Source organism: Acinetobacter guillouiae CIP 63.46, assembly GCF_000368145.1.
Taxonomy (GTDB): Bacteria; Pseudomonadota; Gammaproteobacteria; order Pseudomonadales; family Moraxellaceae; genus Acinetobacter; species Acinetobacter guillouiae.
Genome location: NZ_KB849283.1, coordinates 1,149,825 through 1,265,167 on the forward strand (window position 1 = coordinate 1,149,825; position 115,343 = coordinate 1,265,167).

The window sequence follows — 115,343 nt, forward strand, 5'->3', positions numbered from 1 at the left end:
GAATATTCCAAGTCACAAGCTTTAGGGGGAAGTTGTTTTAGTATTTTATTTAAGCCCGATAATTTAAATAAAATATGAGATCAACATCCAAGTATAAAATCGACTCATTTAAACAAACATTCAACTCATCTGTTTTAAATTGACAACTATCAACAACTATAGACAGATAACATAGCGGCCTGTAGCTGATCAAAGCGCTATCCAAGCACATTTCTATGGCTATTGGTCTATGGTTATTGAGGCAAATTTGATTTTAACCTAGCGTAATTTTCTTTAACCGGTAATCCAATGTTGCCCGACTAATTCCAAGCATACGTGCAGCTTCTGAGACATTCTGTTGGCTTTTATCCATAGCGCTACGAATAATATTTTGTTCAAGTTGATCTAAAGAGAAATTCTCACTAAATAAATCCTCTACATTGATCAGCGATTGTGCAGTTTCACCCACTGCTTCTAAATCCTTATGTTGAGGAAACAAACTGTCCAATTTAATTTCCTGTTGATGATCGGTCAGTAAGGTGGCTCTTTCCAACAAGTTTTCCAACTCACGAATATTGCCAGGCCAATCATATTTCATCATAAAGTTTTTCGCTTTATCACTGAGCCCTTTTAGGGTCTTGTTATACATATTTTCAAAGCGTGCCAAAAAGTGATTAATCAGCAAGGGAATATCTTCTCTTCGCTCACGCAAAGGTGGAATAATCACAGGAAAAATATTTAAGCGATAATATAAATCTGCACGGAATTTTCCATCTTTAACGGCCTGCTCTAAATCCTCATTGGTCGCAGCAACAAGTCTGACATCGACTTGGCGGGTGCGACTATCTCCTACCCGTTCAAATTCACCTTCTTGCAGCATCCGTAATAACGCAGCTTGTGCACGCGGTGAAAGCTCGACCACTTCATCTAGAAAAATTGTTCCGCCATGAGCACGTTCAAATTTTCCCATACGAGATTGAACCGCACCAGTAAATGCGCCTTTTTCCACTCCAAACAGTTCTGACTCAATCAGATCAGGAGGAATACAGGCACAATTCACAGCCACAAATGGTTGCGCTTGGCGCTGACTGCCATTATGAATACCCCGTGCAAATGCTTCTTTGCCAACGCCTGTTTCACCCTGTAATAAAACTGCGACTTTACTCCCTGCTGCTTTTTTAAGTAGATCACAGACTTTGCGATAGGCAACCGACTCGCCTACCGCATTAAACATGGTGTAATCACTTTCAGCTTCGGTATAAATATTTTTCTTTAATTGATTGAGTTCCGCCTGTAAGGCAATGATTTCATCCGAGACGGCATCGGGTGACATAAAGCGAATCAACTCATCGGCATTTTCCCATTCACTCAACGGCTTTCCAATGATTCGACAATGCTCATCACCCTGAGCAACGCAATGTGTCTCTTGATAGATAATGGTCTGCCCCATGACAAAGCTGCTATAGCCACAGGCATAGCCCAATAACATCCAACAAGCAGGTTGGTCCGAAGCACCAAATTCACTTAAATGCACCTCTGCCTCAAATGAATTAAGCCAGTTAAAATCAGCATAAAACTGTTTTAAATCATGACTTAAATGCAGCTCATTGACTTCAACCTGTACCATGCCACGGATGCCATGCATTTGCGGTCCAGCCATAAAAGCTTCTGCTTCATTTAAATTTGGTCGTAGTTTTGAGGTCACTTCTGCATCGCGCATGCCAGCTTGGTAACCACAACGAATAAAAAAGCGTTTAGTGCGTTCAAGCCCCAGCATTTGATAGAGATCTTTTCTTAAAAAGCCCAGAATACTGGTATGCATCAACAGCATTCGATTTTCATCAAACCAGATTTGTCCGTGTTGAGCATCAAAAACGATTTTATCGAGTAAATCTTGAATATCTTTGTTCTGTTCCAGTATTTTTTTATATACCTTCACATCTTTGGCTGGGGACATGATATATCCATCCTTGGCTATATGTCTTTGTGAATGCAATCTTGATATTACCTAATTCTGAACCAAAAGCTTCACTACCTTTTCTTATATTTTCATACCTTTAAGGTATATTGTTTTTATTTTAACCAATATCAAGTCTTTATTGGTTTTTATAAACATTAACTCGACCTTTCCCATCAAAATCACTGTTTCATCTTTTGATGAAATCAGCATCTCTTTACGTTCATTATTTGATGAAAATAATGCTGTCGTAGTTCATATCCTCATGATCAAAAAATAATAAATAATTGAATTTTAATTAAATTTTAAAGTTGGCACGACTTTTGGAATATCTAGAGTAAACCTAGCACATGAGCATGAAGCTCTACATCGAAATTGTTTTGATGTTGATAAAAGGATAAGCACATGATTGACGCTAAACAGCCTACCGCATTGGTCAAATATATCCGTATTACTGGTGAGCGGAATGCCAAATTTGTCGAGTTCGATTTTGCCATTCAAGACCCTACGCTTTTTGTGGAACTGATTCTCCCCCAACAGGCTTTCCAGCATTTTTGTGAAATTAATCATGTCATTGAAATGACCGCAGAACAACAAGCTTGGAATGATGCGCAGGAAGATAAATGGCGTTATGGCATTGAACCGACTGTTTTAAATCATGCTCGCCAACATTCTGATCAAGATGATCAGACTTAATTCTACAAGGAGAAGCTAATGACTTTAGAAATTAAAACATCCAATTTGCAACCGATTCGTCAGACTTATGCGTATATCGAACGCCGTTTTGGAGCCAAGCCCGCAACACGCTATCAAGAAGTCAGCTTTGATATTCAAGCTTCGACAAACTTTCACTATCGCCCCTTGTGGAAGCCAGACAAAACCTTAAATGATAAAACCCATACCGCTTTGCAAATGCAAGATTGGTATGCATTTAAAGACCCTCGCCAATTTTATTACGGTGCTTATGTGCAACATCGTGCACGTCTGCAAGATACCGCTGAAAGTCATTATGCTTTTTTTGAAAAACGTCAGTTGGTCAATAATCTCAGTGATGAAGTGAAACAAAAAATCATCCAGTGTTTATTACCTTTTCGCTATGTCGAACAAACGGCCAACTTACATATGATGTCAGGCAGTGCCTATGGTTATGGCACCGTCATCACCCAAGCATGTATTTTTGCAGCAATGGATCGTCTCGGTATGGCGCAATACATTTCACGTATTGGCTTAATCCTCGATGGCAATACAGGTGAATCATTACAGCAAGCCAAACACGCTTGGCTAAATGATGAAACTTGGCAACCCTTACGTAAACTTTGTGAACAAAGCCTAACCGAACAAGACTGGTTCAAACTTTACATTCTGCAAAATCTGTTGATTGACAGCATGTTACAAGAGCTGGTTTTTGGACAGCTGGATGAATGGCTGGTTGAAAATGGCGGGCGTGATATTGCCATTCTTACTGAATTTATGAAGGACTGTTTAACTGATTTAGCGAAGTGGTCAGACAGTGTTTTAAAAACTGCTATTTCAGAATCTGAAGACAATAAAACCCTGATTCAATCATGGATCACGGAATTACTACCCCAAGTTAAACAAGCATTTAGTGCTTGGGCACAAACCGCACTTACGGATTCTGGGATTGATTCAGGTCTAAATAAGATCTCTGAACGTAGCAAAAAAACCGGCAACATTTTACTCGATTTAGCAGCATAAGGATTTGCCATCATGACCTCTAAAGTTTATTTAGCATTGCAAGACAATGACACCTCACGCTACATCATTGAAGCGATTGAACAGGACAATCCTGAAGCAACAATTCAATATCTTCCCGCGATGATTCGGGTCGAAAGCACTGGCGAGCTGGTGGTACGTGCAGAAACAGTATCAGAAAAACTTGGGCAAAACTGGGATATCCAAGAACTACAACTCAACATGATCACCTTGGGTGGCAATGTTGATGAAGATGATGACAGTTTTACCTTGAAGTGGAACTAGCCGTACTTCCCCTAGATTTAAAGCATAAGTAGCAGGCAGCTGCATGTAAGTTAAAGGATGATCAAAATGAATAGCCAAGCCAAAGTAAACAATAAAAAGCTCAATGCCAAAGAACGTTATCGGATACTCACCCGTGATCTAGATTGGGACTTTTCCTATGCAGATCGTAAAGATGCCTTTCCGTATGAAGAGTTTGAAGGCATCAAAATTACCGACTGGTCGAAATGGGAAGATCCTTTCCGTTTAACCATGGATAACTATTGGAAATACCAAGCAGAAAAAGAAAAGAAGCTATATGCCATTTTTGATGCTTTTGCACAAAACAATGGGCAAATGAATGTTTCAAATGAACGTTATGTCAACGCGATTAAATTGTTTTTAACCGCGGTAACCCCGCTTGAGTATCAAGCGTACCAAGGGTATGCCCATGTTGGGCGTCAGTTCAGTGGCATTGGTGCACGTATCGCCTCGCAAATGCAATCCATTGATGAATTACGTCATGTACAAACCCAGATTCATGCGATGAGCCATTACAACAAGTTCTTTGATGGCTTCCAAGACTGGGCACATATGCATGACCGTGTCTGGTACTTGTCTGTACCTAAATCATTCTTTGAAGATGCACGTTCAGCGGGGCCTTTTGAGTTTTTATTGGCAATCAGCTTTGCCTTTGAATATGTCCTAACTAACTTATTGTTCGTTCCTTTCATGTCGGGAGCAGCTTACAACGGTGATATGGCAACCGTAACATTTGGCTTTAGTGCACAATCAGACGAAGCACGCCACATGACGCTAGGACTGGAAATTGTAAAATTCTTACTGGAACAGCACGAAGATAATGTGCCAATCGTACAAGAATGGATTGATAAATGGTTCTGGCGAGGAACTCGCCTGCTGTCCATCGTCGGCATGATGATGGATTACATGTTGCCAAATAAAGTCATGTCATGGAAAGAAGCTTGGGAAACTTTTTTTGAAGAAGCAGGTGGCGCTTTATTTAAAGACTTAAGTCGCTACGGGATTCGTATGCCGAAATATAGTGAAGTGATTAGCAAAGAGAAAGAACATGTTTCGCATCAAGCATGGTGGATTTTCTATAACTTCGGTCATGCAGCAGGCTTCCATACGTGGATCCCAACAGATGAGGAAATGGATTGGCTCTCAGAAAAATACCCTGACACGTTTGATAAATACTACCGCCCACGTTGGGAACTTGCTCGAAAAATGGAAGCTGAAGGTAAACGCTTCTATAGCGCAGGTTTACCTCAATTGTGCCAAGTGTGCCAAATTCCAATGACCTTTACTGAAATGGATGGTGACCCAACACTATTTAGCTATCGTGATTCAATTTACAAAGATGAGCGTTATCACACTTGCTCTGATGGTTGTCATGACATTTTTGAACGCGAACCTGAGAAATACATCCAAGCGTGGTTGCCTGTACATCAAATTTTGCAGGGTAACTGTGGTGGTCCAGATTTAGAAAGTATTTTAAGGGATTACTACAACTTTAATGTCGGTGCAGACAATCTCGATATTGAAGGTTCACCTGACCAACAGCGCTGGAAAAAGTGGAAAGGCAACGCAGCTTAAACCCTCATCCAAAAATTAAAAAATAAGCAATGGATGTTGTCTAACTCGACAGCATCCGCTCAAGGATTTATTCAAAAGTTTAAGGAAATACACCATGACTGTACAAGCGATTGTTGAAAAATATCAATTTGAACCACTAGATCTACAACAAAATTACGGCGAAAACATGTTGTTGTTTATTGGTTGGGATCATCACACCTTATTTTGTTCGGCACATGCTTTTGTGGTTTCACCAAAACAAAGTTTACAAGCCTTGATTGATGGGCAAATTCAGGCGGGTTTTGAGCAACATCCCGATTTTAAACATATTGATTGGTCTAAAGTTGAATTCCGTTTAAACCGCAATCTTTTACAGGCTGATTTTTCTAAGTCCCTAGAAGATTTGGGTTTTGATCATAAATCTCTCCTGCGCTTTGTAACGCCTGATTTAGCAGGTTACCAAGGCACACATGTTTAAGGAGAACCCAGATGAGCTATCAAGTCACGATTGAACCAGCAGGAACCATCATTCAAGTTGAAGAGGATCAAACCATTTTAGATGCAGCATTGCGTCAAGGTGTTTGGTTGCCCTTTGCTTGCGGACATGGCACTTGTGGTACATGTAAAGTTCAAGTCACAGACGGCTTTTATGATGTAGGTGAAGCCTCACCTTTTGCGCTTATGGACATTGAACGTGAAGAAAATAAAGTGTTGGCTTGTTGTTGCAAACCAGAATCTGACATGGTCATCGAAGCTGATGTGGATGAAGACGAGGATTTCTTAGGCTATTTAGTCCAAGACTACCAAGCTAAGGTTATTGAAATAACGGATTTATCGCCAACGATTAAAGGTGTCCGACTTCAACTTGATCGACCAATGCAGTTTCAAGCAGGCCAATACATCAATATCCAACTCCCAAATATTGAAGGAACCCGGGCATTTTCAATCGCCAATACACCGAGCGAAGCAAATCTGATCGAATTACATATTCGTAAAGTGCAAGGTGGTGCAGCAACACGCTATGTGCATGATGAACTGAGTGTTGGTGAAGAAATGGCGCTTTCAGGACCTTATGGACAATTTTTTGTGCGTAAGTCTGATCAGCAAAATGTCATTTTCATTGCAGGTGGTTCAGGGCTTTCAAGCCCTCAATCGATGATTCTGGATCTTTTAGAACACGGTGACACCCGTATCATTTATTTGTTCCAAGGTGCACGGGATGTTGCTGAATTATATAACCGTGAAAAATTCGAACAGCTTGTCAAAGAATATCCAAATTTCAGATACATCCCTGCCTTAAATGCGCCTAAGCCAGAAGACCAATGGACAGGGTTTACAGGTTATGTACATGAAGCGGTTGCCAATTATTTTGAAAATAAATGCAGTGGGCACAAAGCATATTTATGTGGCCCGCCACCAATGATTGATGCCGCCATCTCCACCTTGATGCAAAGCCGTTTATTTGAAAAAGACATCCATACCGAACGCTTTTTAAGTGCTGCAGATGGTGCAAATGGGCAATCACGTTCGGCACTTTTTAGACACATCTAAAGTTGAGTGGTTGAACCCTTAAATTATCCAATATACCAACACCAGTTTGAGTGATCTGCACCGATTCCAGATCACTCTCAAGATACTCATGCCAAATACTCATATCAATCGAAGGAAGATGATGATGAATAGACAACAAATCGATAGCCTCGTTCAGCAAATGAATGTCGCGACAGCAACAGGTGAAGTCAATCTGCGTGTTCAGCAAATCGTTGTTCGTTTACTTGGTGATTTATTCCAAGCCATTGAAGACTTAAATATGTCTCAAACCGAGCTTTGGAAAGGCTTAGAATATTTGACAGATGCAGGTCAAGCCAATGAACTGGGACTTTTGGCAGCAGGTCTCGGGCTAGAACATTACTTAGATTTACGTGCAGATGAAGCAGATGCTAAAGCCGGTATTACAGGTGGAACACCACGAACAATTGAAGGACCGCTTTATGTTGCAGGTGCGCCTGAGTCCGTTGGCTTTGCTCGTATGGATGATGGCTCTGAATCTGCGCACGTCGATGCCTTAATCATTGAAGGCAATGTCACTGACACTGCTGGACAGATTATTCCGAATGCAAAAGTAGAAATCTGGCATGCCAACAGTTTAGGCAACTATTCATTCTTTGATAAATCTCAGTCTGCATTTAATTTACGCCGCAGTATTTTCACCGATACACAAGGTCAATATATTGCTCAAACCACCATGCCTGTCGGTTATGGCTGTCCACCTGAAGGTACAACACAAGCTTTACTCAATTTATTGGGTCGACATGGTAACCGCCCTTCGCATGTTCACTACTTTGTCTCTGCGCCAGGTTATCGCAAACTGACCACCCAATTTAATATTGAAGGAGACAAATACCTTTGGGATGACTTTGCCTTTGCTACTCGTGATGGACTGATTGCTACTGCGCTGGATGTAACGGATCTCGCAAAAATTAAACAATACAATTTAAATAAAGCCTTTAAACACATCAAATTTAATTTCCAATTGGTCCAAGACGCTGATCAAGTCCCCTCTACAGAGGTTGATCGTCGTCGAGTAGCCGCTTAGTCAACAATGTAGTGATGCTTAATCCGTTTAACTACAGCTAGCTGCAATAAAAATATCATTGAAAAGGATTTTCTATGAAACAATTGATGTTCAAACTTTCAGTTCCATTGATGCTCGGTTTAACCAGTAGCATTGCCTGTGCCACAGAAAATGGGGCTGACTCATTTGCCCTCGGTGCCGAAGGTATGATGGCGGGCGCACTACCACCTGCTGGCGTGTATCTATTAAGCTATTATCAAAATTACCATGCCGGAAGTTTTGATAATGGCCCAGCGAATTTTCATTTAGATGTAAATGCCTTTATCCCCCGTTTGGTTTGGATGACAGAACAAAACTATCTCGGTGGTCAACTGGGTTTCTATGCCATACAGCCTATGGTTGATCTCAGATTATCTGCAGCGGGGATGTCAGACCATAACACTGCCTTAGGTGATTTAATGTTGGGGTCAATGTTAGGTTGGCATCAAGGAGATCACCACTGGATTGCTGCGATAGAAACAGTACTCGCCACAGGTCAATATGATAAGGCCACAGCACAACAGCCTTTGGTCGCCAATATTGGCAAAAACTATAATACTGTTCGACCGATTTTTGCTTACAGCTATGCGCCAAAAAATGGTTTAGATATTTCAACTAAAATTTCTTATAGCTTTAACACTGAAAATGATGATACCCAATACAAATCTGGGGAATATTTTGCTGGTGATTATAGTCTTGGATATAAACTTACTGATCAGGTTAAAGTGGCTGTTGAAGGCTACGCTTTTAAGCAAACCAAGTCAGATAAGCAACAGGGTGAAAATATTGCGATGCGTGGACAAGTTTTGGCAATTGGTCCTGCAATACAATATCAAGATAAAAACTGGTCAATTGAAGCAAAGTATTTAAAAGAAACTCATGTTGAAAATCGCCCTGAAGGCCATACGAGTGTATTAAAATTTGTTTGGGCTTTTTAGTGGCTATGCTTTGCACTTAGCTGTATTTTGTTTTTTGTGCTGATGCTCAAATGTAGTTGTTAAATCATACTCATAATCAGTCATTAACGCCGAATGAAATTCATTCGGCGTTAATTTAGAAACCGTCAATTCAGGTTAAAGTAAAACTGCAATATATCAACATAAATCACTTCAGTTTACGCCAATAATCATTTATAAATCTAATACCAATCTTTTGCCTTTGGCACGAGATACACAGATCATCATCGATTGTTGTGATGCCTTTTCATCATCACTCAAATACTGATCAAAGTGCTCTGCCTCACCGTCTAGAATTGCAGTTTCGCAGGTACCGCATACTCCTTCACGACACAAACACTCAACATCGATATTCAGTGCTTCAATCGCCTGTAAAATAGTTTGATTGCCCTGAACTTCGACTTGCTGATTGGATTTCGCCAAAACCACAGTAAATGCTTCACCATCTTCTGGTACGGTTGAAGCAAATTGTTCCCAATGAATATATTCATCTCGATAACGATGAAAATTACAACGATCAATCACCGCATCAATCATTGGCTTTGGCCCACAGACATAAACGTGTGTGCCCTTTGGCTGTGCGGAAATTAATTGATCGAGGTCAAGGCATTTCCCATCTGAATCGACATAACTAAAAATATGTTCAGCATGTTTTTGTTTGAGCTCTTGCAACAGTGCAGCATGCTCTGGCGAACGATAGGCATAATGCAATTCGTAATCTGCCCCACGTGCAGCCAACTCATCCATTTGCGGCACAAAAGGCGTAATCCCAATCCCACCCGCAATTAAAATATGTTTTGCGCCATTTTCAGCCAGTGGAAATAAATTTTTAGGTTCTGAAATCAGAATTTCACAGCCTTCATTGCATTGCTCATGCATATAGACCGAGCCACCTTTACCTTCTACATCTTTGCGTACGCATACTTGGTAAGTGCTAAGATCCTGAGCACAGCTCATCAGTGAATAGGCATTGGAAAGCTGATCATTCATTTTAACAATGATATGACTGCCTCCATTAAACTGAGGAAAATTTTGTCCATCCTGACGTTTAAATGTAAACCGTTTGATCAATGGTGTAAGTTGCTCTACCCCTGTGACCACTGATGCAAACATTTCATAATGACTTGCCATGTCTAAATCCTCTTTACCACATGTTGCTTTTTTAAGTACTTATTCAAGCGCTTTCTCATTGGAGGGCAGCGTGTTGGATGATCATCAATGAATGTCCAACACGCCTTTATCCTATAGCCCTAAACACATATATTTAATGGTCATGAATTCTTCTAAGCCATACTTAGAACCTTCACGGCCTACCCCTGATTGCTTCACGCCACCAAACGGGACCACTTCATTTGAAATTGCAGTTGAGTTCATCCCCACCATGCCATATTCAAGTTGTTCCGCGACACGCCAGATCCGTGAAATGCTTTCGCTATACACATAGGCTGCCAAACCAAAGATGGTGTCATTGGCCTGAGCAACCACATCTGCTTCATCACTAAATCGAATCAGCGGTGCCACTGGCCCAAAGATTTCTTCTTTGACAATTTCCATGCTTTGATCCACATCAGTAAGCACGGTCGGTTCAAAGAAGGTCTGTCCAAGTGCATGCTGTTTACCACCACAAGCCACTTGTGCACCTTTTTTACGTGCATCATCGATCAACTGTTGTGCTTTGAGGACGGCTTTTTCATTGATTAAAGGCCCTATCTGTACATTTTCTTCAAGACCATTACCAATCTTAAACTTTTCAACTTCTTGCACAAATTTCTCAGTAAATGCCTGATAAACCTTGTCATGTACATAAATACGGTTGGCACAAACACAGGTTTGCCCTGCATTACGGAATTTGGCAAAAATTGCACCTTGTACTGCTTTATCTAAATCTGCATCATCAAAAATAATCAATGGCGCATTTCCACCGAGTTCGAGCGCAAGTTTTTTAATCGTGTCTGAACATTGCTGCATCAATAAACGGCCAACAGGCGTTGAACCAGTAAAAGTCAGTTTTTTGACTTTTTCATGACTGGTAAATACTGCACCAATTTCTTGTGATTGACCTGTTACAACATTGATCACCCCAGCAGGAATCCCTGCCATTTCTGCAAGTTTGGCAATGGCCAAGGCGCAATAAGGCGTTTCATTGGCAGGTTTAATCACAATCGTACACCCCGCAGCTAAAGCTGGCGCAGCCTTACGGGTAATCATGGCAATTGGGAAATTCCAAGGCGTGATCGCTGCAACCACACCTACAGGTTCCTTGGTAATGATAAAACGCTGTTGATTATTGGTGGTAGGAATCACATCACCATAAACTCGCTTGCCCTCTTCTGCGAACCATTGAATAAATGAAGCAGCATATTTCACTTCACCTAAAGCTTCAGCCAAAGGCTTACCTTGTTCAATGGTCATGATACGAGCCAATTCGTCAGCATGTGCCAATACCAACTGATACCAAGCCAATAATAAATCTGCGCGTTTTTGTGCAGTTAAGGCTTTCCACGTTGCTAACGCTTGATATGCAGCATCAACAGCTAGGCTTGCTTCTGCTGCCCCCATATTGGGAATAAGCCCAATCTCTTCACCTGTTGCTGGGTTGGTGACGGGTACAGTGGCGTTGGATTGTGCATTGATCCACTGACCATTTACCCATCCGCGTTGTTGAAATAGCGGACTACCTTGCAAACTTGACATGTCATGATCCTATGGTTTGAAAGCAAGGTACGACTTTATTTGCCGTACCTTTAACTTGAGAGCTTCTCTAAAAAAACATGATCGAGCTGTTTACCCCAGTGATGTTTTGAGAGGCTCCCTTAAATGATTATTTGTGATATTGCGCAACGAGGTTTTGGAAATAAGCAATGCCGTGTTCACTAATCCCCGAACGTTGCTTATCCGTCATGATTCGCCCTTGACCGCGATAACCACGTGACTTTAAGCCACGTTGCACACTTTCAACCAGATTTAAATCTTCTGGGCGGAAGACATTACGATACCATTCAATCAAATCTTTTTGGTCTTGAGTCAGTTCTTCATTGGTAAAGTAAATATCATAATGTTGTAATGTCGTTTCAGCATCTACAGGAAACTCATAAATTACAGTCATAAAATTACCGCCTGGTGGCACATTAAACATGGTGCAAGGCCATGTCCAAAAACCACTAAAGGTTGGATCTTGTACCGATGGATCCAGCTTGAAGGATTTTTCTGAAGAACGTGCATAACCATATTGCAAGGTCCAGTTTTGGTGTGTGGTATGCCAATATTTATCCACCTGAACAGAATCAGCAAAGCCCGGATGCGCAGGTCCGCAGTGATAACATTCCATATAGTTATCTACAATCACTTTCCAGTTCGCTGGTGTTTCCGTCACAAAGCGTGCTGCAAGTTTTAAATCTTTGATCACCGCACAAGTTTCATTGAGCTTTTGTGCAAACTCAGGCAATTGATCTTCAACACAAGTGGCATTTTCATCCATATTGATAAAGATAAAACCGGCATACTCTTCAACTTTTACAGGCACCATACTTGAGTTTTGTTTATCAAAGGATTCAACATGATCACAGTTACGTGCCAGCGCCAAACTTCCGTCTAGCTTAAATGTCCATGCATGATAAGGACAGGTAATTACATTCTTCGCTTTACCACTGCCACTTAACAACTCATGCCCACGATGCGGGCAGACATTATAAAAAGCCCGTAATACGCTGTCTTTACCGCGAATCACAATAATATTTTCACCAATGACCTTACGGGTAATATAGTCATTGGCTTGAGCCACCTCACTGCCGTGTGCAACGCAAATCCAGCTTTTTGCAAAAATTTCTTCTTTTTCACGCTCAAAAACCTGAGAAGATGTATAGAACACTTTGGGAAATGTCCAAGCAACGTCTGGGTTTGAACAGAAATCTTCTGGTAATTTTTCAACTGCATTCATGTTTTTACTCCATTAAACTCTTTTTTGTCCTAACGACCGTTTGTTTAAAATTGGCTGATGTTCAAATCAATTGAACATTGGCTTTAACGAACTCAGCATGCGCTGATATAAATCTTGCACCACAGGACAGTCACGTACTAAACGCAAACTGCCATGTAGTAATCCTTTACCGAGATAAAATTCGGTTGCAATATTGGCCTGTTTTAACTTGTCAGCAAAAATACGCCCATCATCACTGAGTGGGTCATACTCAGCGACAGCAATAAAACTACGGGGCATATCAGAAAAATCCTGTGCCAACAGTGGTGATAAACGTAAGTCCTGCCAGTCGCTTGTATTTGGCGCATAGGCTTGCAAGTAATCATGCATATCCGCTAGCGACAGTAACGGTGCATCTGCTTGCTGCTGACAAGATGCCGTATCAAAACCACTACTCAAACATGGATAAATCATTGCAAGACCACAGGCTTGAGCCCCTGTATGTTGTAATTGCACTGCAAGTGCAGCCGCTAAATTACCGCCTGCACTGTCCCCCATCAAAACAATTTGATTTGGATTAATCTTCCATTGCAGGCCATGTTGATAGAGCCAGTGATATACCGTTTCACAGTCTTCATATGCAGCTGGAAAATGGTGTTCTGGTGTTAAGCGATAATCCACACTCAGCACAGCAACATTTAAATCACGACATAAATAGCGGGTGATAAACTCATGTGAATCAAGATTTCCCACCATCCAACCGCCACCATGAAGATATAAAATACATGGCCAACCTGTCGCTGGTGCTTCACCCAATGGTGAATACAACCGAACATTGACTGGATGATTGAGCTGCGGCACAGTTTTATCTTGAATATTGACCGTACCATCACGCGGTAAGGTGTAATGTAAGCACATCGCATCATACGCAGCCCGAATAGAATCGATATCGTCATCCGCAGGTGAATAAATGCTGCTCCAATACATCAGACTTTGCATTTCTTCACTCAATCTATAGTGCATGCTCGATTGTTGTGTCATGACAATTCCTTTTGACTGGTTTTATCCGCAGTGGGTTCAATTGCAACATCAATGTGCATATGTTTATTTGCATCTGTTTGATCTAAAGATTCCAACTCACTAAAACTCATTTGCTCAATCAGATGGGATGGAACCTTTGAATAATCCTCAATCAACCATTTCACTAAGCCATAGGTCTGTATCAAAATAATCACAATGAATGGCAAGGCAGTCACAATGGTCGCGGTCTTCATGGTGTCCAAAGGCGCTTTAGAGAAAATCATCGCAATCGGAACAAGGGTTAACATCACACACCAGAACAAACGTGCATTTGGTGATGGGTCTTGCCCCTCACGTAAACCACGGGTACAAGTTGCCGACACTGCATAGCCCACAGCATCCATATGTGCTGCAAGAAAAATCACCATAATCCCAAGGAAAATCCACATCATCAGCTTGCCAGCAGGCAATAAACCAAGCAGTTGGCTAATCGCAACTTCACCACCTTGTTGGCTTAAAACTTGTGGCACATTGACCATACCGTGAATAAAGTTATAGACACTGTAGTTTTCAAACACCCCAAAGATGAACCATAAACCAACGCTACCGCCAATGACCATGGCAAGAATCACTTCTTTGATGGTACGTCCCTTTGAAACACGCGTTACAAATAACGCCACACCTGGTGCATAAGAAATCCACCATAACCAATAAAATACGGTCCATTCACGAGTGAACTTTCCATCGCCCATTGGGTCGGTAAATAAACTCATATCGACAAAATTGGTTGCCATTAAGCCAAAGCTCATCAGCGAGTTATTCATAATGAATTGGGTCGGCCCAAAGCACAGCACATAAATCGCAAACAACACCACACCTAAACACACCATATGGCTGAGACGTTGCATGCCCTTATCCATCCCCACATAAGAACTCAGGGCGAATAAAATCGATACTGCAAAAATAATCACCACTTTGGTCATAAAGGTATTGGGGATACCTGTCAGCTGCGACAAAATATTGGTAAAAGTCACCGCAGTCAGCACCAAAGAAATTGTTAAAGCACCGAACATACACAACAAGAACATCAGATCGACAAGGCGCCCAACAGGTCCAGTTGCCTTAAAACCAGTGACCGCTTCAATCATTGACGCCAAACTTAAGCCTTTATTCTTTCTGACGTGATAGCTATAACATAGTGAAATTGAAGCCAGCGCATAGATCGACCAAGCACTCAATCCCGAATGAAAGAATGAGTAAGCAACGCTATATTTCAATGCTTCCGCAGATTCAGGAGTTAAATTTAAACCCGGTGTTTGATAATAATAAGCCCAGTCTAAGAAGCCCCAATATAAGGTCGAAGAACCAATACCCGATAAAATGAACATGAAAATCCATGACATGGTACTGTATTGCGGTTTGCCTTCACCTAACTTGATTTTTCCATATTTACTGAACGCCAAAGCAAAGGTAAAAATAATCGATAAAAATGCAAATAAAAGCACTGGTGTAGTAAAAACAGATGTTGTCCACTTCATCCATTGAGCAGCAAGCTGTATAGATTCAGTCGAGTAAATTGCCAAACCAGCCACCGAAATAAACACAACGGCAAGACTGGTTATTGCAAGTGTCTTATCTGTATAAAGTTTTGTATTTTGATTATCCATATCCATTCAATCCATCTTGGATCCTGATTGTTTATTCCCTAAGGGCGATTACTCCATCGCGAATAAGTCCATTTTTTGATGTGTTACAAATGCTGCTATCGCATCTCCAACGTCGTCCGTTTTGGCTGTTCCACCCACATCTGGTGTTTTTGGGCCATGTAGCAATACATGTTCAATCGCCTGCATAATCTCTTGACCTGCTTGAACCACCTGTTCGTCGCCATCTGCCAAGAAATCCAACATCATTGCGCCAGACCAGATTGCAGCAATTGGATTGGCAATTTTTTGACCATAAATATCGGGTGCAGAACCATGTACAGGTTCAAACAACGACGGGAAATTACGTTCTGGATTTAAGTTTGCAGAAGCAGCTAAACCAATCGTTCCTGTACATGCAGGTCCCAAATCCGACAAAATATCACCAAATAAGTTTGAAGCAACCACGACATCAAAACGTTCAGGCTGTAACACAAAACGCGCGGCCAAAATATCGACATGCTGTTTGTCTGCCTTAATTTGCGGATATTGTTTTGCCATCTCATCAACACGTTCATCCCAGTACGGCATACTGACTGCAATACCATTTGATTTGGTTGCAGCGGTAACTTTTTTAGCATCGCGTTGATTGGCAAACTCAAAAGCATATTTCAAAATACGGTCTACACCATGACGGGTAAACACAGCTTCTTGTAAAACAAACTCACGCTCAGTACCTTCAAAAGCCTTACCACCAATCGCAGAATATTCACCTTCGCTATTTTCACGTACCACGTAGAAATCAATATCCCCAGGTTTTTTACCTGCAAGTGGGCATTTCACCCCTGGCATTAAACGTACTGGACGTAAATTCACATATTGGTCAAAACGACGACGGAACTGTAGCAATGACCCCCAAAGAGAAATATGATCTGGCACTTTTTCAGGCCAACCCACTGCACCAAAGAAAATCGCATCGTATTGCTGTAAAATTTCAAACCAGTTGTCGGGCATCATTTTTCCGTGTTCAAGATAGTAATCACAACTTGCCCACTCAAACGCATCGAACTGTAGCGCTATGCCATATTTGTCTGCAGCTGCCTTTACAACCTTGATCCCTTCTGGTAGAACTTCTAACCCGATTCCATCGCCTGCAATCGTCGCAACTTTATACTTTTTTGCCATAACGCTCCCTTACACCTTTGGTTAATATCCTTAGCTGTAAACATGCTATTTTCAGCAAAAATGATCAATAATAAAACTATCACCCCAATGGACACGGATCGTGAATAATCTACCTAACCTATCGGATTTAAAGGTTTTTTGCACAGTCGCAAAACGTAAAAGTTTTGTTGATTCTGCTGAGGAACTGGGTGTTTCGCCTGCGTTTATTAGTAAGCGCATCAACATTTTAGAAAACAATTTAAACTGTAAATTGTTTCATCGTAGTACCCGTCATGTCAGTTTGACTGAAGATGGCAAACTGATTTTGGAGCGAGTTGCTCATATTTTGGATGAATTTGATGAAATCAGTGAGTTGGTCAATAACCCTTTAAGTACCCCCACAGGGCATCTGGATATTGTCAGTAGCTTTGGTTTTGGGCGGAAACACGTTGCACCGATTCTGTCTAAACTGCTGACCATGTATCCAAAATTAGAAATTCAGTTTGATACAATTGATAATACGAAAGATTTAATTCAACACAGTATTGATCTGGATATTCGGATTGGCAATGAAATTGCACCCAATATGATTGCCAAAAAAATGGTTTCTAATTTCCGAATTTTTTGTGCTGCACCAAGCTATTTACTAAAAAATGGAATGCCTGAAAGTTTAGACGATTTGCGTAGTCATGATTGCTTAACCATCAGTGAACGTGACCAATCCTCGGTATTATGGAAATTACGCCACGCTTCAGAAGATATGTCGGTACATGTCACCCCACGTTTTATTTCCAACAATGGTGAAATTATTCACCAATTGGCAGTCGAAGGTCATGGCATTATCTTACGTTCAATTTGGGATGTTGCAGATGAGTTGATTAGCGGTCAGTTACAGCATATTTTGCCTGAATACTGGCAAGATGCCGATGTATGGGCTGTCTACCCGTCACGTTTAAAAAGCTCGTCTAAATTACAGACCTGTATCCTGTTTATCCAAAATGAATTACAGAATCGATTGCAGCATGTTCAGAACCTATCACGTGGACAACTGATTCAACCGGTAGAATCGGTAACACAGCACGCTGAAAAGGTATTTTTATAATCGAGATCAGTTGCCTGCTTTCTTTTTTTAACAACATCATGCACATTAATTCAATCATGAACATGCAGGCAGCATATGAACACGGCAATATTTGGCCTTATTTTAATCGCAGCGGCATTTCACGCCACATGGAATGCTATTGTCAAAGCAGGCTCAAATAAATTTTTAACCACTGTATTGGTGACTGCATCAGCAGCAGTTTTAGCAGCGCTACTACTGCCCTTTTTCCCGATACCACATCGCGCTAGCTGGTCTTATATTTTAGCCTCAACGGGAATACAGATTCTCTATTTTGGTATGGTTGCCAAAATTTATCGCGTCGCGGACATGGGACTAAGCTATCCTCTTATGCGTGGTACTGCACCGCTTATTGTGGCAGTTTTAGGGACATTCTTGCTGCATGAAACATTAGAACTAAATGCTTGGCTTGGGATCATTACTATTTCCATCGGCATTTTATCCATGATCTTCGCAACCTCTCAAACAGGACGAAAAGGAATTGGTTTAGCCTTGCTCAATGCAGTCTTGATTGCTGGCTATACCTTGGTGGATGGTCATGGAATTCGTCTCTCAGGATCACCCATTTCTTATATCTTATGGAGCTTTGTGCTCTCAGGTCTGATCTTTTTTATGTTTGCCTTGAAAATGCAATATCACCAGATGGGTGATTATTTTCGTCATAATTGGCATTTCGGTTTAATTGGTGGGATTGGCTCATTTTTCTCTTATGGACTTGCATTGTGGGCGATGACACTTGCACCAGTTGCTATTGTTGCCGCACTGCGTGAAACCTCGATTTTATTTGCGACGCTAATTTCGATTTTTATTCTTAAAGAACAAGTTAATGCGATACGTATTATCTCGTCATGTATTATTTTAATTGGGGCATTGGTCCTAAGAGCAGTCTAACCCTAACAGCCATTTATTCCTATGTACCATCTATTCCTAAGAGTTGCTGGCGTAGGCACAACCGAAAGAACCAGCCTATTTTAAATAGACTGGTTGATCTTCAATGTTAATTTTAGAAGTAATAACCCAGTGATAAGTAAAATAATTTATTCCACTGATTACTGTCGCCTTGTGCAAGACCGTTTGCACTGCCGCCTGTCATTGGATCATTACGACTCCAAATATATTCGCCCTGAATCCCTACTGCTTTATAATTAAAATACACCCCAGCAATTAAACGATCTGAATCTTGATAGTCCTTTTGATCTTTAAAGAAGCGGCTATAGGACAGATAAGGTTTAATATTTTCTAACTGATAAAAGGGTTGAGCCAAAGTGTAATTAATTTCATTGGCCATAAATTTGCCTTTATTGGCCACTTGGTAGGGGTAATCAAATGCCCCGATGGTTGAGCTATTTGGCAGAAGATTATCGGCATTTTTAATGTTCTGTTTACCAGCAAGAAACAACCATTGCCAAGCTTGATAATTGGTGGTGCTAAATATATTCCATGTACTTCGATGACCATCTTGTTGGGTTCGATTATTTTCCAGATCTGAGTACCAGAATGAACCACCTATCTCAGTTGAAAACTTTTGCGCTGGGTCTAGCTCAAATTTTCTAGATAAGCGCGTCACCCACATATTTTTTTCATTAATATCTGTGCCTTGGCTTAAATCATCGGCTTGAACGAAGTTACCACTATAGCGACTTGCGTCTTTGGATGTTCCTGTATAGTTACCACCATCTGTTGGATAAAAGCCTAAAATAAAATTGTATTGATCATTTTTAAACTGATACTTCGCACCTAGATTTTGAATATCTTCTAAGCCAACGGTATTTAGCAAGGTTTCATAATAACTGTTACCCCACAGTCGACCAAATCCAAAATCAACTGATTGAAAGCCCACGGTAAAGCGTTGTTGGTCTGAAGTTTTATACCCAGCCCAAGCATCTTTTAGAAATAATCCGTCACATAAGCGGCTGTATTGGTAACAGCGTAGATCTAATGAGGCAATCCAATTTGGATTTTCATAACTCAATACTGTTTTAATATCTGCAAGCTGCCAGTCCTTATTTTTAGAACCTTCATTTGCCTCAACGATATAATCTTTGTACATATATCGGGTACGGATTGCGCCTGAAAGTTTAAGTTCACCTGATTCTGTTTTAGGGTCACCTATACTTAAATCTGCTGCAAAACTAGGCATGCTGACCAAAAGCCCCATTGAACCTATAAATAGAAATAACTTCTTCATTGTTGTACATCCTTGTTTAACCTCATATAAAAATGAAGAATTTATGTACAACAAACAATGGGCAAACTATAAAGTCGGAATTTACAGACTGTGTTTAATACGGATTGATTCAATCACGATAAGGAGGTAAAAAGCTGCGATTTTTAGGTTTTATTGAAAACCAAACTTATGACAACGATTCAAATCAAACCGTCTTAAAATCAATAAAATCGTTTGAATTTTGATTACATGCAGCTAACTTTGATATACTTTTATAAACAGAAATCTGCAAGAAATTAATGTCATCATAGCTTAATGGAATAACTGCTGGAGTCTTTGCGAATTTTCCTAATGGATATAAAATAATTAGAGAAAAATCTTCTCCATAGCAAAAATTAACGTAATTATCATGATTAGTCTCGACTAATTTCCACCCTCCATCTTCAAGTTTTTTATAAATATTTTTCATTTCATCGCGATTTAAATCTGCTTTTTTAATTTTAATTAATGCATATTGCTCACCATAATTATGATTACCACGAGCATTAATATCCTTATATTCATAAATATAGCCATGAAAATATATATTCATAAAATTCTTAAATCGATCAGGAATAATTTCTGCTTTATCTGTATTTGAACATGCAGCCAGCCAAAACACTAGAAATGAGGTTAGAATAGACTTAATAATTTTTTTCATAACTTCTAAAAAAAAAACAAACTATAAGTATTTTTTAATTCTATTTGGCACTTTGCTTAAAAGACCTAATTTTTTCATCTCTGCATAATATAGAGCGTAGTTTTTCCTTGCGAGCGGTTCGTTTTTTTTTGCGACATAAATATCGGCTATATTTAAGTAAGCTACTGCTCTACTTGGATCTAGCTTTGTAACACGGTTTAAAATGTTTAAAGATTCATTATAATAGCCTAATTTATATAAATAAAATGCAGAATCATTAAGCTCTTGAACATCATTTTTGCTATATACAGGCAATTGGCAATTTATGCTTTTGATTATTTCATTTATTTCTAATTTCTCAGACTTTTTCAATTTCTTTAAATTTTGGCTTGTTGAATAATTCATATAAACAACTGCGCCTCTTCCCCCACCTACATCAGCCTCCCAAATAGGTAGATCCTTTTGCTTATCCCACTTTCCAGCACACATATCGCTTAACATTGTTGGAATAGCATCCACAATCACTTTATTTTTATTATTGATAATTAAACAGTAGCGTTGATCATGATCTGAAATCGGTAACGTCAAAAAGTTATAATTTTTAGTGATGTATGAATATTCAGGAAAGACTTCTTTCGATGAAAGACTAAAATTTGCATCACTTAAATTTAGCGGACTGCAATTTTTATAGCTTAAAAAATCAGGAGTTGCATGTACTGAAAAAATTGTACTACTTAACAATATAAAGAGCGTTTTCTTTAGCATTATCGTTGTCCTAATGTTTATATCTTTATTAGATGTACAGGTTCATTCATTGGCATATAAAATTTGTCACTTTATAAAGTAATTTAGAGGCTACATGCTGTTTTTAAATATTTATTGGATTTTATTCAACATATCCATAGCAGGCTGAAATCCATAGTTTTTAGCATATTCTAGATATTCTTTTGATTTATTTAAATCACGATTAACTCCCAATCCATTTAAATACATATAACCTAAATTTGAAGCTGCTACAACTTTTATGTCTTTATCTGACTGACTATATAGTGAATTAAAAGTAGTTAATGCTAATTTATAATTTTTAGAACAATTATTACCTAACAAATATTCAGAACCAACGCTTAAACCAGCAGATAAATAACCTTTATCAAAAGATAATTTATACAAATCACAAATCTCAGGATTAGCAACTCCATCTGATTTATATTGTAATACTCTAGCCTTCAATGCATACCCTATAGCAACATTATGTTCTATTAATTTATTCGATAAATCAATAACTTTATCCAAATCACGATAACCTTCAAGATTTGTCATTTCTCCCAAGTATAAAACAGCTAAATCAGCATAAGAAAACCAATACTTTTTATCAATTGCAATGTTATTATATTTAACAAACCCTTCTATATTACCTTTTTGGAGTTCAATCAAAGCTATCTCTGAAAAAGAAGCAGGAATATATTCTTTCGATTGATTCAATAATAATAATGCTTGATCTAAATTTTTATCTACACCAATCCCTCTGCTATATCTTGCACCTAAACTATGTATTGCCAGAGGATTTCCTAGATTAGCTGCTTCTTTTATTAATATAGTTGCGGAATTAATATTACCTTCTGCTTCATATTTTTTAGCTAACCAGAATTTTGCTTGAGGATTCTGATGCTCTGCAGCATATTCGATATATTTTAATCCTTCTGCCTCATTTTTATCATAAAACTCTCCATAATATTTTAAATTTCCTAAGATATAGGCATCAGCAGGCCTTTTATCATTCTGTTCTAAGCACTTTTTACTATTATCATTAAAATTTTCAAAGTCTATTTGACAATTTGGTATCAATTTTTGATTGACTTCATTTCTTAGACTTATTGGGATCAGTCCACATTTGATCGTGCCATACTCATTTGCAATTTCACATGGGATTGAAATTATATTTGGATTTTTCTCTTCGGCAATGCTCACTTTTGAGTTTGCACAACCACTTAACCATCCTATCAAATATAAAATCAATAATTTATTCATTTTCTTGCCTTGTTATTTTCGAAATTGCTAATTCTTTTATTGATTAATTTTTTGTTCTCATAACTCAACTCATTATAACCCTCTGTTTTTATGAAATTTTTTAATTTTTCCAATAAGATTTTCTTATCATTCTCATTAATATACTCATACAATATTGCTTCTGCCTCAGCATCATATATAAAAGCATCTCCTCCCAATATAATTATTGAATAATAGAAATCTACTCTATCACTTTCTTTTTTTTCTTTAATCATATGTATTTCTTTATAGAACATACTAATCCAGATTCTATCTGGAGCCTTTTGAAGTAATAGCACTTTAACGCTTCCCCATTGGGCACTACCGCCAATTGCTTTAATTTCAGACAAAACAAAACCTATGTAGCCTAAAATATAGATAACTAAAAATAGAAAAACACTTAAAAATATATAAAAAATACGATGATTCATTTTATCTCTTCGTTCAAATAAATAAAATTTATATACTTATTTTTATTTCCTAAAAGATAACCAATTAAGCCTATTGTTATCCTTTTTAAAAATTTACCACGAATTTGTCTGAATAATATATTTACTCTCCATCTTAATCTACTTTCTAAGTATTCAACCCTGTTTCAATTACTTTTAGCGTTGTTAAATTTAACCAATCTATATTTATGGGTTGGGCTAGACCCGTTCTAAAATTCCAAAGAGTTATACTAGATCAGTCGTTAATTTCATTTGAAAGTTATCAATTATATAAACTATTAACTACAGCCCCCCCCTAAACAGCTGATTAAAAAAGTGATCCACACTTAAAAAGTTAAAATCAATAGATTAATTGCAGGAATCAACACCAGAAATTAGATACATAAACGCAACGCCATTTACTGAAAAATCTCCTGGAGTCAACACTGAGCCATTATAATCAATTACAGGACCTGAATTTTCAGTTACAATATTAATACGATTATTCCTACCTAAACAATATGTATCAACGCCTTTACCCTGTCCTTTGAGTACCCATCCATCTTGTTTTAATATCTTTATTATTTCATCAAGTTTTTTTGAATCCTTAGAAACTTCTACATTAGAAATCTGTGTTTGCGATTTATTTATTGCATTTCTTATTTTAACATCAGAACCCAATATTTTGATCATTTTATCATCAAAAGGATATCTATCCGAATCATCTGGTCTAAGACCTGTTGTACAAGCAATTAATACCAACACTAAACTCATACAAGAGAGCATTTTTATAATCTCAAATATTCTCATTTACTACTCTCCTTATTACACTAATTACCTTTGATTTTTGAACTTTTTTATTATAAATTTTTATTTTCCTTGTTTAAATCATACCTTAACCTATAATACACTTAAATACATGTAGCCTGAATTTTAAGATACTACAATCCTCAGTTCTTCACTAAGCTGATTATATAAGTTATTAAACTAATTTATAATTTAAACATAAGAAAATAAACTACTCACACTCATTAACTCCAGAATTAACATATGAAAATATAACTGTATTTACGGAAAAATCACCAGAAGTCAATATTGAACCCTGATAACCAATTACAGGACCTGAATTTGCTGTTATAATATTAATACTATTATTTTTACCTAAACAATATGTATCAACGCCTTTACCCTGTCCTTTGAACACCCATCCATCTTGTTTCAATAGTTTTATTATTTCATCAAGTTTCTTTGAATCCTTAGAAAGTTCAACATTAGAAATCTGTGTTTGAGATTTATTTATTGCATTTCTTATTTTAATATCAGAACCCAATATTTTGATCATTTTATCATCAAAAGCATACTTGTCTGAATTATCTGGTCTCAGACCTGCTGTACACGCGATCAAGTTAACCGTTGAAATAATACAGAACAGTGTTTTTATATTTTCACCTATTTTCAAAATATTACACCTCATATTTGAATTAAATTCCCTTTAAACACCAGAAAATTATTTTTTTAAATACTTCTAATAATTTTAAATAAAAACTCCGTACAAATTACTTACAACCATTTACACCATCATCATTATATACATAATAAATCAACCAATCATTAAAATCACCAAAGACAACTCTACTTCCACTTCTATCAAAATATTCATTCTTTTCTGGATATAAAATTCCTAATTTATTATAAACACCATTACAATATATATATAATCCATTATAAACATCCTTTCTTACCCATCCTTCTTTTATTATCTTTTCTTCAACACCAAAAAAATCAACTTTACTCATATTATCTTTGGATATCAAAATATTAGAAATTTCAGCATTAGGCTTCACTATCCCAGGCTCATACTCATATTTATACCCTTTAAAAACCAATTTTGAAAACTCTTGAATATCGACCTTATTTTTGTGTGAATTATTATTTACACAAGACACTAAAAAAAAGGATAATCCTAGTATAGAAAAGAATATTTTATTCATTTTAAATCCATAAATTTTATCCAAAGTTTATTTTAGTTTTCTCAATAAAAAACCATTCAAAATTTTACATGCTTACAATATGACGTTCCTTCTTTCTTATAAATAACACCTATATTCCATTGATCCAACAAGCTAGATTTCATATATAATTTTTGCCCAAACTTATCATAATATTCCATTTTCTCTGGATAAATAATTGTCATTTGATTATACCGATCATAACAATACACATACTGATCCTCAGATGTATAAACCAACTTCCATTTTTTCTCTATTCTACTTTTTATCATTTCAAAATTAGACAAGGATAAATTAGACTTAGGAATAAAAAAATTATAGTAGTTGGCAAAACCTCGTTGCATTCCTACCTTTAAATCATAATTATAGCCATCAAATAAATAAGAAATTTCTTTCTCAACTTCAATTTCATTGCTTTTAGAACTATCTATTTCATTACATGCTTGTAAAAATATAATTATAATTATTAATAAACCGACTTTAATCCAAACACCAACTTTCATTTCACCTTATTTTCCACATTCAAGTTAAACCTAACAAACAATTATAATATAAAAAATATTACAAGATACTCAAATCAATCTAATAAAAAATTCAATCAGTTTTTAACAACTACACTAATATATCTACTTCATCAACACACTCTCCTTTAAAAATAATATTTCTCACAAACAACTAAAAAACCTCACAAAAACAATATTAGCCACTATTTATAAAAAATGGCTAACCATATTACATAAGAATCATTAAATTTAAATATCACTAAGACTTCTAAATATTTTAATTTACTCTAACTCTATGATTGGAAGCTTCTCTTTACGACAATCATTAACTTTCCTTTCATTATAATCAAGAAAAATTACCCAATTATTTTGGCTAGATGGTTTAACCTCATGACCTATGAAACTATAATATATATCTTTTTCAGGAAATAAAGCTCCAAGATAAATTTTTTCACCAAAACAATATTCGTAAAAATTATCTTTATTAGATATTAATTTCCAACCATCCTTTTTTAATTGAATATCAATTTTCTTATATTCAATTAATGACAATCTAGCCTTCCATATTTTTGTTATTGAATATTTATTTTCTGGCTTATTTATGGAAATATACTCATCAGGAGCATATACTCTAAAGTATTTATCAATTATAATTTTGGAATACGCCCCATCCTTTGAAACTTTAGTATTCACACACGAAGTTATTAATATTATAAAAACAATAAGATGCCCAAAATTAATCCATTTCATTTTTTCTTATCCTTATTCAAAAACTCTAGTTTAAAGTTCGCATTCTTTGTATTAGTCTCTGACATATCAAAGGTTGTAGTCCCAGCACCAAACTCAATACCTACTTTAGCTGTTGGACTAAACCATTTTTCAGCCTCTGGAATGGTCACGCCACCAGTTACTCCCCTAAATCCAACTGTTGTTGTCACGCCTTTACCTGGAAGCCAATTATTTACAAAACGAGCGATATCTTCTCTATCCTCTTTAGTTTTATTTGTAATATAACCAAAGCTACACCCTCCTCCCTTAGCAGTTATACTTTTATAAATACCTTTTGCAAATTGTAAAGATGTTAAATTTTTTTTATTCAACATTGCTGCTATATCGTTTGGAATTGCTGTACCGCTAATCCCCTGAGTAAGATAAACACTTCCATCATGCAAATTAACAACAGCTCCCGCTGATAGTGGCCCTACCCCGCCAGAACATATTGCATAATCCAAAGTACAAGTATTTTCCAATATACATTTACCTACTCTATCAATCTGATCCAATTCACGATCTCTACCAGAACTATTTGAATTGTATGGAAAATTAACATGTCCTTTTTGAACTGCATCGAATTTATTTTTAACCCATTTATCTAATTTTCCAACTGTCGTGCTTTCTACTTTTGCTTTTGCTTTAAGATAATCTTGCTTTCTTTTTGCATCTAACTCTCTATTTATTTTATCAAAATCATAATATTGTTTATCAGCCATCAACCCCATCGGATCCACCCACTGATTTGGATCACTTACATAAGCTGAATTATTTAATCCTCCAAATAATCCTATCGGATCTTTACTCACATACCTTGCACTATACGGTTCGTAATAACGATAACGGTTATAGTGTAAGTCTGTTTCTTTATCGTAATATTGCCCCTGAAAACGGATATTACTTTGTTCAAATGGATTGTCTTGGTTTGTTGTATTAATTTCTAAAGCTGTGCCCCATGTATCCTGTTTTATTTCCCAAACACACTCGCCTAACTCATTACTCAAGGTTTGTGGTGTACCGACTTGGTCACAGTGGTAAAAGGCAACACGTTCTAATTTAGCTTTGTTCTTTCTGGTTTCAGTTTTCCATACAGGGTCTTTATAAATCGAATAAGGTACATTTTGGAATTGACGATAGTCAGGTGTTTCAATCAACTGAATAAAGCCTGTATAACCAGTCTGTAATAACGGTACAAAGCTATTCGGTTCATAGACATAGTGTTTGGTGTAGTCTTGCTGTTTTGATTGATTTTGGTTTGCTTGATATGACTCCCATATCATTAGATCACCATCCCAACCAAATAAGGTTAAACTGTGGTCTGTTTGGTTATTCTTAAATAATCGGCGACCAAAAACATCATAACCATAGTCTGTGATTTGACCATTGCTGTCACTTTGTATCAGACGATTTAAGTTATCCCACGTGAGTTTTAAAGTCTGACCTGCTTGAGTGGTTTCAATCACATTACCCTGTGCATCATATTTATAATGTTTGCCTTGATACTGGCTAATCAAGTTATTTTTCACTTGCGCAGCTTGTGTGGCAATCGGATCAATTAAGTTCCCCGCAGGATCAAAACTAAAGCTTTCAGTCTTATATGGGTTTTGGCTTTTGATTAAACGCCCGATTGGATCATATTGGTAATTTAACTTTCCTAGATGACTATCATCGACTTGAGTCAGCAAATAGTTGTTATCATAGTGATAATGACGTTCTGTTTGAAATTGTACCCTATCCGTTGTTTCTTGCTCTGGGCGAATGATTTGTGAGCTAAGTAAGCCCACATCATTATAATTTTTAGTTTGCACTAAACCATTGGCAAGCAATCGTGTGGTTTCACGATGTAAATCATCACGTTGGAATGCCACCATATCTTGTTGGTTAAAAGCAATACCATAAATATGCCCTGATCCATAACTTAGATTGGCTTGTACTTGCCCATCAGGACGAATGGTTTGAGTCAAATTCCCCAATTCATCGTACTCATAACGTAATACTGCGGTCAGTGGGTTTAGATTTGCTACTTTATAGTGTTGATGCTCACGTACCAATTGTCCAAGTTGATTGCGATAAAAATGAATTTGGCTTTCTGTATTGGTCGCTTTACTGAGTTGGTTATTTAAGTTGTATTCAAACTCTTCAACTTGGCTATGCCGAGTCTGCAAATGGGTATAAGTCTTTGACGCGATCGAACCATCCGTATGATAGCCGAATTGAGTCAGAATATTTGGTTGGCGGATTTGAAATAAAAATCCATTGTCATAATATGTAAAGTGCTTTTCTTCACCATCAAAGGCTTGTTCACGCACCAATTGCCCAAAATGATTATAGTCAAATAGATATTCGGCATGGTTTTGATTGCTTAGTTTTTGAATTCGACCTTGTTTATCCCACTGGTAGCCGATTTGGTGTCTATTTGCATCGACCCGTTGTTCTAATAGTCCGACTTGATTGTATTTATATTGGGTAATTAAGCCTTTGCTATCGGTATGCTTAAGTAAACGCCCTTCTTCATCATGTTCAAATTGTTCTTTTAATCCATCAGGATAAATGATTGCTTGTAACTGCCCTCGGTCTTTACCTTGAGTACTGTAGAGATACTGAACCTGTTGTGCATCCGCAGAGGCTTGTGCAGTCAGTGTACCGTCTGCATCATATTCCCAAGCACTACTTTTCCCTGAACAATCGGTATACGACACCATCTGCCCAAGATCATTATATTGAATTTTCTTTGAGCCGCCTTTGGCATCAATCACTTCAACCAATTGATTATCATTATTATATTTATACTGGGTGATATGTCCTAAAGGATTAATGTCTTTGCTGACATTGCCATCAGCATCATATTGTTTTTTCCAGATATTGCCTTCTGGGTCCTTAGTTTCAGTCAGATTACCATTTTCATCATAGGCAAAAAGGATGATGCCACCATTTGACTGTACAATTTTCACCAACTGACCTAGTTCATTATAAGCTTGTTCAATTTCTAAGCCTGCAAAATCAATTTGTCGAGTAATCCGTTTTTGACTATCTCGAGATATCCACTTTTCACGACCATCGGCTAAACGAGTACGATAGGTAAAACCGTCTAAATCAAAATAATAATAGGTTGGAACTTCATAACCATCATAGACTGCCACCTGACGCAAACGTGGATGCCATTCTAAACGGGTTTTAAAACTACCATCATCTGCCCATTCCTCAATCGCTTTGGCTTTGGGTGCGGTAGATTCATATCGAATATTTTGCCCACGTCCAGTACGATCTGTATAACGGGTCAATTGATGGGCATGGTTATATTCATAACTGCGTGTATGTCCATTTTGATCAATGGCTTTGATCAGATTGCCTTGTTGATCATATTCATAACGTGCCAATGCTTCCGCTTGTTCATCGACAAATGCGGCAATGACTTTGGCTTGTTCATTAAAAGCAAACTTGACTAAGTGTTTAGCGCGCTTCAATTGAAAATCAATCGCCTGTAAATAGGCAAATTGTTCAAACAATAAATAGGTCAGTACTACTTTTTCATCAGTCTGATCATTAAATTGTTGAACGAGGTGATAATGTTTTCCAGCATTAAAACTATGAAAATGGAAATTCCAGTCTGAACCAAAATTCAGCAATAAATCTCCATCGTCATGTGGCGCGACACTAAAGCCTTCAAAGGGTACGTAATATTTTTCATAGACGATCGAAGCAGGCAGCTGATGTTTACGTCCATTGCTGTCAATAAATAAATACCCATTTTGATTTTGTATGATCACATTGGAAAATGGCATCATCCAACGTGCGCCGATCATACTGTGGTCAAACTCATTCATTTGAGAGTTATATTGACGACTAAAGGTAAAACCAACTTTAGGCAAGTAAAAGTCTGAATGATTAACCCGCTCCGCACCAATCGCATAACTAATACTATGTGTCGTTGCTGAATCACTCGGTAATGAATCGGGTTGTTGGGTTGCACAACTCGGATCATTTAAAGCATCAGGTTGTAAGGTGACAAACTCTAAAATATCACCATTGATATGCTGCTCATGTTCGCCTGTTTGGTTTAACGGCACACTGGCTGTGGCTTTTTTACCTTGAGTTTGGATGGCTTTTAGGGTTTCTTGAATCAACCAAGCAAGGCTATATTGAGTTCCTGCATTGCTTTGTTGTTGAATCACTGTAGTAAGTTGTGGTGTCGCCTTAAGCACTTCTTCTGTTAATCGTGTTGCGATATTCGGGGTCATCTTTGCTGTCATATCAGCTTGTGCAGGTGTACCCAACAAATCAATCAATGGCTGTGCCCAGTTGCTAAACTGCTTGCTTGGATCACGTTTTTCAGCTGTTGCTCCCGCTGAAGCAACGCTGGGCAATCCAGCTACAGCACTGCTGCTAAAAGCTTGGAGAATTGAAGTCCCTAGTGTCGTAGCACTCGACAATAAACCTGATAATTTACTTTGTGTTTCTTGTAGGAATTTTTCTAAATCGCCTGCCATCTGTGCATTTAAGTGTAGCTGCATACGACGTAAATCAGCTTCTTTGATTTTGCCATTGGCTGGGTATAAACATTCGGCCATTAAACCCAGCATTGGACGTAAAGCCATACGCACATGTGCTTCTGTATTCGGTTGTAAAAATAAACCGATTAAGTTCATGCTTAACAATGCCGATTGTTGTACGCCTGCCTCAGCTTGTTTGGGTTCTGTAGCAAATAGAATTAAATCCAAAACACTACCGGATAATGCAAAGATATTGGCGACTGTTGGTACATTGGCGCTTGCTTTGATCTGTTCTAGGCTGGTGTTTCCACAAGCCTGTAAATAGTTTTGGATTTGATGGGCGATAAACTTATGGTCTTCTGTATGCGTCAGACTGGCCAAATTAAATACTGCCAACTCTACCGCTGGCTTGGTCTCTTTAGCGGTTGGTTGTTGCTGTGTATTTGACCCTGCGGTCTGATTTTTACTATCTATAAATGCCATAAACTTAACCTTAATACGTTCTAATTTTTAATTTAATTTCAATCAATTAAAATTCAAAAAAATGTTCAATTATTTATTTCGCGCGTTATATACATCTGGTTGTTCAGCAGCCGTTTTCCGCACAGTCACTTGTTTGGTGACATAACGAGACTCTTCCAGATCCATCCGTACCACATCCTTATCCATATCATAAATCGACTGCGGTTTTCTCACGTCGACAGGTGCTGTCGCTTGTGGAGTCTGTTGAGTCAAAATTGGCGCAGGCTGACTGACTTGTTGAGGAATATTTTGCGGGATCGTGGGTACTGATGCATCGCCTTTTCGAGTGGTAATGCTATAGGTTAAGAAGCGAGAGAAATATTCATCTTTTTTAATAAAATCATCCACCACTTTCACTGGGGCATCTAACCCATTTTGAGCAGCGCCAAATGACTCTGCAACAAAACCTTGCCCCAGTGACGACCCAAATCCTGTTCCAGCAGTTATATTAGAAACTAAACCGCTGGTCTGTTGAGCAAACAATGCTGAGGCTTGGTCTTTAAAGAAATCGATGCCTTGATCTTTAATGTTTTGTAGGGATTGACTTGGATTAGCAATCATCTGGCCCACATTCATCATCTGTGACGGAGATAAATTTAAATTCAATGCTGAAGAGACGGAACCTAATGCACTTTGAGTAAATTGTTCTTTAAATTGTCCCAAGCTTTGTGTGCCTAAGTCTTTTAAAGCGTTTTTGCCCATATCTTTCAATGAGTCAGCATTCAAAGAGAATAAATTGTTTTTGAGTTGGGACATCATATTTTGCCCCACTGAATTTAAAGCATTTTGTGCAAAACTTGTGGCGCCACCGACCACTTCTTCTGACCAAGTATAATCACGGTTAAAATGACTTGCTTTATCCCATGCACTCCGTGGATCCGTTTCAAATTCAACTTTGGCAGGGCCAGGTGCAATACCTGTCACTTGGGCAAAACCATTGCCATCCAGCTTGCCAGACACTTGCTTGCCAAATGAGTCAATCACTTTAAAGCCGGTTTGTTTAAAGAAGTCTTGCCCACCATAGCTTTTTAATAAGTCGAGTGCGCCTTTGAGCGGATTCGATGGCGGCAGTTGTGCTGATTTACTGACACTGGCACCCGGCTTAAATTTGTGCTGCCCAGCATTGACCTCAAATTTCCCACCTGTTTTGGGGAAAATCCCTGAGCCATTTAGGGCAATCTGTGATGAACCACCAGTAATCAACACTTCTTTTGGACTACTGATTTCTATCCGATCTTCTGTAGATGAGATGGTAATCCCCAGTTTGGCAAATACATCTAAAGCATCTGACTGCGCTTGAATTTCAACTTTACTTTGCGCTGCAATGGCTTTAATGCCACCTTGAGCAGCAAATAGACTCACTTTGCCTAAAGCTTGCCCCAAAAGATTCTTTTGGGTACTCAAGTTGATGCTATCGCCCGCAGTATGGTTAATGATGCCTGTGGCTGAAAGATGGATATCTTCAGGGGTACTTAAGGCAATCCCATCAACAGAACTGAGTAACATGATGGCTTTTTTATACTTGGCAACATCTTTTTCAATTTCTTCGGCAAAAGCTTTGAGTTGCTCAATCGATTCTATTTCATCCGTCTTTTGATTCTTGGCAATATCGCTTAAAGCTTTACTGTTGGTCTGACTGCCTTCAAGTTGCTTTTTGGCAAGCTCTGAATCAAGGTGATCACCTTTAGCTTGGTCTTGTTTATAGGTTGAAAGTAGTAAGCCTTGCCCTGCTCGAACTGCTCCCCATTGGTCAGTTCTCAGCTCAAAGCCTTCACCACGATCATCACTTTCCGCTTTGTCTTTAGGATGACTCAGTTTGCCCAAGTTGAGTTGGCTGGCGGCATGACTACTTTGTAACTGGCTGCTGATTTGGCCAGTAGTATCGTCAAACCTCAGTTGATTGTAACCACTGCCTTGATACTCTCGACTTTTGATTCCTGCCAGTTTCTTGGTGTCAGGCAGTTTGCCTTTGTCATCAAACTTGCTTGGATGACGTTGCGCTTCATGGATGCGCCCAACCACAAATGGACGGTCAATGTTGCCATCAAAGAAATCAATAACAACAATCTCTCCTATTCTCGGTAAGAACCGCGCACCATAGCCTTCACCTGCCCACGGGGTCAGGACATCGACCCAAGCGGAATCTGTGTCATTGTCATTAGAACCCGCACCGCCATCATGGGTATTGTCTTCATTACGGCTAAACAGGAAGCGAACTTTAATACGCCCCCATTCATCGACATGGATTTCTTCTCCGCTTGGCCCCACCACTTTGGCCCGTTGTGGTGATGCAATCGGTCGGTGTTGTAATGGGTTATAAGCTGGAACCGTGCTGATATTACGACGTTGAATGGTTAAATTACTGGCTTGACGTTCATCACTCGTGTTGCTGGTGATTTGACTTGTTTGCCAATTGCTTTGTTGAACTAAAGTGGTGACTTGATCGGTAAGATCTTTGGGTAAATTGTTTTGGTTATAAAAGCTTTTAGCCGTGATTAAAAACTCTTTGTCTGCACCTGAGTGTTGATCTATCTCAGGGTGTTCATTCAGTTCAAACCAATAACCAACATGTGCATCGCGCACTGTTGACGTTGCTGTAAATTGTTTCGCTTGTGAATCATAATAGTTGCTGAGGTTTTGATTAAACTTTTCAATCTGACTGTTGCCCGATGGCGTTACACCATCTTCGCCATTCAAGTCTTGAATCCATGCAGGACTAAAGTGCCATGCTTGTTCTAAAGCTAAACTGGCATTGTCATAATTTTCACTATGGCTGTGTTTACTTTGGACACTGCCAGCGCCTTCATCGATATCCAATACATCAGCTTGCCAACGCTGGATATGCACCGAAGTCGGTTGAATGGAACGCTGACCAATAAAATTGGTGATTGAATCAGTTTTTTCTACGGCGCTGCTTCTATGAAAGCGAATATTGCGGCGTTCTAGGGCACTAAATTGCGAATTGTCATCAATTAAACGGAGCTTTTGTGCTTGAATTTGTTCTGTTGAGCTCGACACTTTAAGTTGTGCTTCATCGATCAGCCAGTTAATCCCTTCACTTCTCATCAAACGGGTCAGGAAGTCAAAGTCACTTTCAGATGCCTGCATAATGAATGGACGCACATCATAGTCTTTGCTTAAGCCACTCTTATCTAGACTCAGACTTGAGGCAAACAGTGGGCTGCGTTGTGCCCATTCTTGAAACACGGTCTGGATCACATCCACAACCGACTTATTCATAAATACTCGAGAGTTTCTACGATGTTTCCAAAGTGCTGTTGGGTCTTCTACAGTCAAACGATAGATAGTAAGAGAACCATCAGATGCGCCAATATCGGCTTGGGTCACAATCCCTGAAATACGGGTTAATTCGGATTTATCTGTGACGATATCAATTGCAGCTTGAGTTCCAATAAAGCTTTTTAAAGGGATAGTTGCTGACGTTGCAAGACAGATGAGTTGGAGCCGAACACCCTCATTGATTTGATGTGTTCCATCGATACGTTGTAGGAACACCTGTTGGCTCAACGCCGAATTAGAAAATTGTACGTGGATCGCACGTTTTTGTGCTGATAAGCCAAGCTGCTCCAAAGCAGCGTAAATATTGTTAGACATGCATTATTATTTAATTTTAAATTGTGATGTATTCTACTAAAAAATTTAGGGCTTTGTCTATACAGACTAGTCTATCTTGCGGTTAATATTTAAGCAAAAATGCATCTATTTTTATTATAACTCATATAAAAGATAAAAATTTCTCATTGTTTTATCAAATATTTATTTAAAAATACGCCCTTGCTTAAAACACGATTATTACACTGAGCTGATGTTTGACTATTTTTATTTCGATTCGGTCAATTCACATAATGCGTTTTAAACAGTATGGGGAAACTAAACAGCTTTGAACCAAAATTAGGGCGATACAACATGTACTCATTGAATTTTTATTCATTTCAAATTGTGCAACAACAACTCAAATAGAATAGACCTCTACAAATATGGCTAAAAAATCCGCTAAATAGCTGATCCATTCTATTGTTTTAAATTTTGACGACACTTGATACTTATCTTTGGTTAAGAATTTGTTTTATATAAATAATAAAAAAGCTGGTGATAAGTGAGAATTAAACACTCAGCACCAGCTTTTATTAGCTAACATCAATTAATAATTAAAAGTATAACTCAAACCAAAGGTCCGCCCTTGTGCCCGCATACTAGACACAGGGGAAAAGGTAATTTCTGACTGCTGGCTATACACCGTGCGATAGTCTTTATTCCACACGTTATAAATTCCAAAATCCACCCGCCCCTTATACGCAGGGAAATTCACTAGGGTATCCATAATCGCATAACCCTTTATTTTTGCAGCACGGTTTGGAACCACCTTATCACTGTTCACCGCAACCTTATCATCTTCAAATGCTTTGTCAGTTCCTTTTACAGCAAGCATCTGTACACGGAATCCATAACCATCATCACTATTCCACTCACCAAAAATAGTTCCCTTAGTTGGAGATACCTGATAAGCATTTAACTCACGCCAATTACCAGCCGCATCCTTATATTGTCCACGGGTGTAAGCCAACGTACCACCAATTTTAAAATCATCCAAAATTGGATATGCCGCAGTCATTTCTGCACCGTAAACACGCTGATCAGTATCAGCAATATTGACAGAACGGTCCGCATTGAACTGAATGACTTTATCAGATGTGTTATAAAAGCCAGTAATTCCTAAATCAAGTTTTTGATCATCTTGCAGACGCCAACCCAGTTCATAACTATTGACGGTTAGTGGTTCTATATTCGCAGTTGAAACGGTCAGAATTGAGACATCACGCAACATCCGTAATACATCTGGATAACTAAATCCTTGAGAGAAATTGGCAAATAATTGCTGATTATCAGTAAGTTTATAAACTGCGCCTAAATTAAACAAAAACTTGTCAGCATTTGTTGAATCACTCGCTACGCTTTGTGTTTGTCTAGAAGGTGTATAAGCGTCTGTATCTGCCTTAATATATTGATAGCGCGTTCCCGCTTGTAGATTAAAGCGATCCGTTAATTGATAATCTGCCTGTAAAAAAGCACCGATATTTTGAATGACAGTATCTGGACCAGCATCTAATCTTCTACCAGTATCCTTGTAAACCATACCGTTATTGCTGACAGACAATACGTCATAATGCTGAGTATCTTTTTCCCGGTCATAATCCAGACCATAGGTCAGATTAAGATCACGCGCTGCAAGCTTAAAATCAGACTGAACTGTAGACCGCATTCCTGCCACATCAACCGTATATTGCGATTGATTTACCGTCGCGCCACCAGCATAAACTGGGAAAAAACGTCCTTTTTCATTTCTATAATAGGCTTCCAAATTTACCGTCTGCCCCCATACATCCTGATTTTGATATTGGGTATTAAAGGCATAACGATCCGTAAATGGCTGATTACTTAATTCCAGTCCCTTGATTGCTCGTTCAGACTGTGGCCCTTTAGCAATGGTATAGTTCGGTCCATAATCAGGTAGATAACGAGTATCTTGCTTATCCTTATAATACTGCGCACCAAAACTCAAGCTTTGTGTGTCAGTCAAATTAAAATTCAGGCGCCCATTTATATCTAGTGTATCTGTATCATTACGGCTGGTCTGATTGGGTTCAGTTGCGATTCGATCCCCATTCGCATCAAATAATGATCCTCGACTGGTATAGTTCGCACCAAGAAAACCATCCATTTTATCATTGCTGAAAGAAACACTCTGACCCGCTTCATAAGCCAGACCATCTCCTCGGAAATTATCAGCAGAGGTTATCCCTAATTTCGTCTCAAAACTCAGTGGTTTCGATTTGTCAGCACGTTTGGTAATGATATTAATAATCCCACCCGTTGCACCAGAACCATAAATACTGGTTGCCCCAGAAATGACCTCAATCCGTTCAATCATCCCCGGACTAATACTGTTCAATTGGCGCGCAGGATCACGCGACCCCGTCTGAGATACACCATCAATCATCACCAGTACAGTTCTGCCTCGCATGGTCTGACCATAATTACTTCCAGTACCACTAGACGGCGCCAGTGAAGGAACCAGTTGAGCAAGAACATCTGCCACTTTTCGCCCTGCCCCAGCCTGTTTTTGTACCTCTGCTCCGCTGATGTTCTGTACAGTCCCTGCAATATCTGCAATGCTTTTTTCTGATCGGGTTGCTGTAATAACGATCTGTGGCAATTTCTGGACAGATCCCTGTTGTTGAGCATTGCTAACTGGTGTCTGATTATTCGAGGTTTCATCCTGCGCATATAACTGACTACTGATTGCAATAGATAAAACACATAAGCTGAATTGGGAAAGGCGCATCCTGTTTCCTCAGTTGTAGGCCTGAATTTTAGTGCTAATAATAATCATTATTATTACCGATGTAAAACATAATATTCCGATGGTGTATATCAAACCTGTTCTGGCATATTCGAGATAAAAAACAATTAAGTTGTTGATTTATTATATTTTACTGTACTCTCATTTCTGTTTCATTTAGTCCATCACCTTGCCGATAACGTCCACAGCGTGAGTAAAATTCATTTCGATAACAATGATATAGAACTGCTGTTTTTTCCAACATTTTTATTTTTTTCTGCGCTTGGTAAGCAATATCTTCTGCAATATAGGCATAAGATTTTACATTTTCATCCGGCTCACCCACAATTTTACTGGCAGCTGAATTTTCAAAAATAAAATAACTCATCATGCGCATGACAGCTCTGAAATGTCCTTGCCCAAGCACATGTTTTTCACCGAGTAAAATATGCCAGCCCAGATCAGAGTCATCAGCATCATAATAAAGTGCCAGTCGATCGCGCTTGGCTTCATATATCTCAAGATAACCGACATCTGTATGTTCAATCGTAATAATAAATAAACGCTGATGATCATCACAAATCATCTTTTCAAAATAAACGGCCAGTTCAAGCTCTGGTTTATTCAGCTGCCACTGCGGAATCACATGAGGTTCATGCATCCATTTATACAATAATGGAAAATCCTGCGGAAGTTGCACAGCCCTTAATCCATAAGCTATTCCTCTTTCCTCGTAATGGAACTCATCCAACAGCTGTGAAGATAATGTCATCATAAATATTTACTCAATTCAATTTCATGCAGATGCAGTAAAGTGATAATAATCCTGTGCTGAATGTTCGCTGAAAAACTGGTCCCGTTTCTGCCGTTCTTGGATTTCCATTTGCTGAAACTGCTCGAGATGATGACGGGCAATATCTGGACTCAAAATAAACACACCATCGGCATCTCCCACCATTAAGTCGCCAGAGGAAATACAGGTATCTCCCATCTGTATTTGCTGGTCAAACTCCACCACACTCTCTCCCTGCTGACGTGTAGTCAGACAACTGACCGATGAAGCAAAAACGGGGACCTTCATGTTTCTTAAAGCAGTTACATCCGTTACTGCACCCAATATGATTACAGCGGCAAGCTGATGATATATGGCAGCGCGATGTCGCTGTTCTCCCCAGCAGGCACGATGTTCCAGCTGACGCGCATCAATGACCAGTACATCACCCGGCTGACTGTTCAGCAAAGCCTGACGCAGTGCCATACCATTGACTGAATGCACTGTAGCCGTACGCACCCGACCCACAGCATGCCCAATCTGGTTAATCGCATGAATCTGTGGTAAATGCCCTTGGTCCAGTACATGACCAATGGTTGAGCTGGCAATATCTGCATAACTCTGGATTAAATTATTTAACTGCTCTTGCATGAGTATTGACCTCTGTGTTCATCCTGTCTTAGTAATGGACAGCTTGCACAATATTCTTTCTGTGCTTCAGGTAACTGAAAATAAAAGCAGCATTTTTTACGTTGATAGGTCGTGGACGATTGCGGCCGACTCTGATCTAGTAAATAAAATGGGTTTTGTTTTAGGCCTAGATCAGCTGCAGGCAAATCTATCAAAAACTGCCGTTGATACTGGATACGGCTGAGTAAAGCTTGGTTACCCCCTTTTCTGTTCATCATGTCGTAAAATTGCAGAATTCGTAATGCAGTATTTTCCCACAACAAAAATTTCTGTACTTTCCCTGTACGGGCAAGGGCATCAAATAACTTTTTCAGGTCATCCAGTATGAATCGCACATATCCTTCAAAAGATTGCTGTTTTCTACTGACGCCATGCTGTAATTGGGGCAGATTAATCAGATGCAGTGTTCTGTCCCAATACCAGTCAGGAGGCAATCCTGTGGAAATACAGGATAAGTCCCATGGCAAATCAATATCCTCAGAAGTCAGTGCGTAAAAATATGGGAATAACAGAGGGACAGCCCAGTATTTAATGAACATGGATGTAGCGCAGGTTAAATTCACTGCATCCACGCGAGAACTAAAATCATTTAATGCTATCAAACATGCAGAGGGATTTAGCAGATCAGTAAAACTCAGTATCTGCTGCCCCTCTACAGGCAGTACATCAAATTGAATATTCAAGCGTTCAGCCAGCAACTGCCTAAGTACTGATATATCAGATTTTGTCATTTTAAAATCAGACCCAATATTCAATACTGCAATCTTTGACTGCACACCTGAGTTTTCTCTATTCATGAAATTAAACAACACTCCTGAATACATTCGGCACAGTTCCCATACTGCTTGGCATACTTCCCACCCTATTATCTTGTTCAAGTAGTGGGCGGATCAGTTGCTTATATGGCCACAACTCACTATCAAATAGGATATGCTTTAATTCAGCCCGGGCCGTATCCGTAAATGGCACATCATCCAGTGCTTGCTGTAACTGCTGAGCCAATACACGCCATAAATCCGCCGAGTCAATCTGATAGAACTCTGCAACAGTTTCCAAGATACTGGCCAGATTGACCTGTATACCGAGTGTCTGTAGATAGAGAATCAAACTTTCCACGCTGTCGTGGTACAACGTAATACGAAAATCATGTGGACTCAGGTACTCAGGATCAGGCAAGCCCTGCTGCTGCATCCATGGCTGATAAATACGAACAGAATCATGGTCGCGGAGCATGAAACCAGCGAACTGCCCATGTTCCAGTACAATACAGATATTCTGACCATGAATTTCGCCCATCAGACCAAGACGGAACAGGCGCAAATTTACCTCAAAGAAATCACGACATAATGCAGCAAAAATATTGCAGATATGCTGTGGTGTAACAGTTAAATTCTGCCATTTTAGAATCAGATCAAATACACATCCCTGCCCATCCATCAGTTGCCCTAAGCTAGCCATAGGAATAATCTGATAAGGTGCTTGTAACAACTCAGCAGGAATCCTTCGGCGCTGTGCTGCGAGATGCATCGGACGTTCATTGAACAGCATTAAATTATCTGGCGTTAAATTATCCTGCTGCTCCGGAAGATAAGCCCACCATTGATTTTCATCGCATAACCACAGACGTCTTTTCAATACCTCATCTTTTTGCTTAGCGAGCTGTAACAGTTGCTGATTTTTTTGCCCATTGATCATTTTGACAATCGGTAAAAAACGCAATGAACCCAAAGACTTAACTGCAAGTGGTAATTTTAGACTATCCTGTGGCTGTGACGCTGAAAGAAGGCTTCTTAGTGACGAACTGGCGTACCAGCCGCTGGACTGAAACGCTAAGGGGATAATGTCCTTATGTTGCAACTCTTCAGAAAATTTGTCAGACAGCACATGCTTGAACTGCCACGCATGTAAGGGAATCGCCAAATAACCATCCCCCAGCGCTTTTTCATCACACTCCTGTTTCAACATCAGGAACTGTTCCGCGTTCAGAAAAATACGAGCAGGTTGCTGCCTGCTGATCTCAGTAACATCCTTCCCATAGACCAACTTTTCTCTATTTACTGCAACCCAGTGAACATTCATATCCTGAGCAAATTCAGGACTGAAATACTGATATTCATCGGAACTAAAACCGTCCTTTAACTTGGCCAACGGATGATAAGGGCGATCTCGCAAAGCGGCATACTGCTCCAGCTGTATAAATAAGTCTGCGGGATGCTGCGTTAACCACTCTGAGGAGGACAACTGATGTTGCTGAGACAATTCTGCATGCAACATTGCCTGTTTTAAATCTGCACGAAAATCTGCCAGTTTTGATGCATCAGCAGAGTTGAAGCAGTGTAATTGCTGCATGAAGTCAAATAACTGCAATGCACTTAATTTCTGAACATGATAACCCTGTGCTTCGTCCATGCTAAGCTTATAGATCGATGCTCCAACATGCATCTGCCAACGCTGTTTCAAACCCTGTTTCAGCGGTAGAATCAAACACTCAGTCTGTGCAGAATTAAATAAAACTGCAAAACACTCCCCAACTGTATAACTGTCGAAAAGTGATTCAAAGCCATGCTGAAATCTTTGTCTGCATAGTCGTTGAGCCTGATCCTTTGTCAGGATCTCCGATTCTGAAATATATTGCTCAGCAAGTAGGCTATTGACCAAATCCATCAATATCTCCTGCCCTGAAACGGCAGGTGAAAATACCATGGTATTCATTCGTTTATCCCCCTAAACAGGCTGACGGAAATGGAACAGAGGGTTATTGACATAACGCATCTGTACATCACCATCACCGAATAAGCGGCGGCGGGTCAGCGATTCAATACAATATTGCTCTGCAAAGACATCAAACACCGCATAGCGTGACTGATGTTCAGGATATTGCTGCTGAAAATCATGAATAATATCTGCTGCTTTTTGCCAGAAGACCTGTTCACTAAAGTCAAGCTGCTGTTGTAGTGTCATGGCGATATCACTCAACGCAACAAAGAATAGACAAGCGCAACTAAAATCCCGTACTGCATTTAAATCATCCGTGAGGATAAATGACATGCGATTGGCTTTCGCATGTTCCGCAGGTAATGCATGCAAGGTCGGAAAAGCTTCTGGATGGGTCAGATGATCAGGACTAAAGCGTACCCCATCATGAAAATCCTTTAAAATGATCCGTACTGGCCAGCCATTACGATGAACCAAAATGATATTCTGCCCATGCGATTCAGTTCCAATTCCTTCAGCAAAGAGTAAATATAGAATTGGCTGAATGACCACAGACAGCAATTGCCCAACCCATGCATCCACACCATACTGATCCAGCCAAGGTGCGATCAGTAACTTCCCATCCTGCTGGACATGACCAATTCCATTCAAAGGAATCGCGTCTTCACCAGATTTTAGATACTGCTGCACACTTTCACGCCACAGACTGGCAATAGTTCCATATGCCTGTTTGGCATGTGATGCAGGCAGACGCGTGAAATCCACTGCTGAGGCATGTACTTCACCAAGAATATCAAAATCCAATTTTTGGGCAATTTCACTGTTCTTTTTTAAACCCTGTAGCCAATCTGTAATTAGCGGCCCATTCATTGCGGTATGCGTTGCCAATATCCGTGAACTTGAGGTATTTGTCAGACTCATAGACATTTTGATATAAGGCTTTTCAGGATGTTGTAAATTGGTCAGTGTTCTCAGTGACTGCTGAGCAATATAGGCATATTCCCCTCGTCCCAGATAAACAATCTTCTGCTCAGCAATTTCCTTAAAGAACACATGCACAATAGTATTTTCCCATTGCCATGGATGAACGGGTAACCAAATATACTCATCTGCATTTTTTTGCTGATCCAAAACCTTTGCAAACTCTTGCTGATCCTGTTCAGTCAACTGCTGCTGCAGGAAATCATCCGCATTTAAATGACTGGATGCGTTATGGGAAAATATGGACTGATGTACTGCAATCCACACCAGATGAATAGGTTGTGCATATTCAACCCCATATTTCAGATTATCCTGCAGATTAAAACCAACTCGAGATTTATAACAAGGATGATAGGGGTGGCCATCCATCAGATAGGTTTCCAGCACATCATAACTATATTGTGCTGCTGGTAATGCATACTCATTCTGGCAATGTTGAGACTGCACATCATGAATAAAAGTTCGCTTCAATTCACTGATAAAACCATCAATCTGGGCTGCCTGTGGAATACTTCTGACGATCTCATCAATCACTAAATTCAACTGTGCAACCGTTTTCTGTCCCTGATGATCTTCACGGATAACATCTGAAGCAGTCATGCGTACCAGTCCAAAACTGAGATGTCGCTGTCCTGCAGCCACGTAACGAACCGACTGCCCTTGTGAATTGATCACATCTATATAAAAAACACCATCCTCAAATTGGGCTGGAATCACCTCTTCATAAATCAGTGCCTGTAGCAATTGTTTGATCACACGCTGTTCAACTTTCTGCATTGTGACTTGATCAGGCTCTTGCCAAGCCAAAGTGCTTGTATTCACAGAATGTGTGGCCGTGGAAAGTGCTGGATGTAAATTGCCCATTATTTTTACCTTTATTGATTTTGAACCAAAACGTCCGCTTGCTTCTGACTCGGAAACTTCCATGCAGCGGGTAATGCCAACAGCATCACTCCTGCACAGATCAAAAACAGTTCCCGTATTGCATGAATTTGAGCAATTGCGAGTTCAGGTGAATATGAAATATTGTGTGTACGAATTTGCAGATAGAGTGCTGCAATCACAACAGCAATTGCAGCGCAGATCCGGCGCAGTAAGTTATTAACAGCTGCTCCCTGAGTCACCAGTTCCTGATCTTCCAGACTATTTAACCCAGCTGTTGTCGCTGGCATATAGGACAAACCAAATCCCAACCCATGCAAGATCATACAAAACATCAGGGATATAACATGTGTACCAGGAATCAATGCCAGACCAGCAAATGCAGCAACAGTCAACAGAAGACCAAAACAGATTAATTGTCGGGCACCATGTTGATCGAGATATTTACCCGCCCATTGACTACATAGACTGGTGGTCAATGCACTGCTCATCAGGATCAGCCCTGTCCACACTGGACTGAGTTTTAAAGTATTCTGTAACAGTAGTGGGATCAGGAGTAAGGTAATGAACAGTCCGATGGTATGCACAACTGAAATAATGACACTGTAGTTAAAACCACTACTGGTAAACAGTTGCCAGTCAATTAAGGCATTGGGCTTATTACGACTAAACCAAACAAAGCCACAACATGCCGCAATGCCTGTACTGAACAACAGCAGAAACTCAGGTCTTTGGATGTCACTCAACTGCTGGATACCACTCAAACTGAGCAGTAACGCCACAATACCCACAGCAAGCAGTACAAAACCCCTCCAGTCAAAACCTAACAATCTCATATTCGTCTGCTGTGACGGCAACCAACGCAATCCCATCACCAATGCACAGATGGTTAGCGGAACATTCAATAAAAACAACACCTGCCAGTTCCACCATACCAAAACCAGTGCACCCAGCATGGGTCCACATGCCAAAGTCAGCATAATCATGGCACCCCATAGCCCTGTAGCAGTACCCCGCTGCGCACGCGGAGTTACCATAAATATAATTCCCAGAGACAATGGGATCATCAATCCACTTGAAAAGCCTTGTAAGGCACGAACCAGCAGTACAGTTTCAAAATGCCCTGCAAAAGCACCATACATCGAGCTCAAACCAAAGACTGTCAACGCAGTCAGATATACCTGACGTTTACCAAATCGCTGACTCAAATAACCTGTGAGCAATAGACTCAGGCTCATACTCAGCAGAAAAATAACCATCACCCAACTGACGGCTGTTTCATTGATCTGAAAATCATGCATCAACTGAGGAATAGCGGGGTTAAAACTACTGTTATTTATACTGACGGTGCCAGTCCCCAGCATCACACAGATCATCACCCAACGTTGTAACCCTGAAGATGCAGGATTTTCTGTCTGCAACAGTGGTTGTGGCTGTTCAGCCATCTCCTGTCCCCTGTGTTATTTGCTCATGACTTTTAAATACTGATCATCGGTTTTCCCAGAGGGACGCGGCATGACTGTATTTGTTCGGGAATTATTTATTTGGAATTCAGTCGTCAAGGCCTGACTACCTAGCTGAAAATCCTGAAAGCCTTGTTTTCCGTCTACATCAAAATAGTTTTCTTTCAGAATCTGATTGGCGATCCGTGCGGAACGAAATGCGCCCAATCCCAGATCAGGGGTACCTACGCCATGGTGTTGTAGACTGGTATTTTGAATATAGATCTCACCATCCCCTTGATATTGCAGTTGATGATGCTCACTAATTTTCCAGCGTTGCTGGGTATCTAATACAATCCCGTCATTTAGCTTATTCAGGAACGTCTGTGCAGGATATTGATAACCCGTTGCTGCAATCACGGTACTCGCCCGGAGTTTCAACATCTGCTGCTGCTGAGTCTGTAAAAATTCAAGTTGGATATTATTCGGACCATGTAACTGTGCATTCTCCAACTGATAGTTGCCAGCAATAGTCACACAGGTATCCGCTTGTCCAATACTACGGTGATAAAGGCGCTCATAGATTTCCTGAATGGTTCTGCTACTGATACCCTTATACAAATGGGCTTGTGCAGTTGGCAGAGTATCCTTGAGAGCTTCTGGTAAATGGTAGAAATAACGCATGTAATCTGGACTAAAGCTTTCCAGACCCAATGGTGTATTTTCCATGGGTGAAAAACCTGCGGAGCGGGTCAACCAATACAAATGGAATCGGGGCTTACCTGTTTCTGATGAAATCTGCTGATCAAATAAATCAATAAAAATTTCCGCCGCAGACTGACCAGAGCCAATCAGTACCACATTGCCAGACAGATTATCGGTACACTGCTGTAGATAGCTGGAAGAGTGCAGACAAGAGGCTGTCTGTTCTGAAATGGTTTGTAATGGTTTGGGTAATCGCGGCACCGTTCCCACCCCCAATACCAGTTTACGGGTCTGATGAATGGACAATCGTCCACGCTGTTCAGCAATCACCTGAAAACCTCCAGAGATTGGAGCAACGTCCACCACCCGCTGACCAAAGTTTAGATCATGCAGCTGCTTTACGACCCACTGGCAATAATGGTTATATTCTTTGCGCGGAATATACAGATTCTCACGGAAGTAAAACTTATAGAGACGTTGCTGTGCCTTTAAATAGTTCAGAAAACTATAAGGGCTTGTTGGCTCAACCAGACTGACCAAATCGGCCATAAAAGGGACCTGCAACATCGCACCTGGCAGCTGTAATCCTGCATGCCAGTCAAAGTTTTCACGTTTTTCAAAGAAACAATACTTTAATGAAGCATGCTGATTCACCAACGCAGCAAGACTTAGATTAAAGGGCCCAAGACCAACACCGATGAAATCAAGCATAGTCGGCCTCCTCAATAACTTGTCTAACATAGAGTGGATTTTTTAAATCAACATAGATTGATTGCTGAGAAATATCAGCTTGCAACTCATCCAGTTCATACAGACGTGTCATCATATTGCCTTTATAGGGGAAAGTTTCATGATGCAAAACAGTCTTTAATAAATTGCTTTCAGGATATTTCTGATAGGCCTGCAACAAGTAGGATTGCAGCATTTCAATTAATTGTTGCTCCTGAACGGCGCCAGTCATACCTATGGCATTAATCAGACCAAATAAGGTATTACCAATAAAGTAATAACGGAAACGTTCATCCACCAATGACAATGGGCATACTGCCTGACCATCTGTTGCCAGTGTCGGATAATGTTTCAAAATTTCTGTGGCAAGCTCACGGATATAGTAGAAGCCTTGATTATCCCTAAACCATACTGTTTTAGGCATACCCTGTTCCAGTTCAATCAAGGTATTCTGTTGGTGTGCTTCAAAAGCCATTCCATATTCATGATACAACTCCATCAATGGCAGAATGGTCATTTCTAGGAAACGATCAAACCACTGCAATGCAATTTCAGCCTGAGACTGGCCTGTTTGTTTTGAAATATCTGCAAAAATTTCACTGAAGCGATTTTTTGCCAATACAGGATGGTCCTGACACAATGAAGCAATACAAGTCACATCATCACTGACCTTAAATGGATTTTCACGCAGAATACAGATGGTTTCATCCAGTACCTGACCATCAAATTTCAATGCAATCCAAGCAGGATCACTCAAAGCCTGAAGGTTCGGATTTCTCTGCCTGAATTCACTTAGACAATCATCGTGCCACAGCTGATAACTCAACAAACCACGGTGGCATTCCTTATACAGATTGACCCGAACTGAATTAGTAACAGCCACAGTCATGGATGCCTTGAACATCCAAGGTGATTGCTCACTGTACAGCGTACGTACTGAAGTTGTTGCTTTGACATCCCAGCCTAGCGCGCCAAAATCAATCAATTTTTCTTCATGTAAAAGCTGTTGATACCAGCCCTTGTCCTTTAAATAACGTGCCTGCCATGGATGTAAAGGTAACAAGGCATAGTCAGGAAACTGGGCTATTTTTGCTCGGTGATACGCATTGAAATATGGCTCTAAATCATGTTTAAACTGTGTGGGAATATCAATTTTATGCGCATTGTCCGAAGCAATATGTTCTGGGTGCACATATAAAAATTGCATTTTGAAGGTATTCTGTGTTTCAGGTGAAAAAATCTTCCAGTCATCCTGTACAAAACCCTGACGGCTTTTTGGTGAAGGATGCATGCTATGACCAAGTACCAATGCCTGTTCACTCTGAATAAAATTTTGCTGTTTTGCTATAATCTGATCAAAATCTGGTTCACGATGACTGAGAAATTGCTGTAGTGCCCTGTGACTCTGAATCCAACATTCCAGCAATGAAGATGCATCAAGTTGCTGAGCTTTGGATTGTTCAATTAAATTTTCCAGTAGATTTGCCGCAATATTTACAGGGCTGAGTGCCAGATACTGACCTTCTCGCTCGACCCACGGCAAGTCAGCAAAACGGTGTCGCCCCACCTGACTGAAATATTCAATCGGTGCATAAAGAAACCCATTGATTGCGTGCAAAGGGATACTCAGTAAAACTTTGCCCTTGCCTCTGTCTGTTAAATGAGGAGATTGTTCTGTTAAAGAGAGAAAACGACCATGACCTGTTTCTTGTAAATATGAGTTCACTAAATGCTGCAAGGCAATTTTATTTGTGATTGATCTCATCAGGATTACTCTGTGGGGGGATAAGTACCTACGGAGAATATCCATGCTTAATTACAAATACAAATGATAACTATTATTATTTACATTCAATAATAAAAAATTACTCCCACTTAACAACTCTTCATTTTTCTCACACAGTAAAGTCTAATCAAATCACTCAGACTATAAAATTCAACCTTAAATTTCCTAAAATGCTGATCAATGAAAGACAGGATCAGATAAATTTATCTTGATTAAGCGTGATATAAATCACGATTATTTTATAATTTTTAACAAATAGAAAGTTTGCCCTCTTAATACTTTCTTCTCGTTCCTGAATAGAGCGAGAAACAAATTACTAAAAACAAAAAAGCAATTCGCTAGGATCAATTGAAAGAAATGATACAAGCCGAGTAAAAAAAGATTTATGAAAGCAAATCATTATAAATTTAAACTAAATATAAGTGCTTTATTCTGTATTCAGTAGTTTCTGTGAATTACAATCATTCTCAATTATACTTTCGTCAATTTAAAGCAATCTCAGGGTGAGATAAAAGGAAACAAGATGAAAAGCAACAAAATTTTTAATAAGAAGTCTGATGTAAAAAAAATCATTCCACTTATATCAATTGGTGGGTTCATCTTTTTATCACAATCCTCTTTTGCTATTTCACCCACAGAGGCTACAGATACAGAAAACAAAGCTGCGGTGCTTCCAACCATTACTGTCAGCGCATCACGCTCAGATGAATTCTCCTCTTCTGCAAAACAAGTGACCAAATTAGATGAAAAACAAATTGAATTTCTAAAAAATGCGTCTTCTGGAAATATTGCCACAGTTTTAGCCAAAGTTGTGCCTGGTTTATCAGACTCAAGTCGTACAATTACTGATTATGGGCAAACTTTACGTGGACGTAATGCCTTGATCTTGGTTGACGGCGTACCTATGAATTTGACACGTGATACATCAAGAGGTCTTTCATCAATCGACCCTCAAAGTATTACAGGGATAGAAGTCATTCGTGGCAGTAATGCGATTTATGGAAGTGGTGCTGCTGGCGGAACGATTTCAATCACCACCAAAGCTGCAGGCGGTGAACCGACTGCAAAAACTGTGATTGGGCTACAAAGCGCTTTGACCAACTTTCGTACAGATGCTCTAAGTGGAGATATTCATCAATATTTTTCTGGAAGCTTAAATAACTTTGACTATGCATTTGATTTTGGCTATCAACGTATTGGTAGTCCATACGATGCCAGAGGCGATCGTGTTGCACCAGAACCAAGTCAAGGGGATCTGTTTGATGCGGATGCATATAGCGTAGGCGGTAAACTTGGCTATCACATTGACGACAACCAATATCTTCAATTTGCAGCAAATTACTATAATGCTGAACAAGATTCTGACTATGCCTCTGACCCAAGTGTAGCAAAACTTCCTGCAGGTAGCGTACCTGCGAAAGCAATCAAAGGGCTTAAATTAAAAGACCAGAATAAAAATGAAAATCAAATCTACAATTTAACCTATAACAATAAAGATTTATTTGGCAGCAAAGTTGACGCGCAAATCTATTACCGAGACTTTTTTACTCGCTTCTCGCCATTTGATGCCCGTAAAGTCAGTACACGTGGTGGGCAAGTCGATCAGGTTTATCAAAATAATAATGTACTTGGCAGTCGCCTAACCGTAAACACTCCACTAGAATTTTTAGGTGATACGTCAATTGTTTGGGGTGGCGATTTTAGTCGTGAAAAAAGCGAAATGCCTCTAGACACGTTTGATCCTAAAATTTATGACCAATCTGGCGGCTTAGAATTTGTTAAAAATGGAAAACTAATCTATTTACCTGAATTAACCACCCAAAGTATCGGCGGTTTTGCGCAATTAAAGCATAATTTCAATGAACAATGGTCTGCTGAAGTTGGTACGCGTTATGAAGACAGTTATGCAAAAATTGATAGCTTTGTTCCACTATCACAACTAGGTAAACCAAATCCTTATACTGTTAAGGGTGGTAAAGTAACGGCGGATGCATGGTTATATAATGCCAATATCACCTTTAAGCCAACAGATCAGCACTCGATTTACGCATCTTTTAATCAAGGTTTCCAATTGCCCGATGTAGGGGTTGTAATCCGTAATGCAACAGCAGGATTTAACTTAGCATCCTCATTCCTTGAACCCGTTAAAGTAGATAATTACGAGCTCGGTTGGAATGGTCATTTTAATAATTTTAGTTCAAGCTTAGCAGTGTTCCAGTCAACTTCAGATCTGGGTGGTGTTCAATCGTTTAACAATCGCTTGATACTGACGCGTACCAAAGAAAAAGTGACTGGTGTAGAAGCGACTCTTGATTATCTTGATGATGCAAAAGTATGGGGAACTGGAGGAAGTGTTACATGGATGAAAGGCCGTGAAACCCCACAGAACAGCAATAAAGAACAAGATATGACGGGTTATCGTATCCCACCTTTAAAAGTAACAGGATACATTTCTTATAGCCCAACAGACACATGGACAAATCGTTTACAAGCGACATATTTTGCTTCAGAAGATTATCGTTTAAACGGTGTCAACGGTTTTGGTCGTTATGATGTGAAGTCATATACCACTGCAGATTTAATCAGTAGTTTTGCCCTAAACAAAAAAGATACTGTTACGATTGGATTAGAGAATATGTTTAACCGTAAATACTATCCATTATACAGCCAACTTCTCCGTACCAGTAATAACACCAGCCATCTGCTGGCGTCAGGTGCAACATTGAAAGTGACTTATAGTCATAAATGGTAAGATTTGATAATAAAGCCTTGTGCTTTTGAATTATAAATGGTTGTCCTACCGTGGGGTGACATGGATGTCGCCCCTTGTGTGTGGGAATACGGGGGTACAGGACGTCCCCCGCCCAACATGAGCAAAAACAAAGCACTGCTTTGTTTGCAGCGCAAGGTTTGGCATCCTCTACGAAAAGTCAGGTATCGCCTACACAAAGGTATTGAAACTTTGAATGTAAGGTGGGGCATTGCAAACTTTTTATAATCAAACAATTTATCTCGCCATATAATTGATTTAATTAAAAATATTAATTTCTTGGGTTTGATTTTTTGACAAGTTGACTATACATAAACTCACATGACAAAGAACAGCAAAAAGCCGGCAGTATTGAAACGACCGGCTTTTTTAATTTTGAATCACAAACTATTTAGCTATTTATTACGATAAACAATAAATTATGCGCTTAATTCAACTGCAAGTGCTGTAGCTTCACCACCACCAATACAAAGTGTTGCGATCCCTTTGGTTTTACCTAAGCGTTTTAAAGCATGGATCAAGGTCACAATGATTCGTGAACCTGATGAACCCAGTGGATGCCCGAGTGCACAAGCGCCACCATTAATATTGACTTTTTCAGGATCAAGTTTAAATGCATCAATTGCAGCCATAGTGACCATGGCAAAAGCTTCGTTAATTTCCCAAAGATCAACATCGTCTACGGACCAAGCGAGATTTTTCAGTAATTTTTCAATTGCTCCCACAGGTGCAATGGTAAACTCTTCAGGATGCTGGGAATTGGTTGTATAGCCTTTGATTTCTGCTAATACAGTTAAACCACGCTTTTGCGCTTCTGACGCCGACGTGATCAGTAGTGCAGATGCACCATCACTGATTGAACTAGAGTTTGCAGCAGTAATCGTACCGTCTTTAGCAAATGCAGGTTTTAAGCTTGGGATTTTATCAATCTTGGCATTTTCTGGATTTTCGTCCACATCTACAGTGATCTCACCCTGACGTAACGCCACTTTAACAGGCGTGATTTCGTCTTTAAAATAACCTTCTGCAATCGCTTTTTTTGCACGTGTCAGTGAGCGAATTGCAAACTCATCCATTTGCTCACGGCTATAGCCCTTTTTATCCGCCATTTCCTGTGCAAAACTTCCCATTGCACGCCCCGTACCCGCATCTTCCAAACCATCAAGGAACATATGATCAATCACTTGACCATGCCCCATCCGATAACCTGAACGTGCTTTAGGTAATAAATACGGTGCATTGGTCATAGACTCCATACCACCGACGACAATAATTTTGGCACTTCCTGCTTTAATGGCATCGCTGGCTTGCATTGCAGCTTTCATCCCAGAACCACAGACTTTATTGATTGTGGTTGCGCCAACATGATCTGGTAAACCCGCTTTTCGCATCGCTTGACGTGCTGGACCTTGTTTTAAACCCGCAGGTAATACACAGCCCATAATTACTTCATCAATATCAGCAACAGGTACATTGGCTTGTTCAACAACTTTTTCAATGACGACTGCACCCAAATCCGGTGCAGATAAACTTGCAAGACTGCCTTGAAAACTTCCCATTGCAGTACGACGAGCAGTGACGATGACAATCTTTTCCATTCGAGTTCACCTTGTATTTTAAATGCGTATACTTTTGAAGCGGGTATTTTTGAAAATAGCATATCCATTGATAACATGTCTAAGCCGCCAAAGCGACTTAGCATTTAAACTTGGCTGGTTAAATTATAATTTTAAGCTTGCTTTGTCACAATCAAGCCACAGCGAGATTTGAGGTGATCAGCTCTACCCCTGTTGCCGCCTGAATTTGTTCTAGGCTCACATCTTTAGCCAATTCAATCAACTCAACACCTTGGGGAGTGATATCCATCACCCCTAGATCCGTAATTATACGGTTTACGACCAGTCTTCCAGTAAGCGGTAATGAACATTCAGCGACAATTTTAGGACTACCATCTTTAGCACAGTGTTCCATCAACACCACGACTTTTTGTACACCAGCAACCAAATCCATTGCACCGCCCATACCTTTTACTTTTTTCCCAGGGATCATCCAGTTGGCTAAATCTCCCTTTTCGGAAACTTCCATTGATCCTAAAATGGCAATATTGACCTTACCACCACGAATCATGGCAAAAGATTCAGCACTAGAGAAAAATGCAGCACCCTTACGTGCAGTTACGGTTTGTTTACCCGCATTAATTAAATCTGCATCGACAGTAGCTTGTGTTGGAAATTCATCAATCCCCAATAAGCCATTTTCAGATTGAAGCCAGACATTGATATTGTCAGGAATATAGTTTGCAACCAGGGTAGGTAAGCCAATGCCTAGATTGACATAAAAGCCATCTTCAAGCTCTTGCGCTGCACGTTCAGCCATTTCATTACGCGTCCAAGCCATGATTAAATCTCCGTCTTCAATGTCAATTGTTCAATTCGTTTTTCAGGCTGCGCATTTAAAACAATACGACTTACATAAATTCCCGGTAAATGAATTGAATCTGGATCTAACTCACCAATTTCAACAATTTCTTCAACTTCGACAATGGTCAATTTGCCAGCCATTGCACACTCAGGGTTAAAGTTTCGTGCAGTCTTACGAAAAATTAAGTTGCCGGCTTTATCTGCCTTATAGGCTTTTACCAAAGCAATATCTGCAACCAATGCTTGTTCGAGTATGTAATCTTTACCATCAAATTCGCGAACTTCTTTGCCTTCGGCAATCAATGTCCCTACACCTGTTTGGGTAAAGAACGCTGGAATGCCTGCACCACCTGCGCGCAATTTTTCAGCCAAGGTGCCTTGAGGTGTCAACTCAACTTCAAGCTCACCATTTAAATATTGACGTTCAAATTCTTTGTTTTCACCGACATAGGATGAAATCATTTTTTTAATTTGTTTGGTTTGTAAAAGCTTGCCTAGACCAAAATCATCCACACCTGCATTGTTAGAAATACAGGTTAGACCCGTTACGCCAATTTCTTTTAAGGCATCAATCAATGCTTCTGGAATACCACATAATCCAAAACCACCCACTGCAAAAGTCTGGTTGTTTGCAACCACATCAGCCAAAGCTTCATGTGCATTCGCGACAACTTTGTTCATCGTTTTAACTCTATGTCCTTTAGAATTATTATTATTAACATCGAGCAAATTATTTTAGAAATTGATTCTTTCAAATGTCTAATGAGTAAAACTCATTAATCTGATTTTATCCTGAAATAGTGGACTTTATGATGGGCTAACATTCTTTTTAAAACTGATGTGCCAATATCGTTTCAATAAATTGCGAAGAAATATTAGAAAGTTCAAAATCTTTTTTATAAATGATCCCAACCGAAAGATTGACATTGCCCTCTTCAATTTCAACCAAAACATTATTTTCTTTATCGATATAATTTTGAAAATGACGTGGAATCGCACTGACCCCCATACCAAAAGCCACAAAATGCGACAATGAACTAATCTGATGACACTCAAGTTTTAAATCTAAGATCATATTATTTTGTGAACATTTCTCTTCCACCACGTGTCGAATGATCGAAGGTTTCTGTAAAGTGATAAAAGGATAAGCATACAGCTCACGCCATGTCACACTTTTACGCTGCGCCAACTCATGATCCTTGGGAAGTAGTGCTAAAAAATCTTCATTGAAAAATGGCTTAAATATTAATTGATCATTGTGTTGCGGTTCAAAACAAATCCCAATTTCAAAAATACCCTCTTGGACTTTTTCAATAATTTTTTCATTGGGAATATCATGGATTGAAAAATTGATATTGGGGTGATTCTTATTAAATTCATGCAGTACAGCAGGTAAAACGGCATGTGTTGCGAAAGGCATCGAGGCAATATTCAATGTGCCACGATGTAATTTAAAACGCTGTTTGACATCTCTTTCCATGTCTTCCCAGTTTGCCAAAAGTTTTTTAGCAAATGGAATCAACGAATTTCCCTCAGCAGTAAGATCCACACGGCGGGTATTGCGCTTAAACAGCTTGCCACCCAACTCATCCTCTAAACTTTTGATACTTAAGCTTAAAGCAGATTGACTTAGGCAAAGTTCATTGGCGGCATTGGCATAATTCAATGTCCGAGCAAGAACTAAAAAAGCTTTTAACTGTTTGAGTGTCATACGGCAACCTAACTGATTTATAGCTCTATAATACGCTAAACCAAGCGAGTTTTGATCCTAAAATGAGTCATTTGAGCTATCGATTTGCTTATAGAATAAGATATTAATCCATGCTAGCTGATCTCACTTTTGCTCAGATTGATGTCTTAATGAAAGTTTTTAATTTGTATGATCTGTAAAAAATATGTCTATGCATTTAAATCAAGGCAAAATCGATATACGACTTATTTCAAGCAACATACTTGTCAATAAAACCACTGCTGTAAATAAAAATTAAAATGCTCAACATATACTCATTCATCTGCATCTCCAATTTGGCTTTTTTCTTTTGCTTATCTATGACCTATTGCGCAAAAATCTTATGAAACTTGTTTCTATTCATTAGTTTTCCATATTGACTCATAAATATTTTCAAACAATGCCTCGAATAATTTGGATTATAGTTTTATCCATCATTTGGAAATGGATATTCCAATTTATAAGTCTGGACGATTTATAAAAGCTAAATTTATTGATCAATATTAATTTCTCTAGATATCCATTTTTATTGGTTTCACTCACTAATGCATTTTTATGATTGAGATAGCCTTGTCGTCATTTGAAATAAAAACAAGGTGGGTTTTGACATATATTCTTTAAGGACGGAGTAAAAATATGTGGGAACTGGGTATAATTTTACTTTCTCTTGGCTTGTTGATGTACACAGCCTACAGAGGATTTTCTGTAATTCTCATGGCACCGATTTGTGCCTTATTGGCCGTCTTGCTGATTAACCCTGCCAACGTTTTACCATTTTATTCTGGTGTGTTTATGCCAAAAATGGTGGGCTTTATTAAAGATTATTTCTTGGTGTTTTTGCTGGGTGCGATTTTTGGTAAAGTTGTTGAAATGTCAGGTATTGCTGAATCCATTGCCAAAACGATTGTTAAATTAATTGGCTCTAAAAATGCAATGCTTACCGTTGTTCTGCTAGGGGCAATTTTAACCTATAGCGGCGTCAGTTTATTTGTCGTGGTTTTTGCAGTCTATCCTTTTGCAAACCAATTATTTAGACAAGCAAATATCCCTAAACGTTTGATTCCTGGCACGATTGCACTGGGTGCTTTCTCCTTTACCATGGATGCCTTACCGGGTACGCCTCAGATTCAAAACGTTATTCCAACTACATTTTTTGGAACCAATATTTATGCAGCGCCATTTTTAGGGATTATCGGTGCAATCTTTGTTTTAGGTGTTGGTTTAACTTATCTGGAATGGCGTCGTCGTGTTGCTGCTCGCAATGGAGATGGCTTTGCATCTGGTATTACTTTAACAGAAGCTGAACTTCAACAATTCGAAAATCAATCTCAGCAACAAGATAATGGTTCTGGTCTACGTCAATTCATGGCATTTGTTCCTTTAATTTTAGTTGCAGTGATGAATAAATATTTATCTACAGCAATTAAAACATGGTATCCAAATGGCTTTGATTTTAATGCGCTTGGACTAGCAAATTACACTGTCGATGTCGCAAAAACGTCAGCGATTTGGGCAGTTGGTTTGGCTTTAATCGTTGGGATTATCACTGCGATTATGTTCGATTATCGTCGTGTTTCAACCAGCTTTAAAGAAGGTGTAAATGCAAGTATAGGTGGTTCTCTACTCGCTGTGATGAACACTGCATCTGAGTATGGTTTTGGTGCAATCATTGCCGCTTTACCGGGTTTTGCCGTAATCAGTCATGCTTTGGGGCATACATTTACCAATCCATTGGTCAATGGTGCAGTCACCACAACCGTTCTGGCAGGGATTACAGGTTCAGCATCTGGCGGTATGAGTATTGCCCTCAGTGCCATGGCTGACCAATACAATACAGCTATTGCAGCAATGGGCATTCCTGCTGAAGTCATGCATCGTATTGTTGCAATGGCATCTGGTGGTATGGATACCTTACCGCATAACGGTGCAGTAATTACCCTACTTGCAGTCACTGGTCTTACACATAAACAATCTTATAAAGACATTTTTGCCATTACCATCATTAAAACAGTTGCAGTATTTGTCGCAATTGCCGCATTTACATGGTTTGGTATCGTCTAAGTTTATCTTCAAAATGAACACAGGGAGTCAATAATGAGTCAACTTCTCAAAGATAAAGTTGCATTTATCACAGGTTCAGCAAGTGGTATTGGTCTTGAAATTGCCAAAAAATTTGCCCTTGAAGGTGCAAAAGTGGTGATTTCGGATATGAATGCGGACAAATGTAATGAAGCAGTTTTAGCCTTAAAAACTGATGGATTTGAAGCCTTATCTGCACCTTGTGATGTTTCAGATGAAGAGGCTTATGCTGCTGCTATTGGTCTAGCACATAGCACCTTTGGTCGTTTGGATATTTTGATCAATAATGCTGGTTTTCAGCATGTTGCTGCCATCGAAGAGTTTCCAACTGCCATTTATCAAAAACTACTAAATGTCATGCTGGTGGGTTCTTTTATTGGAATCAAACATGCATTTCCAATCATGAAGGCACAAAACTATGGTCGTATTATCAATATGGCTTCGATCAATGGTTTAATCGGCTTTGCTGGAAAAGCGGGTTATAACAGTGCCAAACATGGGGTGATTGGTTTAACTAAAGTTGCAGCGTTAGAATCTGCTCGTGATGGAATCACGGTCAATGCGTTATGTCCTGGTTATGTCGACACACCTTTGGTACGTGGTCAAATTAAAGATTTAGCCAAAACTCGCAATGTCAGCGAAACAAGTGCACTTGAAGATGTCATTTTAGCCATGGTGCCACAAAAACGCTTACTCAATGTTGAAGAAATTGCAGATTATGCCGTTTTCTTGGCGAGTGAAAAAGCGGCGGGCGTGACGGGTCAGGCAGTGGTTATGGATGGTGGTTATACCGCTCAATAATACAGTTGATGATTGCAATGATCATGAATTTGTCTCTATGTAAATCATCTAACCAGATGTAATACATATTCATTTGTAGGGGAAATCCTCCCCTACTGTTTTTTAGTTTTTCTATCTTTAGTTTTTATCAAAGTGAAAGGCTCACTTTGTCATGTGTCATAACGAGACAATCCAACGTTCTCAGGTTATTCAAGGAAAATGAATATATGAAACCCATAAATAAAGTTGCCATTATTGGTACTGGTGTTATTGGTGCAAGTTGGGCAGCATTCTATTTAAGTAAAGGATTTCAGGTGAGTGCTTTTGATCCTGCTGTTGATGCAGAATTAAATTTAAAAAATAGAGTTCAGACCTATTTACTTGATTTGTTTGAATTGGCTGAAGAGCAAACCACTTCTTCTGATCATTATGTTTCAGACACTTTAAAAAATCTCACTTTTTATCAAAATATAGCAGATGCTGTAAAAGATGCCGATTTTATTCAAGAAAATGGTCCTGAGCGGATTGATCTAAAAAAAGACTTATATGCACAGCTCACTCAAAACTGCCCCAAAGATAGTATTATCGCCTCAAGTTCATCTGGCTTAAAAATCTCAGATATTCAACATGATTGTCTATATCCTGAAAGAATTGTACTGGGCCATCCTTTTAATCCACCACATTTATTACCTTTGGTTGAAATTATTGGTGGAGAAAAAACCCAAGCCAACTATATCCATGATGCTTTTGAATTTTATAGATTATTGGGGAAAAAACCGATTTTAATTCAAAAAGAAGTCAAAGGCCATGTCGCCAATCGTTTACAGTCTGCAATTTGGAGAGAAGCGTTTTATCTGGTTTCTGAAGGTGTATGTAGCGCAGAAGATATTGATATTGCCATCACCAATGGACCTGGATTACGTTGGGCAATATTTGGTCCTTATTTAAATATGCAGTTGGCCAATCAACATGGATTTAAAGCCGCTATGCATCATTTAGGTGAACCAATGTCTGAATGGTGGGCTGATATGCACCCTTATACTTTATCTGAAGAAAAAATTGAGATGCTGAATGAAGAAACTCAGCAGTTTGTTAAAAAACTAGGCGATAAGAATCTTCAATTACTTCGTGATCAGGCATTACTTCGATCTTTAAAGATGCGTAAAGAATTAGATTTGCCTTAATAGGGTTTTACAAAAGTGAGCTTCATTGATTCTCCAGAATTCTCATCTGGAGAATTTAGTCTTCAAAAATTTAGCCAAGGGAAACAGGATCATTGACCTTCCTGCTCCAAAATTGAATCAACAGATCAAAGCACCCCAAGCAACAATTTTAGACTGGACGTTGTTGCTCATTTTTGAATTACATCAAAAATGCCCAAGAGCTTTTAGATTGTTCGAAAATTCGAATAAACATGCCAAGTTTCATATCATTGTTGTTCTACTAAAAACAGCTATCATTGTCTTATTCGCTACTTTAATCATTAAGTCGCCCAAATAAGGGAAGTATTATGCTCAACAATAAAATTAAGTTAAAACAAATGTGATAAAGCAACTTCGATATGATGAATGAAAATATAAATAATCTCTAATTCAAATGGTGACCCAATATGCGAACTTTCTATACGATTCTCATCGGTGTAATACTACTCCTTGCAATTCTTTTTATAAGTCGAATATTACGTGGTCGTTTTAACCCGACATTATTTTTTATTCTGTTCATCTTGATTTGGTTTGTAGCAATGAGCTGGAATATGTATATGGGCATACAAGCAGGATATGGAGTTAAAGAAGAATTCTTAATATTTTTACTTAATTTTGGTATTCCTTCTCTTCTCGCAACTTACTTCATATATAAAAAATAAAAGCTCTATTTAGCTTGCTGAGTTAAAAACCATCATGTAAATAACGATAAAAACTAGTGATTAATTATTATAAAGCACTCTCCAAAGAGAGTGCTTTTTGAGTTAATTTTTACTGGTTAAGCATGATTAGACATAGATTTGATCAAGTAAAATCAGCTTTCCTTTTTTCGATAAAGGCCGCAACACCCTCCTTATAATTGTCTGATTGTCCAGCAATACGCTGTAACTCACGTTCCAACTGTAATTGATCAGCCAAAGTATTTTGCGAAGCAGTATTTAAGGCTTTTTTAATTAGCGAAATCGAACTGCTTGGTTGCTCTGCCAAACGTTCTGCCAATTCAATCACGCCCTGATCAAAAGCATCATCTTCATAGACCTCCCAAATAAGCCCCCAACTCAAAGCTTTCTGAGCAGATAGCTTATCCCCGAACATGGTCAAACCTTTGGCTCGGGCAAGCCCCACTAGATGTGACAAATTCCACGTCCCACCTGCATCTGGGATTAAACCGACTTTGCAAAAAGATTGTATAAACGTAGCAGATTGCTTGGCCACAACAATATCGCAAGCCAAAGCCAAGTTCGCCCCTGCACCAGCCGCTACGCCATTGACCGCAGCCACAACAGGTTTAGCCATATTGGAAATTTTAACGACTAACGGATTATAAAATTTTTCTAAGGCAGCACCTGCATCATAATCAGCTGCGCTTATCACCTCTTTATTTCTCGCTCTTAAATCCTGACCCGCACAGAAGCCCTTACCTGAACCAGAGATTACAATGGCTTTAATCTCAGTAGAAACCGCCCACAGGTCTAAAATTGCAGCAATTTCACGATGCATTTGCTCATTAAAACTGTTAAGCACCTCGGGACGGTTTAAGGTTAAATAGCCCACCCGATTTTCCTGACGAATCAAAATATGTTGAAAATCCATTTATTTTTACTCATTTAAATACAAAACTTCCTGACCCTGCTTAAAAAGCAAAGTCATCTTGTTCTAGTTCCATTACCGCTTCAGCGCCCGATGCAATAGCAGCTGCATGACTTTGGGTACGATGTAATAATTTTTGAAAGAAAAATTTCGCTGTGGTTAATTTAGCCTGATAAAATTTTTCGTCCGGCGTTGCTTGACTTAACTTTTCATGTGCTACTTGCGCCATACGTGCCCAAAGATAAGCAAACACGACATAGCTAGAGAAATACAGATAATCAACTGAAACAGCGCCAATTTCTTCTGGGTTTTGCTGTGCTTTTTTGGCAACACTGTCTGTGATTGATAACCACTGTTGCTTGAGTTCCGTCAGTTTTTCCAGATAAGCTGCCAATACGGTATTTGATTGATTGGCTGTAATAAACTGTTCTATTAAATCAGTCATATTTTTTAATAGTTTGCCATCCGACTTGAGCACCTTACGTGCCAGCAAATCTAAAGACTGAATCTCTGTGGTTCCCTCATACAAGGTTGAGATACGGGCATCACGAACAATTTGCTCCATGCCATGTTCAACAATAAATCCATGCCCACCAAAAATTTGTACGCCGTGTTTTGCAGCTTCATTACCTGATTCAGTTAAAAAAGCTTTGGCAATCGGGGTTAAAAATGCTAACAATTCATCTGAGATTTTCTGTTGTTCAGGATCATTGGATGTTTCAACAATATCAACATGCTGAGCCAGAAAATATGCCAACGCTCGACCACCTTCAGAAAAGGCTTTTTGCGTCATTAACATCGAACGCACAGCTGGATGTACAATAATCGGATCAGCATTTTTATCTGGATATTTTGCACCTGATAAAGCGCGCATCGCCAAACGTTCTTTGGCATAACTCAATGCACCTTGAAATGAAATCTCCGAAGCCGCCAACCCTTGTACAGCTGTTCCAATACGTGCTGTGTTCATAAAGGTAAACATACAATTTAACCCACGATTTTCAGGGCCAATTAAATAGCCCTTGGCCCCATCAAAATTTAAAACACAGGTTGCATTGCCATGAATCCCCATCTTGTGTTCAATCGCACTACAGATAACCTTATTGCGATCTTGGCAATCACCTGCATCATCGAGGTTAAATTTAGGCACGATAAACAGTGAAATCCCTTTGGTCCCCGCTGGTGCTTGTGGTAGTCGGGCTAAAACAATATGAATAATATTTTCTGAAAGGTCATGTTCCCCAGCAGAAATGAAGATTTTTTCGCCAGTAATTGCATAACTTCCATCTGGGTTTGGTTCGGCCTTGGTGCGGATCAAACCTAAATCTGAACCGGCATGTGACTCAGTTAGACACATTGTCCCTGTCCACACGCCACTAATCAGTTTGCTTAAAAATTGTTGCTTCTGTTCTGCTGTGCCATGATGTTCAATGGTGCGCATTGCACCATGCGATAAGCCTGGATACATTGCCCAAGCCCAGTTAGAACCACACAGCATTTCTGAGATTGCAATACGCAATAATGTGGGTAGACCTTGACCGCCATATTCAGGATCCGCCGTCAGTGAGGTAAAACCCAATTCAGTATATTTATGATAAGCCTGTTTAAATCCCGCTGGGGTTGTAACAACACCCTGATTTAAATGACAACCTTCCTGATCACCATTTTGATTGATGGGTGCAAGCTCATTTTCACAAAAGTCTGCTGCGGCATCTAAATATTGATTGATCAATTCACGACTGACCGTTTCCTGATATTTGGGTAGTTTTTGGTAGTTTTCTTCTGTTTGCAGCATTTCATGCAATACAAATTGCATATCACGCAGTGGTGCTTTGTATAAAGGCATAGTGTTTCCCTTTCAGTTCTTCTGCCGATGATGCAGATAGAGATGATTTCCCTTGGATGACAATTTTATTTTACGATTGCTTAAAAATATCAAATAAATTTCTTATTGCAAAATTTATTTTCATTTTCATTAGATAAATTTATTCAAAAATACCACCAAAAACATGACAAACCGACACAACAAGCTGTATTTGAACAATAATATTTAAATAAATCAAAATTCAAGTATAATATTTGATTAAAAAATAATTTTGTATAGCAAAATATTATTTCGTAAAATTAAATTTTATAGTATGGTAATTAAATCGCTTAACACTCCAAGGATGATTTATGGATAACCCTCAATACACAGGTCTTGAATTCTTAACTGCTTTAAAAAATGGTGAAATTTCAGCGTCGCCCATGGCGCAAACCATTCCTATGCAGTTAATCGAAGTTTCTAAAGGCAAAGCGACGTATAAGGTTACGCCAAGTCAAGCGCATCGAAATATACAAGGAACAATCCATGGCGGTTTTTGTGCGACTGCTTTAGATACTGCAACGGGAAGTGCAGCACATACCTTGCTGGAACATGGCATGGGTTATGGCACGATTGATCTCAATGTGAAAATGATTCGCCCAATGCAGATCGATACCGCCTACTACGCACAAGCTGAACTGATTAATGCTGGACGTAATATCATTACCACAGAAGGTAAAATTGTGGATGAAAATGGCAAAATTTATGCTTTTGCGACGGCAACACTGATGATCATACGAAAATAATAAAAAGACTAAGCCCTTTTACGGCTTAGGGTCTGTTGACATTTCATAAATGGCTTGCGTTGTAGGCTAAAATTGAGCAGATAAGGCATGAAACGAAAAGAATAGCGAGACTATTTTTGAGTTTCATAACGCAGACTGAGATAATTTTAGCCACAACCCTGAGCAAGAACAAAGCACTGCTTTGTTTGCAGCGCAAGGCGCAGCGGGGGACTAGTGTGTTTTTTGCCGCTACGTGTTACCTTGCGAAACGATGTTTCTCATTATTTAGAATGACTAAATTTCGTATTTCGCGCCTAGTATCGCCTAAAAAACACACGTAGTCGCAAACGTAGACAAATTGTCAACAGCCCCTATTCTTTTATCACTGTTTTCTTCATGGCATAAAAATCTATTCGGTCAATTATAAAACTTAGAATTGCCATGGCTAAACCCACAGCCACACAGACACTCCATCCCCAGTGTTTCCATGTGTAGACCGCAACCAAAGAACCTAGCGCAGCACCACCAAAATACAGTGTCATATAAATAGAATTAATTCGAGAACGTGCTTGTGCTGAAATTCGATAGACCAGATTTTGGTTAAGTACATGAAAGGCCGATAAACCAAAATAAGCCAAAATCACACCTCCGGCATAAGCCAGCAAAGAGTGCTGGGCAAAAAACAGTGGAATCCATGCCAGTACCAATAACCACATACAAATCAGTGCAACTTTATTTTCCAATCCTTTGGCAATTTGTTTTCCCGCCCAAGGGGTTGCAAACACACCCGCCAAACCAACTATGCCAAATAAACCAATTTGGAAATCATTAAAATGATAAGGCGCATTGGCAAGAATAAAAGTCATGGTGGTAAAGATCAGCGCCAATATACCGAAGCCGATCCCACCTGCCAGACCGCGGCGAATTAAATGTGGCTGATCAACGGCCAATGTAAACAATGAACGATAAATTTGTAGCACTGTTAATTGATGAGATTTTCGAGCAACGGGTAATTTAAGCCACATCACTACTGCAAAAGCTAAAATCACAATACCACTGAGTAAATACACCGCATGCCATGACCAAACGGTCGAAAGTAAGCCTGCGATTGATCTGGCCAAGAGAATGCCTAAAAACAAGCCACTCATCAGTGTTCCGACAATTTGCGGGCTTTTTTGAGGGCTCGCCAAACCAGCAGCAAATGGCACCAAGACTTGTGTCGTAATCGAAAAGAAGGTGGCTAAAAAGGTAAAACCATACAATACGGACAAACTTTGACTTAAAGAAAGTCCGATCTGGGCGAAACCTGTGCAGCACATCAACAAACAAATATAGCTACGCTTTTCAAAAAAATCACCGAGCGGCACCAAGATAAACAGACCAACGGCATAAGAGAGTTGGCCGATCACAATTGTTAAAGCGACTTGCTCTGCATTGACCTGTAATGCCTCGGCAATAGAATAAATCAAAGGCTGGTTATAATAGTTCGAACCCGCACAAATCCCACATGCCATTGCCATGATGAAAATAAAACTTTTTGACAAGATATGCGTTGTGTCAGGTTGAACTATTTTTTCCATTGCGCAGCTCACCTTATTTTAGAATTTGTACATCGACACAAAGTTAATACGAGAAACATCTGCTGTTCTTCCATCAAACACTTCACGCTTACCTTGATGATATTCCATACCAATATCAATTTGCTCAGCAGGTGAATAAAACAGATTGGCAGCATAATCCGTTAAACGCTTATTTGCGTCAGGATTGAGTTTTGCATAAGCTGAATCATCATCAAAATCAAAAATTGATGCAGATAAATTTGCACGCCATTGCGGATTAAATTTATATGAATAGCCAATATTTAAGCTATTGAGTTTATTCATCTCTAAATCTGTTTTTTGCGCATTTAAAGAAAAATCACCTGCTGCATTTAAGCTGGTTGCATTTGTCAGGCCAGTTTGTGTGGTATATGGCATGAATTTTTGATCACCCACAATATATTGATAATTCGCCTGTACAGATTGTGCTGGGCTTAGTTGGTATTTTAAACCTGCACCCGCGCCCCAACTGACTTTTTTAACGGTATCTTTCGCAACATCTACTGATTTTTCATTGACAAAACCTTGAGCCAAAGCCGTTAAGGCACCTTCTTTTACCGTATATCGACCTGTCAATGTCGGGAATGCTGAAACCCGAGATCCAGTGTATTCCAATGCGACTTTTAAATCACTCTTGCCATTTATCTTCCAGTCATAGCGCACTTGAGGTGTACGGGTATAAGAGGTTCCCATAAACTGAGTATAATCGACGGACTCTGTTCGTGTTTCCATATTGGACATCAAAGACCATGTTTGACCGAAAGTCCAATCTTTATAAGTAAAGAAAGCATGACGAATACGGAATTTACCATCGCCTGTACCCATGTTGGCACTGTCAAAGAAATCGGCTTCAATATTTCCTGTTACAGCCTTATCTGGACTGTTGAAATACACCCCGATTCGACTGGCATTGATCATGGCATCTGAGCGAGCATGATCGGAACGTTTGTCACTTTCAAACGGAGTCCGGTTTAAGCTATTGGTGGTTCTTCCTCCCGAATCTGGTGAGGACTTAAAATCAACTGCAGCATCAAGTCGGGCAATTCCATAGACTTTAACATTGTCTGTCCAAGTCACCCATGAAGGCGCTATTGGTTTCGCGGTTTCAAGTGCTTTATTTTTTTCTACATTTTCTTCAATTTTTGCTTGTTTGACCTGCAAATTATTTTGTGACAGCTTTTGAGCTTCGAGTTCTGCTTTGAGTTTTTGCAGCTCTGTCTCTAACAGATTAATCCGTTGTTCTGCTGTCACTGGCGAATTTGCAAAAATAGTCCCTGAAGCCACAGCGCAAGCTGTAGCTAAAATTAATTTTTTCATCTTTTAATCCTTAAAGAAGCTTTTTTTCCTACGCTTATAAACTAAGCGTCTCGTGCATCTATCAACGGGCAGCCCGTTACTGCCTGTAATTCATCAAAACTCAGCCCCGAAACCATTTCAGTGACATAGGCTTTGTGACCTTTTAATTCAATAATGCATAAATCGGTATAAATACGATCTACACACTGCTCCCCTGTAATGGGATAACTCAGTACATCAACAATTTTAGCTTCGCCCTTTTTGGTGACATGCTCCATATAGACATAAATTGACTTGGCTCCCACCGCTAAATCCATTGCACCACCTACAGCGGGGACATCATCAGCTTTGCCAGTATGCCAATTGGCTAAATCGCCATTCACTGCGACCTGAAAAGCACCAATCACGCAGATATCCAGATGCCCACCACGCATAATGTCAAATGAATCTCCGTGATGCATAAAGCAACCACCATCCAGTAAAGTCACTAACTCCTTTCCAGCATTGACCAAGTCCTCATCTTCTTCACCTGCTTTGGGTGGCGGGCCAAAGGCCAAAACCCCATTTTCTGAGTGCAGAAAGATTTCTTTGTCTTGAGGTAAATACTTCGCAACGTTGGTGGGTAAACCAATACCTAAATTGACATAAGCTCCTTCGGGAATATCCTGAGCAATCAACTGAGCGATATCTTCACGAGAACGTTTTTGAACTGACATTAGATATCTCCTACTTTGACAACATGCTGTACAAAAATCCCAGGTGTGATAATGCACTCAGGATCAAGGCTTCCTAGATCTACAGTATGATTCACTTGAACAATGGTTGTTTTTGCCGCTTTTGCCATAATCGGGCCAAAGTTCCGTGCTGCCTTACGATAGGTCAAATTCCCCCAACGATCGGCTTGATCGGCATAAATCAAAGCAAAGTCAGCTTCAAGTGGATACTCAAGTACATAGTTTCGACCATTAATGGTTCTGGTTTCTTTGCCTTCTGCGACTTTTGTGCCATAGCCTGTCGGTGTAAATATTGCACCTAGACCTGCACCTGCCGCTTGAATACGACAGGCTAAGTTGCCCTGTGGAACCAGTTCTAATTCAATCTTTCCTGCACGATATAAGTCTTGAAATACAGTCGAACCTGCTGACTTTGGAAATGAACTGATCATTTTTCTGACACAACCTGCAATGATCAGCTTGGTCAAACCACGATCACCAGAGGCAGCATTGTTATTGACAATGGTCAGCTCTTTTTTACCTAAATCGATTAAGGCTTCAATCAGTTCCGCAGGCTGACCTGTCACACCAAAACCACTGGTCATGATGGTTGCGCCATCAGGAATTGCCTTTAAAATCGGTTCAATGTCACTGGTGATTTTATTTATCATTTCGCTTGTCCCTTTTCATCCTTAAATTGACGTGACAGGTCAAATTGTCACTCTGCCTTTTGCGGGTTAAATAGTCGGTCTTTAATAAATAACAGTGGAATTACACCGCATATAAAGTACGCTCCAGCCATCACCAACAGTCCTAAACCAATCGAACCATGTTGTGATAAATAACCGATGGTTAATGGAGAGAAAATTGAAAGTACTTTACCGATGTTATATGCACCGCCAACCGCCGAGCCTCGAATTGAGGTTGGAAAACTTTCAGTCATATACGTGGCATTGATTGCATACGGTATGCCGTATAGAAAACCAAAGAACAGCATGAGCCATAAAATATTGGCAGGCGTGTTAAGGTAAACAATCACGGGAATAAATAGAGCTGTGCCAATTGTGCCGAATGCAAATACAGCGCGGCGACCCAATTTATCCGCAATAATCCCAGCAATAATTTTGGCAAACATCATGATTAAGAAAGTGCCGACCATATACATCGCCATTTCTTTAAACTTGATTCCTAGATCAGATTCCAAATAAGCCGGCAGCCAGTTACTCACCCCGTAATAACCAAATTGCAAAGCACCGGTACTCAAAATCCACAGCACAAACATGGTGCCATGTTTCTTATCTTTCAAAATTTCCCAATACGGATTCTGACGTTTAACAGGCTGTGCATTTTGTGGCGTTGCAATGACTTTTAATTGGCGTGCTTTTTTCCATGACTCAGGCTCAGGTACGATAAAATGCATCAGTACTGATAAAATAATCGGGGTAATTGCAAGCCAATATAGGAAACGCCAGCCATGTTCAGGAATAATATGACCTGCCAATAAAGTCGCAAGTAAAGACCCCAAGGTATAGCCCGTCATCAGTGTTGCCAACACTGTAGAACGATGTTTGGTCGGTACCATTTCAGACATTAAAATATTACAGGCAATATAAAGTGCGCCTAAGCCCATTGCACCGACTGTTCTTAAAATCGCAAATTGCATATATGAATGCGTAAAACCCAATGCACAGGTCAGAACAGAAGAAAAAGCAATAAAGAATACAATCACGCGTACTCGGCCAAAGCGATCACAAGCCCATCCACCGACTAATCCCCCCACAGCGGAACCTAACAGTGTCAAACTGCCTAATGTTCCTGCTTGTACACCGCTCAGATGAAACTCAGCCTTTAAACTGGTCAAACTTAACGCTAAAAAGCCTAAATCTGCGCCATCACAAAGCAAAGTAAAAAATGCAAAGATAAAGGCCGTAATCCAAATCTTTTTGGGTGTCTGAATCACCTCTCCAGCACCATTATTACCGCTATTATTTTGTGTAACTGTTTCCGTTGTCATGTCCATATCCTCAGAAGGAATATGAGGCATCCCCTGCCTCATGGCATCTAATTGTTATTAGGCCGTAGCGTCCCTAATCATGTTTTTTGCGATAATCAATTGTTGAACTTGCGTGGTTCCTTCATATAAACGGAACAAACGCACATCACGATAAAAACGTTCAATGGCATATTCACTGATATAACCAGCACCACCGTGAATTTGTACGCAGCGATCTGCGACCCGACCACACATTTCAGTGGCAAACATTTTTGAACAAGATGCTTCTGTACTAATGTTTTCACCATTATCACGGCGACGCGCAGCATCGAGCACCATACATTTTGCCGCGTAAATCTCAGCTTTTGAGTCTGCAAGCATGGCTTGGATCAATTGAAAATTAGCAATCGGCTGACCAAATTGTTTGCGCTCAATGGCATAGTGAAGTGCGTCATTTAACATCCGTTCAGCCACACCGACGCTATATGCACCAATATGTAAACGACCTTTATCTAAAACCTTCATGGCTGTTTTAAAACCAATACCTTCAATCCCACCAATCAGTGCTGATGCTGGAACGCGGCAGTTTTCAAAAATCACATCACAAGTATGAGAACCTTTTTGTCCCATCTTTTGATCGATTTTTCCCAAACTAATCCCAGGCGTATTGGCTTCAACTAAAAATGCAGAAATACCACTTGCACCTTTAATATCAGGATTGGTCCGCGCCATCACGGTAAAAGTAGCAGCATGTGGTGCATTGGTAATAAAGCGTTTGGTACCATTTAAAACGTAAAAATCACCATCCTTGACTGCACTGGTTTTTAAAGAGGCGGCATCTGAACCTGCCTCAGGTTCGGTTAAGCAAAATGAACCAATAATTTCACCGCTGGCATAACGAGGAAGATATTTTTGTTTTTGTTCTTCTGTGCCATCAATCAAAATCGCACTTGAACCAATACCATTGTTGGTACCAATCAGTGAACGGAATGCTGGTGAAGTTTGTCCAAGTTCAAATGCAACATTCACCTCCTCTTCCATGGTAATTCCCAATCCACCATATTCTTCTGGAATGGTTAACCCAAACAAACCTAACTCACGCATTTGTTGCACGATATCTTCAGGAATTTTGTCCTGCTCGGCAACCTCATGCTCACGTGGAATCAATTCATTTTTTACAAAGTCACGAATTGTTGTGAGCAACTGTTGCAACATTCCTTCATCACGGATCATCTATGATCTCCCTTCTTTTGTAGCTTCATTGCATCCATCAGCTATTCCAGCTGGGTAATGCATACCCTGTTTTAAATCTTGTTTACTGCGAATGTGTTTCATAGTACGAGATTAAAAACACAAATTTCAAGCTTTTTTGAAAATTAATTTCATTAAGCGAAATTTTATACTCCACCAATATTAAATATCAATCACTTAGAAAAATATGCAGACGATAAAGTATCAAGAGGCATAAAAAATACTTGAAATAAATTTCAAAACACGCATTATTAAAGAAACATAGTTTTGATCTGCGAAACAAGGAATCAAAAATGAGTGAAATAACAGGGAACAGTTTCATTGAAGTTGACTATTCTGTTCAGAAAGTAGCGATCGTGAAGATTAATCGTCCAGAGGCTAAAAATGCCTTAAATACACAGGTACGTCAGCAACTGGCTCAAGTGTTTACTGAGTTAAGTTTTAATGACCAGATCAATGCCATTGTGCTCACAGGTGGTGAAGAAGTTTTTGCCGCAGGTGCAGATTTAAAAGAAATGGCAAGCGCAACCTCCACAGAAATGTTGCTACGTCATACAGAACGTTATTGGAATGCAATTGCGCAATGTCCTAAACCCGTGATTGCTGCTGTAAATGGTTATGCACTGGGTGGCGGTTGTGAACTTGCCATGCATAGCGACATTATTATTGCGGGTAAAGGCGCAACTTTTGGTCAACCTGAAATTAAAGTCGGTTTAATGCCTGGTGCTGGTGGAACCCAACGTCTCTTTCGTGCAGTGGGTAAATTCCACGCGATGCGTATGATCATGACGGGTGTAATGGTCAAAGCCGAAGAAGCATATAGCATTGGACTGGTTTCCCAAGTTACTGAAGATGACCAGACCATCCCAACTGCCATTCAAATGGCGCAAAGTCTAGCAAAAATGCCACCGATTGCCCTACAACAAATCAAAGAAGTTGCATTAATGAGCGAAGATGTTCCATTAAATGCAGGTTTGGCATTGGAGCGTAAATCATTTCAATTGTTGTTTTCGACCGAAGATAAAAATGAAGGCATTCAAGCATTTATTGAAAAGCGTAAACCATCATATCAAGGCAAATAAGTTTAATCGATAACAACAATGGAATAGAAATGGCTAGAAAAGTATTGATTAGTGCAGGCGGTTCAGGAATTGGACGATGTATTGCAGAAGCATTCTTAGCACATCACGATGAAGTTTTCGTTTGTGATATCAATGCAGAAAGCTTAGCGCAATTCCAAAAGGCCTATCCTGCACTACATATTTATGCATGTGATTTATCTAACCATGATGAAATCAAATCTATGTTTAGTGATGCCATCAGCAAACTGGGGCATATTGATGTTCTGGTCAATAATACAGGGATTTCTGGTCCAACCATCGCAGCAGAAGAATTGAGTTTTGCCGATTGGAGTGCAGTATTAAACCTTAATTTAAATAGTACCTTTGCTATCACCCAACTCGCTATCCCCTTTTTAAAACAGTCGGAAGCAGGTGTCATTATCAATATGTCATCGATCGCTGGACGTTTGGGCTATCCATATCGTTTGGCTTACGCGACCTCTAAATGGGGATTAATTGGTTTTACCAAAACATTGTCGATGGAACTGGGTGCAGACAATATTCGAGTCAATGCCATACTTCCAGGTGCAGTGGATGGGGAACGTGTTCAACGGGTGTTACAAGCGCGTGCAGATGTCGCTCAAACTTCTTTGGATGCCGTTACGCAAAATGCACTTAAAAATCAATCGCTCAAATATTTTGTCAATCCAAAGCATATTGCCGATTTGTGTATATTTTTAGCCTCGGAAAGCGGTTGCTCTATTTCTGGACAAATTTTACCGATTGATGGTGATAAACAATGTCTGAGTTAACCCACCAGACTGTACTGGTTTCTTTCGTTTCTATTTTTTCCGTCTCTAATTTTTCGTTTAATCTGGATCAGTTATCAGGATGATCGACATGACTTATGATATTCAAAGCATGGCTGTAATTGGTGTTGGTATTATGGGCAGCGGTATTGCTCAAATTGCCGCACAATCAGGTCATACCACCTATTTATATGACACCAAAGAAGGTGCTGCGCTACAGGCCAAAGAAAAGCTGGCAGCAACTTTTCAAAAGCTGGTCGATAAAAATAAAATCAGCGCTGAACAGGCGGAAAATGCCAACAAACATTTGATCGTTGCAGCGCAACTTGAAGATTTAAAAGCCTGCGACTTGATTGTGGAAGCGATTATTGAGCGTTTAGATATTAAACAAGCGTTGATGCAACAACTTGAAGAGATCGTTTCAGACACCACTATTTTAGCCTCAAATACTTCATCGCTTTCAATCACAGCCATTGCAGCAAACTGTAAAAAACCACAACGTGTAGTCGGTTTCCATTTTTTTAATCCGGTACCCCTGATGAAAGTTGTGGAAGTAATCCAAGGATTAAAAACGGATCCACGCATTGTAGCTGCATTAAATGAGTTGTCACGTGCATTTGGTCATCGACCTGTTGTTGCCAAAGATACCCCAGGATTTATTATTAATCATGCGGGGCGCGCCTATGGCACCGAAGCGTTAAAAATCTTAAATGAAAACGTCTGTGACATCAGTGAAATTGACCGCATTTTAAGAGATGGTGTTGGTTTTAGAATGGGACCATTCGAACTCATGGATTTAACAGGACTGGATGTATCACATCCTGTAATGGAGTCGATTTATCATCAATACTATGAAGAAGCCCGTTACAAGCCCAATCCATTGACCAAACAAATGCTTGAAGCCAAACAACTTGGGCGTAAAGTTAATCAAGGCTTTTACCACTATGAAACAGGCACAAAAACAGGTGAAAAACCCGCACAGTTTGTTGAGCGTTTAACCAACTATCCAAAAGTTTGGATTGCAGCTGATTTTGCTGAAGATAAACAACAACTGGAAGATTATTTAATCCAGCAAAATATTGTCTTAGATACAGGTTTAGAACCATTACCTGAGAGTTTATGTTTACTCGCTTGCTACGGTGAAGATACCACCCAAGCAGCGACACGTTTAAAAGTCAATCCACAACAAGCTGTTGGCATAGATATGCTATATGGCATAAGCAAACATAGAACGTTAATGCCGTCACTGGCGACAAACACTGAGTATCGTCAAGCAGCCCACTCTATGTTTAATTTAGATGGTGCTATGGTCAGCATGATCGCTGAAAGTATTGGCTTCGTGGCACAACGTGTTTTAGCCATGGTGATTAATTTAGGTTGTGATATTGCACAACAAAATATTGCCAGTGTCGATGATATCAATGCCGCAGTCCGTTTAGGTTTAGGCTATCCATTTGGCCCTATTGAATGGGGTGATCATATCGGTAGCCAAAAAATCTTACTCATTCTCAATCGTATCTCAACACTGACCTATGACCCACGTTATCGCCCTAGCCCATGGTTACAACGTCGTGTCGCATTAAATTTACCGCTTACTTTTAATTCTGGATTTTGAAAAGGAACTTCTCAATGTTAAATGCCTATATTTATGATGGTTTACGTAGCCCGATTGGTCGTCATGCAGGTGAGCTTGCTTCAGTACGTCCAGATGATTTAGCTGCGGCAGTTTTACAAAAGCTTCTTGAAAAAACTGGGGTTCCGGGTGCAGCGATTGAAGATGTTATTTTAGGCGATACCAACCAAGGTGGTGAAGATAGCCGTAACGTTGCCAGAAATGCCCTATTAATCGCAGGCTTACCTGTAACTGTTCCCGGCCAAACTGTAAACCGTTTATGTGCAAGTGGTTTAGGTGCTGTGATTGACTCTGCACGTGCCATTACCTGTGGCGAAGGCGACTTGTATATTGCAGGTGGTGTAGAAAGCATGTCACGTGCCCCATTTGTGATGGGTAAAGCTGAATCTGCCTATAGCCGTGAGGCCAAAATTTACGACACCACAATTGGCTCACGCTTTCCAAACAAAAAGCTGATTGCGCAATACGGTGGTCACTCAATGCCTGAAACTGGTGACAATGTCGCAGTTGAGTTTGGCATTACCCGTGAGCAAGCAGATTTATTTGCTGCCCAATCACAAGCCAAGTATCAAACAGCCAAACAAGACGGCTTTTTTACTGGTGAAATTACCCCAATTGAAGTCTTTCAAGGCAAAAAGTTACCGCCAAAACTGGTTTCTGAAGATGAACATCCTCGCCCAAGCTCAACGGTTGAAGCCTTAACCAAATTAAAACCATTATTTGAAGGTGGTGTCGTCACTGCTGGAAATGCGTCGGGTATTAACGATGGTGCTGCTGCACTACTCATCGGTTCCGAAGCAGCGGGACAAAAATATGGCTTAAAGCCAATGGCAAAAATCTTGTCAGCAGCGGCAGCAGGTATTGAACCTCGTATTATGGGTGCTGGCCCAATCGAAGCAATCAAAAAAGCCGTTGCACGTGCAGGGCTAACTTTAGATGATATGGATATCATTGAAATCAATGAAGCTTTTGCTTCACAAGTATTATCTTGCTTAAAAGGTTTAGATGTTGATTTTAATGATCCGCGTGTCAACCCAAATGGTGGTGCAATTGCCATTGGCCACCCACTTGGGGCTTCTGGTGCACGTCTTGCACTGACAGTTTCGCGTGAGTTGATCCGTCGCAATAAGAAATATGCTGTCGTTAGCTTATGTATTGGCGTAGGACAAGGCTTAGCCATGGTGATTGAAAACGTGTCATAACATTGACTGTTTAATCACTAACCGAGTATCCATTCATCATAACAGCGCAGTGATGAATGGATTTATTTTGCAGAGCGAAATATAATAGCCAAACTGTTGCTTTATTATATTTGAGTATTGAATGTCTCAGAATTCAGAAACTGAACAACCTATAAATTTTGATGAGATACGTCTTGATCCTATTTCACATATTCATCGGGAAAATAACCCCCAATTTATCGCTTCTTTGGCACGTGGTTTAGAGCTATTACGTTGTTTTTCTGCCAACAATCAAGTCTTGGGTAACCAAGAACTGGCAAAAATGACGGGTTTACCAAAACCAACCATTGCGCGGATAACCAATACCTTAGTGTCATTAGGCTATTTAAAACAACTACCGAACTCCACCAAATATACCTTGGATATCGGTGTTTTATCTTTAGGCTATGCAGCCTTGTCCAATATTTCTATCCGTAATATTGCACATCGCTATATGGAAGAAATGAGCCAATATGTACAAGCACCGGTTGCGATGGCAACCCGTGACCGTTTAAACATGGTCTATATCGATGTGGTTCAGATCGAAACTGCTTTAAATATGCGCCGTCCCATCGGCTCAACCCTACCCATTCACAGCAGTTCCATGGGTCGAGCTTGCTTGGCGGCTACACCTGAACGTGAGCGTAATTTTTTACTGGATGCGCTTAAACAAAAAAATGCTGAAAACTGGCCTGCAATTAAACGTTCTTTAGAACGAGCTTTCCGAGATTATCAAGATTACGGATATTGCCTTTCTTTAGGTGAATGGCATAAAGAAGTAAACTCTGTTGCTGTACCTTTAGTCAGCTCCAAACATGGTCTTTATGTGTTTAACTGCGGTGCACCAAGTTTTCATTTAAACCCTGAAAAACTTGAAGGTGAAATTGGACCCCGTTTAATCCATATGGTGCACAACATTCAAGATGCTTTGAGTGAAACGCCTTAACAACGATGTTTAAAATCAGATGCTTAAAATCAGCAGATACATGGTTGTGTGAATTAAAGTTCCGATTTCATAATGACAAACCATAGGCATGATGAAAAACACTCTCTATACCCCAACCATTATTTTAATGGCAGTTGCAGCAGGCATCTGTACTGGTGGGAATTATTTTAGCCAACCACTGATTCATTCCATTAGTCTAAGTTTAAATTTAGCAGATACCACCACAGCATGGGTGCCTACTTTAGCGCAAATCACCTATGCAGCAGGTCTGCTGTTTTTAATGCCTTTAGGGGATATTCTCGAAAAGCGTAAGTTGTTGTTTATATTTATGCTGCTTGCCTCAATTGGGCTAATTATTAGTGGTTTTTCCCACAATATTTATCTGTTAATGTTCGGTACCATCATTACAGGGTTATTTTCTAGTTCAGCCCAACTGTTGTTACCACTGGCTGCCAGTCTGGTTCCAATTCAACATAGTGGTCGTGTTGTTGGTTTTTTACTGAGTGGGTTAATGATGGGTGTCTTATTGGCACGCTCATTATCAGGGATGATGTCGACGCTTTTTGCTTGGAATGTTATTTATCTGCTCAGCGGTTTTTTATTATTGCTCATTGCGATTATTTTGTACCGTAATATTGGCTTATTTCCTCCAACCAAATCTGAAAATTATCTCAAAACAATTCACTCACTGCCGCAAATCTTTATTCAAAATCGTCGCCTAAGAATCAGAACCTATATTGGTGGATTAACCTTTGCCTGTGTAAGCTTAACCTTTACCACCATGTCTTTACTCTTAGCTCCTGCGCCTTATTTTTTCAGTGATTTTACGATTGGCTTATTTGGGTTTGTCGGTGTTTTAGGGACATTCGTTGCCAATTTTTCAGGTAAATTTATTGATCAAGGCTATATTCATAAAATTTCGATATGTTGTGGTATCGGTCTGATTTTAAGTTGGCTATTGTTTTTGTTGCTCTCTTATCATTTTATCTTTTATATCATTGCCTTACTTATCCTTTATGCTTCGCTCTCGGCTGTTCATGTCACCAATCAGAGTATTGTCTTTAAGCTTAACCAACAATTGCGTTCACGTTTCAATGCCATCTATATGACAGGTTATTTCGCTGGCGGTGCTTTAGGGACCACGAGTGGAAGCTATGCATGGAAACATTTTGGCTGGACAGGTGTATGTATCTTGGGCTTAGTTTTTGCCCTGCTGTGTCTATATTATTGTCTTGCAGATGCTAAAAATCAGCACAATTCATAGTGTTGTGCTGATCTTTAAAAGCAGTCTTTCATCATCGAGATAAAGCTGAACTCAAATAGATGTTTATAAAAGCCCGAATAAACGTCCACGAATAATGTCTTCTGCATCTTTTACAATACGGTTGACCAGTTCATCACATGTCGGAATATCATGGATCAGACTGGCAACCAAACCACATGACCACGCCCCAGCATTGACATCACCATCGATCATCACTTTAGGATAAACACCTGCAACTTCTTCAATGATATCTTCAAATTTAATCTGGTCACCAAGTGCTTTTTCTTTGGCTACAATTTTTTCTACAGCTGCATTATTCATAACGCGCTCAGTATTACGCAAAGCGCGCATAATTAAACGAGTATCTCTTTCTGTAGCATTCAGGATCGCCTGTTTCACATTTGCATGTACTGGCGCTTCTTGAGTTGCAATAAAACGTGTTCCCATATTAATACCATCCGCCCCCATGGCTAAAGCGGCAGCAAGTGAGCGTCCATCAGCCATACCACCTGATGCAACAAATGGAATTTCTAAGGTATCGGCAGCTAAAGGCAATAAAATCATATTCGGTACATCATCTTCACCGGGGTGCCCACCACACTCAAAACCATCGACAGAAACAGCATCACATCCAATTTTTTGAGCTTTTAGACTATGCCGAACCGAAGTACATTTATGAATCACTTTAATTCCAGCGGCCTTTAAATAAGGCATGACCTGTTCAGGATTACGGCCTGCTGTTTCTACAACTTTTACCCCACCCTTAATAATTGCCTCGACAAAACCCGGATAATCAGGTGTATTGACTGTGGGTAAGAAAGTTAGATTGACACCAAAAGGCTTATCGGTCATTTCTCGACATCGGGCAATTTCTTTTGCTAGATTTTCAGGTGTTCGCTGGGTTAAACCGGTAATAATGCCTAACCCACCCGCATTTGAAACTGCAGCAGCCAGCTCGGCAAAACCGACATAATGCATACCGCCTTGAATAATCGGATGTTCAATTTCAAATAATTCTGTAATTTTGGTTTTCATATTCTTTCCACTCACTATTTTATATTTAGAGGCTCATTTCTTAGCATCCTATGCTTGTCGATAATTTATTAAATCTGATCGATCATGAGTCCACTGTATTCTCACTTTGTTTGCAAGGTGACCAATTTAAACAAGCACTGAGTGCATTGATGAAAAAACAGCACCTATTTTTCGTAAGCAAACTATTTAACATGCATCTTATTAAAAAGGCCAACAATGTAGATCGTTGCTGGCCTTTCAGTTTTAAAGCAATAAAATTAGCTAATTTCAGTACGAATATTATTCACCATGTGGAGAAGACGCGGTGCAATATCCTCTTCAAGTTTTTCGCGGTTCATAATAAAGCTTGGTCCGCCGCAGTTAAATACCAGTAGACCATGTTGTTCATGAATCAAGGGGACTGCCACTGAATTGACATCTTTATGCCATTCACCAATTGAAAAACAATAACCAAAATCTTGATAATCTTTAAATGCCTTATCTAAATCACGGTTAATCTTGATCCAATCGTCTTTATGTTTGCTACGGATTGCATCAAGTAAAAACTCTCTTTCATCTTCAGGCATTGCAGCCAGACATGCACGTCCCATTGAACTTAAATGAATCGGTAAATAAGTACCGACTTGACGACGCATGGTCATATTGCCCTTGCCTTGTACCACATCCAAATAAATCATATTTAGACGATCACGCGTTGCCATTGCCACAGCAGCACCCGCATAATCCGCTAAGTTTTTCATATAGGGATGTGCAATATTACGGATAGACACATTAGAAAGCATGGAGTAACCAAACGCCAAAACCCCAACTGAAAGTTGAAATTTGCTTGAATTTGGGACCTGCTTGATATAGCCCAAACGTGACAATGTGTGCGTTAAACGGGTAATGGTCGGTTTAGGCAAACCCGTCATTTGTGATAACTCTTGATTACCCAAATGCTGATGTTTTGGGGTAAAGCAACGTAAGAGTTCTAAACCACGTCCTAAAGCTGTAATAAATTGACGATCATTTTCATCTTGCATATCTTCAATCGGATGCAATAACTCATGCCTCAAAGGCGCTAATAATTTTTCTGTTTGTTCTGCATCTACGGCATCATTCATGGTTATACCAATTCACATATTTGTTTCGCACTGCGAAAATTATAATCTATTTTTTCTATAAATAGCAAAAAGCAATCATCTGATTCACTTTGAAAATAAAACGATGCATCCATCTCGATGTGAAAAGTCTAAATTTGCTTATTTTATTGAAAAAAATGGCTTTAGACTGCTCACATCATCTATTTAAAAACTATCCTATCACGCCTTTGGCTTTTAACTCATCAAGTTTTGCTGGAGAGATAATACGACCTAAGATTGTTTGAGTATGTTCGCCTAATAAAGGAGGCGCATTTCTATACTCTACAGGTGTACGTGAAAGCTTAATCGGGGAACCGACCACAGTAAGTTTTTCACGTTGAGGATGTTGCATTTCTACCAGCATCTCTCGCGCAATTACTTGAGGTTCATTAAAAGCTTGCTCTAGATTATTAATCACACCAACAGGCACTTTAGCAGCATAAATTGCACTCACCCACTCATCGGCAGTCTTGCTTAAAAAATGCTTTGATAAAATTTCTATTACTTCATCACGATGCTTAACACGATCTGCATTACGGGTAAATCGAACATCATTGGGTAACTCTGGCAAACCAATACTTCTGCACAGTTGAATAAACTGGGTGTCATTACCACAAGCAATGATAAACTCTCGATCTGCGGCTTTAAATAATTGATAAGGCACAATATTGGCATGTGCATTGCCATAACGTACCGGCACTTTTCCAGATGAAAGATAATTCATTCCTTGATTTGCCATTGTGGCAATTTGCACATCAAGTAAAGCCATATCTATATGTTGCCCTAAACCCGTCATATGACGATTGAGCAAAGCCGCTTGTATGGCAATGGTTGAATATAATCCCGTTGATAAGTCTGAAAATGCGACACCTACTTTTTGCGGACCACCACCGGGTAAATCATCTTTTTCACCCGTGATGGACATGAGTCCACCCATTCCTTGAATGATAAAATCATAGCCAGGTTCTTCTGCTCTCGGTCCATTTTGACCAAAACCCGTAATCGAGCAATAAACCAGTTTAGGATTAATTTCTGATAAAGAAGCATAATCCAAGCCATATTTTTTCAAAGAACCAGCTTTGTAGTTTTCAATGACCACATCGGTATCTTGAATAAGTGCTTTGATGAGCGCCTGCCCTTCAGGATTTGCAATATCAATTGCAACAGAAAGTTTATTACGATTGGTCGACTGATAATAAGCGGCTTCTCGTGTCTCTTGTCCGGCGTCATCTTTCATCCAAGGTGGTCCCCAAGAACGCGTATCATCACCTAGTTTCGGTCTTTCAACCTTAATCACTTCTGCGCCTAAATCGGCAAGAATCTGTCCACACCACGGTCCAGCCAGTACTCGACTTAAGTCAAGTACACGAATTCCATTTAAAGCACCCATGTTTATTCCACTAACCTTTGATTAATTTCCTACAGGAAAATTTATTTAACATAAATTTCGCATAGCGATATATATTTTTAATATACACAGAAAACTTTAAAAATAAAACTTAATTTTTTCATCAAAAGTGATGATTTTTATTCAACAAATATAGATTAATTAAATCAAATAATTAGCCAACTGAAAAACAAGCACAATATACCGCATTGCGAAATTAATTTTCAAAATATATTGTTTTCTACTGATCCTTTGATTACTATCGCATCAATATGCAGGGTTTTAGCAACATCAGCTCGATGTTTTCAACATGTTGTACAAAGGACAAGACTATGATTCGAGATCAGGAAACACTCAAACAATTAGTAGATATGATTCGACAGTTTGTAGATGGTGTCCTTATTCCTCATGAGAATGAAGTCGCGGAAACAGATCAAATCCCTCAAGCCATCATTGAGCAAATGAAAGCTTTGGGTTTGTTTGGGCTGACGATTCCAGAAGAATACGAAGGTCTTGGCTTGACCATGGAAGAAGAGGTGTCCATCGCTTTTGAACTTGGACGTACTTCGCCTGCCTTTCGTTCACTGATCGGCACCAATAATGGAATCGGTTCGAGTGGCCTGATTATTGATGGTACCGAAACTCAAAAATCATTTTTCTTGCCCCGTTTAGCACGTGGTGAAGTGATCAGTTCTTTTTGCTTAACTGAACCAGATGCAGGCTCAGATGCTGCCTCTTTAAAAACCAGTGCTGTAAAAGAAGGTCAGTTTTATATATTAAATGGCACCAAACGCTTTATTACCAATGCACCTCATGCAGGGGTATTTACGGTGATGGCACGAACCAATCCAGACATTAAAGGTGCTGGTGGAATTTCTGCTTTTATCGTAGATCGCAAAACCGCAGGAATCTCTCTAGGTAAAACAGATAAAAAAATGGGGCAAAAAGGTGCCCATACCTGTGATGTGATTTTTGAAAACTGTCGGGTTCCTGCTTCAGCACTGATTGGCGGTGTCGAAGGTGTAGGATTTAAAACCGCAATGAAAGTCTTGGATAAAGGTCGTTTACATATAGCCGCAATCAGTGTCGGTGCTGCCATACGTATGTTAGACGATACCTTAAAATTCGCCCTTGAGCGTAAGCAATTTGGACAAGCGATTGCTGAATTTCAACTGATTCAAGCCATGCTTGCTGACTCCAAAGCAGAAATTTATGCAGCGCAATGTATGGTTTTAGATGCAGCAAGACAACGTGATGCTGGGCACAACGTTAGTACAGAAGCATCATGCGCAAAAATGTTTGCCACTGAAATGTGTGGTCGCGTAGCCGATCGTTGCGTACAGATTCATGGTGGCTCTGGCTATATCAGTGAATATGCAATTGAGCGTTTTTACCGAGATGTGCGTTTATTCCGTCTCTATGAAGGCACCACCCAAATTCAACAAATGATTATTGCTCGAAATATGATTCGCGCTGCGTCTTAATTAATTTTTAGGCACTTTAAAACGATTTGAAGTGCTGTAAATCAAATGTAGGTAATGGATTATGGCGACAAACTACAATACACATCTCTCTTCAATACAACCTCACACTTGGAAAATTGCATTTGTTTTTGCATTTTTAGCCTTGTTGGTGGATGGTGCCGATCTGATGCTGCTGTCTTATAGTCTCAACAGTATTAAGGCAGATTTTGGTTTAAGTTCCGTGCAGGCAGGTATGCTGGGTAGTTTTACCTTGGCGGGTATGGCTGTCGGTGGAATATTTGGGGGATGGGCATGTGACAAATTTGGTCGAGTACGGATCGTGGTTATTTCTATTCTCACCTTCTCACTACTTACATGTGGACTAGGCTTTACCCAAAGCTTTCTTGAATTTGGACTATTACGCTTTTTTGCTTCTCTCGGACTTGGCTCGCTTTATATTGCCTGCAATACCTTGATGGCGGAATATGTACCTACACGTTACCGTACAACGGTATTGGGTACCTTACAAGCAGGTTGGACGGTTGGCTATATTGTTGCAACGCTACTCGCTGGATGGATTATTCCAGATCATGGCTGGCGTATGCTGTTTTATGTTGCCATTGTACCGGTGTTAATTGCTGTTTTAATGCATCTTTTGGTGCCTGAACCACTCGCATGGCAACAGTCTCGTTTACAACAACCAACACGCGATAAAAATTCTGAGGAAACTTCAGCATTTAAACTGATTTTTAAAGATAAACGAAATCGTAATATGTTTATCTTGTGGGCGCTCACAGCAGGCTTCTTGCAATTTGGTTATTATGGGGTAAATAACTGGATGCCTTCATATCTAGAAAGTGAATTAGGCATGAAGTTTAAGGAAATGACCGCATATATGGTCGGTACCTATACCGCCATGATCCTCGGTAAAGTCCTTGCGGGTATGATGGCTGATAAACTTGGTCGTCGCTTTACTTATGCCTTTGGTGCGATTGGGACTGCTATTTTTCTACCACTGATTGTTTTTTATAACTCACCCAGCAACATTTTATATTTATTGATCGCTTTCGGATTTTTATACGGTATTCCTTATGGTGTAAATGCCACCTATATGACGGAAAGTTTCCCGACAGCGATTCGTGGTACAGCGATTGGTGGTGCCTATAACGTGGGGCGTCTTGGTGCAGCACTTGCGCCTGCAACGATTGGCTACTTGGCGTCGGGTGGTTCTATTGGTTTAGGTTTTGTGGTGATGGGAGCTGCTTATTTAATTTGCGGCGTTATTCCTGCCCTCTTCATCAAGGAAAAACTCTACGATCCGCAAAAATCGTAAAAGTAGACCTTGTAAAATCAGTTATCCCATTTTAAAGCCAGCTAAATCTAGCTGGCTTTTTTGTGGGTATCATTTTGAATTTGCTCATCAAGCAGCCCTTTTTTGATGCTTTTTTATTTGATATTTTTAGCCCAATAAATTAAAATACCGCCAAGCGAAATAGGATTTCTTTTTATGAAAGATTTACAACGAGAGTCAATGGAGTTTGACGTAGTGATCGTAGGCGCAGGCCCTGCGGGTCTTTCTGCTGCGATTAAAATTCGTCAATTAGCGCTTGAAAACAATCTTCTAGACCTTTCTGTCTGTGTGGTTGAAAAAGGCTCTGAAGTTGGTGCGCATATCCTTTCTGGTGCTGTACTTGAACCTCGTGCAATCAATGAACTTTTCCCTGACTGGAAAGAACAAGGTGCACCTTTAAATGTACCTGTGACTGAGGACAAAACTTATTTCCTCATGTCTGCTGAAAAGTCACAAGAAGCACCGCATTGGATGGTTCCTAAAACCATGCACAATGATGGTAACTATGTTATTTCATTGGGTAATGTGGTTCGTTGGTTAGGTCAAAAAGCGGAAGAGTTAGAAGTTTCTATCTTCCCTGGCTTTGCTGCTTCAGAAATCCTTTATCATGAAAATGGTTCTGTAAAAGGTATCCAAACTGGTGATATGGGTATTGGTAAAGATGGTGAACCTACTCATAACTTTACTCCTGGCTATGAACTTCATGCAAAATACACAATTTTTGCAGAAGGTTGCCGTGGACATCTCGGTAAACGTCTGATTGCAAAATACAACTTAGATCAAGATGCTAATCCGCAACATTACGGTATCGGAATCAAAGAGCTTTGGGAAATCGACCCTGCAAAACATAAACCAGGTTTAGTGATGCACGGTTCAGGCTGGCCTTTGGCAGAAACAGGTTCTTCAGGCGGCTGGTGGTTATATCACGCTGAAAACAACCAAGTGACCTTGGGTATGATTGTCGATTTATCTTATGAAAATCCACACATGTATCCTTTTGCTGAAATGCAACGTTGGAAAACACACCCACTGATCAAGCAATATCTTGAAGGCGGTAAGCGTATTTCTTATGGCGCACGTGCAGTTGTTAAAGGCGGTCTAAACTCTCTACCTAAACTGACCTTCCCTGGCGGTTGCTTAATTGGTGATGATGCTGGTTTCTTAAACTTTGCTAAAATCAAAGGCTCTCATACTGCGATGAAATCGGGTATGTTGTGCGGTGAAGCTGTATTTGAAGCAATCCAAGCCGGTCATGAGAAAGGTGGCGATTTAGCAGTGGCGCGTGTCGCTGAAGGCGAAGACTTCTTTGCTAAAGAATTGACTGCCTATACGGACAAATTCAACAACAATTGGTTAAAAGAAGAGTTACATCGTTCACGTAACTTTGGTCCAGCGATGCATAAATTTGGTTTATGGATGGGTGGTGCATTTAACTTTATCGATCAAAATATCTTTAAAGTGCCATTTACCCTACATGACCTTGCACCTGACTTTAGTGCATTAAAAACTGTAGATGCTGCGACATTTAAACCAACTTATCCAAAGCCAGACGGTAAATTAACCTTTGACCGTTTATCTTCTGTATTTGTATCCAATACCGTACATGAAGAGAATCAGCCAGCGCACTTAAAGCTGACCGATGCTTCGATTCCAATCAATGTCAACTTACCAAAATGGGATGAGCCAGCTCAACGTTATTGCCCTGCTGGTGTTTACGAGATTATGGAAAATGATGATGGTTCTAAGCGCTTCCAGATTAATGCTGCAAACTGTGTTCACTGTAAGACTTGTGATATCAAAGATCCATCTCAGAATATCACGTGGGTAACACCGGAAGGTGGTGGTGGGCCTAATTATCCAAATATGTAAGCTGGATACTTAGGACGATGCTTTAATGCTGCTCACCACTAAACATGCAAGTGCTTAGATGATTTTGTACAGCATTAACTGCTTCTTTTACCCAAATTTGTCGAGTGATATAAGCTCTTCATTTTCATTATTTAGGTAAGCTTAGTTCCCAAGGGAGCTAAGCTTGAAAAACAAAATAGAATAAATCTTGGCTCAAATTAAGTTGACTATAACTTAATTTTGCACTTTAATTTTAATGATTAAAAGACACAAATGATTGAAAAAATGATGAAATTTAAAATAAAAAAGCTGATGTACCCTCTGATTATAGTTACATTTTTTCCCACTACACTTGTATTTGCAGAAAGTTTTGAAGCGCTACTCGAAAAAGCCAACAATGGGGACGTAAAAGCGCAATACCAAGTGGGTTATCTTTATAGCAGTGGCAATCAGGGTGTGTCCTTTGATGAAGAAAAAGGTGTTTTTTGGTTTAAAAAAGCCGCAGAAGCGGGTGATTCAGAATCTCAACTCAGTTTAGCAATGAGTTATTTATGGGGCTCAGGTGTCGGTAAAAATACCCGTAAAGGTATTGAATGGCTGACCAAATCTGCAAATCAGAACAATGCGATGGCACAATACAATTTAGCTGAAGAATATTCAGATGGGAAAAATATCAAGAAAGATCTAGATCTTGCAAATTATTGGTATCTTAAGTCGGCTGAAAATGGTGATGTGACAGCACAATTTAAATTGGGATCTCTATACCTAGATGGAAATTTAGGTCTACCTCAAGATATCAATAAAGCAAAAGAATGGCTGAAAAAAGCCGCAGATCAAGGCTATGAATTAGCACAACGGCAATTGACTGTACTATGATTGAAGACAATAAAACCACCAACTTACCAATTTATAGATTTGATTTTTAATGATTATTTATTTTGACTGATACTTTTTTAAATCAGCGGTTTTACAACATTTAAAACCTCATGACTTTTAACAATTAAACAAATACATTGATCAAAAATGGCTTTTGAATTTTGTATAAATTCATCTTCCATCGCATCTAAATGTAAGTGGCTTTCTTTTTGGACTTTTTTGTACAAGGCAAATAAATCATGCTTATACTGAGACTTACAACTGAGATTGAAGTCCTTGAGTTCTTGCTCAAGTTCTAAACGCATATTTTCAATAAAATGCTGACGTGAAGCTTTATTATTCTGAATATAAAATAAGCGTGTTTGTTCATAAGTTCCTTTATGAAATATCATTTCATAAATTTTCATCGTAATACTTACCTATAGATTTGTATTTTCACTCTTAAAAGTAGAATTCATACAAATGTGTTATTTTATAAAATTTATCTATGTTCCCATTGAGATAATGTATTTTCAGTCTTTTATAAACATCTTTATCTGTTGTTTTTTATTAATCCTTAAAAACTCCTATTTCCCTTGGGGAAGGGAAATAGGATCAAGGCATCAAGAATCTTTAAAAAAGATCTCCCTCTAATTCTGTAGAATTTATCACAATAATCTTCAATTAATCAATACACCATCAACATAAAAACAGACAGTTCTGTATATTTTTGTTTAAAAAACATTCCTTCGCAATCAAAGTGACTTGTTTATTTACATCGGCGTTTAAAGTTTAATCAGATTAAATTGTAGAACTGGATAAATTCAAATTGTTGCTATGCTAAAACCAATGATATTACAAAGGTGTATTTGAATATCATGTATTAAACTATCACGAATATAAAACTTTCCTAATATGCCTAAAGCATATCCAAGGCCTTGCTATAAGCTGATGGTGCTTATTTTTTTAAGCCTAGAAGTATTTTGGTTTTATTAAACAGCTCAACATACTTACTTTTAAATGATTTCAACATCTATTCGGAAGCATATTGAGGGCTTTTCTTTTTTTCAGATTAACAATCAAATTTTAATTATTTTTACCATAAAAATTAACGCTCTAAACTCAGCCTAATTTTTTAAAAAACTAAGTCGACACGTATGTCTCATAAAAATCTGCTTACAACACTTTCTATTGCATTAATCAGTCTTTCTATTTCAGCATGTAATAATGATTCAGACCATTCAAATACTGTGGTGGAAACCAAGAAACAACCGAATATTTTATTTATCATGGCTGATGATTTAGGTTATTCGGATTTAGGGGCATTTGGTGGAGAAATACACACCCCAAATATTGACGCATTGACCAAAGAAGGTCGTATTTTAACGGACTACCATACTGCCCCGACCTGCTCACCGACGCGTTCACAATTGATTTCGGGTACAGACCATCACTTAGCTGGTATTGGGGCTATGGCTGAACTCACTCCTGCCCACTTAAAAGGCCAGCCGGGTTATGAGGGCTACTTAAATGAGCGCTCACTCTCAATAGCAGAAGTGCTTAAAGATAATGGCTACCGAACCTATATCAGTGGAAAATGGCACCTCGGTTTAACCGCTGAAACTAACGCACATGTAAAAGGCTTCGATCATTCATTTACGCTATTGCAAGGTCTAGATTTACACTTTAAACAAGCGCCTAGTGCATATAAACGTAATGCCACCTATACGGAGGATGGTAAAGTTGTTCCAATTTCAGCATTACCCGATGATTTTTTCTCAACCAATTACTTCACCGATAAGCTAATTAGTTATTTAGAGTCAGGTAAAAATTCAGGAAAACCATTCTTTGCCTATGCTGCTTACACCGCGCCTCATTGGCCATTACAAGCCCCAGCTGAATATCGTGACCGTTATCGTGGCGTTTACGATGCTGGTTATGATGTGATCCGTAATGGTCGTATTGCCCGCCAAAAACAACTTGGTCTAATTCCAGCTAACTTTACTGCAGCCGAACCGATTGCGACAAAAAATGCACCACAAAAATATGGCAAATGGAATGAACTTTCCGCAGAGCAAAAAGTCTTAGAAGCACGCAGAATGGAAATCTATGCGGGTATGGTCGAAAACCTTGATGCCAATATTGGACGCGTGATTGAGTATTTAAAACGCAATAACTTATACGACAATACTTTAATTTTCTTTGTTTCAGATAATGGAGCTGAAGGCTTTATTCGTGGTAGTTATGGGGCTGAATCAGGTTTTGATAATCGGGTGAACAATGTCGGTACATCCAGTTCTTATCACTATGTCGGTCCGCGTTGGGCTGAAGTCAGTGCTGCACCTTTCCATTTATGGAAAGATACTGCGGGTGAAGGTGCAACCACAGCACCAGCCATTGTTAAACTTCCTCATCAAAATAAAGCGCAAGCAACCTATCATGGTTTTGCTTCAGTGCTCGATGTTTTCCCAACTGTTTTAGATTATGCCAATATTGCTGTCCCACAAAGTCAATATAAAGGTCGTCAGATTAATACCCCAAGCGGTTACTCGTGGAAATCGGTGCTTGAAAATAAAGCACAGGCGATTCGTCCTGTAAACTTTAGTTTTGCAGATGAATTGCATGGCAGTAAATATGCGCGTCAAGGCGAATGGAAAATTGCTTTACAAGGTAAAGCAGAGCTAGGAACGGGAGCTTGGGAATTATATAACTTAAAAAATGACCGTGGTGAAACCCAAAACCTTGCACAAAATAACCCAGTAAAACTACAAGAACTACTTGATGTGTATAACAAATATACCCAACAAAATGGGGTGAAGGAATACAACATTCAATGAAGTTTAGCCCTCTTTTAATTTCACTATGTAGCCTGTTCCTTGTAACAGGCTGCAATAAAGCTACGCCCGACTCGCACCATTCTCCCAAACAAACCAGCAAAGCTTCTATACCACTTGGTTCATTGCAGCAATGCGAACACTATTCAGGTTTACCCAATGCATGGCAAAAAAAGCCAACAGCAGGTATGGTTTGGATTGCCAAAGGTTCATTTCAGCTCGGCTCCGATAAAGCCTATCCCGATGAACTCAATTTTGGGCAAAAACAACGTCAAGTTGAGGGTTTCTGGATCGATCAAACCGAAGTGACTGTGGCGCAGTTTAGTAGTTTTGTAAAAGCAACCGGCTATGTAACCGACGCAGAGCAACAGAAACAGGCAGCTGTATTTTCACCAGATGCCAATAAGCCTAATCAGTGGTGGCAACTCAAGTCTGATTACACTTGGAAAACGCCTAATGGCGCTTCGGGTCAAGCTCCACGCCCTGCTGAACCTGTTCGCTATGTGACCAAAAATGATGCTGAACATTACGCAGTTTGGTTAGGACGAGATTTACCTACCGAACAAGAATGGGAATATGCTGCAAAGGCGGGCTCAAAAACCGATACGCCACTGCATCAAGCGCCTCAGGATGCCCATCAACATCCAAAAGCCAATTATTGGCAAGGTGAATTTCCAATGCATAATTCTGTTGAAGACCATTTTGCAGGTGTGGCACCTGTCGGCTGCTACCCTGCCAATGCGTTCCAATTGTTCGATATGATTGGGAATGTCTGGGAGTGGACCTCTTCTGTATATCAAGGCGCGCATGATCAACATATGGGAAATTATACTGATCTGCGTCAGCAAAGCATCGCAACAACCCAATATGTGATTAAAGGTGGTTCTTTCTTATGTGCTTCAAGTTATTGCTCTCGTTATCGAAATAGTAGTCGATATCCGCAAGAGTTTGATTTGGCTGCAACGCATGTGGGGTTTAGAACAGTATTACGAACTCACCCATGAGACAAGGATGGGTTAAAATCTAGAGATCTGGCGAATTTATACACTTAAATATGAATTCGCCTGCTTTAAAAAAGAAGGGTTGAATAGAACAAAGCAACACTTAACCACTTTCGCTACAAATCAGCACTTATACACGTTTACGTTTTTCAATCATCTTGCCAAATACCAATCCCAATTCAAACAACATCCACATTGGAATTGCCAACATGATCATCGAAATAGCATCTGGTGGCGTGACAAACATCGCAATAAAAAAACAGCCCACAATAATAAAGCGTCTTTTTTCTACCAGCGTTTGCGTGCTGACCAAACCGATTAAAATCAATACCAGTGTAATAATTGGAATTTCAAAAGTGACCCCAAACACCAAAAAGAGTTTTAAACAGAAACTTAAGTAACTGTTAATGTCTGTCATTGGCGCAACGGTATCAGGTGAAACACTGATAAAAAAATGCAGAATCGAAGGTAAGGCAATAAAATAGGCAAAGGCAATCCCTGAATAAAACAAGCAAATACTGCTCAATAACAATGGGAATGCCAGACTCTTTTCTTTTTCATACAATGCAGGTTTAATGAATGCCCAAATCTGATAAATAATAAAAGGCATCGCCAGCATCAGCGCAATAAAGAAATTCAGTTTAAAAGGTGCCATAAATGTTGCAGTGACATCTGTAGCAATCATGGTCGAACTGGCAGGTAATTGGGCACGTAGTGGTTCAGATAACATTGAATAAGTTCTGTTTGCAAATGGCAACAAACAGAAAAAAAGCACAATTAATACCCCGATAATTTTAAACAGATGCTGACGCAACACCATCAAATGTCGGGTGATTGGCATTGCTTCAAGCTGAGTCGCTTCTTCGGAAACTTGCTCTTGTAGCTGCGGTATCATTGATGTCATACGGCCACCTTCAATTGCGATATTGACTTGGATTGAACAAGATCAATACTGAGTTTTTCATCATTACATTGAACTTGTTTTAGCCAGATACTTGGCAAATAGACTGTAGGAATATCACGTGAGACAGGTTGATAAATCTGCTTCACTCTCAGCTGGGCTTTTTGCTGTTCTTTTAATTGCGGTTGCTCTAATTGCTGTTTCTCTAATCGTGCTGGCGCTTGCTCTTGCTGTATAGCATCTCCAGGCATAGCCGATAATTGCTGTAGCTCATGCATCTGCGCCTGCATTTTTTGCTCTAATTCTTGAATACGCTGCATCTCATTCTGCATCTGTTCGCGCAATTCAGATAAGCGTAATTCACGGTCAATGTCGTTCTGAACATTGCTGATGAGACGTTTCAATTTACTGTACCATTTCGCAACAAAACGCGCAGCTTCAGGGAGTTTATCAGGTCCTAACACCAACAGCGCAATAATCCCAAAAAACAATAATTCAGAAAATCCGACATCAAGCATGTGTTAATTCTCCAGTTTTAATGCTTTACCGTAGAGTTCACATCAGTATTGCTATTTTGATGTTCCTGTGTCCGTGGTTCATTCAGTGCAGCAGCGGTTGTTTCATCATCTTGAATTGATTTTTTAAAATCCTTCACCGCACCGCCGACATCTTTACCTAAATTTTTTAATTTAGATGTGCCAAAAAGTAAGATCACCACAATTGCAAAAATAAGTACGTGCCAAATCGATAATCCAGCCATGGTTTTTTACTCCTGATATTCTTGTGTTATTTCATTATGTGTACATAGACAGCTAAACCCTGCACTACTGAAAAAATGACGCGATAGCAATAGCAATAGCATCTAAATCTTCTTCAGTAGTCAGGCGATATAAAATTAAATAGGCTTTTATTAAGCAGTTTTCTTAATCGAACGGGTATTGACCAATTGATTATTCAGCACCACTTGATGCCCACGTTTTGTATCCACAGTATATTGCGGCTCTTTAATGGTATCGACATAGATCCAGTCCGCTTGAACCTGCGTTGCAGTAAAGCTGACATTTAGATAACCACGTTGATTTAGATTGGTATAATCCAACTCATCAATCAGTGTGGTAAACGCCATTTCAAACTGCTGTAACTGTTCCACTGGAATATTGAGATACTTTTCAATTCCCGGCGATGACACTGAACTTGTCGCCAGCTCAACACCGACAAAATCACCCGCCTGACTATACAACTCTGATGACCATGCATTATGGGTATCACCTGCCAGCACTACGACCTTCTTGTTCAATGCTTTTAAAGTGTTATACAGAATTTCTCGTTCAACATAATAACCATCCCAAGCATCTAAATTATAAGGTGCGACAGTGGTTAAGCGTGCCTTTTCAATTGCTGTCAATGTTGGATCGCCCTGTAGCACACGCATTTTCAGTTGCACTAACTCCATGATCATCGTATTGATTTGATTTAAAACCTCTTGAGTTGCATTTCCACTTAGAACAGCGCTCAACGGTACCAGTAATTCAGCAGGGATTAATATCTTACCCATCAACACTTGCTGACCCAATACATTCCAAGTTGCCTTGGATTGAGCCAACTTTTGTTGTAACCATTCACGTTGGGTATACCCCATCAAGGTTCGATTCTGATTGGTTAAGTCAGTCTGAAAACGTTGAAAATCCATACCAGAAGCGGTGATATAATCGGTATATTCCAGTTGCTTATCTCTGGCAAGGATACGGGTATCTAACATGGTCAATTGCACCAGTGAACCAAAGTCAAACTGGCGATAAATATTGAGATGATCATTTGCGGAAATAGGACGAATCGGCATCCATTCAAAGTATGCTTGTAATGCAGCAAGTTTACGATCGAGGAAAGCCCCTTCATTGGCTTGGTGATTTTCAGCACCATCTCGCCATGTATCATTTGCCAACTCATGATCATCCCAAATCACAATAAATGGATGACGGTGATGCAATGTTTGTAAATCTTTGTCTTTACGATATAACGCATAGCGTTTGCGATAATCATCTAACTTGATAATTTCTTGATTATTGTCCGCAGCCAAAGTACGTCCTAACTTCACTGCATCTTCTGTTGCATAACCACCTTGACCATATTCATAAATATAGTCACCCAAATGAATTACCACATCAACATCTTGCTTGGCCATTTCACGATAAACATAGAAATACCCTGCTGGATAATTCGCGCAAGAACATACCGCAAAACTGACTTTGCTGGGGTTGATTGGTAGCGTTTTGGTTTGTCCAACTGGTGAAACTTTATTGCCAAAGCTAAAACGATAGAAATAGCGTTGATCTGGTTTTAAGTTTGTGGCATCAACTTTCACCGTGAAGTCTTGTGCCTTTGCTGTGGTGACTTTGTCTGTTTTAATGATTTGCTTGAATTGATCATCTAAAGCAATTTCCCAAGTCACTTGCAAACGTGCGCTGCTATCATTGGGCGTTAAGCGTGTCCATAAAATCACGCGATCTTGTAAAGGGTCTCCACTGGCAACCCCATGTTCAAAATTGACTTGTAGTATTGTTGATTCTCGATCTGAACTGTCATTACATCCCGTAAAACCCGCAGATAAATACAGTGCACCAAAACCGAATAGGCTTTTTTGAATAAGTTCTCGTCGTGTAATTTTGGCTGTCATACTTTACTCCTTAAACTATGGCTAGATTACAAATACTAAATAAGACCTAAATTTATTTATTCTCTACGGTCCCATTAACTAGATTGATTCATTGAATACACTTACATTAATTGAGAATATCTAGCGATTTTTCCGTATCATAAATTTTTTCCAAACTGATAATTCTCCGCTTATCATATCTGTCACTAAAAATTTCTTTTCTAAGCGCTTCAATTGATTTTTCCTGATCAAGCATATTTAAATCACGTTGCAAAATTTCACCTCGCTTTTGCATATATATTTCTGCTTGGTTTTTAAATTGCGCTCTTGATTTATCAACAGATTCCATCCGCTCGGTCACTTCAGGACCAAACACTTTTAACCGCTCCTTGCGGATCTCTTCCTGTGAACCTCCTCTGTTTTTTATTTCCTGAACTTTACGAGATACATCGTTAAAGTCTTTATTAAACTTTATGGCCTTTCTCGATTTTTCGGGCAGGTTGTTTATCGCTGTATTGAGTTCCTGTTCGATTTCATCATCTGTCATCCCTGTAGATTCATTTATTTTTAAAACAACCAACTCATAATCTTCAATTTTGTCACTTGCACCAAATAATGCCTTTATCTCAAAGGGGGTAAAAAATCTTTCTCGGATAGATCGAATCGCATCTACAAGTCTTTTCGCATTTTTATAATTCGCTTGATTTTTCGAATGTGCCTTATGGGTTAAAATGACCTGATCGGTATATTTGACATACCTAATCCATAAATCCTTTACGATACTTTGAGTCGGATCAACCAACAGCTTATTGAAAAAATTTAAACCAAAATTGGTAGGATCAGATTCAGTTGGATTATTTTTTAACAGCTTATCAAAACAATCCTTGGTCATATTGTCTAAAACAAAAGTTTGATTTGTATCAAAACTTAATTCACAGTAAATATTCCCTCCAAATGCATCAACTGCAATGGGTATAAAACCGCTGCTTGGTTTTATGCTACCTATATTTAAAGCGGTCGCTTGATCTGGCTTTAAATCCTCCTGATTATTTGTCTTTTTATCTATTGGCTTAAAAACAAGCCATAGAAAACAAACAATAACCACTAGAAAAAAAGATGAAACTAAAATACTTTTTTTCATTTAAAATCCCTGATTTTTTGTTTTAAATAAAATCAGGCTATATTTATTCTTTATAGATCAATATAGCCCAAAGTCAATCACATATTATTTTCCTTTAAATAATTTGCATGATCTTTTAAAACATCAATTGGGTTTGGAATTGTTGCCCATTTCGTCGGTGTTTGAATCCAACCCCAATTCCAAGGCCAGCCTGAAACTGAGAATGATTCATCGTATTTACTAAACGTTCCTGACTGTTCTCTATGTTTCCAGTTATAAATTCCTTTTAAGTTTCCTAGACGACTACTACATACCGAGACCGTACCATCATGTGCTTGATTGGGAAATAAATTTACCACTTCATCAATTTTCCCCGTCCATGATGTCATATAAACAGGATAGGAATGTCCATCTAATCCTTTGATAGAATATCGATCAGGTGTATTGGGTAGATTATAATCGCTTGGGTTAGCTGTCTGTTTTAGACATTGAGCAGAAATGGGAATACCTTCAGGGAATAAAGTATTAAAATCTTGCATACTTTTGGCACTATTGGCTCGGATCCCTTCAAGCAAATTAATATAATTTAGACTGTTACGACGATAATCTTCATCTGGTAATTTTCTAACACCCTCACCGCCCCACACCCAGAACGAGGTGTTGGCATTAAAGGTTTTAATATCATTTTCATCTAATCTGCCATCAATTATAATTTTATGAAGTGCACTTAAAAAATCATGTCTATAAATGATATTTTGCAAAAAATTCAACACAGACTGTAGCGAAGAATAAGGCAACATACTGCTAATATCTAATTTTCCAGTTGCTTCATATTCTTGGATATTTTGATCAGCAAATGGACTTCCCCGATGTGGAGAACCAACAGTCGCGATGGAGGACACCAACTCAGGTTTAACCCCAAGCGCATAACGAGATGTCGGTCCACCTTGACTATGTCCTACTAAATTAAATTTAACGTCATCACGATAGTAAGTCGTTTGAATATACTGTAAATGCTTGATTAATTCTTCACCACGATATTCATTGCTATTTAAAGGACTTATAGAAACTGCTATCGCTGGTGTGGACTGTTCAGCCAATTGAGTTAATGTTGAGCCCCAGTAGTCATAAATAGAAAATTTTCCTAAAAACTTTACATGTTCTGCCCCTGCTAAGCCATGTACAAGCACAATTGGTTGAGGACTATTTTTATTTTCATAGCTGTCTACAATTGGATTTACATTAAAACCCGCAAAAGAATGGCTTGAGTAAACTACTGTTGAAATTAAAAATACCCACTTAGATAAAGTAAAATCTTGCATACGTACTCCAATTTATAAAAATTTTCTTGTCATGGTCTATATCGTCGTCTCAAACTAAAATACATACCAAGATTCACAAATCCTTCGTGCTGTCTTATCGATTGGTATTGATTTAAATCATTTCTTAAAGTTATAAAAGTTGTGGAATTTTATTGATAAATATTCACAACACAGTGTTAAAGTATAAAATTTAGAAATATGCGTATTGACATTTCACCACGAATTCATTGACAAATTACGACAAATATAAAGACCGATATGTATAAAGTATTTTCTTTTAGGGTTTTAGTAAATTAAACTGAATTAAACATACAAATAAAAATCACTTGAATAATAAAAAACTTATTATCTTAAATGCTTAATTATTATTTATGATGATCAAAAAATTCAGACTATAAATAAAAAATTAAAATTTTATCATCCAAGGTTATTATTTAACTTTCATTTAATTAGTATAATAAATACAACCAAACCAACGCATTATTTATACAAGTGATTTATATCTAGTCATTGATCATAAATAAAGCATATATTTTTGTATAAACTTTTAGAAACTATTGGTTATCAATTCATTTTTTGTACTTTGAATCATAGGTTGTCCTACCATAGGGCGACATGAATGTCGCTGTTGGGTGGGAGTACATATTTTTAATATGCTTCATTTTTAAATATAAATATCCCACCTCACATATCTAAGTGACTAATAATTAATAAATTACAGATCAAAATCGATAATAATTTTAATCATATCTGCAGGTGCCGATGCCGCCAACTTAAATGCCTCAATACTTTGATTAAAATGAAATTTTTTTGAAATTAACGGCTTCACATTAATTTGACCAGAAGCAATCAGCGCAATAGAACGCTCATAATCATTTGCGTAACGGAAAATTGAAATCGTCTCAATCTCTTTGACCTGCATGGCAACAATATCCATCGGCACAGCCTGTTGTGGCATTCCAACAAAAACCAGTTTGCCCGCAGGTTTTAGACAATCGGGCGCTGCTGCAATTGCGCTTGCATGACCACTACAGTCAACAAATAGGTCGACACCACCGACAAAGTGCCGTTGTACAAAGCACTTTAAATCTTCCTGTGCGACATTACATGCAATTAAACGCTCACCATAATGCTGGACTAAAAAATCCAACTTTTGCTGTTTTACATCCGTAATGATAACTCGACTACAACCTGATGCGAGTAATGCCAATGCCATTAAAGCACCAATCGTCCCTGCACCAGTAACCACAGCAGTATCTCCAGGTGAAATACCCACTTTGCGAGCCACATGTACACCTGAGGCCAAAGGTTCAACCAGCACAGCTTCTTCAAGGCTGACATGATCTGGTACCTTAAAGGTTAAGTTTGCTGGATGAACTACAGACTCACGCAATACACCATGTACAGGCGGTGTTGCCCAAAACTGAATATTCGGATCAAGATGATACAAACCCTGCATCGCTTCTGGAGAATTTGGCTCAAAAACCCCAGGCTCCATACATACACGATCGCCTATTCTTAAATGTTGAACTGCTGAACCGACTTCAACAATGATCCCACTCGCTTCATGACCCAGAATCATTGGTGCATTGACAATAAAATCACCAATTCGACCATGCTGATAATAATGCACGTCACTGCCACAAATACCCACTTTGGCAATTTTAATGCTTACATCAGTTGCGCTTAGATATTCATTGATCTCAATATCACGAATTTGCAGTTTGTCTTTTTCTTCCAGTACCAATGCTTTCATTGTGATTGCTTCCTTGGGTGTTGTTTTCCGTTGTTGCTTTTTTTGTTGTGCCTTTCTGCTGCTGACTTATTCCACTGGGTTGTGTTGCAATGGTTGATGTCATTTTTAATTGAGTCATATTTTCAATTGAGTCACATTTTTTAAAATGAGCGATCTTATAAGACCACTCATTTTGAATAATCAATTAAAGCCTTACCACCAATATTCCAATTGAGCACCAAAGTTTGAACCACGATTCACATTTTGAAAATTGTTATTCGGCATCACCAAATCACGCATTTTTTGCTCATTATCGTTCCAAAATGCATAGGTATAATAAAGACGCAGTTCTGGGCGATCATAATAGCCTGTGCCCTTTATCGACCAGGTTGGTGCAAGTGTCAATTTGGTCAGATTACGGGTTTGGTCATTGGCCTTAATTTGGTCATAGCCAATTTCTGTGGAAATTTTAAAATGATCTTGAACCACATATGCCACCCGAGAGCCTACTGAAATCCAATCACGATCTTGTTGATTCTTTAGTTGGTCTTTTTGGTAAATAAATTGAGCTTGTCCATTGAATTTCTTACTGTCTGAGGTCCAATCCAAGATTTCAAGAAAGCGCTGTGAAGAAGTATCACGATCCAACTCAGGGTTACCGGTATAACTCAGCCCGATCCCAGCGCCTTGACCATATTGTAGCGCCACGGTATTTTTACCATTCAATACCTCAGCCGTGACATTTTGCACGGTTAATGCCCAGCCCATCTCATCTGCATCAATCAATGACAAACCTGTATTGATTGTATTTTTAGAACCGATTGGAATCCCTTTCACTGTCACATCATGTCGATTGATATATTTTTCCTGAAATACATTGTCTTTTCGGGAAAACACATAACTTAAGGACAAGTCATTGATTTTATAATCATCAATACCGAAGCCAGTAGCACTCTGATTCCAATAAAAGAAATCAGTCATGTGAATGTCATTACGTTGATAAAATCGCCTACCTGCCCAGAGATTTGCCCCATTCAGATAGGAAATATTTCTCCAATCCAAATAAATTTGATTCATTCGGGTAAAACCATTGTCGTCATTAAAACTTAATGTTTGCCCATATTGGTTATAGAACTGAAGCATTCCTTTGATGTTCAATTCGGAATTATCTTTTAATTTGATCAGGTTTTGTTGGGCAAAAAACTCACCGTATTGTTCACATTCATTGCCAAGACGATACTTGGTCGGCGCCCCCGTGAGTCGAAAACACTCTTGTGTTTTGCCATTTTCAGTTGCACCGATTCCCGTACGGAAATAGCCACCAAATTCGATCGCAGATGCAATTTGCGACAATAAAAAAACCGCTGTTCCAACAATCCATAAGTTTGTTTTCATGTTAAATTCCTTTTTTAAGCATGAGTTTGCCTTATCCCTCTGATTCATTCAGTTGGATGGAGTAAAGAGCGCACTCGTTAAAGTTATATTTATTTCAATTCGATTTAGAGTTTAATAATGAGATAAAATCATCTCCTTTAATTCATCTCATTGCCTATATTTTCAAGCACATTAGGCTTGATTTTTACTTAACGTAAATCCACAGGAAGTAAGTCTTCCGCAATATTTTGATAACACACAGGACGCATAAAGCGACGAATCGCCAGCGTGCCTACAGAGCTTGCACCAAAGTTTGTTGAAGCTGGATAGGGTCCGCCATGAACCATGGCATCACATACCTCAACCCCAGTTGGGAAACTATTTGCAAGAATACGACCTGCTTTACGTTCCAGCACAGGCAGTAATTGACTTGCAACGTGATGATCTGCTTGATCAAGATGAAGCGTACAGGTAATCTGCCCCTCAAGGGACTTCGCCACGTGCATCAATTCAACGATATTTTTAACAATAACCACTAAACCCAGCGGTCCAAATACTTCTTGTTCTAAGGTCTTATTTTCCAGCCATGCTTTGCCTGTTGTAACAAACAGATAAGGACTCGCATTACGCAAATCACTGCTTGAACTAAAGACTTCACTTACATCTGCTGTATTTGCCAAACGTTGTTGCCCTTCACGATAAGCCTCGGCAATCGCATCGGTTAACATAACCTGTGCTGGAACAGATTCAAGTGTTTTTACAACAGTTTGAATATATGCATCTGCTGCTAAACCTTCGATCAACACGGCGACCCCAGGATTGGTGCAGAATTGACCTGCGCCTAATGTCAATGATTCAGCCCAACCTTTGGCAATTTCAGCACCACGATTGGCAATCGCATTGGGCAAAATAAACATTGGATTGACAGAACCCAATTCACCAAAGAACGGGATCGGTTCTGGACGTGCAACACAAAGATCATATAAAGCACGTCCACCACGCAACGAACCTGTAAATCCAACCGCTTTAATCAACGGATGTTGTACTAAGCTTTGACCAACATCTAATGCTCCACCGTGGACTAAACTAAATACACCAGCGTGCAGTCCACATTTTTCAATCGCAGCATGAATCGCTTCAGCAACAATCTCCGCTGTACCTGGATGTGCCTCATGTCCTTTAACCACAACTGGACACCCTGCGGCCAATGCCGATGCTGTATCCCCGCCTGCTGTTGAAAATGCCAGCGGAAAATTTGATGCACCAAATACTGCAACTGGACCGATTGGGCGTTGCATCAAACGAATTTCTGGACGTGGCAGTGGCTTTCGATCCGCAAGTGCAACATCATGCCGGCGATCCAAAAATTCACCTTTCAAGATATGTGCAGCAAAAAGTCGCAGCTGCCCCACAGTGCGTCCACGTTCTCCTTCCAGTCGAGCCTTGGGCAACCCTGTTTCTTGGGTTCCAATCTGGGTAATCGCATCTGCTCGAGCTTCGATTTCATCAGCAATGACATTGAGAAAAGTCGCGCGCTGCTCAAGCGTTGAGTAACCATAAGTGCAAAAAGCATCTTCTGCCGCTTGGCACGCTTGATTGACAAGTTCACGATGACCGATAGAAAAACGAGATACTGAACCATCAATAGGGTTATTGGTAAAAGTCTGATCAGTCGCAATCCACTTCCCTGCGATTAAGTGCTGACCATGTGGTTGAAAAGACATTGTGCTTGTTCCTCGATCAAGTTGAGTAAATTAACCAAAATAACGGACGCGGAAAGCATCAATCAGTACTGCAATAAAAATCATGATTCCTCCAATCATTCCGACATAAAAAGAAGGCACATTGATAATTGCAAGTCCGACCTGAATGATCGTGAGTAGCAATACACCACCCAATACGCCTTTCACATTGCCACGCCCACCAAATACACTGACACCACCAATAATGGGTGCCGCAATCGCATAGAGTAGATAGCTTGAGCCTTGATTTGATGTAATTGCCATTTGCCATGAAGCCAGTAAGAATCCCGCAAGAGCAGCAAGAAACCCAGAAATGGTATAGGTCATAATCTTGATACGTTTCACTCGGATTCCCGCAGAGAGTGAAGCAGCAGGATTTCCACCTACAGCATAGATTGAACGACCCAAAACGGTATGTTTCAACATCACGCCAATAATCAACAACATGATCAAAAATACCACTGGCATTAATGGCCAAGTCCCGAGGGTTGCCTGTCCAATCCAAGTATAAGCTTCTGCAAAATTATTCAGCGTTTTGCCTTGCGTTAAGGCCAAAAGTGCACCTTGAAGGATGATCATCATTGCTAGGGTTTGGATCAACGCAACCATTTTTAATTGGGTGATACACCAACCATTAAAGAACCCAATAAAAGTACCGACCAATAAGCCCAGTAAAATCGCGGCAAACCAAGGTAATCCCCAATCAGAATAAGCAAGTGCACCTACAGCAGCGGAAAAACCTGCATTTGCTGGAATTGAAAGATCGATTTCAGCAATCAACAATGGCAATGCGACAGCCAAACCCAAAAGCCCTAAAACGGTTGCCTGCACCATGATATTTTGCAAATTAAACACGGTAAGAAAGTATTCATTAAATGCACCAAAAATGATGACCAAAGCGATCAACCAAATCCAGACCACGTTGTGGAGCACCCAACCTAAAATTTCGCGAGTATTTTTCTTTGCTGTAATGTTAGTGATCTTATTGTCTGCTGCTATTTCATTACCCATTGCATCTCTCCTTACTCATTGCATCTATCCTTATTATTGTCTCGTGACATCACGCCTGAACGGATGCACGTAGACGGTCGACGGTAATCTCCTGCCCCGTCAATGTTTCTTTTACAGTCCCTTGATCAAAAATACACACGCGATCGACCACACGAACCAATTCGTCCATATCGGTTGAAACAATGATGACCGCAACACCAGCACGACTAAGTTCATCAATGATGCGCAATACATCTTGTTTCACCCCAATATCAATTCCACGTGTCGGTTCATCCACCATCAACAATCGTGGCTTTGCTGCCAACACTCGTCCTAAACACACTTTTTGTTGATTACCACCACTCAATGTATCCACTGCATATTCAGCATTGGGGGCTTTCACCCCCATTGCGTTAAAATAATGCTGAATCACCGAATCCTCTGCCTGTTGATCGATAAATCCCAATTTTGAGCGTTGTGATAAAGAAGAAAGCGCAATATTCGATCCAATCGACATCTGTCCTACAGCCCCATCATGACGACGATCATCAGAAAGATAAGCAATTCCCATATCAAAGGCTTCATGTGGAGATGTTGCTAAAGCTTGCGCATCTTCGCCATGCATTGAGATTGAGCCTTTTGCAGGATGCAATCCAAAGATTGCCCGAGCAATTTCTTTTGCACCTGCGCCAGGCAAACCTGTAAATCCAATCACTTCGCCTGGACCAATGTTCAGTTGTTGCAAGGCCAAATCTTTGCCATATATATTTTTTAAACAAACAGCAGGGATTTGACCGGTGTAATCACATCGCTCCCGTTGAAAAAGCGCAAGGTCTCTCCCGATCACCAACTCAGTCAGTTGTTCAGCACTCATGTTACTCACATTGTCAGAACCACCTGCCAAACTGCCATCACGTAATACAGTCACCGCATCACAAATTTCAAGAATTTCATCGTTGTAGTGTGAGATAAAGATAAACGTTACCCCCGTAGCTTTTAATTTATGCATAAAATCAAATAACTGACGGCGATCAGCAACAGTTAATGCCGCTGTTGGCTCATCTAAAATAATCACCCGACCACCAGAGAACATCGCCCGTAGAATATTTAACTTACGTCGTGCCACCGCATTTAAATGCCCTGCTAGCGCTTTGGCATCGATATTGGTTCCTTCAAGCATGCGACTTGCATTGCCACATAAAGTTTTCCAATCGATAAAACCTTTTTTATTCGGCCAGATACCCAGCATCAGGTTTTCTTCTGCGGTCATGTTGTCAATGATCATTGGCTCTTGTGTCACCAAGAAAACCCCAGCGGCTTCCATTGCTTTGACATCAACATGCTCAAGTACACGACCATTTAAAATAATTCGCCCAGATGTAGGGGTGACTTGTCCCGAAATGATGCCAACCAATGTGGATTTACCTGCACCGTTTTCACCCAGCAAGCCATGAATAGAACCTTTACGAATTTCAACCGTGACACCGCGTAGTGCTTGAACCACACCATAACTTTTGGTCACGTTCTCAATGCTTAGGATCTTCTCATTAATTGCCTTATCAATATTCCGTTCATGTAATCCCATTTTTTCTCTCAACATTGCTTATTTGTCATCACTGGAACAAGTCTGCTTTACTCAATGCGAATTAAGCATAGGGAATGCCCCAATCCTTCTCAGCTACTGCCCCCCAATGTCTTGCATCACTAGCATTGTCCTTATTGATGACAAAAGCAGGAATAATCAGTGTTGGTCCTGTTTTACCTTTTACGATGACGCCCTTTTCCCAAAAGTACTTGGTGTTTTGGTATTCACCCAAAGGCACTTCTGTATTCTTCAATGAATGCTTGGTTAGCATTTCAACCGCAATCTCACCATAAGCGATTGGGTCTTGAGATACACATGCATCCATATAGCCTTCCTGAATCCATTTCAAAGCAATTGGCTCACCATCAATCGTCACAAAAATAACATGGCCTTCCTCACCGACCTTCTTCCAACGATTTCTTTGTTGCAATGCAGTCGCAATACCGCGTGCAGGAGAGTCAGAAGGTGCATGTACTGCATCTAGATCAGGATGCTCAGATAAGGTAGATAAAGTTACCGCCAGCATTTTTTCCAGTTGCCCTTCAGTCGGTCGAGACAAATAGGTAATTTCTGGGTATTTCGCAAAAACTGAATCCATGCCTTCTTTACGTAAACGCCATGCCACAGAAGCCAAAGCACCAAAACAATTTAAGACTTTACCTTTTGGCTTTCCGTACTTTTTGACCAAACGACTTACAATTTCCTCAGCAGCAATGACACCGCCTTGAAAATTATCAAAACTTACAGTAATTGCGACATCACCACCATCCGCAGGCGTATCGATGATACCGACAGGAATTTTTTGCTGGTTATAGCGCTGGATGGCAGAAACAATCGCCTGACTGTCTATTGAATCTGAAATAATTGCAGATGGTTTTGATAAGAGTAAGCTCTGCCACTGCTCAAGCTGACGGGTACTGTCAAAGTTTGCATTGGTGGCTTGAAACTCGCCTGAGTTGGCTTGCACCGCACGTTTAACAGCTTCTTCCTGAATCACAAAAAAGTAGTAATCAAGACTTTTATTGGAATATGGAATTGAAAGACGAGTTGCGGTTGATGTAGAACGACTACATCCTATAAGCCCTCCCCCCAAACTCAGTCCTATACCTGCTGCAACTGCGCTTTTAAATAGATTACGGCGGGTTATTCCGCCCTGATTTGATTTTGTCATTGGAATATCTCCTTTATTCCTTATTTATTAAATCTAGTAATACTACATTTTTAATTAAACTGTCAATAACATCCCATGCAGAATATTTAAAAAATAATCTTTAGATACAATAAATAGATACTTAAAATTAAACAATAAAAGCTTAAATATATAATAAACACGGATATTTAAGAGAAATATCAACCATTTTATTCTGGTAAATCGATTTTAGTTTTATAACAATAAAATATAGTTTTACTATATTATCGCATTTTTACGTAAGAGGTTCCATCAAAACACGCCACCACCATCCCCACCGCTTCACGAGTAAACAGACCATTTTCGACCACACCCGGAATTCGATTGAGCTCAATCTCTAATGGTGATGGATCTTTGATTATTGGCCCACAATGGCAGTCTAGAATAAAATGACCACTGTCTGTCACGACGGGTTGCCCATCACGCATTCGACGTTCAATCCGTATATTGTCAATACCATGTTCTGCAAGTACACGTTCAACCATTGCTAAGGTTTGCTTCCATGCAAATTGCACCACCTCAACTGGAAGCGGAAAGCCACCCAAACAATCGACAATCTTGGTTTCATCACAAATACAGATCATTTGTTTAGAAGCGTGTGCGATGATCTTCTCCCAAAGCAAACAAGCACCACCACCTTTGATCATATTAAACTGGTGATCAACTTCATCTGGACCATCAATGGTCAGATCAATTTCACCGATCTCATTGGGATCCGTGATTTCAATCCCCACCTGTTGTGCCACCTCAATGGTTGAACGAGAAGTGGTGGTACACGTCAGGGTTAATCCATGTTCTCGGATGTGTGCACCCAACTCTCGAACAAAAAAATGCGACGTCGTTCCAGAACCTAAGCCCAATTTCATACCATCATGGATAAAATCCTGAATTACTCGGCGTCCTGCTACTTTTTTTGCTTCATCCTGTTGATTACTCATTCAGTACTCCTGTTACTTACGCAGCTTCACTGCTACTTTTTAATTGATCAAATCTTGTCCGTGTGCCATAAATCAAGCGCCGGCAATTGATCAGGAAATTGACTACCACTTGCGATTGCAATGGCAGTGACTAACATATTGGTCACCAGATGATGGTTCAGGCGTGAAGCCAACGGCGTCATAAGCTCGGTATGCTCATAAGGCTGCACAGCAATCAGCACATCTGAAATCTGTGCCAATGGACTATCATGTGCCGTAATCGAAACCACTTTCGCACCACGTTTACGGGCAATGCTGGCAATCTCGACCATTTTTCGCGTATGTCCAGACTGCGAATAAATCAAAATAACTTCTTCAGGTCTGGCACTATCGGCATGAATACGTTGGTGCTTTGTACCAAGCAAGGCCTGACAGCGGATACCCAGTCGTTGAAATTTATGTTCTGCATCCACAGCATTGATTTCAGACATTCCTGTGGCATAAATGCCAACCCAATTTGCCGCTTGTAGGCAACCTGCTCCCGCCGTGATTTGCTCTGGCACTAAATCTTCAGCCAAGCGCTGAATTGCATTCAGTGAATTACGACAGGTTTTCCGCACAATATTTTCAATACTGTCATTGGGAATAATTTGCTCATAAGCAAATGGTGCAGATGGCACTAAGCTCTGCGCCAACTGAAGTTTTAAATCCTGATAACCCTCAAAACCAAAACGGCGGCAAAAGCGCATAATGGTTGGATCACTAACAGAACAGACTTCAGACAGACTCGCCATACTCATCTGAATCACTTCAGATGGTGATGTCACCACAAAATCAGCCACACGTCGTTCAGCACGATGCATGTTTTCACTTTCTTGAAGAATCCGCTGTAACAAACTGACGGTCATACCACTACACTCCTAGCCGCCACCTGACAGCACATCAAATCAAACTTGTAATAAATCTGCCAAACGACTTAAGCGTTGCTTGGCAGAAATTTCCACCTCTGGGCCACCGCCCCAAGGTACAACAAAAAAAGGCACATCGGCACCCACTGCGGCTTGTTGATCAATGGGTGTATCACCAACATAAGCCCAACCACCAGAAACCAAATTCATCGCGTCCGCCACAGCCAACAAATGTTTTGGATCTGGTTTACAGGCAGGTACCGCATCCGCACCTAAGGCCACATCAAATAATTCAGATAAGCCCAATTGCTGCAACACTTTAGCAGTGATTGCATGGGTTTTGTTGGTACAAATGCCCAATTTTATCCCAGCCGATTTTAACGCCTCAAGATCTTCACGTACGTGTGGAAAAATTCGGGTATGCCCCGCAGGATTGGCCAGATACGCCTGTTGGTAACATTGTAGAGTTTGCTGTAATGTTACTTCGTCATAGGCAACATCCAATTCATCTAAAATATCGATAATCAGCCGACGTGGACCATTGCCAAGAAATTTTTCAACAAAATGCGCCTCAAGCTTGGGCCAACCATTTTGAGCAAAGCCAATATTTAAAGCCTCCGCAATATCAGGCGCACTATCAATTAGCGTACCATCTAAATCAAAGATAAATGCAGAATAAGCAGTCATAAAAAACTCCTGAGAATTATTGGTCAAAAATTGGAGAACTTAACGCGGTAAGCGTTTGCCCCAATACGGGATAGAGACTGCGATACATTTCATGCGCTTGTGCATACACCTCAGCGACTGCCAAATTTGGCTGTTCTCTAGAAATTGCCCGAAAGTTTTTGATTGCACTTTGTGCATCGGGCCAAACCCCCATTGCCAAGCCAGCAACCAATGCAGCACCAAAGGCGGCACCTTCAGCAGCACCATCGGTCGTCACCACCTCACAACCAAATACATCGGCCTGAATTTGTCGCCAAAGAGTAGACTTTGCACCACCCCCAGAAGCTTTAATCACATGCTTTTCAATCCCTAATGGCTGCATTAAGGAATACATATCCGCCAAGGCATGCACCACCCCTTCCATCACAGACCGAGCAACATCACCACAATCATGTCGTGCAGTGAGACCGATAAGCGCGCCACGCGCTTTAGGGTCGGCATGAGGGCAACGCTCGCCATACAGATAAGGTAAAAACAATAAGCCCTTTGCACCCGCCCTACTCGCTGTTGCTTTGGCGACAATTTGCTCAAATGAAAGATGTTGCCCGTCAGCAATATGACAAAAATTCTCACGGAACCAATTCATTGCACTGCCAGCATTGAGAGAGACACCCATACAATGCCATTTATCAGCAGCCACATTGCAGAAAACCTGCAAACGACCTTTTGGGTTTTCTTGTGCTGTATCTAAGGCAGCAGCGAGAATCCCACCTGTACCAAGTGTGGTTTGCAGTTCACCCGGCTCAATCACACCTGAACCAAAAGTCTGAATTACCGAATCCCCACCCCCACCCGCAACAGGTAATCCCTCTGGAAGACCGAAGAGTACTGCACCTGCTGCTGAGACGTGTCCTGAAATCACTTGTGATTCAAATACCGGTGGGAGTATTTCAGGATTAATTCCTATCTTTTCGATTAAATCCGTGGCCCATTGTCGCGAACGCACATCAAACAAGCCTGTGCCAGAAGCATCAGAAACCTCAGTGGCAATCACCCCAGTCAGACGTAAACGCAAATAATCTTTCGGGTTCAACATGCTACGCATACGCGCAAATAGTTCAGGCTCGTGGCGTTGCATCCAAAGAATTTTGCCACCTGTATAGCCCACCAACATTCTGTTATTGGTTGCCGCAAGTAATCCATCCAACCCACCAGCAGCCACGACAATATCATCACATTCAGCTTGATTACGTTGATCATTCCATAAAATGGCTGGGCGTAAAACTTGCTGTGAAGCATCAAGTGGAACCAAGCCATGCATCTGCCCAGACAAGCCAATACACAATATTTGCACTGGAGGCGCTTTGGCCAATGCTCCTGCGACAGCCTGACGTGCACCCTCCACCCACAATTCAGGATCTTGCTCCGTCCAACCTGGTCGAGGTCTAGACAATGGATAAGTTGCGATATCGGCTGAAACAACTTTTCCTTCAATATCGATCAATAAAGCCTTACATCCTGAAGTTCCTATATCTATCCCTAGAAGTACTTGCATAAATCAATTCTCCACGCCGTGGTATAAACGAATATGTTTGAAATTAAAATATTCAAGCAATCCTTCACGACCATGTTCGTAGCCAACGCCACTTTGCTTACGACCACCATAAGCAGCATTCATTATTCCAGCGTCAACGTTATTGATCGCAACATTGCCATAGTCAAGACCCGCTGAAACCCGGTGAATTTCTGCCAAATTTTGAGCATAACAATAAGCCGCTAAACCATAAGGCGTATCATTGGCATAGCTGATTGCCTCATCCAAATCATCAAAAGGTGCAACCCCAACCAAAGGACCGAACGTTTCTTCGCTCATGACTTGCATACTATGCTTACAATCCGCGATCACAGTGGGACGAAAAAAATGTCCTTTGGCATATTGAGTCCCCTCTGGTGCTTTACCACCAGCCACCAATCGTGCGCCTTTAACCAAAGCATCTTGGAGATGGATACGCGTTTTATCCAAAGGTTCAGCAGATGCCATTGCGCCGAGATCAGCGGCTGGATTTTCCAAGCCGTTATCGACACTCAATGCATCAGCTGCCGCTGCAAGTTGAGTAACAAACTCCTCATATACTGCGCGATGCACATAGATGCGATTAATCGCAATACAGATTTGCCCACAATTACGGAAGCTACGACGTGCTGCACCTTTGACCGCTGCATCAAGATCGGCACTCGCAGTGACAATCATCGGGCAATTGCCACCCAACTCTAAAGACAGACGTTTCACTTGTGGGCAACTTTGTTGAATATGCAAACCCACTGCACTTGAGCCCGTAAATGCAATTTTATCCACTAGCGGATGCTCGACCAGTGCCTGCCCCACTTGTGAGCCTTTACCCGTCAATACATTGACTACTCCTGCAGGAATACCCGCTGCATGACATTTTTGTGCAATTGCCAAAGCAGTAAATGGCGTCAATTCAGCAGGTTTAATAACGATGCTACATCCAGCAGCAAGGCTGGCACATAATTTCCACCCCACCAACTCAGCGGGATAGTTCCATGGTGTAATTGCAGCAACCACACCAATCGGTTCACGTACCACTAAACTTTGGAATCCTTGTTGATCATTGGGAATAATTTCACCATGCACTCGCGTGGCTTCTTCAGCATAAAAATGACATGCTTCAGCGAGTTTTAGAATTTCACCTTTTGCTTCATTAACAGGTTTGCCTTGTTCCGCTGTCATGATCACTGCCATATTTAAGGCATCCGCAGCAATAAGGTCGCCTAAACGATGCAAAGCGATCGCACGCGTTTTTGGCACGAACTTAGACCATGAAGCAAATGCATAACGTGCAGCAGAAACAGCCGCATCAATCTCATCCGTTGTTGCTGCAGCAATATGACCAATCACCTCACCCGTTGCAGGGTTTAGCACAGGCAAGCGAGACCCTTTGCCTTTAGAAAATTTTCCGTCGATATATAAAGTACTGTCGAGTACAGCGATTGATTCAGCTAAAGCATTATTTTTCATCATTTACTTGACGCCTTCCTATGCGAGTAATCTTGTTATTCATTGTTAAAATATATAGTAATACTATTTTTATGCAAGAATAATTTATAAATTATCTGAAAACCCTTTTGAAAAACATCAAAACCAACAATAAAAATAAAATAATTTATAAATAAAAAACAAATAAATATATTAAAAACCCATTAATGTAAGCGAATAATATCTGCATATACTCAATACACTACTTGACCAAAGCTAAAATTAAAAAGTAGTATTACTAGATAGAAGAAATGATAAACAAAGGAAGGATTCTCCATGTTACCCACATCACTCAACAGCGCCAAATTGGTTGGTCGTGTTTGGCTTCCTCACAAAGGGCCATCGGTTGTCATCTTACGTGACAACATACTGATTGATGTCACCGAGTCAGTCATCTCAATGGCTGACTTTCTTGACTATGATCCTACTGGTCGTTTTGACCAACTCACTGGTGAAGTACTTGGAAAAATTGATGATTTAGTGCTTGATCCTACAGAAATGGGTTACCACGCAGATCGTCCTTGCTTACTTGCCCCCTGTGACTTTCAATCCTTAAAAGCTTGTGGGGTTACTTTTGCCAAAAGTATGGTTGAACGTGTCATCGATGAACGAACCTCGGGTGATCCTGCTCGTGCCGAAGCATTACGTCAACGTATAGGTACACTGATCGGTGGCAGTTTATCGAATATTCAAGCGGGTTCTGAGCAAGCAGCTGAAGTTAAAGCGACATTGATTGCTGAAGGTTTATGGTCACAATATCTCGAAGTCGGGATTGGGCCAGATGCAGAAGTCTTCACCAAGTCACAACCCATGTCTGCTGTAGGTTATGGTGCACAAGTGGGGATTAATCGGATTTCAGCATGGAACAACCCTGAGCCAGAAATAGTGTTGGCGGTGGATAGCCAAGGCAATATCCGTGGTGCGACGCTGGGTAATGATGTCAATCTACGCGATGTTGAAGGCCGTTCAGCGCTATTACTCGGCAAGGCAAAAGACAATAACGCATCATGTTCAATTGGCCCGTTTATCCGTCTATTTGACTCAGAGTTCACCCTTAGCGATATTGAGAATGCCACGCTTCACATGTCTGTAACTGGTGCAGAAGATGGTTTCAGCATGTCGGGACACTCCAATATGGCTGAAATCAGTCGTAAACCCGCGCATCTGGTCGCACAAACCTACAATGACTCGCATCAGTACCCAGATGGCTTTATGTTATTTTTAGGCACAATGTTCGCGCCAACACAAGATCGAGAAGGTCAAGGTTCTGGCTTTACCCATAAACCTGGTGACGTGGTCGAAATCTCAACTCCGCTTTTAGGCACATTACGCAATACTGTTGTTTATGCTGATCAAGCACAACCATGGACTTATGGAACCCGTGCACTGATGCGTAATTTAGTAAAACGAGGAGTGCTCTAATGAAATTAGTGGTCACTGATCAAGCCTTTGGCAATACACGACATGAGCAAGCGGCCGCGCAAGTTGCTGGGGCAAGTTTTGCAGCATTTCAATGCCGTAGTGAAGCAGAAACAGTACAAGCCGTTGCAGGAGCAAATGTAGTACTCAACAACTTTGCACCAATGACCCATCGTGTGATGCAGGCCATGGCAACTGGTGCAACCATTGTACGTTATGGGGTTGGTGTCGATAATGTTGATCTCGTCGCAGCAAAACAACTTGGGATACAGGTTTGTAATGTACCTGATTATGGTATAGAAGAAGTCGCTGATCATGCGGCTGCCATGACCTTGATGATGGCACGTAAACTCAATCAGTATGACCAAGGTATCCGCGCAGGTGAATGGAAGATCGATCGGATGGTTACGGGTATTCGTTCGTTGCGTAATACCACCGTAGGTTTAATCGGGCTGGGACGTATTGCGAAAGCTTATGTCTCACGCCTCGCTGCCTTTGGTTGTCATATGATTGGCTTTGACCCATATGTCACCGAAGCGCAAGCAAAAGCACTAGGCGTTCACTTAATGTCACAGGAGCAAGTGATTTCTTATGCCCATGTTTTATCGCTACATGTTCCACTGACCCCAGCAACACGTCATTTGATTGATGCTGAGGCGATGGCAAAAATGCCTCAGGGTTCAATCATTATCAATTGCTCAAGAGGTGGATTGATTGATGAAACAGCATTAGCCGCAGCCTTGCTCAGTGGACAAATCTCAGGCGCAGGACTTGATGTCTTTGCACAAGAGCCATTACCAGCAGACTCGCCTTTACGTACAACACCTCATTTAATCATGTCTCCACATGCAGCGTTTTTTTCTGATACATCGGTAGATACCTTACAGCGCTTAGCCGCTGAAGAAGCATTACGCTGTTTACGTGGTGAACCGTTACGATGCTCACTCATCACATAAAATGGAAAAGACAAAGAGAAAAGATATGGATTATCGCAAGAAAATGGACTTAAGCAATAAACTGGCACTGGTCACAGGTGCAGGTCAAGGCATAGGCGCAGCAATTGCTGAAGCACTGGCAGCGACAGGCGCCGAAGTTATTTGTACCGACATCTTACTGGATCGTGCAACAACAACTGTACAAGCGTTAAAAGCCAAGGGCTATCTTGCGCGTGCGGAAAGATTAGATGTCACGGATAGTGCAGCGATTAATGCGCTTGCTCAAGCTTTACCAGCACTGGATATATTGGTATGTAATGCGGGCATTGTGACAAACACCCCAGCTGAGCACATGACAGATGAGGAGTGGGATAATGTCATCAACATCAACTTGACTGGCATCTTTAAGACATGTCGTGGCTTTGCCCGTCAAATGCTGGATGCTGGACGAGGATCGATTATCAATATTGGTTCAATGTCAGGACAGATTGTCAACGTGCCACAACCACAATGTCACTACAATGCCTCAAAAGCAGGCGTGCATCATTTAACGAAATCTCTTGCGGTTGAATGGGCTCAACGTCATATTCGGGTGAATGCTGTTGCCCCCACCTATATTGAAACACCGTTATTAAAAAATCTTGAAAACCAAGATCACTTAGTCAATCAATGGCTGGATATGACACCGGCCAAACGTATGGGGCAAGCTCATGAAATTGCGTCTATTGTGCAATTTCTGGCTTCAGATGCCTCAAGTCTAATCACAGGTTCAATCATTACGGCGGATGCAGGCTATACCTGTATTTAAAATCAACACGCTCAATGCGATCTATTAAGCTTGGGCCTAACTCGAAAATAAAGGAAGATGATCTTATTCAAGCATTGGAACAGAATCAGATTATGGGGTATGGTACAGATATAGTGGATCAGCAATCCAGTTGAGCGGCTTGTTGTTTAATCAAGTCGAATAGCCCAAAGCAACTCAAGCCTCATCTGCTTAATTTATCCATTACAGGAGAGATGACTAAAACAATCACTGAAACATAGCAATGATTATTTTCAACGCTATTTCGATATTAAAAGACGATTTAAATAAGAATATTCCAAAGATTAAACGGAATTTAATTGACTGGACAAACAAAGTGAAAATGATGCTGAAAGAGAAAAAAATTCTTGTGAATTTATTGAAATTTTCTCTTTTAAAAACTTAACTTATAACCAACTCGCTCAAAACCTATTCATTTTAAATGCACTGCTTTTAATTGTAAGACTCTAAATGATTAGGTTATTTAAAACAATGAATTGAATCAATGGATGTTGATCTCAATACAGTAAAATCAATTCTCATGGACAGGAATAACAAGGGAGAACACTATGGCTGGTTTATCAATTTGGCATGTAATCATTTTTGCAATTGTGGTTATTTTATTATTCGGAACCTCTAAGCTTAAAAATATTGGTAAAGATGTTGGCGGCGCAGTCAAAGACTTTAAAAAATCAATGCGTGAGGAAGAAAACATCGCATTAAAAGAAACCAACACGCTTGAACATGAGGAGACCAAGAAACCATCCGACTCAACCATTAACAGCTAAGTTTAGGGATGATATAGATGTTTAATGTTGGAATGTCTGAACTTTTTGTGTTTGGCATTATCGCTCTTCTGGTACTTGGACCAGAAAAACTGCCAGAGGCCGCTCGTTTCGCGGGGAAATGGTATGCCAAACTCATGCATTTTGTGAACAATGCCAAACAAGATATTGACCGTGAACTCGGGTTATTCGAACTGCGTGAGCAAGTCCAACAAGAAATGCAGCGTATGGCAGAGCTTGAACAAAAAATGCAATCCCAACTTGCTGAACTTCGGCAGCAAACAGAGGCAAGCGACGCTAAACAACAGCTACAGAGCAGCGGCACTGAAAAAACAGCAAAGTTTAACAGTTTGATTTATTGTGATTTGTTGAGTAATCAAGCGTATTACTCAGTATTTACACCCCATTATTTGCAAAAAATTTTACAGCATCAACCACTATCTAATGATCATCAGACAGAGCCTAAAGCCTCATCTCCGGTAAAATTAAAGGTGATCGCATGAATACACAGCTCCCTCAATCTTCATCACCCGCTGTGATTGCAAAAGACCTACCGTCTGAAGAACTACAGCAAATGCCACTGATTGAACATTTGGTGGCACTTCGTCAACATTTGTTTAAAACGGTAGGGGTTCTATTCGCACTATTTTTTTGTTTATTGCCTTTTGCCAATCGAACATATCAACTACTCTCAGAACCGTTAAGAGCACAGCTTCCTGCCAATTCATCCATGATCGCAACAGATGTCACCGCAACATTTATGGCGCCATTTAAGCTTAACTTT

At 39.8% G+C, this 115,343-nt stretch carries 96 protein-coding genes (2 of these 96 cut by a window edge); 34 read left to right on the forward strand and 62 right to left on the reverse strand.

What is annotated here, in order from left to right:
* Positions 1–78: the end of a two-component sensor histidine kinase AdeS gene (adeS, locus tag F981_RS10585; protein WP_004721352.1), read on the forward strand. It extends 1,014 nt beyond the left edge of the window; 78 of the gene's 1,092 nt are visible here — the last part of the coding sequence; its start codon lies off the left edge, out of view; its stop codon occupies positions 76–78.
* Positions 79–253: 175 nt separating this feature from the next.
* Here adeS and mobR read toward each other — a convergent pair whose 3' ends face one another.
* Positions 254–1,936, reverse strand: a complete 1,683-nt coding sequence (gene mobR / locus F981_RS10590; RefSeq protein ID WP_004721355.1) for a phenol degradation transcriptional regulator MobR — start codon at positions 1,934–1,936, stop codon at positions 254–256.
* A gap of 405 nt (positions 1,937–2,341) precedes the next feature.
* Here mobR and F981_RS10595 point away from each other — a divergent pair, with 405 nt between their 5' ends.
* The 8 genes from F981_RS10595 to F981_RS10630 all read left to right on the forward strand — a co-directional run bounded on the left by F981_RS10595 (position 2,342) and on the right by F981_RS10630 (position 9,058).
* Entirely contained in the window at positions 2,342–2,632 is a 291-nt protein-coding gene (locus tag F981_RS10595; RefSeq protein ID WP_004721357.1) for a phenol hydroxylase subunit, read from the forward strand.
* Positions 2,633–2,650: 18 nt separating this feature from the next.
* Positions 2,651–3,652 carry an aromatic/alkene monooxygenase hydroxylase subunit beta gene (locus F981_RS10600; protein ID WP_004721359.1) on the forward strand — a complete coding sequence of 334 codons (1,002 nt, stop codon included), beginning with the start codon at positions 2,651–2,653 and terminating at the stop codon, positions 3,650–3,652.
* Between the two features lie 12 nt (positions 3,653–3,664).
* Entirely contained in the window at positions 3,665–3,934 is a 270-nt protein-coding gene (locus F981_RS10605; protein ID WP_004721361.1) for an MmoB/DmpM family protein, read from the forward strand.
* A gap of 66 nt (positions 3,935–4,000) precedes the next feature.
* Positions 4,001–5,527: an aromatic/alkene/methane monooxygenase hydroxylase/oxygenase subunit alpha gene (locus F981_RS10610; protein ID WP_004721363.1), complete on the forward strand. Its 1,527-nt coding sequence runs from the start codon at positions 4,001–4,003 to the stop codon at positions 5,525–5,527.
* A 94-nt stretch (positions 5,528–5,621) separates the two neighbouring features.
* Positions 5,622–5,984, forward strand: coding sequence for a phenol hydroxylase subunit P4 (locus tag F981_RS10615; protein WP_004721365.1), 363 nt, complete (start codon positions 5,622–5,624; stop codon positions 5,982–5,984).
* 11 nt (positions 5,985–5,995) lie between these two features.
* Entirely contained in the window at positions 5,996–7,057 is a 1,062-nt protein-coding gene (locus F981_RS10620) for an NADH:ubiquinone reductase (Na(+)-transporting) subunit F (protein WP_004721366.1), read from the forward strand.
* A 124-nt stretch (positions 7,058–7,181) separates the two neighbouring features.
* Entirely contained in the window at positions 7,182–8,102 is a 921-nt protein-coding gene (gene catA, locus F981_RS10625) for a catechol 1,2-dioxygenase (protein ID WP_035371574.1), read from the forward strand.
* A 74-nt stretch (positions 8,103–8,176) separates the two neighbouring features.
* The gene (locus F981_RS10630; protein WP_004721369.1) at positions 8,177–9,058 is read left to right on the forward strand and encodes a SphA family protein; all 882 of its coding nucleotides are present in this window, start codon (positions 8,177–8,179) and stop codon (positions 9,056–9,058) included.
* A 192-nt stretch (positions 9,059–9,250) separates the two neighbouring features.
* Here the strand turns inward: F981_RS10630 and cntB are convergent, their stop codons facing one another.
* From cntB to F981_RS10660, 6 genes are all read right to left on the reverse strand, one after another.
* The gene (gene cntB / locus F981_RS10635; protein ID WP_004721372.1) at positions 9,251–10,207 is read right to left on the reverse strand and encodes a carnitine monooxygenase, reductase subunit CntB; all 957 of its coding nucleotides are present in this window, start codon (positions 10,205–10,207) and stop codon (positions 9,251–9,253) included.
* Positions 10,208–10,318: 111 nt separating this feature from the next.
* A complete protein-coding gene (locus F981_RS10640; RefSeq protein ID WP_004721374.1) occupies positions 10,319–11,770 on the reverse strand; it encodes an NAD-dependent succinate-semialdehyde dehydrogenase in 1,452 nt (483 codons plus the stop codon).
* 127 nt (positions 11,771–11,897) lie between these two features.
* Positions 11,898–13,013, reverse strand: coding sequence for a carnitine monooxygenase subunit alpha (gene cntA, locus F981_RS10645; RefSeq protein ID WP_004721375.1), 1,116 nt, complete (start codon positions 13,011–13,013; stop codon positions 11,898–11,900).
* A 66-nt stretch (positions 13,014–13,079) separates the two neighbouring features.
* Positions 13,080–14,033, reverse strand: coding sequence for an alpha/beta hydrolase (locus F981_RS10650; RefSeq protein ID WP_004721377.1), 954 nt, complete (start codon positions 14,031–14,033; stop codon positions 13,080–13,082).
* On the reverse strand, positions 14,030–15,685 hold the full coding sequence (locus F981_RS10655; RefSeq protein WP_016539053.1) for a BCCT family transporter: 1,656 nt from the start codon (positions 15,683–15,685) through the stop codon (positions 14,030–14,032). Before F981_RS10655 ends, F981_RS10650 begins: the two co-directional genes overlap by 4 nt.
* A 42-nt stretch (positions 15,686–15,727) precedes the next feature.
* Complete coding sequence (locus tag F981_RS10660; RefSeq protein ID WP_004721382.1) at positions 15,728–16,840, reverse strand: tartrate dehydrogenase; 1,113 nt, start codon at positions 16,838–16,840, stop codon at positions 15,728–15,730.
* A gap of 100 nt (positions 16,841–16,940) precedes the next feature.
* Between F981_RS10660 and F981_RS10665 the strand changes: the two genes are divergently transcribed.
* Positions 16,941–17,921 carry a LysR family transcriptional regulator gene (locus tag F981_RS10665; RefSeq protein ID WP_004721384.1) on the forward strand — a complete coding sequence of 327 codons (981 nt, stop codon included), beginning with the start codon at positions 16,941–16,943 and terminating at the stop codon, positions 17,919–17,921.
* A 75-nt stretch (positions 17,922–17,996) separates the two neighbouring features.
* On the forward strand, positions 17,997–18,830 hold the full coding sequence (locus F981_RS10670; RefSeq protein WP_004721387.1) for a DMT family transporter: 834 nt from the start codon (positions 17,997–17,999) through the stop codon (positions 18,828–18,830).
* Positions 18,831–18,942: 112 nt separating this feature from the next.
* Here the strand turns inward: F981_RS10670 and F981_RS10675 are convergent, their stop codons facing one another.
* The 21 genes from F981_RS10675 to F981_RS10775 form a co-directional block, all read right to left on the reverse strand.
* Positions 18,943–20,127, reverse strand: coding sequence for a hypothetical protein (locus F981_RS10675; protein WP_004721389.1), 1,185 nt, complete (start codon positions 20,125–20,127; stop codon positions 18,943–18,945).
* A gap of 184 nt (positions 20,128–20,311) precedes the next feature.
* A complete protein-coding gene (locus F981_RS10680; protein WP_004721392.1) occupies positions 20,312–20,806 on the reverse strand; it encodes a hypothetical protein in 495 nt (164 codons plus the stop codon).
* 21 nt (positions 20,807–20,827) lie between these two features.
* Positions 20,828–21,550: a tetratricopeptide repeat protein gene (locus tag F981_RS10685; RefSeq protein ID WP_004721394.1), complete on the reverse strand. Its 723-nt coding sequence runs from the start codon at positions 21,548–21,550 to the stop codon at positions 20,828–20,830.
* A gap of 111 nt (positions 21,551–21,661) precedes the next feature.
* Complete coding sequence (locus F981_RS10690; RefSeq protein ID WP_004721396.1) at positions 21,662–22,813, reverse strand: SEL1-like repeat protein; 1,152 nt, start codon at positions 22,811–22,813, stop codon at positions 21,662–21,664.
* Positions 22,810–23,262: a hypothetical protein gene (locus F981_RS10695; RefSeq protein WP_004721398.1), complete on the reverse strand. Its 453-nt coding sequence runs from the start codon at positions 23,260–23,262 to the stop codon at positions 22,810–22,812. The genes F981_RS10690 and F981_RS10695 overlap by 4 nt, the downstream gene beginning before the upstream one ends.
* A 366-nt stretch (positions 23,263–23,628) precedes the next feature.
* Positions 23,629–24,069 (reverse strand): hypothetical protein, encoded by a 441-nt coding sequence (locus tag F981_RS10700; protein ID WP_004721399.1) that lies wholly within the window; start codon positions 24,067–24,069, stop codon positions 23,629–23,631.
* A 208-nt stretch (positions 24,070–24,277) separates the two neighbouring features.
* The gene (locus F981_RS10705) at positions 24,278–24,718 is read right to left on the reverse strand and encodes a hypothetical protein (protein WP_035371578.1); all 441 of its coding nucleotides are present in this window, start codon (positions 24,716–24,718) and stop codon (positions 24,278–24,280) included.
* A 97-nt stretch (positions 24,719–24,815) separates the two neighbouring features.
* The gene (locus F981_RS10710; protein WP_004721401.1) at positions 24,816–25,250 is read right to left on the reverse strand and encodes a hypothetical protein; all 435 of its coding nucleotides are present in this window, start codon (positions 25,248–25,250) and stop codon (positions 24,816–24,818) included.
* A 56-nt stretch (positions 25,251–25,306) separates the two neighbouring features.
* The gene (locus F981_RS10715; RefSeq protein WP_004721402.1) at positions 25,307–25,771 is read right to left on the reverse strand and encodes a hypothetical protein; all 465 of its coding nucleotides are present in this window, start codon (positions 25,769–25,771) and stop codon (positions 25,307–25,309) included.
* A gap of 282 nt (positions 25,772–26,053) precedes the next feature.
* A complete protein-coding gene (locus tag F981_RS10720) occupies positions 26,054–26,521 on the reverse strand; it encodes a hypothetical protein (protein ID WP_004721403.1) in 468 nt (155 codons plus the stop codon).
* Entirely contained in the window at positions 26,518–31,515 is a 4,998-nt protein-coding gene (locus tag F981_RS10725; RefSeq protein WP_004721404.1) for an RHS repeat-associated core domain-containing protein, read from the reverse strand. Before F981_RS10725 ends, F981_RS10720 begins: the two co-directional genes overlap by 4 nt.
* Positions 31,516–31,584: 69 nt before the next feature.
* Positions 31,585–35,169 carry a type VI secretion system Vgr family protein gene (locus F981_RS10730; RefSeq protein ID WP_004721405.1) on the reverse strand — a complete coding sequence of 1,195 codons (3,585 nt, stop codon included), beginning with the start codon at positions 35,167–35,169 and terminating at the stop codon, positions 31,585–31,587.
* 547 nt (positions 35,170–35,716) lie between these two features.
* Positions 35,717–37,918 carry a TonB-dependent receptor gene (locus F981_RS10735; RefSeq protein WP_004721408.1) on the reverse strand — a complete coding sequence of 734 codons (2,202 nt, stop codon included), beginning with the start codon at positions 37,916–37,918 and terminating at the stop codon, positions 35,717–35,719.
* A 148-nt stretch (positions 37,919–38,066) separates the two neighbouring features.
* Positions 38,067–38,690, reverse strand: coding sequence for a GNAT family N-acetyltransferase (locus tag F981_RS10740; protein ID WP_004721409.1), 624 nt, complete (start codon positions 38,688–38,690; stop codon positions 38,067–38,069).
* 21 nt (positions 38,691–38,711) lie between these two features.
* Entirely contained in the window at positions 38,712–39,338 is a 627-nt protein-coding gene (locus tag F981_RS10745; RefSeq protein WP_004721412.1) for an RraA family protein, read from the reverse strand.
* Complete coding sequence (locus F981_RS10750; RefSeq protein ID WP_228129024.1) at positions 39,323–40,174, reverse strand: (2Fe-2S)-binding protein; 852 nt, start codon at positions 40,172–40,174, stop codon at positions 39,323–39,325. Before F981_RS10750 ends, F981_RS10745 begins: the two co-directional genes overlap by 16 nt.
* A gap of 4 nt (positions 40,175–40,178) precedes the next feature.
* Positions 40,179–42,089, reverse strand: coding sequence for an IucA/IucC family protein (locus F981_RS10755; RefSeq protein ID WP_016539716.1), 1,911 nt, complete (start codon positions 42,087–42,089; stop codon positions 40,179–40,181).
* Between the two features lie 12 nt (positions 42,090–42,101).
* The gene (locus F981_RS10760) at positions 42,102–43,937 is read right to left on the reverse strand and encodes an IucA/IucC family protein (RefSeq protein ID WP_004721417.1); all 1,836 of its coding nucleotides are present in this window, start codon (positions 43,935–43,937) and stop codon (positions 42,102–42,104) included.
* A gap of 11 nt (positions 43,938–43,948) precedes the next feature.
* A complete protein-coding gene (locus F981_RS10765) occupies positions 43,949–45,400 on the reverse strand; it encodes a DHA2 family efflux MFS transporter permease subunit (RefSeq protein ID WP_004721420.1) in 1,452 nt (483 codons plus the stop codon).
* Positions 45,401–45,415: 15 nt separating this feature from the next.
* Entirely contained in the window at positions 45,416–46,813 is a 1,398-nt protein-coding gene (locus F981_RS10770; RefSeq protein ID WP_004721422.1) for a lysine N(6)-hydroxylase/L-ornithine N(5)-oxygenase family protein, read from the reverse strand.
* Positions 46,806–48,596 (reverse strand): IucA/IucC family protein, encoded by a 1,791-nt coding sequence (locus F981_RS10775; RefSeq protein WP_004721425.1) that lies wholly within the window; start codon positions 48,594–48,596, stop codon positions 46,806–46,808. Before F981_RS10775 ends, F981_RS10770 begins: the two co-directional genes overlap by 8 nt.
* 544 nt (positions 48,597–49,140) lie before the next feature.
* On the opposite strand from F981_RS10775, the gene F981_RS10780 reads away from it, so the two are divergent.
* Complete coding sequence (locus F981_RS10780) at positions 49,141–51,369, forward strand: TonB-dependent receptor (RefSeq protein ID WP_004721427.1); 2,229 nt, start codon at positions 49,141–49,143, stop codon at positions 51,367–51,369.
* Between the two features lie 437 nt (positions 51,370–51,806).
* Here the strand turns inward: F981_RS10780 and F981_RS10790 are convergent, their stop codons facing one another.
* The 4 genes from F981_RS10790 to F981_RS10805 all read right to left on the reverse strand — a co-directional run bounded on the left by F981_RS10790 (position 51,807) and on the right by F981_RS10805 (position 55,518).
* Positions 51,807–52,985, reverse strand: coding sequence for a thiolase family protein (locus F981_RS10790; protein ID WP_004721428.1), 1,179 nt, complete (start codon positions 52,983–52,985; stop codon positions 51,807–51,809).
* A gap of 151 nt (positions 52,986–53,136) precedes the next feature.
* Positions 53,137–53,784 (reverse strand): 3-oxoacid CoA-transferase subunit B, encoded by a 648-nt coding sequence (locus tag F981_RS10795; RefSeq protein ID WP_004721431.1) that lies wholly within the window; start codon positions 53,782–53,784, stop codon positions 53,137–53,139.
* Positions 53,785–53,786: 2 nt separating this feature from the next.
* Positions 53,787–54,488 (reverse strand): CoA transferase subunit A, encoded by a 702-nt coding sequence (locus F981_RS10800; RefSeq protein WP_004721433.1) that lies wholly within the window; start codon positions 54,486–54,488, stop codon positions 53,787–53,789.
* A gap of 148 nt (positions 54,489–54,636) precedes the next feature.
* Complete coding sequence (locus F981_RS10805; protein ID WP_004721435.1) at positions 54,637–55,518, reverse strand: LysR family transcriptional regulator; 882 nt, start codon at positions 55,516–55,518, stop codon at positions 54,637–54,639.
* A 654-nt stretch (positions 55,519–56,172) separates the two neighbouring features.
* Here F981_RS10805 and F981_RS10810 point away from each other — a divergent pair.
* The 3 genes from F981_RS10810 to F981_RS10820 all read left to right on the forward strand — a co-directional run bounded on the left by F981_RS10810 (position 56,173) and on the right by F981_RS10820 (position 59,579).
* A complete protein-coding gene (locus F981_RS10810; RefSeq protein ID WP_004721436.1) occupies positions 56,173–57,597 on the forward strand; it encodes a GntP family permease in 1,425 nt (474 codons plus the stop codon).
* A 33-nt stretch (positions 57,598–57,630) separates the two neighbouring features.
* Positions 57,631–58,416 carry a 3-hydroxybutyrate dehydrogenase gene (locus F981_RS10815; RefSeq protein ID WP_004721439.1) on the forward strand — a complete coding sequence of 262 codons (786 nt, stop codon included), beginning with the start codon at positions 57,631–57,633 and terminating at the stop codon, positions 58,414–58,416.
* A 206-nt stretch (positions 58,417–58,622) separates the two neighbouring features.
* A complete protein-coding gene (locus F981_RS10820; protein WP_004721440.1) occupies positions 58,623–59,579 on the forward strand; it encodes a 3-hydroxyacyl-CoA dehydrogenase NAD-binding domain-containing protein in 957 nt (318 codons plus the stop codon).
* An 822-nt stretch (positions 59,580–60,401) separates the two neighbouring features.
* On the opposite strand, the gene F981_RS10835 is transcribed toward F981_RS10820, so the two are convergent.
* Together F981_RS10835 and F981_RS10840 are read right to left on the reverse strand one after the other, a co-directional pair.
* On the reverse strand, positions 60,402–61,190 hold the full coding sequence (locus F981_RS10835) for an enoyl-CoA hydratase-related protein (RefSeq protein WP_004721444.1): 789 nt from the start codon (positions 61,188–61,190) through the stop codon (positions 60,402–60,404).
* A gap of 40 nt (positions 61,191–61,230) precedes the next feature.
* Complete coding sequence (locus F981_RS10840; RefSeq protein WP_004721446.1) at positions 61,231–63,033, reverse strand: acyl-CoA dehydrogenase C-terminal domain-containing protein; 1,803 nt, start codon at positions 63,031–63,033, stop codon at positions 61,231–61,233.
* Positions 63,034–63,362: 329 nt separating this feature from the next.
* Between F981_RS10840 and F981_RS10845 the strand changes: the two genes are divergently transcribed.
* On the forward strand, positions 63,363–63,797 hold the full coding sequence (locus F981_RS10845) for a PaaI family thioesterase (RefSeq protein ID WP_004721448.1): 435 nt from the start codon (positions 63,363–63,365) through the stop codon (positions 63,795–63,797).
* A 350-nt stretch (positions 63,798–64,147) separates the two neighbouring features.
* On the opposite strand, the gene F981_RS10850 is transcribed toward F981_RS10845, so the two are convergent.
* The 6 genes from F981_RS10850 to F981_RS10875 are packed head-to-tail and all read right to left on the reverse strand — an operon-like array spanning position 64,148 to position 70,609.
* On the reverse strand, positions 64,148–65,356 hold the full coding sequence (locus F981_RS10850; protein ID WP_004721450.1) for an MFS transporter: 1,209 nt from the start codon (positions 65,354–65,356) through the stop codon (positions 64,148–64,150).
* Between the two features lie 18 nt (positions 65,357–65,374).
* Positions 65,375–66,691, reverse strand: coding sequence for an outer membrane trimeric porin-like protein DcaP (gene dcaP, locus F981_RS10855; RefSeq protein WP_004721452.1), 1,317 nt, complete (start codon positions 66,689–66,691; stop codon positions 65,375–65,377).
* A gap of 41 nt (positions 66,692–66,732) precedes the next feature.
* The gene (locus F981_RS10860; protein ID WP_004721453.1) at positions 66,733–67,386 is read right to left on the reverse strand and encodes a 3-oxoacid CoA-transferase subunit B; all 654 of its coding nucleotides are present in this window, start codon (positions 67,384–67,386) and stop codon (positions 66,733–66,735) included.
* The gene (locus F981_RS10865; RefSeq protein ID WP_004721455.1) at positions 67,386–68,054 is read right to left on the reverse strand and encodes a 3-oxoacid CoA-transferase subunit A; all 669 of its coding nucleotides are present in this window, start codon (positions 68,052–68,054) and stop codon (positions 67,386–67,388) included. The genes F981_RS10860 and F981_RS10865 overlap by 1 nt, the downstream gene beginning before the upstream one ends.
* 47 nt (positions 68,055–68,101) lie before the next feature.
* Positions 68,102–69,397 (reverse strand): MFS transporter, encoded by a 1,296-nt coding sequence (locus tag F981_RS10870; protein WP_016539715.1) that lies wholly within the window; start codon positions 69,395–69,397, stop codon positions 68,102–68,104.
* 57 nt (positions 69,398–69,454) lie between these two features.
* Positions 69,455–70,609, reverse strand: coding sequence for an acyl-CoA dehydrogenase family protein (locus tag F981_RS10875; RefSeq protein WP_004721459.1), 1,155 nt, complete (start codon positions 70,607–70,609; stop codon positions 69,455–69,457).
* Positions 70,610–70,920: 311 nt separating this feature from the next.
* Between F981_RS10875 and F981_RS10880 the strand changes: the two genes are divergently transcribed.
* From F981_RS10880 to F981_RS10905, 6 genes are all read left to right on the forward strand, one after another.
* A complete protein-coding gene (locus tag F981_RS10880) occupies positions 70,921–71,709 on the forward strand; it encodes an enoyl-CoA hydratase (protein ID WP_004721460.1) in 789 nt (262 codons plus the stop codon).
* A 29-nt stretch (positions 71,710–71,738) separates the two neighbouring features.
* Positions 71,739–72,500 carry an SDR family oxidoreductase gene (locus F981_RS10885; RefSeq protein WP_004721461.1) on the forward strand — a complete coding sequence of 254 codons (762 nt, stop codon included), beginning with the start codon at positions 71,739–71,741 and terminating at the stop codon, positions 72,498–72,500.
* An 88-nt stretch (positions 72,501–72,588) separates the two neighbouring features.
* Positions 72,589–74,112: a 3-hydroxyacyl-CoA dehydrogenase gene (locus tag F981_RS10890; protein WP_004721462.1), complete on the forward strand. Its 1,524-nt coding sequence runs from the start codon at positions 72,589–72,591 to the stop codon at positions 74,110–74,112.
* Positions 74,113–74,126: 14 nt separating this feature from the next.
* On the forward strand, positions 74,127–75,332 hold the full coding sequence (locus F981_RS10895) for a 3-oxoadipyl-CoA thiolase (RefSeq protein WP_004721463.1): 1,206 nt from the start codon (positions 74,127–74,129) through the stop codon (positions 75,330–75,332).
* Positions 75,333–75,453: 121 nt separating this feature from the next.
* Positions 75,454–76,296 carry an IclR family transcriptional regulator gene (locus F981_RS10900; protein ID WP_004721464.1) on the forward strand — a complete coding sequence of 281 codons (843 nt, stop codon included), beginning with the start codon at positions 75,454–75,456 and terminating at the stop codon, positions 76,294–76,296.
* 88 nt (positions 76,297–76,384) lie between these two features.
* Positions 76,385–77,560 carry an MFS transporter gene (locus F981_RS10905; RefSeq protein WP_004721465.1) on the forward strand — a complete coding sequence of 392 codons (1,176 nt, stop codon included), beginning with the start codon at positions 76,385–76,387 and terminating at the stop codon, positions 77,558–77,560.
* A gap of 63 nt (positions 77,561–77,623) precedes the next feature.
* Here F981_RS10905 and F981_RS10910 read toward each other — a convergent pair whose 3' ends face one another.
* The 3 genes from F981_RS10910 to F981_RS10920 all read right to left on the reverse strand — a co-directional run bounded on the left by F981_RS10910 (position 77,624) and on the right by F981_RS10920 (position 81,106).
* Positions 77,624–78,595 (reverse strand): NAD(P)H-dependent flavin oxidoreductase, encoded by a 972-nt coding sequence (locus F981_RS10910; protein WP_004721466.1) that lies wholly within the window; start codon positions 78,593–78,595, stop codon positions 77,624–77,626.
* Between the two features lie 257 nt (positions 78,596–78,852).
* The gene (locus F981_RS10915) at positions 78,853–79,698 is read right to left on the reverse strand and encodes an IclR family transcriptional regulator (protein ID WP_004721467.1); all 846 of its coding nucleotides are present in this window, start codon (positions 79,696–79,698) and stop codon (positions 78,853–78,855) included.
* A gap of 190 nt (positions 79,699–79,888) precedes the next feature.
* A complete protein-coding gene (locus F981_RS10920; protein WP_004721468.1) occupies positions 79,889–81,106 on the reverse strand; it encodes a CaiB/BaiF CoA transferase family protein in 1,218 nt (405 codons plus the stop codon).
* A 329-nt stretch (positions 81,107–81,435) separates the two neighbouring features.
* Here F981_RS10920 and F981_RS10925 point away from each other — a divergent pair, with 329 nt between their 5' ends.
* The 4 genes from F981_RS10925 (at position 81,436) to F981_RS10940 (ending at position 86,641) form a co-directional block, all read left to right on the forward strand.
* Positions 81,436–82,587 (forward strand): acyl-CoA dehydrogenase family protein, encoded by a 1,152-nt coding sequence (locus F981_RS10925; RefSeq protein ID WP_004721470.1) that lies wholly within the window; start codon positions 81,436–81,438, stop codon positions 82,585–82,587.
* 61 nt (positions 82,588–82,648) lie between these two features.
* Positions 82,649–83,899, forward strand: coding sequence for an MFS transporter (locus F981_RS10930; RefSeq protein WP_004721472.1), 1,251 nt, complete (start codon positions 82,649–82,651; stop codon positions 83,897–83,899).
* Positions 83,900–84,073: 174 nt separating this feature from the next.
* A complete protein-coding gene (locus tag F981_RS10935) occupies positions 84,074–85,786 on the forward strand; it encodes an electron transfer flavoprotein-ubiquinone oxidoreductase (protein WP_004721475.1) in 1,713 nt (570 codons plus the stop codon).
* Between the two features lie 267 nt (positions 85,787–86,053).
* Positions 86,054–86,641, forward strand: coding sequence for a tetratricopeptide repeat protein (locus tag F981_RS10940; protein WP_227515103.1), 588 nt, complete (start codon positions 86,054–86,056; stop codon positions 86,639–86,641).
* 77 nt (positions 86,642–86,718) lie between these two features.
* Here the strand turns inward: F981_RS10940 and F981_RS10945 are convergent, their stop codons facing one another.
* On the reverse strand, positions 86,719–87,048 hold the full coding sequence (locus tag F981_RS10945; protein ID WP_004721480.1) for a hypothetical protein: 330 nt from the start codon (positions 87,046–87,048) through the stop codon (positions 86,719–86,721).
* A gap of 729 nt (positions 87,049–87,777) precedes the next feature.
* Between F981_RS10945 and F981_RS10950 the strand changes: the two genes are divergently transcribed.
* Positions 87,778–89,457, forward strand: a complete 1,680-nt coding sequence (locus tag F981_RS10950; RefSeq protein ID WP_004721482.1) for an arylsulfatase — start codon at positions 87,778–87,780, stop codon at positions 89,455–89,457.
* Positions 89,454–90,458 (forward strand): SUMF1/EgtB/PvdO family nonheme iron enzyme, encoded by a 1,005-nt coding sequence (locus F981_RS10955; protein ID WP_004721484.1) that lies wholly within the window; start codon positions 89,454–89,456, stop codon positions 90,456–90,458. Before F981_RS10950 ends, F981_RS10955 begins: the two co-directional genes overlap by 4 nt.
* A 127-nt stretch (positions 90,459–90,585) precedes the next feature.
* Here F981_RS10955 and tatC (F981_RS10960) read toward each other — a convergent pair whose 3' ends face one another.
* The 18 genes from tatC (F981_RS10960) to F981_RS11045 all read right to left on the reverse strand — a co-directional run bounded on the left by tatC (F981_RS10960) (position 90,586) and on the right by F981_RS11045 (position 110,600).
* On the reverse strand, positions 90,586–91,359 hold the full coding sequence (gene tatC / locus F981_RS10960; protein ID WP_004721486.1) for a twin-arginine translocase subunit TatC: 774 nt from the start codon (positions 91,357–91,359) through the stop codon (positions 90,586–90,588).
* On the reverse strand, positions 91,356–91,874 hold the full coding sequence (tatB, locus tag F981_RS10965; RefSeq protein ID WP_004721489.1) for a Sec-independent protein translocase protein TatB: 519 nt from the start codon (positions 91,872–91,874) through the stop codon (positions 91,356–91,358). The genes tatC (F981_RS10960) and tatB (F981_RS10965) overlap by 4 nt, the downstream gene beginning before the upstream one ends.
* A 17-nt stretch (positions 91,875–91,891) precedes the next feature.
* Positions 91,892–92,116 carry a Sec-independent protein translocase subunit TatA gene (gene tatA, locus F981_RS10970; RefSeq protein ID WP_004721490.1) on the reverse strand — a complete coding sequence of 75 codons (225 nt, stop codon included), beginning with the start codon at positions 92,114–92,116 and terminating at the stop codon, positions 91,892–91,894.
* Positions 92,117–92,266: 150 nt separating this feature from the next.
* On the reverse strand, positions 92,267–94,030 hold the full coding sequence (locus F981_RS10975; protein ID WP_004721493.1) for an alkaline phosphatase D family protein: 1,764 nt from the start codon (positions 94,028–94,030) through the stop codon (positions 92,267–92,269).
* A gap of 106 nt (positions 94,031–94,136) precedes the next feature.
* Complete coding sequence (locus tag F981_RS10980) at positions 94,137–95,150, reverse strand: lipase secretion chaperone (RefSeq protein ID WP_004721495.1); 1,014 nt, start codon at positions 95,148–95,150, stop codon at positions 94,137–94,139.
* A gap of 77 nt (positions 95,151–95,227) precedes the next feature.
* Positions 95,228–96,451, reverse strand: coding sequence for an alpha/beta hydrolase (locus F981_RS10985; RefSeq protein WP_004721496.1), 1,224 nt, complete (start codon positions 96,449–96,451; stop codon positions 95,228–95,230).
* A gap of 715 nt (positions 96,452–97,166) precedes the next feature.
* A complete protein-coding gene (locus tag F981_RS10990) occupies positions 97,167–98,207 on the reverse strand; it encodes an NAD(P)-dependent alcohol dehydrogenase (protein WP_004721499.1) in 1,041 nt (346 codons plus the stop codon).
* Entirely contained in the window at positions 98,161–98,391 is a 231-nt protein-coding gene (locus F981_RS23925) for a hypothetical protein (RefSeq protein ID WP_016539335.1), read from the reverse strand. The genes F981_RS10990 and F981_RS23925 overlap by 47 nt, the downstream gene beginning before the upstream one ends.
* An 8-nt stretch (positions 98,392–98,399) precedes the next feature.
* Positions 98,400–99,581 carry a maltoporin gene (locus F981_RS11000; RefSeq protein WP_004721500.1) on the reverse strand — a complete coding sequence of 394 codons (1,182 nt, stop codon included), beginning with the start codon at positions 99,579–99,581 and terminating at the stop codon, positions 98,400–98,402.
* A 188-nt stretch (positions 99,582–99,769) separates the two neighbouring features.
* The gene (locus tag F981_RS11005; RefSeq protein WP_004721503.1) at positions 99,770–101,284 is read right to left on the reverse strand and encodes an aldehyde dehydrogenase (NADP(+)); all 1,515 of its coding nucleotides are present in this window, start codon (positions 101,282–101,284) and stop codon (positions 99,770–99,772) included.
* 30 nt (positions 101,285–101,314) lie between these two features.
* Entirely contained in the window at positions 101,315–102,313 is a 999-nt protein-coding gene (locus F981_RS11010; protein ID WP_004721504.1) for an ABC transporter permease, read from the reverse strand.
* 49 nt (positions 102,314–102,362) lie between these two features.
* The gene (locus tag F981_RS11015) at positions 102,363–103,877 is read right to left on the reverse strand and encodes a sugar ABC transporter ATP-binding protein (protein WP_004721507.1); all 1,515 of its coding nucleotides are present in this window, start codon (positions 103,875–103,877) and stop codon (positions 102,363–102,365) included.
* A gap of 61 nt (positions 103,878–103,938) precedes the next feature.
* On the reverse strand, positions 103,939–105,048 hold the full coding sequence (locus tag F981_RS11020; RefSeq protein WP_004721508.1) for a sugar ABC transporter substrate-binding protein: 1,110 nt from the start codon (positions 105,046–105,048) through the stop codon (positions 103,939–103,941).
* A gap of 242 nt (positions 105,049–105,290) precedes the next feature.
* The gene (rpiA, locus tag F981_RS11025; protein ID WP_004721510.1) at positions 105,291–106,004 is read right to left on the reverse strand and encodes a ribose 5-phosphate isomerase A; all 714 of its coding nucleotides are present in this window, start codon (positions 106,002–106,004) and stop codon (positions 105,291–105,293) included.
* 47 nt (positions 106,005–106,051) lie between these two features.
* Positions 106,052–106,891: a MurR/RpiR family transcriptional regulator gene (locus tag F981_RS11030; protein ID WP_004721513.1), complete on the reverse strand. Its 840-nt coding sequence runs from the start codon at positions 106,889–106,891 to the stop codon at positions 106,052–106,054.
* Positions 106,892–106,930: 39 nt separating this feature from the next.
* The gene (locus F981_RS11035; protein ID WP_004721514.1) at positions 106,931–107,578 is read right to left on the reverse strand and encodes an HAD family hydrolase; all 648 of its coding nucleotides are present in this window, start codon (positions 107,576–107,578) and stop codon (positions 106,931–106,933) included.
* Positions 107,579–107,594: 16 nt separating this feature from the next.
* Positions 107,595–109,112, reverse strand: coding sequence for a xylulokinase (gene xylB / locus F981_RS11040; protein ID WP_004721517.1), 1,518 nt, complete (start codon positions 109,110–109,112; stop codon positions 107,595–107,597).
* A gap of 3 nt (positions 109,113–109,115) precedes the next feature.
* On the reverse strand, positions 109,116–110,600 hold the full coding sequence (locus F981_RS11045; RefSeq protein ID WP_004721518.1) for an aldehyde dehydrogenase family protein: 1,485 nt from the start codon (positions 110,598–110,600) through the stop codon (positions 109,116–109,118).
* Positions 110,601–110,891: 291 nt separating this feature from the next.
* Here F981_RS11045 and F981_RS11050 point away from each other — a divergent pair, with 291 nt between their 5' ends.
* The 6 genes from F981_RS11050 to tatC (F981_RS11075) all read left to right on the forward strand — a co-directional run.
* On the forward strand, positions 110,892–112,037 hold the full coding sequence (locus F981_RS11050; RefSeq protein ID WP_004721520.1) for a fumarylacetoacetate hydrolase family protein: 1,146 nt from the start codon (positions 110,892–110,894) through the stop codon (positions 112,035–112,037).
* Positions 112,037–112,990, forward strand: a complete 954-nt coding sequence (locus tag F981_RS11055; protein WP_004721522.1) for a C-terminal binding protein — start codon at positions 112,037–112,039, stop codon at positions 112,988–112,990. The genes F981_RS11050 and F981_RS11055 overlap by 1 nt, the downstream gene beginning before the upstream one ends.
* 25 nt (positions 112,991–113,015) lie before the next feature.
* Complete coding sequence (locus F981_RS11060; RefSeq protein WP_004721523.1) at positions 113,016–113,777, forward strand: SDR family NAD(P)-dependent oxidoreductase; 762 nt, start codon at positions 113,016–113,018, stop codon at positions 113,775–113,777.
* Between the two features lie 566 nt (positions 113,778–114,343).
* Positions 114,344–114,562 carry a Sec-independent protein translocase subunit TatA gene (gene tatA, locus F981_RS11065; protein WP_004721526.1) on the forward strand — a complete coding sequence of 73 codons (219 nt, stop codon included), beginning with the start codon at positions 114,344–114,346 and terminating at the stop codon, positions 114,560–114,562.
* A gap of 17 nt (positions 114,563–114,579) precedes the next feature.
* Entirely contained in the window at positions 114,580–115,062 is a 483-nt protein-coding gene (gene tatB, locus F981_RS11070) for a Sec-independent protein translocase protein TatB (protein ID WP_004721529.1), read from the forward strand.
* A protein-coding gene (gene tatC / locus F981_RS11075) for a twin-arginine translocase subunit TatC (RefSeq protein WP_004721530.1) crosses the window boundary here: on the forward strand, positions 115,059–115,343 show its beginning. It continues 501 nt past the right edge of the window; the window shows 285 of its 786 coding nt (coding positions 1–285); the start codon lies at positions 115,059–115,061; its stop codon lies off the right edge, out of view. The genes tatB (F981_RS11070) and tatC (F981_RS11075) overlap by 4 nt, the downstream gene beginning before the upstream one ends.

Excerpts from the sequence above, each read along its gene's own strand:
- F981_RS10615 (WP_004721365.1), top strand. The coding sequence starts at position 5,622 with ATGACTGTACAAGCGATTGTTGAAAAATATCAATTTGAACCACTAGAT.
- F981_RS10890 (WP_004721462.1), top strand. The coding sequence starts at position 72,589 with ATGACTTATGATATTCAAAGCATGGCTGTAATTGGTGTTGGTATTATG.
- tatA (WP_004721526.1), top strand. The coding sequence starts at position 114,344 with ATGGCTGGTTTATCAATTTGGCATGTAATCATTTTTGCAATTGTGGTT.
- F981_RS10620 (WP_004721366.1), top strand. The coding sequence starts at position 5,996 with ATGAGCTATCAAGTCACGATTGAACCAGCAGGAACCATCATTCAAGTT.
- F981_RS11015 (WP_004721507.1), bottom strand. The coding sequence starts at position 103,877 with ATGGGATTACATGAACGGAATATTGATAAGGCAATTAATGAGAAGATC.
- tatB (WP_004721489.1), bottom strand. The coding sequence starts at position 91,874 with ATGCTTGATGTCGGATTTTCTGAATTATTGTTTTTTGGGATTATTGCG.
- F981_RS11060 (WP_004721523.1), top strand. The coding sequence starts at position 113,016 with ATGGATTATCGCAAGAAAATGGACTTAAGCAATAAACTGGCACTGGTC.
- F981_RS10820 (WP_004721440.1), top strand. The coding sequence starts at position 58,623 with ATGAAACCCATAAATAAAGTTGCCATTATTGGTACTGGTGTTATTGGT.
- cntA (WP_004721375.1), bottom strand. The coding sequence starts at position 13,013 with ATGAATGCAGTTGAAAAATTACCAGAAGATTTCTGTTCAAACCCAGAC.
- F981_RS10710 (WP_004721401.1), bottom strand. The coding sequence starts at position 25,250 with ATGAATAAAATATTCTTTTCTATACTAGGATTATCCTTTTTTTTAGTG.
- F981_RS10605 (WP_004721361.1), top strand. The coding sequence starts at position 3,665 with ATGACCTCTAAAGTTTATTTAGCATTGCAAGACAATGACACCTCACGC.
- F981_RS10770 (WP_004721422.1), bottom strand. The coding sequence starts at position 46,813 with ATGCTTGATTTCATCGGTGTTGGTCTTGGGCCCTTTAATCTAAGTCTT.
- F981_RS11005 (WP_004721503.1), bottom strand. The coding sequence starts at position 101,284 with ATGTCTTTTCAACCACATGGTCAGCACTTAATCGCAGGGAAGTGGATT.
- F981_RS10945 (WP_004721480.1), bottom strand. The coding sequence starts at position 87,048 with ATGAAAATTTATGAAATGATATTTCATAAAGGAACTTATGAACAAACA.
- F981_RS10805 (WP_004721435.1), bottom strand. The coding sequence starts at position 55,518 with ATGACACTCAAACAGTTAAAAGCTTTTTTAGTTCTTGCTCGGACATTG.
- F981_RS10655 (WP_016539053.1), bottom strand. The coding sequence starts at position 15,685 with ATGGATATGGATAATCAAAATACAAAACTTTATACAGATAAGACACTT.
- F981_RS10930 (WP_004721472.1), top strand. The coding sequence starts at position 82,649 with ATGGCGACAAACTACAATACACATCTCTCTTCAATACAACCTCACACT.
- F981_RS10685 (WP_004721394.1), bottom strand. The coding sequence starts at position 21,550 with ATGCTAAAGAAAACGCTCTTTATATTGTTAAGTAGTACAATTTTTTCA.
- F981_RS10985 (WP_004721496.1), bottom strand. The coding sequence starts at position 96,451 with ATGCAAGATTTTACTTTATCTAAGTGGGTATTTTTAATTTCAACAGTA.
- F981_RS10920 (WP_004721468.1), bottom strand. The coding sequence starts at position 81,106 with ATGGGTGCTTTAAATGGAATTCGTGTACTTGACTTAAGTCGAGTACTG.
- F981_RS10670 (WP_004721387.1), top strand. The coding sequence starts at position 17,997 with ATGAACACGGCAATATTTGGCCTTATTTTAATCGCAGCGGCATTTCAC.
- dcaP (WP_004721452.1), bottom strand. The coding sequence starts at position 66,691 with ATGAAAAAATTAATTTTAGCTACAGCTTGCGCTGTGGCTTCAGGGACT.
- F981_RS10935 (WP_004721475.1), top strand. The coding sequence starts at position 84,074 with ATGAAAGATTTACAACGAGAGTCAATGGAGTTTGACGTAGTGATCGTA.
- F981_RS10745 (WP_004721412.1), bottom strand. The coding sequence starts at position 39,338 with ATGCAAGAGCAGTTAAATAATTTAATCCAGAGTTATGCAGATATTGCC.
- F981_RS10775 (WP_004721425.1), bottom strand. The coding sequence starts at position 48,596 with ATGAGATCAATCACAAATAAAATTGCCTTGCAGCATTTAGTGAACTCA.
- F981_RS10630 (WP_004721369.1), top strand. The coding sequence starts at position 8,177 with ATGAAACAATTGATGTTCAAACTTTCAGTTCCATTGATGCTCGGTTTA.
- F981_RS11030 (WP_004721513.1), bottom strand. The coding sequence starts at position 106,891 with ATGACCGTCAGTTTGTTACAGCGGATTCTTCAAGAAAGTGAAAACATG.
- F981_RS11010 (WP_004721504.1), bottom strand. The coding sequence starts at position 102,313 with ATGGGTAATGAAATAGCAGCAGACAATAAGATCACTAACATTACAGCA.
- F981_RS11035 (WP_004721514.1), bottom strand. The coding sequence starts at position 107,578 with ATGACTGCTTATTCTGCATTTATCTTTGATTTAGATGGTACGCTAATT.
- F981_RS11000 (WP_004721500.1), bottom strand. The coding sequence starts at position 99,581 with ATGAAAACAAACTTATGGATTGTTGGAACAGCGGTTTTTTTATTGTCG.
- F981_RS10700 (WP_004721399.1), bottom strand. The coding sequence starts at position 24,069 with ATGAGAATATTTGAGATTATAAAAATGCTCTCTTGTATGAGTTTAGTG.
- F981_RS10980 (WP_004721495.1), bottom strand. The coding sequence starts at position 95,150 with ATGAAAAAAAGTATTTTAGTTTCATCTTTTTTTCTAGTGGTTATTGTT.
- F981_RS10795 (WP_004721431.1), bottom strand. The coding sequence starts at position 53,784 with ATGGCTTGGACGCGTAATGAAATGGCTGAACGTGCAGCGCAAGAGCTT.
- F981_RS10680 (WP_004721392.1), bottom strand. The coding sequence starts at position 20,806 with ATGAAAAAAATTATTAAGTCTATTCTAACCTCATTTCTAGTGTTTTGG.
- F981_RS10975 (WP_004721493.1), bottom strand. The coding sequence starts at position 94,030 with ATGACAGCCAAAATTACACGACGAGAACTTATTCAAAAAAGCCTATTC.
- F981_RS10865 (WP_004721455.1), bottom strand. The coding sequence starts at position 68,054 with ATGATAAATAAAATCACCAGTGACATTGAACCGATTTTAAAGGCAATT.
- F981_RS10900 (WP_004721464.1), top strand. The coding sequence starts at position 75,454 with ATGTCTCAGAATTCAGAAACTGAACAACCTATAAATTTTGATGAGATA.
- F981_RS11020 (WP_004721508.1), bottom strand. The coding sequence starts at position 105,048 with ATGACAAAATCAAATCAGGGCGGAATAACCCGCCGTAATCTATTTAAA.
- F981_RS10885 (WP_004721461.1), top strand. The coding sequence starts at position 71,739 with ATGGCTAGAAAAGTATTGATTAGTGCAGGCGGTTCAGGAATTGGACGA.
- F981_RS10800 (WP_004721433.1), bottom strand. The coding sequence starts at position 54,488 with ATGAACAAAGTTGTCGCGAATGCACATGAAGCTTTGGCTGATGTGGTT.
- F981_RS10660 (WP_004721382.1), bottom strand. The coding sequence starts at position 16,840 with ATGGCAAAAAAGTATAAAGTTGCGACGATTGCAGGCGATGGAATCGGG.
- F981_RS10610 (WP_004721363.1), top strand. The coding sequence starts at position 4,001 with ATGAATAGCCAAGCCAAAGTAAACAATAAAAAGCTCAATGCCAAAGAA.
- F981_RS11055 (WP_004721522.1), top strand. The coding sequence starts at position 112,037 with ATGAAATTAGTGGTCACTGATCAAGCCTTTGGCAATACACGACATGAG.
- F981_RS10725 (WP_004721404.1), bottom strand. The coding sequence starts at position 31,515 with ATGGCATTTATAGATAGTAAAAATCAGACCGCAGGGTCAAATACACAG.
- F981_RS10915 (WP_004721467.1), bottom strand. The coding sequence starts at position 79,698 with ATGAATGATGCCGTAGATGCAGAACAAACAGAAAAATTATTAGCGCCT.
- F981_RS10595 (WP_004721357.1), top strand. The coding sequence starts at position 2,342 with ATGATTGACGCTAAACAGCCTACCGCATTGGTCAAATATATCCGTATT.
- F981_RS10640 (WP_004721374.1), bottom strand. The coding sequence starts at position 11,770 with ATGTCAAGTTTGCAAGGTAGTCCGCTATTTCAACAACGCGGATGGGTA.
- F981_RS10860 (WP_004721453.1), bottom strand. The coding sequence starts at position 67,386 with ATGTCAGTTCAAAAACGTTCTCGTGAAGATATCGCTCAGTTGATTGCT.
- catA (WP_035371574.1), top strand. The coding sequence starts at position 7,182 with ATGAATAGACAACAAATCGATAGCCTCGTTCAGCAAATGAATGTCGCG.
- mobR (WP_004721355.1), bottom strand. The coding sequence starts at position 1,936 with ATGTCCCCAGCCAAAGATGTGAAGGTATATAAAAAAATACTGGAACAG.
- F981_RS10875 (WP_004721459.1), bottom strand. The coding sequence starts at position 70,609 with ATGATCCGTGATGAAGGAATGTTGCAACAGTTGCTCACAACAATTCGT.
- F981_RS10765 (WP_004721420.1), bottom strand. The coding sequence starts at position 45,400 with ATGGCTGAACAGCCACAACCACTGTTGCAGACAGAAAATCCTGCATCT.
- F981_RS10895 (WP_004721463.1), top strand. The coding sequence starts at position 74,127 with ATGTTAAATGCCTATATTTATGATGGTTTACGTAGCCCGATTGGTCGT.
- F981_RS10845 (WP_004721448.1), top strand. The coding sequence starts at position 63,363 with ATGGATAACCCTCAATACACAGGTCTTGAATTCTTAACTGCTTTAAAA.
- rpiA (WP_004721510.1), bottom strand. The coding sequence starts at position 106,004 with ATGAGTAATCAACAGGATGAAGCAAAAAAAGTAGCAGGACGCCGAGTA.
- F981_RS10715 (WP_004721402.1), bottom strand. The coding sequence starts at position 25,771 with ATGAAAGTTGGTGTTTGGATTAAAGTCGGTTTATTAATAATTATAATT.
- F981_RS10690 (WP_004721396.1), bottom strand. The coding sequence starts at position 22,813 with ATGAATAAATTATTGATTTTATATTTGATAGGATGGTTAAGTGGTTGT.
- F981_RS10720 (WP_004721403.1), bottom strand. The coding sequence starts at position 26,521 with ATGAAATGGATTAATTTTGGGCATCTTATTGTTTTTATAATATTAATA.
- F981_RS10850 (WP_004721450.1), bottom strand. The coding sequence starts at position 65,356 with ATGGAAAAAATAGTTCAACCTGACACAACGCATATCTTGTCAAAAAGT.
- F981_RS10815 (WP_004721439.1), top strand. The coding sequence starts at position 57,631 with ATGAGTCAACTTCTCAAAGATAAAGTTGCATTTATCACAGGTTCAGCA.
- F981_RS10940 (WP_227515103.1), top strand. The coding sequence starts at position 86,054 with ATGAAATTTAAAATAAAAAAGCTGATGTACCCTCTGATTATAGTTACA.
- F981_RS10925 (WP_004721470.1), top strand. The coding sequence starts at position 81,436 with ATGATTCGAGATCAGGAAACACTCAAACAATTAGTAGATATGATTCGA.
- F981_RS10910 (WP_004721466.1), bottom strand. The coding sequence starts at position 78,595 with ATGAAAACCAAAATTACAGAATTATTTGAAATTGAACATCCGATTATT.
- F981_RS10760 (WP_004721417.1), bottom strand. The coding sequence starts at position 43,937 with ATGGGCAATTTACATCCAGCACTTTCCACGGCCACACATTCTGTGAAT.
- tatC (WP_004721486.1), bottom strand. The coding sequence starts at position 91,359 with ATGACATCAATGATACCGCAGCTACAAGAGCAAGTTTCCGAAGAAGCG.
- F981_RS10880 (WP_004721460.1), top strand. The coding sequence starts at position 70,921 with ATGAGTGAAATAACAGGGAACAGTTTCATTGAAGTTGACTATTCTGTT.
- F981_RS10695 (WP_004721398.1), bottom strand. The coding sequence starts at position 23,262 with ATGAATCATCGTATTTTTTATATATTTTTAAGTGTTTTTCTATTTTTA.
- tatB (WP_004721529.1), top strand. The coding sequence starts at position 114,580 with ATGTTTAATGTTGGAATGTCTGAACTTTTTGTGTTTGGCATTATCGCT.
- F981_RS10780 (WP_004721427.1), top strand. The coding sequence starts at position 49,141 with ATGAAAAGCAACAAAATTTTTAATAAGAAGTCTGATGTAAAAAAAATC.
- xylB (WP_004721517.1), bottom strand. The coding sequence starts at position 109,112 with ATGCAAGTACTTCTAGGGATAGATATAGGAACTTCAGGATGTAAGGCT.
- cntB (WP_004721372.1), bottom strand. The coding sequence starts at position 10,207 with ATGGCAAGTCATTATGAAATGTTTGCATCAGTGGTCACAGGGGTAGAG.
- F981_RS10810 (WP_004721436.1), top strand. The coding sequence starts at position 56,173 with ATGTGGGAACTGGGTATAATTTTACTTTCTCTTGGCTTGTTGATGTAC.
- F981_RS10735 (WP_004721408.1), bottom strand. The coding sequence starts at position 37,918 with ATGCGCCTTTCCCAATTCAGCTTATGTGTTTTATCTATTGCAATCAGT.
- F981_RS10955 (WP_004721484.1), top strand. The coding sequence starts at position 89,454 with ATGAAGTTTAGCCCTCTTTTAATTTCACTATGTAGCCTGTTCCTTGTA.
- F981_RS10730 (WP_004721405.1), bottom strand. The coding sequence starts at position 35,169 with ATGTCTAACAATATTTACGCTGCTTTGGAGCAGCTTGGCTTATCAGCA.
- F981_RS10650 (WP_004721377.1), bottom strand. The coding sequence starts at position 14,033 with ATGACACAACAATCGAGCATGCACTATAGATTGAGTGAAGAAATGCAA.
- F981_RS10835 (WP_004721444.1), bottom strand. The coding sequence starts at position 61,190 with ATGGATTTTCAACATATTTTGATTCGTCAGGAAAATCGGGTGGGCTAT.
- F981_RS10750 (WP_228129024.1), bottom strand. The coding sequence starts at position 40,174 with ATGAATAGAGAAAACTCAGGTGTGCAGTCAAAGATTGCAGTATTGAAT.
- tatA (WP_004721490.1), bottom strand. The coding sequence starts at position 92,116 with ATGGCTGGATTATCGATTTGGCACGTACTTATTTTTGCAATTGTGGTG.
- F981_RS10840 (WP_004721446.1), bottom strand. The coding sequence starts at position 63,033 with ATGCCTTTATACAAAGCACCACTGCGTGATATGCAATTTGTATTGCAT.
- F981_RS11045 (WP_004721518.1), bottom strand. The coding sequence starts at position 110,600 with ATGATGAAAAATAATGCTTTAGCTGAATCAATCGCTGTACTCGACAGT.
- F981_RS10790 (WP_004721428.1), bottom strand. The coding sequence starts at position 52,985 with ATGGAAAAGATTGTCATCGTCACTGCTCGTCGTACTGCAATGGGAAGT.
- F981_RS11050 (WP_004721520.1), top strand. The coding sequence starts at position 110,892 with ATGTTACCCACATCACTCAACAGCGCCAAATTGGTTGGTCGTGTTTGG.
- F981_RS10675 (WP_004721389.1), bottom strand. The coding sequence starts at position 20,127 with ATGAAGAAGTTATTTCTATTTATAGGTTCAATGGGGCTTTTGGTCAGC.
- F981_RS10755 (WP_016539716.1), bottom strand. The coding sequence starts at position 42,089 with ATGAATACCATGGTATTTTCACCTGCCGTTTCAGGGCAGGAGATATTG.
- F981_RS10950 (WP_004721482.1), top strand. The coding sequence starts at position 87,778 with ATGTCTCATAAAAATCTGCTTACAACACTTTCTATTGCATTAATCAGT.
- F981_RS10990 (WP_004721499.1), bottom strand. The coding sequence starts at position 98,207 with ATGAAAGCATTGGTACTGGAAGAAAAAGACAAACTGCAAATTCGTGAT.
- F981_RS10600 (WP_004721359.1), top strand. The coding sequence starts at position 2,651 with ATGACTTTAGAAATTAAAACATCCAATTTGCAACCGATTCGTCAGACT.
- F981_RS10870 (WP_016539715.1), bottom strand. The coding sequence starts at position 69,397 with ATGACAACGGAAACAGTTACACAAAATAATAGCGGTAATAATGGTGCT.
- F981_RS10740 (WP_004721409.1), bottom strand. The coding sequence starts at position 38,690 with ATGATGACATTATCTTCACAGCTGTTGGATGAGTTCCATTACGAGGAA.
- F981_RS10905 (WP_004721465.1), top strand. The coding sequence starts at position 76,385 with ATGATGAAAAACACTCTCTATACCCCAACCATTATTTTAATGGCAGTT.